89 protein-coding genes, 4 pseudogenes, 1 riboswitch and 1 other annotated feature (2 of these 95 only partly in view) are annotated in these 115,343 nt (G+C 59.4%); of the genes and pseudogenes, 41 read left to right on the top strand and 52 right to left on the bottom strand.

All coding sequences use genetic code 11. From position 1 onward, the window contains the following. From ACFPFG_RS22260 to ACFPFG_RS22240, 5 genes are all read right to left on the bottom strand, one after another. Window positions 1-776, bottom strand: the 5' portion of a protein-coding gene (locus tag ACFPFG_RS22260; protein WP_046238793.1) for an efflux RND transporter periplasmic adaptor subunit. 409 nt of this gene lie to the left of the window's left edge; the window shows 776 of its 1,185 coding nt (coding positions 1-776); its start codon is at window positions 774-776; its stop codon lies beyond the left edge, outside the window. Continuing rightward, a complete protein-coding gene (locus tag ACFPFG_RS22255) occupies window positions 773-1,966 on the bottom strand; it encodes a TolC family protein (protein ID WP_088165682.1) in 1,194 nt (397 codons plus the stop codon). Before ACFPFG_RS22255 ends, ACFPFG_RS22260 begins: the two co-directional genes overlap by 4 nt. A gap of 212 nt (window positions 1,967-2,178) precedes the next feature. After that, the gene (locus ACFPFG_RS22250; RefSeq protein WP_046238812.1) at window positions 2,179-2,727 is read right to left on the bottom strand and encodes an RNA polymerase sigma factor; all 549 of its coding nucleotides are present in this window, start codon (window positions 2,725-2,727) and stop codon (window positions 2,179-2,181) included. A 20-nt stretch (window positions 2,728-2,747) separates the two neighbouring features. Then, entirely contained in the window at window positions 2,748-3,194 is a 447-nt protein-coding gene (locus ACFPFG_RS22245; RefSeq protein ID WP_046238792.1) for a periplasmic heavy metal sensor, read from the bottom strand. Further along, window positions 3,191-3,487, bottom strand: a complete 297-nt coding sequence (locus tag ACFPFG_RS22240) for a CnrY/NccY family anti-sigma factor (RefSeq protein WP_046238791.1) — start codon at window positions 3,485-3,487, stop codon at window positions 3,191-3,193. The genes ACFPFG_RS22245 and ACFPFG_RS22240 overlap by 4 nt, the downstream gene beginning before the upstream one ends. A 445-nt stretch (window positions 3,488-3,932) precedes the next feature. Between ACFPFG_RS22240 and ACFPFG_RS22235 the strand changes: the two are divergent. Together ACFPFG_RS22235 and ACFPFG_RS22230 are read left to right on the top strand one after the other, a co-directional pair. Then, window positions 3,933-4,091 (top strand): annotated as a pseudogene (locus ACFPFG_RS22235) (IS5/IS1182 family transposase); the annotation flags it as partial. Between the two features lie 439 nt (window positions 4,092-4,530). Next, complete coding sequence (locus tag ACFPFG_RS22230) at window positions 4,531-5,016, top strand: DUF6328 family protein (protein ID WP_046238789.1); 486 nt, start codon at window positions 4,531-4,533, stop codon at window positions 5,014-5,016. Window positions 5,017-5,492: 476 nt separating this feature from the next. Here ACFPFG_RS22230 and ACFPFG_RS22225 read toward each other — a convergent pair whose 3' ends face one another. The 3 genes from ACFPFG_RS22225 to ACFPFG_RS22215 form a co-directional block, all read right to left on the bottom strand. Further along, entirely contained in the window at window positions 5,493-5,666 is a 174-nt protein-coding gene (locus ACFPFG_RS22225) for a DDE-type integrase/transposase/recombinase (protein ID WP_128422649.1), read from the bottom strand. 413 nt (window positions 5,667-6,079) lie between these two features. Beyond that, window positions 6,080-6,793 (bottom strand): winged helix-turn-helix domain-containing protein, encoded by a 714-nt coding sequence (locus tag ACFPFG_RS22220; RefSeq protein WP_338499625.1) that lies wholly within the window; start codon window positions 6,791-6,793, stop codon window positions 6,080-6,082. An 18-nt stretch (window positions 6,794-6,811) separates the two neighbouring features. After that, complete coding sequence (locus tag ACFPFG_RS22215; protein ID WP_154833413.1) at window positions 6,812-8,344, bottom strand: SEL1-like repeat protein; 1,533 nt, start codon at window positions 8,342-8,344, stop codon at window positions 6,812-6,814. A 330-nt stretch (window positions 8,345-8,674) separates the two neighbouring features. On the opposite strand from ACFPFG_RS22215, the gene ACFPFG_RS22210 reads away from it, so the two are divergent. Both ACFPFG_RS22210 and ACFPFG_RS22205 read left to right on the top strand, forming a co-directional pair. After that, window positions 8,675-9,721 (top strand): porin, encoded by a 1,047-nt coding sequence (locus ACFPFG_RS22210; RefSeq protein WP_046238786.1) that lies wholly within the window; start codon window positions 8,675-8,677, stop codon window positions 9,719-9,721. Window positions 9,722-9,854: 133 nt separating this feature from the next. Beyond that, window positions 9,855-10,181 (top strand): CzcE family metal-binding protein, encoded by a 327-nt coding sequence (locus ACFPFG_RS22205; RefSeq protein WP_080945292.1) that lies wholly within the window; start codon window positions 9,855-9,857, stop codon window positions 10,179-10,181. A 42-nt stretch (window positions 10,182-10,223) separates the two neighbouring features. Here ACFPFG_RS22205 and ACFPFG_RS22200 read toward each other — a convergent pair whose 3' ends face one another. The 10 genes from ACFPFG_RS22200 to ACFPFG_RS22155 all read right to left on the bottom strand — a co-directional run bounded on the left by ACFPFG_RS22200 (window position 10,224) and on the right by ACFPFG_RS22155 (window position 23,024). Beyond that, window positions 10,224-10,637: a diacylglycerol kinase gene (locus tag ACFPFG_RS22200; RefSeq protein ID WP_227740895.1), complete on the bottom strand. Its 414-nt coding sequence runs from the start codon at window positions 10,635-10,637 to the stop codon at window positions 10,224-10,226. Continuing rightward, window positions 10,627-11,343 (bottom strand): phosphatase PAP2 family protein, encoded by a 717-nt coding sequence (locus ACFPFG_RS22195; protein WP_080945290.1) that lies wholly within the window; start codon window positions 11,341-11,343, stop codon window positions 10,627-10,629. Before ACFPFG_RS22195 ends, ACFPFG_RS22200 begins: the two co-directional genes overlap by 11 nt. Before the next feature lie 80 nt (window positions 11,344-11,423). After that, window positions 11,424-13,898: a heavy metal translocating P-type ATPase gene (locus tag ACFPFG_RS22190; RefSeq protein WP_080945289.1), complete on the bottom strand. Its 2,475-nt coding sequence runs from the start codon at window positions 13,896-13,898 to the stop codon at window positions 11,424-11,426. Window positions 13,899-13,969: 71 nt separating this feature from the next. After that, on the bottom strand, window positions 13,970-14,224 hold the full coding sequence (locus tag ACFPFG_RS22185; RefSeq protein WP_080945288.1) for a double zinc ribbon domain-containing protein: 255 nt from the start codon (window positions 14,222-14,224) through the stop codon (window positions 13,970-13,972). 31 nt (window positions 14,225-14,255) lie between these two features. Continuing rightward, window positions 14,256-14,642 (bottom strand): flagellar basal body rod protein FlgB, encoded by a 387-nt coding sequence (gene flgB / locus ACFPFG_RS22180; protein WP_046238784.1) that lies wholly within the window; start codon window positions 14,640-14,642, stop codon window positions 14,256-14,258. Window positions 14,643-14,770: 128 nt separating this feature from the next. Then, window positions 14,771-16,441, bottom strand: a complete 1,671-nt coding sequence (locus ACFPFG_RS22175; RefSeq protein WP_154833409.1) for a phosphoethanolamine transferase — start codon at window positions 16,439-16,441, stop codon at window positions 14,771-14,773. Window positions 16,442-16,601: 160 nt separating this feature from the next. Further along, window positions 16,602-16,952, bottom strand: a complete 351-nt coding sequence (locus ACFPFG_RS22170) for a DUF4148 domain-containing protein (protein ID WP_080945263.1) — start codon at window positions 16,950-16,952, stop codon at window positions 16,602-16,604. Between the two features lie 185 nt (window positions 16,953-17,137). After that, window positions 17,138-20,326 (bottom strand): efflux RND transporter permease subunit, encoded by a 3,189-nt coding sequence (locus ACFPFG_RS22165; protein ID WP_046238505.1) that lies wholly within the window; start codon window positions 20,324-20,326, stop codon window positions 17,138-17,140. Between the two features lie 20 nt (window positions 20,327-20,346). Continuing rightward, window positions 20,347-21,708 (bottom strand): efflux RND transporter periplasmic adaptor subunit, encoded by a 1,362-nt coding sequence (locus ACFPFG_RS22160; protein ID WP_046238506.1) that lies wholly within the window; start codon window positions 21,706-21,708, stop codon window positions 20,347-20,349. 17 nt (window positions 21,709-21,725) lie between these two features. Further along, window positions 21,726-23,024: a TolC family protein gene (locus ACFPFG_RS22155; RefSeq protein ID WP_046238507.1), complete on the bottom strand. Its 1,299-nt coding sequence runs from the start codon at window positions 23,022-23,024 to the stop codon at window positions 21,726-21,728. A gap of 184 nt (window positions 23,025-23,208) precedes the next feature. Between ACFPFG_RS22155 and ACFPFG_RS22150 the strand changes: the two genes are divergently transcribed. From ACFPFG_RS22150 to ACFPFG_RS22135, 4 genes are all read left to right on the top strand, one after another. Then, window positions 23,209-23,892 (top strand): heavy metal response regulator transcription factor, encoded by a 684-nt coding sequence (locus ACFPFG_RS22150; RefSeq protein ID WP_080945274.1) that lies wholly within the window; start codon window positions 23,209-23,211, stop codon window positions 23,890-23,892. After that, window positions 23,889-25,268 (top strand): heavy metal sensor histidine kinase, encoded by a 1,380-nt coding sequence (locus ACFPFG_RS22145; RefSeq protein ID WP_080945264.1) that lies wholly within the window; start codon window positions 23,889-23,891, stop codon window positions 25,266-25,268. The genes ACFPFG_RS22150 and ACFPFG_RS22145 overlap by 4 nt, the downstream gene beginning before the upstream one ends. Window positions 25,269-25,297: 29 nt before the next feature. Continuing rightward, entirely contained in the window at window positions 25,298-26,950 is a 1,653-nt protein-coding gene (locus tag ACFPFG_RS22140; protein ID WP_227740894.1) for a sulfatase-like hydrolase/transferase, read from the top strand. 234 nt (window positions 26,951-27,184) lie between these two features. Beyond that, on the top strand, window positions 27,185-27,466 hold the full coding sequence (locus ACFPFG_RS22135; protein ID WP_080945266.1) for an H-NS histone family protein: 282 nt from the start codon (window positions 27,185-27,187) through the stop codon (window positions 27,464-27,466). A gap of 389 nt (window positions 27,467-27,855) precedes the next feature. Here the strand turns inward: ACFPFG_RS22135 and ACFPFG_RS22130 are convergent, their stop codons facing one another. Next, on the bottom strand, window positions 27,856-28,107 hold the full coding sequence (locus ACFPFG_RS22130) for a helix-turn-helix domain-containing protein (protein ID WP_227740893.1): 252 nt from the start codon (window positions 28,105-28,107) through the stop codon (window positions 27,856-27,858). A gap of 339 nt (window positions 28,108-28,446) precedes the next feature. Here ACFPFG_RS22130 and ACFPFG_RS22125 point away from each other — a divergent pair, with 339 nt between their 5' ends. The 7 genes from ACFPFG_RS22125 to ACFPFG_RS22095 all read left to right on the top strand — a co-directional run bounded on the left by ACFPFG_RS22125 (window position 28,447) and on the right by ACFPFG_RS22095 (window position 35,479). Further along, the gene (locus ACFPFG_RS22125; RefSeq protein WP_128422634.1) at window positions 28,447-28,860 is read left to right on the top strand and encodes a hypothetical protein; all 414 of its coding nucleotides are present in this window, start codon (window positions 28,447-28,449) and stop codon (window positions 28,858-28,860) included. A 129-nt stretch (window positions 28,861-28,989) separates the two neighbouring features. Further along, complete coding sequence (locus tag ACFPFG_RS22120; protein WP_128422635.1) at window positions 28,990-29,526, top strand: DUF2384 domain-containing protein; 537 nt, start codon at window positions 28,990-28,992, stop codon at window positions 29,524-29,526. Between the two features lie 28 nt (window positions 29,527-29,554). Next, window positions 29,555-29,875, top strand: coding sequence for a hypothetical protein (locus ACFPFG_RS22115; protein WP_046238509.1), 321 nt, complete (start codon window positions 29,555-29,557; stop codon window positions 29,873-29,875). Between the two features lie 579 nt (window positions 29,876-30,454). Then, entirely contained in the window at window positions 30,455-30,670 is a 216-nt protein-coding gene (locus ACFPFG_RS22110) for a helix-turn-helix domain-containing protein (RefSeq protein ID WP_315533295.1), read from the top strand. Between the two features lie 378 nt (window positions 30,671-31,048). Beyond that, the gene (locus tag ACFPFG_RS22105) at window positions 31,049-31,951 is read left to right on the top strand and encodes a TnsA endonuclease N-terminal domain-containing protein (RefSeq protein ID WP_154833407.1); all 903 of its coding nucleotides are present in this window, start codon (window positions 31,049-31,051) and stop codon (window positions 31,949-31,951) included. Further along, complete coding sequence (locus ACFPFG_RS22100) at window positions 31,942-34,200, top strand: DDE-type integrase/transposase/recombinase (protein WP_046238520.1); 2,259 nt, start codon at window positions 31,942-31,944, stop codon at window positions 34,198-34,200. The genes ACFPFG_RS22105 and ACFPFG_RS22100 overlap by 10 nt, the downstream gene beginning before the upstream one ends. 10 nt (window positions 34,201-34,210) lie before the next feature. Beyond that, window positions 34,211-35,479, top strand: coding sequence for an AAA family ATPase (locus tag ACFPFG_RS22095; protein ID WP_227740892.1), 1,269 nt, complete (start codon window positions 34,211-34,213; stop codon window positions 35,477-35,479). A gap of 8 nt (window positions 35,480-35,487) precedes the next feature. Here ACFPFG_RS22095 and ACFPFG_RS22090 read toward each other — a convergent pair whose 3' ends face one another. From ACFPFG_RS22090 to ACFPFG_RS22065, 6 genes and pseudogenes are all read right to left on the bottom strand, one after another. Then, window positions 35,488-36,834, bottom strand: a complete 1,347-nt coding sequence (locus tag ACFPFG_RS22090; protein ID WP_080945267.1) for a TniQ family protein — start codon at window positions 36,832-36,834, stop codon at window positions 35,488-35,490. Between the two features lie 19 nt (window positions 36,835-36,853). Then, window positions 36,854-37,183 carry a helix-turn-helix transcriptional regulator gene (locus ACFPFG_RS22085; protein WP_080945268.1) on the bottom strand — a complete coding sequence of 110 codons (330 nt, stop codon included), beginning with the start codon at window positions 37,181-37,183 and terminating at the stop codon, window positions 36,854-36,856. A gap of 65 nt (window positions 37,184-37,248) precedes the next feature. Further along, a complete protein-coding gene (locus ACFPFG_RS22080) occupies window positions 37,249-38,985 on the bottom strand; it encodes a TnsD family Tn7-like transposition protein (protein WP_088165625.1) in 1,737 nt (578 codons plus the stop codon). A gap of 135 nt (window positions 38,986-39,120) precedes the next feature. Then, a pseudogene (locus ACFPFG_RS22075) lies at window positions 39,121-40,359 on the bottom strand (IS3 family transposase). Next, window positions 39,950-40,081: a sequence feature (AL1L pseudoknot), on the bottom strand. Its footprint overlaps the pseudogene before it by 132 nt. A gap of 115 nt (window positions 40,360-40,474) precedes the next feature. Continuing rightward, a complete protein-coding gene (locus ACFPFG_RS22070; protein ID WP_052734026.1) occupies window positions 40,475-41,062 on the bottom strand; it encodes an ImmA/IrrE family metallo-endopeptidase in 588 nt (195 codons plus the stop codon). A 7-nt stretch (window positions 41,063-41,069) separates the two neighbouring features. Next, the gene (locus ACFPFG_RS22065; RefSeq protein ID WP_052734027.1) at window positions 41,070-41,414 is read right to left on the bottom strand and encodes a helix-turn-helix domain-containing protein; all 345 of its coding nucleotides are present in this window, start codon (window positions 41,412-41,414) and stop codon (window positions 41,070-41,072) included. Between the two features lie 388 nt (window positions 41,415-41,802). Between ACFPFG_RS22065 and ACFPFG_RS22060 the strand changes: the two genes are divergently transcribed. The 5 genes and pseudogenes from ACFPFG_RS22060 (at window position 41,803) to ACFPFG_RS22040 (ending at window position 46,304) form a co-directional block, all read left to right on the top strand. Continuing rightward, window positions 41,803-42,891, top strand: coding sequence for a multiubiquitin domain-containing protein (locus tag ACFPFG_RS22060; protein WP_046238515.1), 1,089 nt, complete (start codon window positions 41,803-41,805; stop codon window positions 42,889-42,891). Beyond that, on the top strand, window positions 42,888-44,267 hold the full coding sequence (locus tag ACFPFG_RS22055) for a ThiF family adenylyltransferase (protein WP_080945272.1): 1,380 nt from the start codon (window positions 42,888-42,890) through the stop codon (window positions 44,265-44,267). The genes ACFPFG_RS22060 and ACFPFG_RS22055 overlap by 4 nt, the downstream gene beginning before the upstream one ends. Beyond that, entirely contained in the window at window positions 44,264-44,680 is a 417-nt protein-coding gene (locus ACFPFG_RS22050; RefSeq protein ID WP_227740891.1) for a ubiquitination-like system serine protease family protein, read from the top strand. The genes ACFPFG_RS22055 and ACFPFG_RS22050 overlap by 4 nt, the downstream gene beginning before the upstream one ends. A gap of 464 nt (window positions 44,681-45,144) precedes the next feature. Next, window positions 45,145-45,354: pseudogene (locus tag ACFPFG_RS22045) on the top strand (IS3 family transposase); the annotation flags it as partial. A gap of 617 nt (window positions 45,355-45,971) precedes the next feature. Then, the gene (locus tag ACFPFG_RS22040) at window positions 45,972-46,304 is read left to right on the top strand and encodes an integrase core domain-containing protein (protein ID WP_052734029.1); all 333 of its coding nucleotides are present in this window, start codon (window positions 45,972-45,974) and stop codon (window positions 46,302-46,304) included. 124 nt (window positions 46,305-46,428) lie between these two features. On the opposite strand, the gene ACFPFG_RS22035 is transcribed toward ACFPFG_RS22040, so the two are convergent. From ACFPFG_RS22035 to glmS, 3 genes and pseudogenes are all read right to left on the bottom strand, one after another. Further along, complete coding sequence (locus tag ACFPFG_RS22035) at window positions 46,429-48,081, bottom strand: anti-phage dCTP deaminase (RefSeq protein WP_046238517.1); 1,653 nt, start codon at window positions 48,079-48,081, stop codon at window positions 46,429-46,431. 295 nt (window positions 48,082-48,376) lie between these two features. Next, window positions 48,377-49,070 (bottom strand): annotated as a pseudogene (locus ACFPFG_RS33605) (integrase core domain-containing protein). A 383-nt stretch (window positions 49,071-49,453) separates the two neighbouring features. After that, window positions 49,454-51,373, bottom strand: coding sequence for a glutamine--fructose-6-phosphate transaminase (isomerizing) (gene glmS / locus ACFPFG_RS22025; RefSeq protein ID WP_380108256.1), 1,920 nt, complete (start codon window positions 51,371-51,373; stop codon window positions 49,454-49,456). A gap of 137 nt (window positions 51,374-51,510) precedes the next feature. Here glmS and ACFPFG_RS22020 point away from each other — a divergent pair, with 137 nt between their 5' ends. Both ACFPFG_RS22020 and ACFPFG_RS22015 read left to right on the top strand, forming a co-directional pair. Continuing rightward, entirely contained in the window at window positions 51,511-52,026 is a 516-nt protein-coding gene (locus tag ACFPFG_RS22020) for an Lrp/AsnC family transcriptional regulator (RefSeq protein ID WP_183021132.1), read from the top strand. A 217-nt stretch (window positions 52,027-52,243) separates the two neighbouring features. Continuing rightward, the gene (locus ACFPFG_RS22015) at window positions 52,244-53,404 is read left to right on the top strand and encodes a GGDEF domain-containing protein (protein WP_380108254.1); all 1,161 of its coding nucleotides are present in this window, start codon (window positions 52,244-52,246) and stop codon (window positions 53,402-53,404) included. A 25-nt stretch (window positions 53,405-53,429) separates the two neighbouring features. Here ACFPFG_RS22015 and ACFPFG_RS22010 read toward each other — a convergent pair whose 3' ends face one another. Together ACFPFG_RS22010 and glmU are read right to left on the bottom strand one after the other, a co-directional pair. Further along, window positions 53,430-54,290: a sensor histidine kinase gene (locus tag ACFPFG_RS22010; RefSeq protein ID WP_197944389.1), complete on the bottom strand. Its 861-nt coding sequence runs from the start codon at window positions 54,288-54,290 to the stop codon at window positions 53,430-53,432. Between the two features lie 94 nt (window positions 54,291-54,384). Continuing rightward, entirely contained in the window at window positions 54,385-55,815 is a 1,431-nt protein-coding gene (gene glmU / locus ACFPFG_RS22005) for a bifunctional UDP-N-acetylglucosamine diphosphorylase/glucosamine-1-phosphate N-acetyltransferase GlmU (RefSeq protein WP_374622854.1), read from the bottom strand. A 104-nt stretch (window positions 55,816-55,919) separates the two neighbouring features. Between glmU and ACFPFG_RS22000 the strand changes: the two genes are divergently transcribed. Next, window positions 55,920-56,894, top strand: a complete 975-nt coding sequence (locus tag ACFPFG_RS22000; RefSeq protein ID WP_012207701.1) for a LysR substrate-binding domain-containing protein — start codon at window positions 55,920-55,922, stop codon at window positions 56,892-56,894. 33 nt (window positions 56,895-56,927) lie between these two features. Here ACFPFG_RS22000 and tyrS read toward each other — a convergent pair whose 3' ends face one another. Beyond that, entirely contained in the window at window positions 56,928-58,160 is a 1,233-nt protein-coding gene (tyrS, locus tag ACFPFG_RS21995; RefSeq protein WP_180318672.1) for a tyrosine--tRNA ligase, read from the bottom strand. A gap of 167 nt (window positions 58,161-58,327) precedes the next feature. Between tyrS and ACFPFG_RS21990 the strand changes: the two genes are divergently transcribed. After that, on the top strand, window positions 58,328-59,722 hold the full coding sequence (locus ACFPFG_RS21990; protein ID WP_380108250.1) for a peptidoglycan DD-metalloendopeptidase family protein: 1,395 nt from the start codon (window positions 58,328-58,330) through the stop codon (window positions 59,720-59,722). Window positions 59,723-59,827: 105 nt separating this feature from the next. Continuing rightward, window positions 59,828-60,976, top strand: a complete 1,149-nt coding sequence (locus ACFPFG_RS21985) for an anhydro-N-acetylmuramic acid kinase (RefSeq protein ID WP_380108248.1) — start codon at window positions 59,828-59,830, stop codon at window positions 60,974-60,976. A gap of 197 nt (window positions 60,977-61,173) precedes the next feature. Here ACFPFG_RS21985 and ACFPFG_RS21980 read toward each other — a convergent pair whose 3' ends face one another. From ACFPFG_RS21980 to rplM, 7 genes are all read right to left on the bottom strand, one after another. Continuing rightward, window positions 61,174-62,472, bottom strand: a complete 1,299-nt coding sequence (locus tag ACFPFG_RS21980; protein ID WP_012207705.1) for an NCS2 family permease — start codon at window positions 62,470-62,472, stop codon at window positions 61,174-61,176. Window positions 62,473-62,649: 177 nt separating this feature from the next. Beyond that, the gene (gene xdhB / locus ACFPFG_RS21975) at window positions 62,650-65,076 is read right to left on the bottom strand and encodes a xanthine dehydrogenase molybdopterin binding subunit (RefSeq protein ID WP_183021138.1); all 2,427 of its coding nucleotides are present in this window, start codon (window positions 65,074-65,076) and stop codon (window positions 62,650-62,652) included. 1 nt (window position 65,077) lies between these two features. Further along, window positions 65,078-66,691, bottom strand: coding sequence for a xanthine dehydrogenase small subunit (xdhA, locus tag ACFPFG_RS21970; RefSeq protein WP_183021139.1), 1,614 nt, complete (start codon window positions 66,689-66,691; stop codon window positions 65,078-65,080). A gap of 279 nt (window positions 66,692-66,970) precedes the next feature. After that, a complete protein-coding gene (gene mdtD, locus ACFPFG_RS21965; protein WP_183021140.1) occupies window positions 66,971-68,413 on the bottom strand; it encodes a multidrug transporter subunit MdtD in 1,443 nt (480 codons plus the stop codon). A gap of 116 nt (window positions 68,414-68,529) precedes the next feature. Beyond that, window positions 68,530-68,904: an iron-sulfur cluster insertion protein ErpA gene (gene erpA, locus ACFPFG_RS21960; RefSeq protein WP_013800449.1), complete on the bottom strand. Its 375-nt coding sequence runs from the start codon at window positions 68,902-68,904 to the stop codon at window positions 68,530-68,532. A 214-nt stretch (window positions 68,905-69,118) separates the two neighbouring features. Continuing rightward, window positions 69,119-69,511 (bottom strand): 30S ribosomal protein S9, encoded by a 393-nt coding sequence (gene rpsI, locus ACFPFG_RS21955; RefSeq protein ID WP_012207710.1) that lies wholly within the window; start codon window positions 69,509-69,511, stop codon window positions 69,119-69,121. 10 nt (window positions 69,512-69,521) lie between these two features. Then, window positions 69,522-69,950: a 50S ribosomal protein L13 gene (rplM, locus tag ACFPFG_RS21950; protein WP_012207711.1), complete on the bottom strand. Its 429-nt coding sequence runs from the start codon at window positions 69,948-69,950 to the stop codon at window positions 69,522-69,524. A gap of 246 nt (window positions 69,951-70,196) precedes the next feature. Here rplM and ACFPFG_RS21945 point away from each other — a divergent pair, with 246 nt between their 5' ends. Continuing rightward, window positions 70,197-71,069, top strand: coding sequence for a 23S rRNA (adenine(2030)-N(6))-methyltransferase RlmJ (locus ACFPFG_RS21945; protein ID WP_183021141.1), 873 nt, complete (start codon window positions 70,197-70,199; stop codon window positions 71,067-71,069). Between the two features lie 7 nt (window positions 71,070-71,076). Here the strand turns inward: ACFPFG_RS21945 and ACFPFG_RS21940 are convergent, their stop codons facing one another. The 11 genes from ACFPFG_RS21940 to ACFPFG_RS21890 all read right to left on the bottom strand — a co-directional run bounded on the left by ACFPFG_RS21940 (window position 71,077) and on the right by ACFPFG_RS21890 (window position 85,168). Then, complete coding sequence (locus ACFPFG_RS21940; RefSeq protein ID WP_380108243.1) at window positions 71,077-71,967, bottom strand: septal ring lytic transglycosylase RlpA family protein; 891 nt, start codon at window positions 71,965-71,967, stop codon at window positions 71,077-71,079. Window positions 71,968-72,045: 78 nt separating this feature from the next. After that, window positions 72,046-72,873: a methylenetetrahydrofolate reductase [NAD(P)H] gene (gene metF, locus ACFPFG_RS21935; RefSeq protein WP_034397320.1), complete on the bottom strand. Its 828-nt coding sequence runs from the start codon at window positions 72,871-72,873 to the stop codon at window positions 72,046-72,048. A 22-nt stretch (window positions 72,874-72,895) separates the two neighbouring features. After that, a complete protein-coding gene (locus ACFPFG_RS21930; protein WP_183021143.1) occupies window positions 72,896-74,098 on the bottom strand; it encodes a TlyA family RNA methyltransferase in 1,203 nt (400 codons plus the stop codon). Window positions 74,099-74,273: 175 nt separating this feature from the next. Next, entirely contained in the window at window positions 74,274-75,704 is a 1,431-nt protein-coding gene (ahcY, locus tag ACFPFG_RS21925) for an adenosylhomocysteinase (protein ID WP_183021144.1), read from the bottom strand. Between the two features lie 70 nt (window positions 75,705-75,774). Then, window positions 75,775-75,859: riboswitch (S-adenosyl-L-homocysteine riboswitch) on the bottom strand. Between the two features lie 7 nt (window positions 75,860-75,866). Continuing rightward, a complete protein-coding gene (locus ACFPFG_RS21920) occupies window positions 75,867-76,601 on the bottom strand; it encodes a response regulator (RefSeq protein ID WP_183021145.1) in 735 nt (244 codons plus the stop codon). Between the two features lie 26 nt (window positions 76,602-76,627). Continuing rightward, window positions 76,628-79,342: a DUF4118 domain-containing protein gene (locus tag ACFPFG_RS21915; RefSeq protein WP_380108240.1), complete on the bottom strand. Its 2,715-nt coding sequence runs from the start codon at window positions 79,340-79,342 to the stop codon at window positions 76,628-76,630. A 46-nt stretch (window positions 79,343-79,388) separates the two neighbouring features. Further along, entirely contained in the window at window positions 79,389-80,264 is an 876-nt protein-coding gene (locus ACFPFG_RS21910) for a TorF family putative porin (RefSeq protein WP_183021147.1), read from the bottom strand. Between the two features lie 83 nt (window positions 80,265-80,347). Next, window positions 80,348-82,432 (bottom strand): potassium-transporting ATPase subunit KdpB, encoded by a 2,085-nt coding sequence (gene kdpB, locus ACFPFG_RS21905; RefSeq protein ID WP_183021148.1) that lies wholly within the window; start codon window positions 82,430-82,432, stop codon window positions 80,348-80,350. A gap of 3 nt (window positions 82,433-82,435) precedes the next feature. Continuing rightward, window positions 82,436-83,170, bottom strand: coding sequence for a K(+)-transporting ATPase subunit C (kdpC, locus tag ACFPFG_RS21900; RefSeq protein WP_380108238.1), 735 nt, complete (start codon window positions 83,168-83,170; stop codon window positions 82,436-82,438). Window positions 83,171-83,248: 78 nt separating this feature from the next. Beyond that, a complete protein-coding gene (gene kdpA / locus ACFPFG_RS21895) occupies window positions 83,249-84,955 on the bottom strand; it encodes a potassium-transporting ATPase subunit KdpA (protein ID WP_183021150.1) in 1,707 nt (568 codons plus the stop codon). Window positions 84,956-85,069: 114 nt separating this feature from the next. Continuing rightward, a complete protein-coding gene (locus tag ACFPFG_RS21890) occupies window positions 85,070-85,168 on the bottom strand; it encodes a potassium-transporting ATPase subunit F (RefSeq protein ID WP_013800438.1) in 99 nt (32 codons plus the stop codon). Window positions 85,169-85,358: 190 nt separating this feature from the next. Between ACFPFG_RS21890 and ACFPFG_RS21885 the strand changes: the two genes are divergently transcribed. Together ACFPFG_RS21885 and ACFPFG_RS21880 are read left to right on the top strand one after the other, a co-directional pair. Further along, on the top strand, window positions 85,359-86,876 hold the full coding sequence (locus tag ACFPFG_RS21885; RefSeq protein ID WP_183021151.1) for a hypothetical protein: 1,518 nt from the start codon (window positions 85,359-85,361) through the stop codon (window positions 86,874-86,876). Window positions 86,877-86,946: 70 nt separating this feature from the next. After that, the gene (locus ACFPFG_RS21880) at window positions 86,947-88,572 is read left to right on the top strand and encodes a peptide chain release factor 3 (protein ID WP_183021152.1); all 1,626 of its coding nucleotides are present in this window, start codon (window positions 86,947-86,949) and stop codon (window positions 88,570-88,572) included. A gap of 56 nt (window positions 88,573-88,628) precedes the next feature. Here the strand turns inward: ACFPFG_RS21880 and ACFPFG_RS21875 are convergent, their stop codons facing one another. Both ACFPFG_RS21875 and ACFPFG_RS21870 read right to left on the bottom strand, forming a co-directional pair. Further along, window positions 88,629-91,229, bottom strand: a complete 2,601-nt coding sequence (locus ACFPFG_RS21875) for a DUF7657 domain-containing protein (RefSeq protein WP_380108235.1) — start codon at window positions 91,227-91,229, stop codon at window positions 88,629-88,631. A 13-nt stretch (window positions 91,230-91,242) separates the two neighbouring features. After that, entirely contained in the window at window positions 91,243-93,747 is a 2,505-nt protein-coding gene (locus ACFPFG_RS21870; RefSeq protein ID WP_380108233.1) for a DUF7657 domain-containing protein, read from the bottom strand. A gap of 358 nt (window positions 93,748-94,105) precedes the next feature. Here ACFPFG_RS21870 and ACFPFG_RS21865 point away from each other — a divergent pair, with 358 nt between their 5' ends. From ACFPFG_RS21865 to ACFPFG_RS21805, 13 genes are all read left to right on the top strand, one after another. Beyond that, the gene (locus tag ACFPFG_RS21865; protein WP_183021154.1) at window positions 94,106-94,456 is read left to right on the top strand and encodes a DMT family transporter; all 351 of its coding nucleotides are present in this window, start codon (window positions 94,106-94,108) and stop codon (window positions 94,454-94,456) included. A 105-nt stretch (window positions 94,457-94,561) separates the two neighbouring features. After that, entirely contained in the window at window positions 94,562-95,968 is a 1,407-nt protein-coding gene (locus tag ACFPFG_RS21860) for a hypothetical protein (protein WP_380108231.1), read from the top strand. Further along, window positions 95,965-96,960 carry a glycosyltransferase family 2 protein gene (locus ACFPFG_RS21855; protein WP_374622891.1) on the top strand — a complete coding sequence of 332 codons (996 nt, stop codon included), beginning with the start codon at window positions 95,965-95,967 and terminating at the stop codon, window positions 96,958-96,960. Before ACFPFG_RS21860 ends, ACFPFG_RS21855 begins: the two co-directional genes overlap by 4 nt. Before the next feature lie 45 nt (window positions 96,961-97,005). Then, entirely contained in the window at window positions 97,006-98,883 is a 1,878-nt protein-coding gene (locus ACFPFG_RS21850; RefSeq protein ID WP_197954822.1) for a hypothetical protein, read from the top strand. 86 nt (window positions 98,884-98,969) lie between these two features. Beyond that, a complete protein-coding gene (locus ACFPFG_RS21845; protein WP_183021158.1) occupies window positions 98,970-99,767 on the top strand; it encodes an HAD-IIB family hydrolase in 798 nt (265 codons plus the stop codon). Window positions 99,768-100,468: 701 nt separating this feature from the next. Next, window positions 100,469-101,059, top strand: a complete 591-nt coding sequence (locus ACFPFG_RS21840) for a fimbrial protein (RefSeq protein WP_183018908.1) — start codon at window positions 100,469-100,471, stop codon at window positions 101,057-101,059. Window positions 101,060-101,171: 112 nt separating this feature from the next. Further along, a complete protein-coding gene (locus ACFPFG_RS21835) occupies window positions 101,172-101,933 on the top strand; it encodes a fimbrial biogenesis chaperone (RefSeq protein ID WP_183018952.1) in 762 nt (253 codons plus the stop codon). Between the two features lie 274 nt (window positions 101,934-102,207). Continuing rightward, window positions 102,208-105,291: a fimbria/pilus outer membrane usher protein gene (locus tag ACFPFG_RS21830; RefSeq protein WP_183018909.1), complete on the top strand. Its 3,084-nt coding sequence runs from the start codon at window positions 102,208-102,210 to the stop codon at window positions 105,289-105,291. A gap of 579 nt (window positions 105,292-105,870) precedes the next feature. Further along, window positions 105,871-109,908: a trifunctional transcriptional regulator/proline dehydrogenase/L-glutamate gamma-semialdehyde dehydrogenase gene (gene putA, locus ACFPFG_RS21825; RefSeq protein WP_380108228.1), complete on the top strand. Its 4,038-nt coding sequence runs from the start codon at window positions 105,871-105,873 to the stop codon at window positions 109,906-109,908. Between the two features lie 79 nt (window positions 109,909-109,987). Then, entirely contained in the window at window positions 109,988-111,490 is a 1,503-nt protein-coding gene (gene putP / locus ACFPFG_RS21820) for a sodium/proline symporter PutP (protein ID WP_197954812.1), read from the top strand. A 297-nt stretch (window positions 111,491-111,787) separates the two neighbouring features. Beyond that, window positions 111,788-112,774, top strand: coding sequence for a TRAP transporter substrate-binding protein (locus tag ACFPFG_RS21815; RefSeq protein ID WP_013800420.1), 987 nt, complete (start codon window positions 111,788-111,790; stop codon window positions 112,772-112,774). 150 nt (window positions 112,775-112,924) lie between these two features. Beyond that, window positions 112,925-113,440: a TRAP transporter small permease gene (locus ACFPFG_RS21810; protein ID WP_013800419.1), complete on the top strand. Its 516-nt coding sequence runs from the start codon at window positions 112,925-112,927 to the stop codon at window positions 113,438-113,440. 134 nt (window positions 113,441-113,574) lie between these two features. After that, window positions 113,575-114,861: a TRAP transporter large permease gene (locus ACFPFG_RS21805; protein WP_034363235.1), complete on the top strand. Its 1,287-nt coding sequence runs from the start codon at window positions 113,575-113,577 to the stop codon at window positions 114,859-114,861. A gap of 136 nt (window positions 114,862-114,997) precedes the next feature. On the opposite strand, the gene ACFPFG_RS21800 is transcribed toward ACFPFG_RS21805, so the two are convergent. After that, window positions 114,998-115,343 carry the 3' portion of an IclR family transcriptional regulator gene (locus tag ACFPFG_RS21800; protein ID WP_380108225.1) on the bottom strand. The gene runs 455 nt beyond the window's last position, so only the last 346 of its 801 coding nucleotides appear in the window; the start codon falls outside the window, past its right edge; the stop codon is at window positions 114,998-115,000.

Below are 115,343 nucleotides of genomic sequence, written 5' to 3'. Positions count from 1 at the left end.
CCGACGGCAATGCGCCCGGCCTCGGCCGGCGTCACAGCGGCCTCGATCTGTAGCGCACCGGGAGCGGCCACGCGAAACAGCTCGGTGTTGGGCGCCACATAGGCCCCGACCACCGCATTCACCGCGGTGACACTGCCGGAAATCGGGCTCACCACGGCAACGGCACGCCCATCCTCCGAGACCTGGGCGGCGCGCGCCACGGAGCTCGCACGCTGCGACTCGGCCTCGGCCACATCCAGCCCCGCTTTGGCGGCGTCCATGTCCTGGCGGGGCGTCACGCCCTGCTGGAAGAGTTCGAGTTCGCGCGCATAGGATTTGCGGGCCAGATCGGCCTTGGCCTGGGCGACGCGACGGTCCGCCGCCATGGTTGTAGCGTCCAGACTATCGACGGTCGCGAGCACGTCGCCTGCCTTCACCGCATCGCCCAACCGCCGTGCCACGCGCTGAATCGTTCCGGTCGCGCGCGCCACCAGAACGGCCTCGCCGCCTGGCGCCGCCGTCACGGTGGCCGGAGCGAGAATCTCCAGGGCCACATCGCCAGGCGTGATCGCTTCCACTGTGATGCCCGCGGCCTGAAGATAGTCATCCGGTATTTGAACCACGCCAGCGGGTGCATCCGACGCGGGAGCAGGGGTCGGCGCCGAGGCAATCGCAGCGGCAGGCGCGACCGCGGGCGCAGACTTTCCGATCTGGGCTGCGCCAAAGCCGATTGCGGCGGCGGCACTGGCGACTCCAGCGACCAGCAGCCAGGGGGTAGTACGACGGTTCTCAGTCATTTGATTTCTTCTCCGAAGGCCAGGCGCCCTTCCGCCTGCGCCATTGCCGACAATGCGCGTACGCGCGCCAGACGCGCGCCAATGGTGGATCCGCGTGCCTCCGACAGGGCGCGGCGGATCACGAGCAGTTCCACCAGGGAGGTTTTGCCCGCTTCGTAGCCAACGCGGCCGAGCCGATATGCTTCATTCGCCGCGGCCTCGCCCGTCGATGCCGCCGTCAACCGCTGGTCGGCCGCCTGCACTTGCGCCAACGCCGTGCGCAGATTGGCCTGAGCCAGCAAGCGAGCTTCCTCCAGCCGGGACTCGGCGGCGATGACGCGCTGCTGGGCGGCAGAAATGCCGCCCGCATTGCGATCGAGCAGAGGAATCGTTGCGCTGACGCCCACGACATAACCGCTTTGGCTGGACCAGGCATAACGCCGCACGCCCGCACTGATACCGATTTCAGGCACCCACCTTTTTTGCTCGACGGTGACTTGTGCCTGAAGCGCATCGCGCTCCGCACGGGCGGTGACCACCGAGGGTGCCTCCTGTACCGACGAGGCAGGACTGTCGTTGGCCGCGTTCAGCAGCGTGCCGCTGACCCCTGAGTAGGCGATGTCCGATCCGACGAGCGCGGACAGGCGCTCCAACGCCTGGGTGAGGTCGGCCGCGCTCGCTTGCGTATTCGCCTGCGCGGCCGCCACGCTCGCCTGGGCCTGCGCCAACCTCAGTTGCGCTTCCTTGCCCGCTTTCACCTGGGCCTGTGCCACACCCAGATCGTCTTTGGCACGCGCCAGATCGTCCTGTGCCAGTTGCCGTAGTGCCTGGGCCGCTTCCACCGAGGCATAGGCCACGGCAAGGCCCGCGGCAAAATCGACCTGGGCCTGGTGACTGCGGGTCTGCGCCAATCCGAGATTGCGCTCGCCGGCCTCGATGCGAGCGGCCCGCTTGCCAAACACTTCCAGGGGCTGGGTAACGGTGTAGGTACTTTGGCGCTGGCTTTGGCCGCCGCTGGCCGGTGCGCCCAGATTTTCAAAGAGCGTGTCCACTCGCGGGTTGAGCAAGGCCCTGGACTGTTGCGCATCCGCTGCGGCAGCGCCGACATTGGCTTGTTGCTCCATCAGCGCAGGCGCTTGTGACAGTGCCTGTGCCAATAACTGTGCATAGACCGGCGCGTCAGCCGCGTTCGCATGGGTAACGCTCAACATGGCCACGCCAAGCGCCACGATGGCGCGTCGATAGGGGAGAACGGGAATGATGGCGAGCCTCCTTTCAGGCAGTCGGCACTCCAGCGTTTGTGGAGGAGTCAACTAGGAATACGGCGCTGCCCGCATCTCCCCCTCGTTCTCAGACAAAAAAAATTTACGACAAAGATGTGCCGTCCCTGTGCCGCCTTCCACGCGCCCAGAACGAGATCGGCTCAGGCGCTGCTACCGCGCGAAATCAGCAGGGTCAGCTTGCTGCGCGCCCGAGTGAGGCGGCCTTCAAGCGCCTTGAGGGTGATGCCCAGGGCGGCTGCGGCCTCGGGCTGGGTGAGTCCCACAATACCGGTCAGGACGATGGCCTCTCGCTGGTCACGCGGCAGCAGAGAGAGTGTCTGGGTCACTTTGGCCAGTTCCCTGCGGGCGGCCGTTGCGCGCTCCGGGCCAGGCGCGGGATCCGTTTGCTCGGGCGTGTCCGGGCTGAGCAGATCCAACGCGCCGAACAGGAAATTGCGCACCTTGCGGAAGCGGTACAGATCCCGCATCTTGTTCATGGCGATGCCGAAAAGCCAGGCGCGAAAAAGACGGGATTCATCGTAGTCGCCCAGGGCCTTCCACACAGCCACAAAAGTCTCCTGAGTCACGTCATCGATGTCGGTGTCAGGAATGCCAAAGCTGCGCGCGGCCTGTGTCACCGCTGCGCCATAACGGTCAACGAGTACCTTGAAGGCACGCTGATCGCCTTGCGCCGCGCGCTTGGCCAACACAGCGTCCGAATCCGAGGCAATCACTGCGAACCACGCCGAAGCGCTTCCACCAACACGTTGTCGTACGCCGGCCGATGCTCGGGCTTGAGTCCGGCCCGCATCTCGAAAACGTGCACGAGCGTGGCGCGCTGCAGATCTCCAGCGGCTTTCTCCACTTCACGAATGGCGGACTCGACCTCCGGCGACCAGGAGGGATTTTTGGAGATCGCTTCGGCCAACTGGCCATTCGCGGCGCGCAAGCGCTTTTCTATCTCCTGGCGCCGCTCCGCGAATGCCTGCTCTTTGGTCTCCAGGATTTGCTTTTCATTGGCGTCCAGGGGGACAGCGCGATGCAGCATCTCATGGAGGTCCGTCTCGGGTCGCGGCGCATTGTGCCGAACCATGACAATCGCCCCGGCCACCAGGACGCCGAACAGAGCCCCAGCAATCGTCGCCAACGCAAAACGTCGTAGTCGATGGGCCATCATTCCCCCACGAGCAAGCCGAACGGCGAGGCCGCCGGCGGTGCAGAAATCCAGGTGGCCACGGGCTGCTCCCATGCCTTGGCGGCAATCGAGTCCAACCCGGCGAGGGCCACTATCGCGGCAACGGCGGCGCACAACATGGCCAACCGGGCATCGTGTCTGGCCAGTGCCAAAGCTGAGGACGCGGGCGAGGTGCTCGCGCTGATCCGCTGCAAGACCTTGTCGCTATTGACAGGTGCATCGGCATTTTTGGTCAGGTTGGCTGCATCTGCGAGCCACTTGTCTATGTCCACCATGGCAGACCTCCTTTGGAGCTGTTCATCTCTCTATACGGCTGCGAAGCAATTTCCCCTCGGAAAATATGCAAATCTCTGCCAAAAGCTTAAGCGGCGTTGTCCTTGGCCGCCAGTCGCCTTGCCGGAGGACTGCAGCACGAAATACAAGACGTGTAAAGCTTGGGGGCACGTCCCCGCTTTCCCGAGCGCCTGGACTACACTGCGCCGCAATATGTTTCGCCGCCTGATCGTGCTTGTCCGAGTATGCTGCCTTTGCTGGCAGTCCTTGGACTTTGCGGGAGCCGGCGTCGCTTCGAGACATTGCAGCACGCCAGCTGTGTCATCGGAGATTGGATCGGCTTTTACAACAACCGCCGGCCTCAACAGAGGCTAGCCCTGAAGACCTCCACTGAAGCATTCGCATTAGCGGCCTGACCTGTGCAGGTTCTGCTTGGTCAATACACGGCTGGGCAAGCACCGGTGGGTGGTGGAGAGGACGCACAGCTGGTTTGCAGGCTTTGGCAAACTGAGAATCCGCTTTGAACGACGGCGGGATATCCACGAAGCACCGCTGAAATTGGCGGGAGCGATCATCTGCGCACGCTTCGTAGATCAGTGGTGTTAGCCAGTCTGAGTGGCGCGCGCACCTCGCCGCTCAATGAGTCTATGGGTTTCTCAAGGCAGAGCAAGCCAGCACCTATCTCGTCAGTCCCAGACCGATGACTGAATCAGAAGTAGGTGATCGCCGCGACTACTGTGTCCATCAAGTGCTATCGTAGAACACGAGAAGGCTGAGATGCCTTCGCGGACGCGACCCGGCGACGGAACACCTAAAAATTTAGGGGGAAACTTCTCGTGAAACTAAAAACTGAGTAGTCCACGATTTCAAAACTATGCTGCTCGAGCTACGCCAAGTGCTTGCTGTACCTCGCGTCGAAGTTCAAGACTCGAGGAGATTCGGCACCCACACTCAGCCGCAGGTGCCTTGATGTGGGCTTGAGCCATGTGCATAACACGCTCTAGAAAAACTATCAACGTAGGAATAAAGAAAAGGATAGCTCGGAATGAATACTTCACACATTCACACAAAAATAGATCAAGATGATCTTGAAGTCTATGATGATGGAGATTTGACGGACCTTCTTGGAGAACTCCGAGTCTTACTCCCTAGCTCACAGCTTCTTTCAGCATTTTTGATAACGGTACCCTTCATGCCGGGATTCAACGCCATCGCATATACTGAAAAATGGGTCTTCTTAGCGACATTTCTTTTGGCAGTGACGAGCCTAGTATTACTAAGCGCAACTGCCGTACAGCATCGATTGATACGACCGCTGATTGACAGACCTCGTTTTAAAACATTTGCATCACGCCAAATTCTGGCAGGTGCTGTAACGCTTGCGATCGCACTAATATCAGGCACACAGCTTGTTCTATCCACCATCTTTGGCCATTTCGTTGGTAGCTTAGCTGCGGCACTGATTGCGACCCTAATCTTCACGCTATGGTGGTGGCTGCCGCGTCGCTGGAAAGCGACTGAGAAATTATGATCAAACTCCAGATTTCATGTTACGGAAGATAGCTCACTATGCAGAAAAACTGATTTAGCAAGAATTATATGATTGTGTGTTCTTTGTCGAATTCCAGCTATTTCACAATTATAAACCACTAATTCAACTGCACCAATTGGAACACAAATCCCATTCTTCTGAAGTTTGTTCTTTTATCGTGACCTCTCCAACTGTGCTATCTTAGGCAATCTATGATTATTTTCACCTTCCGGTATCAAATCTAATGCATACAACACCACGGGGGAATAGATCTCCTCACAGAGCTATAGATGTGACCAGGTATGATGTGCTTGGGGATTCGAGCCTGGATATCAGAGCGACTTGACCGATGCCGGCGTGCAGTTTGTGCCAGTTGTAATGGTACGGCCAGCACGCCAGAACGTCGGTCCGCTCAGCTGAGGTCTGGTACGTCCACCCATAGAGCCCACTCGAGCAGCGCGAACTGGATGAATCGTTCAGCCTTGTGGCTGGTTCGATCTGGCGAACTTGAGTTGTACGCCCAAAGCCTTGTAAGCAGCAGCAATCGCCTTTGACGGGAAAGCTGCACCGTTGTCAACCAGCAAGCGTTTAACGCTCATTCCCAACCCAGCGCGGCACGCCATCGCATTGTGCAGGAGCGCTGGCTTCATGCTTCTTCTCGCCGGGATGCATGGTGGTGAAGGCTATGCCTGCATGGTCATCAATAGTCACAAAAAGCATCGCCCACATGCACTTTCAACCGAGTCACGCCGGTAGCAGTCCACTCAATGACTTACCTGACGATGCAGCCGAGCTTCTTGGTGTCGATTGCAGTATGTCCCCGCGTTCATCCTGCTCGCAGCACTTCACCGTTAAAGAAACAACAACTTGGCTTTAACTCAATGCGCCCACTTATTTTTCCCGCATAAAATTAAAAGCAGGAATGCAGATTATGCATTCATGTACAAAGATATCACGCCAATGCATCTGCAGTACACATTAAAATTGCTACTCAGATTCAAACTAAGGTTGACAAGATCCAATTGCAAAAAATTGCAAGTTAATGATGCATTATTCTTTTTATCTAATAATCTTCAGACATCTCGTCAAACTTACCTTTCACATGGCGAATCTCCAGGATATAGCCCGATCCTCGTTGAGTATGAAGTAGTTTGATATCATAAGGATCATCAAGCTTTCTACGCAACCTTCGCACTGCTACGTCCACCATGTTTTTAGTAAAATTGCCGTCTCTATTCAAAACCTGTGCCGCCAGAGACTCCCGAGACAAAAGCTGACCAGAGCGCCGCATAAATGCCAACAGCAATGAAAATTCACCTTTGGTTAAATCAAGCCTCTTGCCCTTTCGTTCTGCACGCTGCTTAGAAAGATCAAGAATAAGATCTCCTAAATAATAGCACTCCTTGTTATTGAACTCAAGAAGCAATCGGCTCTTCAGCTGTTCAATTCTTTTTATGAAACTCTCACTGTGGTCTGAGATTGATGGATCTATTTTCACCCCATTATCGAAGAACACTTCTCGATCCTTGCCATCTTTAATTTTTGTTAGGATCATCATTGGAAGATATTTATCCGTATTAATTTTTGCGAACAATTTAAATTTTTCCAGGAGAATTTTATTCTCATAAAAAAGTATTAAATTTATCTCATTTTTAATAGCATGACGGAGTCCAGAGTGATAGTCACTGAACTCGTCGAAAATATAGCCAAGCGCGCGCAAGGTATCTCGCAAATAATGCGAAACTCCTGCCGGAGGCCTAATTACAAGCATGCGCATTGTGAGATGGACAAATTATTAAAAGACCTCTTTAATAATCTCTTTTTGCACCTTCGCCCATTTTGTCCCCAATCGAATAGCTTCTCTTTGTTGAGATGAAACGGAAGAAAAGAAAAACCTCTCTTGGATATGTAATTTTTGGAGTAGGCGCCTTAGCTGAAGAGATCTTGCTCGAAGAGATCCCTCTAATATGATATTTTCCGGTGATTTAGAAGAAAACAGATTGGCCGCAATTTCCAAGCAGGTCATTGCATACTCAGTAGTTGCTGGAATCACTCTAGGCTCAGCCAACTTACCTTTTGCAACTTGAGTATTCTTCTCAAGCACGATACCCCACGGTCGAATCGTAGCGTTTATGTTCATTGAAAGTGCTTCAAGCTTTGTTAGGCCAAATGCACGCGCTAAGCGCAGTCTCATCGCCAAGAGAGGTGCAATTTCTTGTATTTCTGATATGGCACTTTGGGCTTCATCTTCTGGACCAAAGACAGGCAAGACGAAGGAGCATAGAAGCGATCGTGCCAGAGGATCACCTTTATTTGCTGCAGAGTGCAGCATTTTCATCCCAGACTCCATGGAGTCTATCTCCACAGACTCCCTAAGAATCATCACGCCTAGGCAACGCTCTGCCTCCGCAATTCCGTGTTTGGCGGCCTTCTCCAGACAAAATCTAGCCATAGTGGGATTAGCAACCGAACTACGGTAGTCTGAGCAAATTCGAAAGAGGTGCAGCCATGCCATAGATACACCAGAATCTCCAGATCTCAGTAGCAATGCAACTGACTTTCTCAAGTTTTGGCTTCTGACAAGACGCTTTGCGGGCAAATGTCCACATGGGTAGCCCGCCAGAGATCTCCCGAGAATATGGCAGGCCTTGAGATCGCCCACGGCAGAGCATCGTTCTAAGCTTTGCTCAATTAAATCAGCTGGCAAATGTCCTAAATCGTGTTTAAATGTCTCCGCATAGGCGACTATGTCGCATATGAGCTGATGCAAAGTCATGTTTAGTGGCACGAAGCAGCTATGGGATGAAAGGACCGACAGAATCTGAATGCACCTATCCGGCTGTCTTCCATTTAAAGCCGATCTTGCTTCACTGGCGATTATGGAAGAAACGTCAGTAGGATGTATAATCCTAAGCGCATGTAAGGAACTTAGTAGCTTGCCTACAGAAATTTTCTGATGGCTTGTGTCAGTGCTATCAAGCAATTGAGTTGTACAGCGCTGTAGCCAAACTTTCCCCATTTCTGCTTCACAGCGCAAGAAGTGCCACGCGGAAAGCTTGAGCCGCGCAATCTCATCATTTTCTGCTGCATTCTTTAGTGCAAAAATCAAGTCTTCTTTGACTATTTCTTTTAAAGAGAGATGAGTAGACAATGAGATAGATGCTCTTTGCTGGGCCTTAGGGAACGCGGATTTTAGATATGAAACACCTATAGAAATATTCTTAGAAATTCCAGGTGAGCCTGTTAAGTATGCTTCCCCCAGCTTCAAACATGCTTCTATATCTCCTGTTTTAGCAAGCTGTCTCAGCTGCAGATCCTCGCGCCGCATCACACTCCCCCGGGTTAGCTATTAATCAAGGAACCTAATTCCGATTCCTACTAGATCAAAGACGTTAGCAAACTAATCCCGGCAACTTCCAACCAAAAAAATGACATATTTGCAATATTCGTGCAAACAATATGTGGTGACTATAAGGACATAGGCCTCGAAAGCTCGGATTGTTGGTGGCATGGTTCGTGAAATCTAGAAATCAGCGAATTTGACTTGCGCAACCTTACTCATTCCTTTTCATCCAGCGATATTTTTGCGCGCGACGTTTACGATTTCTGCTGATGCCCGAAGCAGGCATCAATCAACAGTTTTCTTAAGGAAATGATCATGAACTTCAAACACATAGTCGCGCTGTCCCTGGCAGGCGTGGCTGCCGGTGCCAGCGCCCAATCTTCCGTCGAACTGTTCGGTATCGTTGACGTGAACACGCGTTACGTGAACAACAGCAACCTTCCCAGCAACCTGACCATGAACAACAGTGGTCTCGCGTCTGGTCGTTGGGGACTGCGCGGTGTTGAGGATCTGGGCGGTGGCTTGAAAGCGGGTTTCTGGCTTGAATCTGACATTGCTGCTGATACCGGTACGTTCAGTTCGACTGGTAAGTTCTTCCAGCGTCGATCGACAATTAGCTTGATGGGCAATTTTGGTGAAGTTCGTCTCGGACGCGATTTCTCGCCTGCTTCCCAAAATGCGACCAAGTACGACCCGTTTAACGTGATTGGTTTGGCCGGTTCAAACGTTACTAGCCGCATGCCTGGTGCGTTTGCGTCCTACTATCGTCATGACAACGCTATCCAGTACTTCTCACCCAAGTGGAACGGTTTGCAGGCTGAGGCGATGTATGCCATGGATGAAGACCCGTTGACCAGCGTTGGCCGCCATATCGCGGGTCGTTTGGCCTATGACAATGGTCCTCTGAGCATGTCCGTTTCGTATGGCGCGACCGATGTCAACGCCTCGGGCGCAAAGCTCAAGCAATACGGTGCGGCCGCTTCCTACAACTTTGGAGTGGCAACCCTGATGGGCTACTTCCAGCGTGATGATTTGCCCTATGGTATGTATGGCTCGCGTGCTGTAGGGTCTGAGGACCGCTGGCAAATTGGCGTCACTGTTCCCGTTGGCAAGGACTACATTCGTGCCAACTATGTGCGTACAGACTCGCGCGGAGGCCCGGCCGCCTATAACGGTAGCGACGCCAACAAGTTCGCTATTGGCTACGTGCACAACATGTCACGCCGCACTGCGCTGTACGGCACGATTGCACGTGTCACCAACAAGGGCGGCGCAAACTTTAGCCTGGTGGGTGGAGCTGCTGGACTGGCCGCTGGCGGTAGCTCCACGGGTGCAGAAGTGGGCATCCGCCACTCCTTCTGATAGGAAATTGAGATTGGCTTTCTGAACTATGACGAAAACGTAACCATTCAGCCGGTCAATTAAAATATTGCCTAGCCTATAGTAATTGCCATGAGGTGTTCGCCTCATGGCAATTTTTTTGAAAGGAACCGTAATGAAATTTGCACTGCCGTTCACTACCGCTGTCCTGCTGCTTGTTGCGGGCCAAGCTAACGCGGACTACTTTCCTACAGGGAAGTCGTACTACGGCTATGAAGTCCAGTCTACGAGCTACAGAACAATTGATCTTTCCCAGAAAGGTCCAATAAATATAACCTGTGGTGAAATCATCCAATTCATAAGCAACGGAAAGACTCTGATCTGGAAGGCGGACTCCATCTATCATACTGAAGTCCCTATAGCCAAGTTTGCACCTGTTGGATTTGATCCGCAAGGACGATCAATTTTCGTCTCTCAGAATGAATATGAGTTCGGTGGATAATTAATTCTCAATTTAAAAGCCCCACTATTATGTGGGCTTTTTTTATTTATCGATCCATATATTTTTAAAAATTAATGTGCACCAAATAATAGTGCAGAAAATTATAGCCACAAATACTGCAGCGCTTCCAAGGTCCTTTGCTTTTCTGGATAGCTCATTTTCTTCTTGGCCAAATCTATCTATGGCTGACTCAATGGCCGAATTCAATATTTCAACTATCAATACTAGAAAAACACCGGAAAGAAGAAATAATATCTCAAGCAATCCATTGCCAACTACTATTGATAAAGGGATCAAAACCAGGGCCAGCATCGCCTCAAGTCTGAATGCGGGTTCTTCCCAAGCATCTTTTAAGCCGCTCCATGAATAGCTTGTTGCGTAAAATATGCGAGAAAGTCCTCTTCGTGATTTTTGGTGATTAACAAAGATTTGGGGACTAGTTGATTTATCCAACACGATATTGAGTCTTTAGTGAAAATACTATGTATGTCAGCGCTGAGATGTACCAGCAAATGGCTAGCGCCCATAAATCATGGGATATGAAGTGGGCGCCTCGAAGTTGCTGAGTCAAACCAAAGATCAACCCCAGAGTAATGCCTATCGCAAGTCCTCGCCATCTAAACAAAGGCTTGGACATTAAGAAAAAAAAGTATAGACCAATCCAAGCGTATCCGGCACTAGCATGTCCAGCAGGGAAACAATTTCCTCTCCCAATGCTTGATGGCCGATGTTCAAACAAACCCACAAATGGTCGATCTCCTCCAAATTCAGCAAGGCTCCAAGGGCAGTCCATGTTGGTAACTGTCTTTAAGATCCCAATAGAAAAGACACATAGCAATACAGAACTACTCAGATAGATCAGAGGAAGTCTCCAAGTCCGAAAAGAAGAACCAACTTTGAAAAATGAAGAGCAAACTATTGCTATAAGTATTAGGAGAGCTGTCAAACTAACATTCTTCCCTCCTTTATGGAGTATCTTAGCTGCAATCCAATGATCTGTCAGGCGCCATTCGTAACCTTGATATTTGTAGATTTTTGTTGTCAGCCAAAAATCTCCGCCAGCAATCATCAATATGTAAGATATTGCTATTATTGGAAGGATTGGAAAAACCATGTGAGTGAGAAAAAATGGCTTACTGAAACCAAATCCTTTCTCATTCATTTTTTTTATTGAACCCATGAAAGATGGGCCCCATCTACACGAGGCCAATACAAAAAATAAGAGATTTTAGTCTTATCTGATCAAAATGCAGGCTGCTTTTTTTTGTATGCCAGAAGCCTCAACGCATTGAATACAACTAGTAAAGTCGAGCCTTCATGCACTGCTACAGCGGCTCCGATACTGAGGCCCATAATAGTCGCCGGCACTAAAACTGCCACTATGCCAAGGCTGACAAAGACATTCTGACGGATCACTGATCTTGTATGCCGACTCAGACCCACTGCAAAAGGCAAATGCCTGAGATCATCTGCCATAAGGGCAACATCAGCAGTTTCCAGCGCAACATCAGAACCAGCTGCTCCCATCGCAATTCCAACAGTAGAGTTGGCCATAGCGGGGGCATCATTCACCCCGTCGCCAACCATTGCCACCTTGGTTTTCTTCTTAAGATCTCGTATGGCTTTGACTTTGTCTTCAGGCATCAGATCGCCCCAGGCCTCATCCAGACCAACTTCCTGAGCAACTGCATCGGCGACTTTTTGATGATCACCGGATATCATTATCATCCGCGTTATACCCAGGCTCCGCAGTGCCTTCAACGCCTCTTTAGCACCAGCTCTCGGGGTGTCGAGTAATCCAATGGCCCCCAGATCTCTGTCTCCAAATCGGACAAACATCGTTGTACGACCAGATTCTCTCAGATTGTCAATGATTTGCTGTGATTCAGCGCTTAGTTTGGGGATGTCTTCAATACCGAACATCTCGGATTTACCAATCCAGACAGGTTCAGCATTAATGCTTGCTTTTACGCCGCGGCCAATAAGATTTTCAAGATCGCTAGCTACTAGATTCCGCTGATTCACTAACTTCTCGCCAGCGTCTTTCACAATTGCAGCAGCCAGCGGATGGTCGCTAAGGGACTCTACCGCTACAGCTACTTGCAAAAGCTCTTCCTGTGTAATACCTTTCGCTGGCACGATATCAGTTATGCGTGGACGTCCTTCGGTCAATGTTCCGGTTTTATCGAATGCAATCGCATTGAGAGATCCCAACTCTTCTAAGGGGGCTCCACCCTTTATCAAAACACCACCTCGTGCTGCACGAGCTATACCTGATAGCACTGCACTGGGTGTAGCAATGGCGAGTGCACAGGGGCTTGCTGCAACCAATACTGCCATAGCGCGGTAAAAGCTATCACGAAATGGCTCATCAATGACAACCCATGCAAACAGGAGCGCAAAGGCAAGTATCAGAACGGCTGGAACAAATATTCTTTCGAATTTTTCGGTGAAGCGTTGAGTTGGAGATTTGAGTGTCTCGGCCTCACTGACCATTTTCACGACTCGAGCAAGAGCCGAGTCCGCAGATTTTCTGGTCACCTCAATTTCGATACCTCCAGCACCATTGATTGTGCCAGCGAACACCTTTGACTCCGAATTAATGGCATCAGGATTTAATCTAGCCTTCTCCGCATCTTCCACGGCCTTCTTATCTACGGGAATACTTTCCCCAGTGACAGGCGCCTGGTTAACTGCGGAATTTCCTCGGACGATAAAGCCGTCAGCGGCAATCCGCTCATTTGGCTTCATGAGAACCAAGTCTCCTACAACCAGCTCTTCAACTGCAACTTCTAGTACTTGACCATCTCTCCGGACTGTTGCACTGTTGGGCGCTAGCTCGGCAAGTGCTTCAATGGCTCGCTTTGCACGTCCCATCGCGTAGTGCTCAAGAGCGTGACCTAAACTGAATAAAAATAGGAGTAGGGAACCCTCTGCCCATGAGCCCAGCGCCGCGGCTCCTCCGGCGGCCACTAGCATGAGTGTATCAATTTCAAACCGCTTGAGCCGAAGATTCTCCAGTGCCTCTCTGAGAGTAAAGTATCCACCGAAGAAATATGCTAGAACGTAAATTCCGATTGGAAACCAAGCCGGCAAGGAGGGGAGAAATTTCTCAATCGCTACGCCAAGTGCAAGAAGCACCCCGCAGGTGATAGCGAATACCATCTCTGCATTTTTCCCCAGAATTCCTCCCCCGTGATCATGGCCATGATCATTTTCATTTTTGGATTGCGGACGTTCTTTCCTGAACCCCGAATTACCTAACTCAGGTTGAGTGGGATTAATATTTAAATCTCGGAGAGCATCCAGAATATCAACTTCTTTTATTTTATTCTTGTCAAAATCCACATGAACTTGGCCAGTCGGGCTCACCTGCGCCTCTATAACTCCACTTAGACCAAGAAGCTTAGTCTCTACAGTGCGGGCTTTTCTGGCATGGTTTATACCTTCAAATTCTATAAGAAAGTGTCCCCAGCGGTCGGATATCCTGGATCCTGCTGCCTCAACTAGCTCTCTAATACGAATCAGTGGTAATTTTTCTGAATCATAGTGAATGCACAATTTAGGCCATTCGCCATCTTTGCCAGCATCCAGATGGACCTTCTCGACACCATCCCTACTTTGAATATCACTTAGTAAGCGTCTCACCAAAAGGTCATCGCTTGTTGAAATAGATGATAGAACTACCGGTATGTCTAGACGAAGTTTTTTTTTCATGATATTTAATCGACAACAGGAGATAGCTATACCTTTATCGCAGCGTGCCAGTTGACTTGGCAAGCGTCAACTTAAAGATTTTCTCTTCCACATTGCGCGCAAAATTTTGCGCCTGCAACTAAATTTGCGTCGCATCCACGACATACTAAGGAAACTCCACACTGGCCACAAAATCTGCTTGTTGCGGAGTTTGGTGTTCGGCATGTTGGGCATGCATATCCCACTTCGCCGTAACTACCTCTTTTAAGGTATCCACTGGAATTTTTGTGATGTCCATCATTTTTACGGTGATGTCCTTTTCCGAATAACCAGCTGCTGAATCCCATGATAAGCTTCCTAATTTGTTAAGATCCGTGTCTAGACAAGTTTGGATAACATTTCTCCGATTTCCATATACTCATCCACAGCTTGTTTCATTGCCAACTCCGTGCGTATTGCGTTGTCAATGAAACTAGCACGCTCCTGATCTAAATCCACCGTGTTTTTATCGAGAGAGTTCTGTGAGGCCGGGCGGTAGGCGACTTCAGTGTCGTATATGGACTTCAACTCTGAGCTTGGGATATGCCCCTTTTTCGTCTCCTTAACCGACAACATGTTGGCAGAACTTCTTTCAAGCGCTGCCTTGAAGTCCAAGTCTTTTGCTTGATACCCAGGTGTGTCCGCATTGGCAATATTGCTTGCAATTAGTGCGAGCCTTTGCGTTCTGATTCGCAATGCTATGTCTTCAAAACGAACTTCGCTCATTTCATACCCCTTTTCTAATCTTCCTTCGAAGATTTGTTGAAATGTTGTGCTTTGAGGTTGACAAACTATGAATAAATATGATATCCGCCATTAGCGCCTAAGTTGATTACAAATTTGTCATGCTGTCGTCAGTTCTCACTTGTGCAAGAAGCAGCTATGTCTAGAGTCTTATCGTAGACATTCGTCTGCACATCCAGCAGACCTAAGACTGTGTGAAAGTAGTTATCGTGGCTTATTTTGATGTTGAGATTTTTGCTTTTCAAGCACGCTAAACTTGTACCGCTTGAGATTTCCATTGGCTTTGATACCCACATTACCCATGGTATGTTTTTCTGCCCTTTCGGTGCAAAAGAATATGGAAGCCCGTGCAGATAAATATTATTTTCACCTAATGATTCTCCGTGATCGGATACGTACATGAGTGCAGTTGGCGCAGCGGGAAATGAGTTCTTCAGCCAATCTATGGCGTTGTTAATAAAGTAGTCCGTCTCGATGATGCTGTTGTCGTAAGCGTTCACGACTTCTTGTTGCGTACAACTTTGGAGCGCTGCCGACTCGCATTCGGGTTTAAATGTCTTTCTTGAGAGACTAGACCTTTTGTAATATGCAGGCCCATGACTTCCCATTTGATGAAGTACGATTACTTTTCCTTTCCCGTTTTTCATCGATGAAGATGACTGAATGCGATCCTTGAGGCCAACCAGCATGGCAGAGTCCTGGCAGACGCCATCTTTTTCGCAAAGCGGATTGCTTGGCTCATATCTGTAGTATTCGGTCGCAACCCTAGCGCAAACTCCTTTGCAACCAGACTGGTTGTCCAACCAGTAAACCGAAAGCCCAGCCTTAGCCAGGACATCCAGCATGTTTTCGTGGTTTACTTTCCTTGATGCATAGTCTTCTCGATCTAAGTGAGAAAACATACAGGGCAACGACTCAGCGGTACTGGTGCCGCAAGACCATGCGTTCTTTGAGGAGAAGATGTCAGCTCGCTTCGATAGCAGTGGCGTTGTATTCCTCTCATAGCCATTGATTCCGAAGTTTTCGGCTCTTGCTGTTTCTCCAACTATGAGTAGCAATATTGGTTCTTCGCCATTGACTAGCTCGTTAGTTTGTATTTTTGCATCTTGACCGATTTTTTCTATTTTTAAGCTTCTTCTATCCAGAGGGTTTGTAGCCACCTTTATTGTTGAGTAAAATGTATTCAAAGGACTAATTTGGTACCTCATTTTCGTATGATTTCTCATTGTCGACGAGAAAGGTTGATAAATGAGGAAAATGCACACTAAAGCCAAGGCAAGTCCTAGGAATGCCAATAGTACAGATGTAAATATTGCCTTGATTGCAGTCGTCTTTTTTACGCCGGCCAGAATAATCAAGAATATGGGGATTATTGAAAATCCAAGTACCGTTACCAGTAATTCGTAGCTTAGAAGATCAATTGCTTCTCCGATATCAGTTTGCAATGTATTTCGTATCATTCCAGGATCTATTACGATCCCGTAGCTCAGCATGAAGTAGCTAGTGATGGAATTTACAAGTATTGCCCCAACCAATACTGGCTTAAGTAGTGGCCCCAAAGCAAATATTGAAAGAAGAGAGATGTTTAGCGCAGCAACTGCAACTAAAAATCCTATAAAAAATGTTACCCCAATTTCCTCTTGCAACTGGAGCAGAGTCTTCCACAGGGGGATGTTCCCCACAGTTGCAAGCCAAACACCAGTCGCAATAATCAAGACTGCTGGGCTAACTGTTAGATTGGATGAAATCTTTCGAAGCAAGCTTCGATTTTTATTTAACATGACTAGCTCTTCTTATTGAGCCAAATACAAAAAATCCCATATCCAAAGAACTACGTTCTAAAGATATGGGATTATCATTTTCACTATTACAACGAATCTATCCATTGGCTAGAGCATGCCCGCTGATCACGCAGCTCCGATTCGTCATCCACAACTTATTTCAACCACCCATTGCGCGTTGACGTGCATCACGCTGTTCTGGAGTCTCCTTAAGCAATTCGTTAATGACTTCTTGACGGGTCTTTCCGGCATTTGCTTGCTTGGAGGACGCTGGATAAGCGCCAGTATTGAATCGATTGCTTCCGCCCTCGCGAGCGGCCGTACCTGCCTCAGCTTTAACTTGTTCCCGGGTCTTTTGTGAGTTGAAGTGCTCGGGGTAGGTTTTCACGCCTGCTTCATTGTTCGCGGGATGCTGATAGCTTTCGGCTGCGGCTATGCCAGGAAGAATGAATGCGGTCGAAGCGACCAATGCAGCGATAGAGGATGCAATGTTAAGACGACGGTGCTTCATTTCGAGATCCTTTCAAGAGATTTTGAATTTCTATTCGTGGCTTTGTTGGACCCGAGTAGATGGCTCTACTATAGAAAAGCTGCCCCCACAGGACGCACACATTGCCATGACAATGCTGTAATCTAATTGACATAAAAAGGGCCATGGCTTTTGGCCATGGCCTGAAAAGCGATCACGGTCCCAAGTTACGCGATCGCCACCTCACCCGAGGACGATGCCCCATCCTCGGGATTCTGTTGAACGTCGCCTTCCGAAGGGTCGTTCCTGTGGATGAGCCTGTACAGCAGGGGCAGGACGAGCAGTGTCAGCATCGTGGAGGAGAGGATGCCGCCTATGACTACTGTTGCAAGGGGACGCTGCACTTCCGCTCCTGTGCCTGTGGCGATAGCCATAGGTACGAAGCCTAGCGAAGCTACCAAAGCCGTCATAAGGACTGGGCGTAGTCGTGTGAGCGCCCCTTCCGTTACGGCGTCTGGCACGCTCTTGCCTTCCTCACGCAACGTCCGGAAGTAAGAGATCATCACCAAGCCATTGAGCACAGCGACCCCTGACAGAGCAATGAATCCTACAGCGGCAGTAATGGACAGTGGTATGTCTCGCAGCCACAACGCCAAGATGCCGCCCGTGAGCGCGAACGGGATACCTGTAAACACGATGAGCCCGTCTCGAGCATTGCCGAACATTGCGAAGAGCAAGACGAAGACCATCAGCAGAGCGACAGGTACCACAATCATGAGACGTTGACGCGCCGACTCTAAGTTTTCGAATGTTCCGCCCCAGCGGGTCCAGTATCCCGCTGGTAGCTGAAGGCTTTCGAGGCGTTGCTCAGCTTCGTTCACGAAGGAGCCGATGTCACGTCCACGTACGTTTGCACTGACGACGATACGGCGTTTACCATCTTCTCGGCTGACTTGATTTGGGCCAGGAGCCGTCTCAAAAGTCGCGACTGAGGACAGCGGCACGAACCCCACCCGGCCATCTGCTCCCTTTGGCAACGCAATCGGAAGTCGGCTCAGAGCCTCCACATCATTGCGAATGTCCTCGGGCAAGCGAACCTGGATGTCGAAGCGCTTGTCCCCTTCGAAAACAATCCCCGCTTCTCCGCCCCCCAGCGCAACACTGATGGTGTCTTGCACATCCCCCATGTTGAGGCCGTAGCGTGAAGCTTTTTCGCGATCGATTTGCACTGTGAGCATCGGCAGGCCTGTCGTCTGCTCAATTTTCACTTCTGACGCGCCCTGGATTTGCTGAAGCATGCCAGCCACAGTTTGTGCGTTCTTCTCCAGTACGGACATGTCATCACCGAAAATCTTTACGGCTACGTCGCTACGCACGCCAGAAATCAGTTCGTTAAAACGGAGTTGGATCGGCTGGGAAAACTCGTAGTTGTTGCCTGGCACGCTGTCTGCGGTCTTTTGAATCGCAGCCAATAAATCGTCGCGAGAACGCGAAGGATCGGGCCATTGATCCTTGGGCTTTAGCATGATGTAGCCGTCCGAGATGTTGGGCGGCATAGGATCTGACGCAATCTCGGCGGTACCGGTACGTGCGAACACACGGTCAATTTCAGGAAACTCCTTCTTCAAGGTGTTCTCGATCTGGATCTGCATCTCCAGCGACTGTGTGAGGCTGGTGCCAGGAATGCGAAGTGCTTGGATCGCAAAGTCGCCTTCATTGAGGTTGGGAGCGAATTCACTACCTAGGCGTGTCGCCAGCAGCAGGCTAAGGACCACCGCTACACAAGCGGTTGTCAGAACTACTGCAGGGGCTGCCATGACTCTTGCCAGGATGGGCGAGTAAGAACGGCGTGCCCAACTCATGATGCGGTTTTCTTTTTCCGCTACTTTGTCGCCCATGAACAGGGCAACCGCAGCCGGAATGAAGGTGATCGACAGCAGCATGGCTCCGGCCAAGGCGATGACCACGGTCAGTGCCATGGGGTGGAACATCTTTCCTTCCACACCGGTGAGCGCAAAGATGGGTAGATAGACCACCATGATGATCAGCTGACCGAACAGCAGGGGCCGTCGAGCTTCCTTTGCCGCAGCAAATACCTCATGGAAACGCTCACTGCGAGTGAGCGGGCGGCCGCGTGCCTCCTGCGCATGGGCCAAGCGCCTCACACAGTTCTCCACAATCACGACTGCACCGTCAATGATGATGCCGAAGTCCAATGCCCCCAAGCTCATGAGGTTGGCGCTGACCTTGTAGTACACCATGCCTGTGAACGTGAAAAGCATGGACAGCGGGATGATCATTGCTGTGATCAACGCGGCGCGAAGGTTGCCCAGGAACAGGAAGAGGATCACCACCACCAAGGTGGCGCCCTCGATCAGGTTTTTCTTGACCGTGGCGATAGCTTTGTCGACCAGGTTGGTGCGGTCGTAAACAGTGACAGCTTTGACACCTTCGGGCAGGTTGCGGTTGATCTCCCGCATGCGTATATCGACCGCCTGGGATACCTTTCGGCTGTTCTCGCCAATCAGCATGAACACTGTACCAAGCACGACCTCGCGGCCATTGTCAGTCGCAGCACCGGTACGCAGTTCACGTCCTAGGCCTACTTCAGCCAAGTCTCGGATGCGTATCGGTTGCCCCTGAGCAGACCCAACGATGACTTCGCGAATGTCCGCTATTCCCTTGACCTGACCAGGCGCTCGTATCAGATATTGCTCACCTTGGCGCTCGATGTAGCCCGCACCGACGTTTGCGTTGTTACGCTGAAGCGCGGCCACGATATCGGCGAGTGTGAACCCGTAAGCTGAAAGCTTGGCAGGCGACGGTGCGACCAGGTATTCCTTCGCGTAGCCGCCGATAGAGTTGATCTCGGTCACGCCAGGCACATTACGCAACTGGGGCTTGATCACCCAGTCTTGAATCTCGCGCAGATCCATGGGCGTGTATGGCGAACCGTCAGGCTTCTTAGCGCCTTCCTCCGCTTCCACGGTCCACAGGTAGATTTCTCCCAAACCTGTTGAGATCGGCCCTAACGTTGGCGTTACGCCATCAGGCAGGTTTTCGCGGGCCTGCTGCATGCGTTCGTTGACCAACTGGCGTGCGAAGTAGATGTCGGTGCCGTCCTTAAACACCACGGTGACCTGGGACAGGCCGTAGCGCGATAGCGAGCGCGTCTGCTCCAGATTTGGGAGCCCTGCCATCACAGTTTCTATGGGGTAGGTGACACGCTGTTCAGTTTCGAGCGGAGAATATCCAGGCGCCTGGGTGTTGATCTGCACCTGGACATTGGTGATGTCGGGCACAGCGTCGATTGCTAGGCGCTGATAGCTAAACACGCCTAGCGCGGCCATGCCAAACACGGCAAGCAGTACGAGCCAACGCTGCTCGATGGCGAAGCGGATGATGCGTTCAAACATGAAGGTCTCCGATCCCCGCCTCAGTGAGCATGCTCTGCGGTGGCTTTGCCAAGCTCTGCCTTCAGCAGAAAACTGCCTTCAGCCACATACGCTTGATCCGGCTTGAGGCCTTCAAGAATCTCGGTGTTTTTCGTGTCCGAGCGACCGACACGGACGGGCTGAGCCCGGAATCCACCTTCGACCGGAACGAACACGACAGTTTGCTGGTTCTCAATACGCTGAATCGCTGTCGACACTACTGTGAGCGCTGCATCTTGGGATGATGCGGTGACCTCCACGTTCACAAACAGGCCTGGACGCCATGCACCATCCGGGTTAGGCAAAGTGATGCGGGCGGGGGCCGTTCGCGTGTCTTGACCAATGAGTGCGCCAACGTAGGAAACCTCGCCGGTCGCTGTCGATTCGAAAGCCGTTGCACGAACCGTCGCCTTTTCCCCTACACGAACTGATGGCATGTCTGGGGCGGAGACTCGCATCTCGGCCCAGACGGAGCGGAGGTCGGAAATCGTGAAAACCTGCGTTGTGTCCAGGACAGCCTCACCGATAGAAAGATGCTTTTCCACGATGACGCCATCGAACGGCGCTCGTAGCTCGAACCGGTTGAGCCCAGCAGCAGAGCCAGCTCCCGCCCCGGTTGCTGCCAACTTCTGCTCGGCGTTGGAGACAGCGATCTCAGCCTCGCGTAGTACCTGCTGCGCTTGCAGATAGTCTTGCTCTGCGGAAACTTTTTCTTCCCAGAGTTGCTTCTCGCGTTGATAGGTGGTGCGCGCCAGTGCTAGGCGCTTCTGAGCGCCAAGCAACTCGCTTCGTTGTTCTGACACGGCGACACTGCTCAGTACAGCCAAGAGTTGGCCCTTTTTTACGCTTTGCCCAAGATTGGCCGGCACACTTTCGGCAACGCCCGCGACGCGAGGGACAACGTGTGCCGTCCGGTCTTCATTGAAGCGGATTTCACCTGGCAGTTGAAGCAAGCTGCGCACGGTCGCTGGCCCAGCTTGAGCCACTTTTACCCCGGCGACCTTGATACGCTGCGCGTCCATGGGAATCACGCCTTCATCGTCATCGTGACCAGCCTCTGCAGCAGGCTTGGCAGAGGCTTTGTTTTCGCCACTTTCCTCATGATGCTCACCGTCGGCATGGCCGTCCTCATCCTTGTGAGCCTTTGTTGCCTTCTCACCATGGTGCTCTTGGTCGGCATGACTTGCCGCTTCACCATGGCCGTGACCTTTTTCCTGGGATTGAGCTGCTTTTTCGCCCGCAGGCGGGGGGCTCGAAGAGCCGTTTCGAAGAATTAAAGTCGCTGCCAGGACCCCTACGGATAGGATGCTCACAATTGCGATAACTGTGCTGCGCTTAGAACTTGGAGAAGAGTTCGTGTTCATGTTTGAGGCTCAGAGGTTTACTGGTCAGCTTGTGTACCGAGCAGGCGCTCGAGATCTGCGACGGCACTGTGGGTGGACAGCAGCTGGCTTAGGTACTGGCTACGTGCGTCGAACCACGTGCGCTGTGCATCTAGTACGTCGAGGTAGCTAAACTTCCCGAGTGAAAAGCCCTTCACTGCGGCTTCATAAGCCGTCTGGGCCGTGGGCAGGACTTGGGTTGAAAGTTGCTGTGCAAGACGACGGCTAGTCTCCAGCTGTTCACGCGCCTGGAAGAGATTCGTCTGCATCTGAACGCGCAACGCTTGAAGCTTCTCTTCAGCCTGATCCGCGAGGCGCAGCGCCTGTATCTGGTTGCCCCGGTTGGTGTCCAGCACCGGCAGTGGGATCGAAACCCCCAGTACCAATTGATTCCGTCCAACCTCTTGGGCCCGCTTAACGCCTAAGCTCACGGTGGGGTCCGGCATGCGCTTGGCACGTTCCAGATCTGCGGACGCACGGCTTTGCTCCAGGAACGAGCGCGCTTGCCTGATGGCAGGCGATTCCTCCAGCCGCATCAACAAGTCTGGGGCCGCAGGAGCTTCGGGGGCGATATCGAACGTGCCAAGCGCTGGACCGAATGCAAAGCCTTGTCCGCCCAGAAGTGCCTGCATTTGTTGGCGAGCGACTCTCAGGTCTGACTCGGCCTTACCCAGTTCAAGCTCGGCTCCAGACTCTGCCACCTTTGCGCGGCTTTCTTCCAATGGGGCGACCTTGCCTGCAGCAACGCGTTTGGTCGCGGCCTCGCGCGCATTTCTCACAATTTCCAATGTCTGTTTTGCAACAGTCACGCGCTCCTGGGCCGCCAAGAGGCTGTAGAAAGTCGCCCTCACGTCAGCACGGATGTTGGCGCGGGTAGCTGCCAGCTCGGCTTGTGCAACGTCGCGTCCCCGTTCAGCAATGCGCATCCGAGCATCGCGCTTGCCTCCAACCTCTATCAGCTGGTTCCACTGCACAGTTGATGTCTTGGTACGACTGCGGGTATCTTCTTGCAAGTAAGACAGCTCAGGGTTAGGGCGAGCTTTGCTCTGGAGCACGGCGCCGTCGCTGGCCGACAGGCCGAACTCAGCCGCGCGAAGGCTTGGATGAGTCGCGAGGGCCTTCTCGACCGCGACAGCGAGAGTCAGGGACGGGGGCGCCTCACTTGACGCTGTGGTGGGGCCGCTTGAGCTCGTGGGGACGGCGTGGGCCAAACCCGCTCCAGCCAACATGCTGACTAGCAAGGTTTGGCAAAGGCTTGTGCGAAGCCTACTCTTGCCACGTAAGGTTACCAAGTTCATGTATGAAACTCCTGCCCGGCAAAGCCCATGTGCCTGTCGGTCGCTGTAGTGCCCTGAAATATTTATGCGCAAGCGCATGTGGTGGGCGAAGGGCACTATAGGGGACGCTATCCGGCTGCATCCTGATAATAAGATGACAAATTTATCATCCAAGCGCCAGGATCTTAGGATCAAAATCCGCCCCATGAGAATCCTAATAATTGAGGATGATGGGAAGTTGGTGGACCAGCTTGCTCGCGGCTTGGTTGACGAAGGCTTCTCCGTTGACTCAGCCTCCGATGGGATTACCGGACTCAATAAAGCAGCTACCATAGAATATGATTTGATCATTCTAGATGGAATGCTTCCTGGAATAGACGGATTGGCGGTCCTAACTGCTCTTCGCCAATCCAAACAGACATCCGTTTTAATGCTTACTGCAAGATCGTCTGTTGAAGATCGGGTTACTGGCTTGAAATGTGGTGCAGATGACTATATGGTCAAGCCTTTTGCTTTTTCCGAACTGGTTGCACGCGTGAGGGCGCTACTCAGAAGATCCCCTGTCTTCAACAAGCCGTCAGCTGAACCAACAATTTTGAGAATTCATGATTTGGAGATAGATCTTGCAAGGCAGCGGGCTTTTAGAGCAGGTAAAAGGCTTGATTTAACTGCCAAGGAATTTAGTCTATTGATACTTTTAACCAGAAGGCAGGGTGAGATTATCTCGCGCTCCGAACTCGCGTCACAAGTTTGGTCAATGAATTTTGACTCTGAGACGAATGTGGTTGAAGTGGCAATTCGAAGACTTAGGCTAAAAATAGATGAACCATTTGACAAAATATTGCTGCATACGGTTCGAGGAATGGGCTATATTATGGAATCAAGATGAAAAATAACAAAAAAAAGAATAAAGCAACTCGTCCTTTATCCACTCGCCTGTCGATTTCCCTTGCTTTTCAAACTATTCTTGGACTAGGCATTGTTTGCATTACCGTCTATCTGGTAATCGCTCAAACACTATCTGCCAAACAGGCTGACGCGCTTGATCACAAGCAGATCGCTTTAGAGCGCATGTTAAATGAAAGTAAATCACAAGTAGACTCAGAGTCTTTGCAAGGAACCCTGCTGGATTTTCTGAGCGGACATGACGATCTGTCCCTGCTAGTCAGAAAAGATGAAAAAAATGGGGAAGCTTTATTTGATCTTGTTAGACATCATAAAAACACCATCAAAAGAGAGTTCTTCGCCAAGCTTCAAAAATTCGATGGGATGTCTCAAAGTGTTGTGGTTACACTGATATTAGACAGAAGTCCCGACGATTTGATATTGCGGCATTTGGCATGGACCTTGGGTATTGCCGCTATCGCAAGTACACTAATTGTTTCGATATCGAGTGTCTGGCTGGTCAAGAAGGGTTTATCACCGATAAAATTTCTGATAACTCAGGTGCGGCAAGTCTCGGCACAGAACCTAATACATAGGCTGGATGATAGCCAGCAACCACAAGAACTTCGACCGCTTATAGGTCAAATCAATGATCTTCTAGATAGGCTATCGGTTGCTTACAAACAAATGGAATCATTCAATGCCGATGTTGCGCATGAGTTGAATACTCCACTTTCTACTTTGATAAGTAGCTCAGAGCTAGCGCTCAGGAAACGCAGAACCTCCGAAGAGCTTATTGATGTCCTATCTTCTAACCTGGAAGATTTACACAGAATGGCCAATATCGTTGCTGATATGCTATTTCTTTCGAATGCCGACCGCGGCAATGGGGCGCGGCTTATAAAAATCTGCAGCCTCGCAGATCTAGCGAGAGAGGTTATAGACTTTCACGAAGCTGCAATTATGGAGGCTGGCTTAGAAGTGGAAGTGCATGGTGATGCCAGTGGCGTATTTGATGCAAGTTTAGTACGTCGTGCTCTCTCGAATTTATTAGGGAATGCCACACGATATGCCAATATGGGAGGGAAAATATTGGTGGATATTCGAAGACATGAGAATTTATCAGAATCCACCGAAATAAAAACCTCTATTATTGAGTTGACTGTGACAAATGAAGGCAAAACTATACACCCAGAGCACCTACCTAGACTATTTGATAGATTCTACAGAGCAGACTCTTCGCGGTCATATGCAAATAAAAATCACGGATTGGGTTTGGCAATTGTTTCAGCCATCGCTAGGCTTCACATGGGAAGTGTTTTTGCAAGGTCCGAAAATGGCGTTACGAGTATCGGCTTGATATTTCCTCAGAATTCATAGATAGTTGTATAGTTGCCTTTGCCACTTTATTGAGTGAGCGCCATTTTTTCGGTTTGTCAGTGAAAAAATTTTGGAAAATAATCCATAGTAAGATGGAAAAATCAGGGGTGGTGGCTGCGCTGCTCCTGATATCAACTTTTTTCGTCTCCCTGTTAGGACAAGACAGCCTCAGAGCCGCAAAATCTTTTTTCCTATACCTTCCTTTCGGTATTTTTATCTTCTGGGGCTTGAAGAAGAAAGATATCGGTTGTTTTTCCAGAGTATTTGTTTGGATTGCAACATCAATCTTCTACATTGATGGCATCGTTCGATATTTTCTGAAGGAGGCATATGGAGCCTCTCCGGAGAGCTCCCTTGTACTGGAGGCAGCGGCAAACACAAATATCCGCGAAAGTGCTGAATATCTTTTTGCAAATTCAGTACGTTTCTTGATACTAGGCTCTGGTCTATTGGCTCTAATGCTTTTCTCAGGAAAACTTCTGATGATCGCGCGCGCTGATGCAACGAACTCATCTCGGCTATTATCGGGATTCATTCTTCTTCTTATGCTAGTTAGTGTGGTTGCACATCTTAGTAAGCCGTGGAGACGATTGCACCCAGTGTTTTTTTGGCAGGATTGGTATAAATCTGTATCTGTGGTGAAGAGCAATTGGAAAACCCAAGCATCTTCTCGTGAAGATCAACTCTTTCGAGCAAATGCAATATCTCCAAAAATAGATCGCAAAGGTGGATCGGTTGTCGTCCTAGTAATTGCCGATAGCATTAACCGCGACAACATGGGAGTCTACGGGTATAAGAGAAATACAACTCCAATATTGTCTTTGAGGCGAAAGGAACTAGGACGTGATATGGTGATATTCCGTGATGCTTGGTCTTTGGATGCAAGCACAGTTCCTGCGTTTGAAAGTATGTTCTCGCTGCAAGGCGCTAATGGTGAACAGTCTGTTCATCTGATGGCGATGGCTCGATCCGCTGGATATAAAATTTGGTGGGTGAGCAATCATGATGATGTGGCTATTGAGTCGCGTCATGCAGCTTATGCAGACACAGTTGAAATGGTCAATCGGACCCCTGGGCGTTCATCCTCCTCATTAGACGGAGAAGTTCTTGAGGGCCTGGAAATGGCCCTAAATGATTCTGCTGAAAAAAAATTCATAGTCGTTCATTTGCTAGGCGCGCATCCTCACTACGCCCTCAGATATCCAAAGAATGAAAACCCATTCTCCCAAACAATGGATGACATTGACTATGAGATGCAAGAAAAGAAAAGGTCGTTTTGGGTTAAGGGATTCAGGGAACAGTACGATTCAGCAATTCTTTATCATGACTCTGTAGTATCCAAAACTCTGGATCTCACTAGATTTGCAGGCAAATCGCCCTATCGCGCATGGATTTATCTTTCGGACCATGGTCAAGAAGTTGGGCATCTGCTTGACAAGGCCGGCCACAGTCCAACTACAGAATCCGGATATCGCATTCCAGCCATGATCTGGCGCAATGATATTGGCAGTGAAGGAGAGATGGGTGCTGGTGAGAGAAAGTTCAGATCTGACTGGATGGCGTGGGCGGTGGCCGATCTTTTGTCTCTACAGTGGAAAAATAAGAATACTAACTTAAGCATTTTATCCGATAATTATCAATGGACCCCCCCTCAATACAACTTCAAACTAACATACAAATAGTAAAACAACCTACCTACAGGGTCATGCAAAATAGGACTTGAATAGGCAAATGTTTGGTATCAATTCTTGAAATTGGTTTATTTTTAAGGATGGTCTTGGGGCTGGCCAAGCTGGCTGGCTTCTACTCCCAAGCTAAACCGCATGCCAGCGCAACAGTACCGCAAGTACGCAACCTAGCATCATCAAAATATCATAAAATTTCTGCGTTGCTATCACATAGATTAGGTGAAATCCATGACAGTTGATTACAAGGCGCTTCTCCAGCAGAAAGCTGAGCTTGAAGCTAAGATCGCCCAGGCTTTGGCCGCAGAGAAGGCTGGTGTTCTAGCCCGAGTTCGAAGCCTAGTTGCAGACTACAAGCTGTCGGCCGAGGATGTGTTCGGTGGCTCCAAGCGCAAAATGGGGACGGGTACGCCGAAGTACCGGGATCCGGCCACTGGCTCTACTTGGACAGGCCGAGGTAAGCCGCCAACATGGATTAAGGGCATAGCAGACAGATCTTCTTTCGAGATCTGAGCTACTTGAATTCCGACGTAACCTCGGGGTGCTCATGACATTCCCCCCTATGCTCAAAGGATAGGCGGGGCTTGTCTACCGGACCAGGGGCAGTCTACGCACCTTAACAAGGTGTCTTTGAAACCAGCAGCAGCCCACAACGTGGATTTTGGGCAAGAATCGCGACGACTATCTCATCTTCGAGCGCCCTACATCAGAGGGCCCCTTCCTGGCGGAAATGGCAACCGCAGCAGATCCTTAGCCGCAACTGAGGAACTCCCAACTGGGTTGGAACAACGGCAACCGCGAAGCTTGCCGCAGCCAACCCAGATGTGCCTCCAACGGCCCGTGGCAGCTTGCCAGTACACCCTTCTTGCGTACGGCATCTGCTTGGCCCCCGAACAACGAAACTACTGACGGGTTGGCACTTGAGCTGTTAAGTGCCCCTTCAGGTACCGTGCCTGTACCCGTGCCATGAAGTTGCCCAGCGGAAGCTCCAGGGCCTCTGAGAGCCTGTACAGCACGCTCAACGTGGGCTGTTTGCGCGCGACTTCAATCAAGCTGATGTAGGGCCGATCGAGGTTGCATCGTCCAGCCAAATCCTCCTGAGTCAATCCCAGCTCCCGACGACGAGCCTTCAACTCCAGGGCAAGCGCCTCCATGAGTGGTTGGTTCGTGCTCGGGCGCATCGAGTGACTGTGTCAGGTATGTATACTTTAGACACGTGTCTATAGACAGCAAAATCAACATCCATGCGGCCATGCGCACCGCAACCACTCCGGGCTGAGCGAACCTAGGGAGAGGAGCTCCTAGTTGCGTCGAGGCGAATCCATCCGATATCAAACAATTTTTTGAATATGACAATGAAGGCGGAAACATGGCGAGAAATAACTCTAACCGATCAATTATTGGAATGTGGACCGTCAAATGCGAATTCTGAATTCAGGATCTTTTCGTATCTAGATTTTCGAAATGCAGGTCGACTTCACAATGTAGCAATCATGGCAGATCTAGAGGGGAAATTAAAGAAACTACTGGGCGTTGACAGCTGTACGATGCATCTCATTCTAGGAAAAAATGCAATCAATGGAGATGCCTATAATCTATTAATTGCACTCGGTATCTCAGGCAAATTTATCTACGCAGTCGATCCACAACGAATAGGCATAATTTCAGAAATTGAAGCGTCTCGCAGAGACTTTAGATCAGCCACGTTGCGAAAATACTTAGGAATTCTGATTGGGCTGGTGGGAATTCCATTGATCCTGGTGATTTTCGGCAGTGTGATGGTTGTGGCAGGATTTTTCACGTGGCGCTCGGCTGAGCAACAACGAAAGGCACTAGCCTCAAAAATTGAACTACTGAAATTGCATAAAAAAGTGATTGATAGCCTTTCCGAGGCTCGCTTGCTCTAAGCGAAACCACCTTGCGATTCCTCATTATTGAGTAGAAGCTCAATAGACCCATGGTATCGGTCACTAGCTTGTATGGAGGATTGATATTAAATAGAATCAGTGGATGCTTCTTTGATGCAGATCGATAAAATGAGCAACAAACGCATTGTTTTGTCTTCCAAATTTCTACGCGCTTGGATTCATGAATCAGCACTTGAAGATGATTTCAATTATTTGCGCGGATTGTGCACAGAGAATTCAATAGACGATCTATGGTGCCGTCAGCTTTTACAAGCGCCGACGATGATGCACATCTGCCTAGCTTATTCTGGGTTACATACTAGGGTGCTATCCAATATATCAGAAAGAATGAACATAACGGAAGAACAGATTAAATCATCGCTAAGGTTAGACAAAAATAAGATCTCCAATATAGAATCACCAAGCCCCATATCGGATAATGAAAGAATAATAAAACTCTGTTGCTTAATAGGTAGAGCAAGGCTGATAGTTGAAGAATCCGGTATAGTAGAAGAATTTAATGCTGCGGCATGGGTTGGGAGCTGGCTATACTCCTCATGCCCGGCTCTTGCGGGCGAGCAACCCGCACACCTCCTGAGCACCTTAGAAGGTATCGGATACCTCACCCTGAATGTCGAGATAATGCAAAGCGGAGCTTATTTCTGAAAAGTCTTCGTTTAGTCTGCGTTAATACATGACCAGCGACAATCACCTCAAGCAGGACCGTCAGAGTCTGATGCTCCACATCGAAGCCGTAAAGCTGCTTGATGCCGAACCTGCTTTAGCTAACATAGCCCTAGCTACGCTTATACGCTGGGACGAGCATGTGTCTCCTCGCTCAAAGCCTTTGCGCGAACAATGGTTCCGAATAATCAAGAACAAGGACTGGGCTCTTGCGCTCGAAGAGTCAGAGCGCGGCAATCAACTTCGCCAAGCCTCACCTCTTACAACTCTTTTACCTCAGGCCGTACGCCTAGAAATTATTCGATCTCTTAGAACAAAAAGCAGTCATTGATGCATTTCCATGCATTGCAAGAAGTAGAGACTCTGGCGTTTTCACTATCAAGTTGACAGACAACAGGAAATGCTTGCCAAGCATTTTGATACAGCAGCACCGTTGTGAATTTATCGCCCCCCCATAGGATGCTTTGTTGCAGCTCCTTGTTACCGATCGTTGAGCTTGCTCTGGCGATGATCTAAGTCTTTGGTGCGGAAAAATTTCCTACCGCATTAGTCACTACCACATAAAAATATCTCAAACCTATAGATTTCGATTTAGGCACTTGATAGCTCAAAAGCTATGTAACGGATCGTCGCCATGGAATTTTTTACCAAGCAACTATCACTATATTCTTTTTAGCCAACCTCATACACTCGCCCGCTCTGTATTTTTCAACCTCTCCCTAAGCATCCGAAAAACAAGATCAAAAACGATATTTTTCCGTTGATCAGATAACAGCAAAAAAATATCACATCAGACTAAACCAAGTAAGTTCTCAGCAAAGAACCAGCCATAGTTTTTTTTGGAATCTCAATAGACACACTTGCCGTAGGCTAGTACTATTCATCTAGATTCCTAATCTGTGCGCTATTAATGTCATCTCTGCATCACAATCTTCCGAGGCGCATGCTCGACGGAAAACCTGTTGCGATTACGCGCGAAGACTTTCATCGCGCTGGAGTGACAGTGTCAGACTGGGCAAAACAACATGGGTTCAGTCCGCGCCTCACATATGAGGTACTAAGAGGTGGGCGAAAATGTTTGCGAGGTCAAAGTGCACTCATCGCGGAGGCCTTGGGTATGAAATAGACCAATCTTTAAGATCGATAGAATTATTGATTCCATGCAATAAAAAAGTCGGCCTCGGGTTGCACCCCGAAGCCGACTTACCCCGAGAAGCTTGTCCTCAGAGGCATCCAACACCTCAAATTTATCCGCCCTTGAGCGGAGGGTCAAGTCTTCGTTTGTGCAGTTTCATGGACAGCCCAGCGGGCGTCCAACTGTAAAAAGCCTTGGAGACGTGAGATGACCTACGCACCTTCTGCTGCCTAGCCAGCACCTACACCCCATCAATCAAACATCCCAACGCTACTGCAAGCGTGGGAGCTTAGACCGCGCAATTCGATTTATGTCACCACGAACACTAGGGCGGCCGGGGAGAACCTCGACCGCCTAGGGAGAACACTCGTGCGAACAGAAAAGCGTTTTACTCCCACAGTCCTCGAACGATTCTCCAAAGAGGGGCGAGGAACCGGCACCTATGCTGACTACACGCCGTGGCATAGGGTTTCGCGAGGAGATCCATCAAGCATAGGGCGCTCACATCTGATCGTCTGGCGAGATCGTCAGCGCGAACTATTAAGTGACCAAGAATGGAGCGGGTTGAATTTTGCGGGCTTGGTGCCAAACCTCGTCGATCTTACTGAACAGTTTCCGCTAAGCCAGGATAGCTCATCGCATGAGCTTTCGCGTTGGCATGTGGGTTTCGAGACAAATCAATTTCCTGGAACACGCGAAATCGCAGAGATGCTAGGAATCAGACATCCACAACTGTCCAGTGGCGACCAGAGTCGCCACTGGACAAGCACAACCGACCTCCTGTTAGTTCTACAAAGTGAACGTGGTTTGCTGGAGTTACTCGCCATTTCCTGTAAACCATCTGAAATTATTAGCACCCGCTCTAAAGAACTACTTATGCTGGAGAAGACATATTGGGCCCAGCGAGGCGTTTCTTGGCTACTTATTACGCCGAACCAATATGATGCGAACGTGAGCTTAACACTTCGCAGGACCTCTCCATGGGGCTATGCCGACCCCGCCAGCCAAGCGGAAATAGATATTGCATGCCAAGTCGTACGATCCGAGCCCTGGCTTCCATTTTCGGATGTTATACAAAGCATAACGTCTCATTTAGGGGGGGGAAACCATATCTATAGCGCGCAAAGGGCACTATGGCAGGCAGTTTGGCGGGGTTTTTTACCAATTGACCTCCGCAGAAGCTGGAGGCCCCACCATCCTCTCGCTTCTGTTTCCCGAGAGATATTTTCTTCTTTCAATCCCATCTTGGCACGGAGGTCTGCATGCATTTAATACATAACCAAGTTTACAAACTGACAACAGATGCCAATGGACTGGCGGCAGGAATTTATCGAATAATCGCAGATGACATCAGAACTGATACAACCTATTGCGTACAGATTAAATCTGAATCAACGCATGCAAGGCCGAAAGGTGGGCGACCTCGTATTGGAGCACTGAAGCAGACAAAGCGCTATACGTCCACTCATTTAGTAGGATCCTTATACAAAGTGCTCCGCAAAGATCTTCTCGAGCTTATAGCTAGTCACGAGCTGATTCTTCTTAGTCTAGATTTACCAGGAATTTATTATAAAAAAATTGAGAAGCCTAGAGCACTCAAAGATTTTGAGAGGCGCTGTCAAATTATGGAGCAATTCATTGACTATGAAAATCTCAAAGAAAGCATTTTGATCTATGGCAATCTTGCGAACTTGGTGAAACAAGCGATGCAGAAGCACAAGGTAAGTGCCTCATACGTTTATAAGCTGTGGTCGATTCTATGCATTTTTGGCCTCACCAAAACCAGCCTTCGTACCCGTTTTGACAAATGCGGCGCACCAGGCATAAGGCGTGAACTTTCTCCAAATAATATTAGAAAGAAAGCAGGTAGAAAAACCGACTCTCAACGATTATCCTATAAATTGTTCGGTTGTTGGGGTGAATCAATACAACCAGGAATGAGTACCATCTGGAGATTTAAAATAATTTCCGCAGATAAGCTCATTCCGACACCTAAACCACCGATGACAGAGCGCTACACACGCATCATAGCAGATCAATTCAGCAATGCAATGCGAATTGATGACAATGGCAATATAGTAGCAGTTGAACTAAAAAAAGGTCAGTATCCGAACTATGCACAAGTAAAGCGAGTGCTCACCAGTGGAATTGGGGATATCGAGCTGATACGCGAAAAAACCACTAAAGGACATTTTCAAAGAAATCTTCGAGGATTAACTGGAGTTTCATGGGAGGGATCCGAGGGACCAGGACAAATCTATGCAATAGACTCGACGATAGGCGACGTATATCTTAGATCTTCGATAAATCCCTCCTGGATTATTGGCCGACCAATCGTATATGTGATCGTAGACGTTTTTTCTACGGCTGTTGTTGGATTTTATGTTTGTCTCACCGGCCCAAGTTGGGACACGGCCCAAGTGAGCCTCTTCAACTCAGTCGCACCTTCCGCTCTTTTAAGTGATTTGTGGGGATATGAAATGAGGCAGTCGCTTTATCCCACACCAACGCTTCCTGCAAGATTACTCTGTGATCGAGGAGAGTACCTTTCTCTTCGTGCGAAGGCAACAGGCATGGCTCTTAAAACCACGCTCAGCTATACACCACCGTTTCGCCCAGACTTAAAAGGAGTCGTAGAAGTGATGCATCGCATCATGAAAAACGTTCAATATCACTTCCTACCAGGCGCAATGGATGCTCGGCGTCGGGAATATGATCTTCGCCGATCGAACCCCGCGGCTGCAATAATGTCAGTGCGCCAGTACATGCATTTTTTACACGAATGCTTTTATGTCTACAATCTATCCGCAGACCGTAGCAAGCGCTTGGACGCACATATGATTGCAGATGGTGTTTTCCCCAGCCCTGCCGGACTGTGGCACTGGGGCCATGCGATGGGAGTCGGCTTCTCACGCGCGCAATCACAGGCCGAAGTAATTACCCAACTTTTACCTGATGACACAGCGCGAGTAACGCGAAATGGCATCATATTTCGCACCAATGTCTATAGCGCACCAATCATAGAAGAAAAACAGTGGAGCACTCGCGCACGCTCAGTAAAAGGCAGCTGGGATATCCCGATTAATTATTATCCAGGATCTGTCTCTCGAATCTGGACATCTCATGAATCCGAAAAAGGCATGATTGATCTATCTATCTCAGATCACACTCGGGCTGACCCGTCCCTTACTCATGATGAAGTCATAGATACATTTACCTATCAAAAGCTCAAGGCGGCGGATATAGCGCATAGACGCGTAGAGGAAGCACTCCTTGGCTATCGCCGTAAAGAGCTCATTCGCCATCATGCCTTTGAAGAGACACGCGCCGCCCGTCAACGAACCAAAGGACTCACCCCCTCGATACGTGAAGCACGTGCTCTTGAAATTGATTTCGCGAGTCAATCGATGACTGGTGAGGTCAAAGGCTCCTCTCAAGCGCGTGCTCAGTCCAAGTCAAATTACGACACGATGATGAATGACTTGCTTGCAATCATGAATAAGGATTCGCAAAATGCCTAAGCAGACCCCCATGCCCGCCATCATTCACGATCCTTATGCCGGAAACAAACTGATTGAGCAGCTAGGAATCATACGATCTCGGCAAGAAATCGCCAAACTCTTGCTAAACCTCCCACCTCGGCCTCCCAAGGATATTGGATCTATTCCACGTCACATCCGGCTGCATATGCTGATGACAGTACGAGATATGCACATACCCAGCATGGAGGAGTTGCAGTTGTATGAAACGATGGACATAATGATCCGGCAAAACTATGACCACATTCATCCATCATCATCAAGCACGTGGAGCAGGATTAGTGGAGAGGATCCTCACTACAAGCCTCCGGTTAATGTACCAACCTATGGCGCGGCAGTTGTTGGTGTTTCCGGTTCTGGAAAAACTCAGGCCATAAGTAGATGCCTAAATACATACCCCCAGATCATCCAGCATTCCTCATTCTTTCGGATGGTCAATGGGCTGCAGCAGGTAGTTTGGCTGTCTCTTAACGTCCCCGCCAGTGGAAAAGCCAATGAACTTGCTGCCACCCTCATGACCGCATGGAAAAGAGCAACGGGCAGCACACGCTTCGACAAGACTCTCTCTGGCAACTGGAGCGATGGCCCGAGGATGTTGGACGAGTGGCGCCAGGTCGCGTCGAGTCACTTCCTCGGTTTCCTGCACTTGGATGAGGTTCAAAATTTCTTCAAACTATCGAGCCTCGATCAACGTAGAAAACGCAAAGCGGGAGATCCACATCCGGAGCTTAGAATCATCGAAGACCAATCGCTCAAGTGGATTCTCTCCGCTCTGAACGAGTGGCAAATTCCGTTGCTCGTTTCAGGCACGCCAGACGGCATTGGAGCACTCACCAAACGTCTTAGCAACGCAGAGCGCATTGTCACATCTGGTCATCACGCATTTAAGCACTTTTGGGGTGAAAACGATTCAACGTTCCGAAAACACTTTTTACCAACACTCGCGCTTTACCAATTCGTAGCTCAACCACTGCCCGTCACAAAGGAGTTGGAGGATACTATCCTCAATATAACTGCGGGTGTGCAACGTTTGATTATCGCCTTATGGATCGCTGCGCATCGGGTGGCCTTCGAACGAAGCGACGACGATATTCGCATTACGGACTTCCAGATCGCTGCAGAAAGCTATCTCGCCCCTATTAGTCCCGCCATAGCCGCACTGCGCAGCAATGATCCAGAGCGCCTAGCATTATACGAAGATCTTTCATCTCGAGATCACAGCTTCTGGGCTCAGTTCTGGAGTAAGGTTTCTCAGGTATAAAATATTTTTCAATTGATTGCCGCCTCGTTCTGTATTGAAGGCAGCTGACCTTTCGCTTGGCGCGCCCGTGGTCTGATGCTAATCTTCGGACTCATTCGCTCAAGGGCGATTGCCATCTTAGGGCCGCACCGACGCATTAGCGCATCAAAGCGCGTCTCGGTCATACCGGAGGTTTCAAGACAAGAGGTATAGGAAAGCTTGTCTAAATAGTACGCTTTCAATGCAATGACTGCTCCAACGTCCGATGTCTCATCCCACTCCGGTAAGTTTGGTAAACCGAGATCACACAGGGCTTTTCGTACGGTATGAAGAGGCAACCCCAGCAGCTGTGCGACCACTGAATGCCCGCCCTTCGCGGCTACATACTGGTCAAATAGCTCATGCGCGTCTGGAATATTTGGTTTCTCGAACCGTGACCGCCACAATGGCAGCACTTTCCCATTGCTGGCTTCAGCCAATGCACATACTGCTTGGTCTGCGCTCTCAAACAGCATCGACAGCACCAGCAAGTAGGCAATTACGGACGAGGCAGATTTTCGTAGATAAAGGGTTCCATCCACTTGGTGGAGGTAAGTTCCTGGAGATTTTTTGACCACTTCGTGAAACACGGTGCTCAGCCACTGTTCTGGAAATAGCTCCTTGATCCGGTCACTGATCAACGCACCTTTTTTCGAGCAAGCGTTGGCCTTGAAACCCTGCGCGCTCCCCATATCGCGGAGAAGTGGAGTAATGAGGGCAACATCGAGAGGAGAAGTCCGATCATAGAGCGCGGTAGCCAGATCTAAGAACCGCTCCACCTGAACATTGCGAATGGCAGGCGTCACCCAGTCCAGGGGTATTTTCCCTAACTTCCCACCATATTCGGCAGGGGAAGTAAGGAAGGGATCCGCTCCGGCAGCAAAGCTCAGCGGTTCCTCGTGTTTGGGACACCACAGCTGGCCTGGAGTCTGCAAGTCTCGGCGCCAATAGCTCGTCCCGTGAAAATACATATCTGCCCTCACACATTCCTCGCAGAAGAAGGCCGCCGGATACTTTCGCAAGGTGCCACTGACGTATAGCAGACTTGTGCGCTCAGCAGCGCCATGCACAAGCGTTGGAAGATAGGAGGTAATCCCCCGGCGAAGCGGCATGGTCGTGTGACGCTGCGCAAAGTGCTCGGTAGTCATTCCCGCCATCCGGCTTAGAAGCTCGTGCGTTGTGACTTCACGGCGTGTCTTCCCTTCCTTACCAAAGTGCCCGGCCATCGCTTCGACCATGTCCTTTGGGGAACGGTAACCATTGATCCGCATGATCCGTCCCAGATAGCCGCGATCCATTTCTTCCGGCAAAGGTGCTGGTTGAACAAGCATGTTCATGGGCTGTCTCCGTTCATGGTCAAGTAGGTCTGAAAATCGCCAACGACCGAATCACCGCCGCGAGAGCCTTGGCATGTGAAGCGGAGCCATCCCATGTGGCTTGAAGTGCCTCAATCAGTTCCCGATTGCCGCGCACAGCATCTGCACTGATGCCGCCCTCGAACCGTTCAACGAAAAGACAAACCTCTTCAAACAGTCGGGAAGCCCTGATGCCCTCCCCTTTGAGGATGCGACTGACCTGCGATTGACTGGCCCCAACATGAGCAGCGATGTCGGCTTGGGCGATTCCATGCGCCGTGCAGATGCGTCGCGCGTTGGCTGCGCGTACTCTCACTTCCGTTTCCATCATGCATTAAGCATACATTAATACATATATGCATATCAAGTTCAAAACGCGAGTGCAATTGGGTTGACTCAGCGCAAAAGGTCCTGAGATGGCACGTGTGCAGTCATTGCCGCCTGGATGGCCTCAAGGGTGCGGGGCAGCCGGTGCAAAGCAGCCTGCTTTGCTCGGAGATCAGGTATTTGCTGGCACAACTGCCAAAATTGGATACGCCGCACGCCCCGCTCCTCCATGAGACGCAGCGCTGCTTCACGGACCAAGCCGCTTAGTCGTTCGTCTCTAGCTGCCCAGTCAACCGGGAGGGACCTTGAACGCTGGGGAAGAGGCGCCGGCTTGTGAGCATCCAACCAGGCGCGGTCGTTTCGATAGAGCCAGGTGTAGGTGCGCGTGTCCATTTGGCGCATCCATTTAATCCCGAGACTTCCCGATAACTGCAACAGCTGGAGCCATCGTGCTCGCGACTGGGATCTCGCTTGTTCTCTTCGCGCCTCAGACCAGTCTGCATGCAGAGTTACGTCGCTGAGCAGCAATCGAGTGATGGTCCCGACTGAGACACCCGCTCGAAATGCCACTTGCTCTTTGTCATTCCCGCGGCGCAAGTCACGGCTTGCGCCGGCACGGACATCTGTAGACAGCTTCTGTGGGCGGCGTGAAATCGCTATTCCAGCCTTTGCAGCCCACACGAGCGCTGTATGCGTATCGACACCAACCAAGCCTGCAGCTCTGCGCACAGATTGCCCCTCCTGCTGAATGAGACTGCAGAGGTGGGTAACTCGGGGGTCAACAACGGGCACTGTGGCCGGAACACCCTCATGAGTGGGCGGGTGGTTGTTGAGACTCTCAGATTTCAGTGCGACGTCAAAGCGTTGGACATCGCCAAACAGCCAATGGATAAGCAGTAGGTGCCTCAGTGGGTGGGTGCCACATCGGGGAGGTCTCAGCAATCGGCCTAACTGTGTCGCCATAGCTACTCCATCTTCCGCCAGCGCGGCAAACTCCGGAATGCACCTCAGCGGCTTGCAGTAGTCGAGGAAGGCCGCCGCGATCTGAGCCGTACGCAAGCTGGCAACACCAGCAGTCCATCCACGCAGCCGTAGTTCTTGACGGTAGACCTCGTGCAGTTCTCTCCACAACAAAGGCTGGTGTACCGCTGCTTGGACAAGGGCCTCAATGAGTTCTGCAAGGCTCAGTAACACGCAAGACGAGGCGGTCTCGCCGGTCACCAAACTGGCAGGATTCAATTCACTCCAGTGAGGCAAAAGCCATTGAAAACGCTTTACCCCATTGGCTTTGAGGGTTGATAGCAACAGTTGTTGTTTATGTGTCGTGCACATCCATACACCTGGGAACTGGTGCTTCAGATGCCAATAGGCCCACCCGGTCTCGCGGATGTCCTGCTCCATGCATTGGGAACAGGCTTTTAGCGGATGGTTAGCGCGAAATCGGCTTGTGAGGATGCCAAGGCGCAGCTTCAAATAGGCTACGCTGTTACTGGACATGCACGCTACTGCGTTTTCAGTCTCACTTTGTGGAACGAAGGCTGCGTAGAATTTAAGTAGAGTCCGCTCTCTCGCAACGGAATTTACGTCGCCAAGCAAACCGTTTGTGCGCTGCGCGAAGGCACCAAGACTATTGGATAAATCATGATGGGTACCGGCACGTGCACGGCCGAAGATCAGTTGGCATGTTTGAGCAGATGTGACGTGTCCCCACAACTGGTGATGACGGCTAACAAGACTGAACAGTGTCTCGTCAGGCAGCCAGCACAGGAGCTGATACTCGGAAAATAGGCTGTCCACTTCTGGCATTTCAATAGAGTATTCCGAAAGAAGTCGCTACACAAGGAATCGCTCATCTGGACGTTACAAAGAGCTGCCGCTAGCTTCACCGGACGCCTACCCTACTGAATCGCCCCGGGTTCCGCGGAGGCCAGTTGGTTTAAGTCAGACGGTCGCGGCCTGACCAGCGCGTTGTCGATGGTAGTTGGCTTCGAACTCGGCAGGCGGGACGTAGCCCAGCGGCCCCATCAGCCGATGATGGTTGAACCAGGCCACCCATTGCAGCGTCGCCAGTTCCACCGCCTGTTTGGTCTTCCACGGCCCACGCCGGTGAATGACCTCGGCCTTGTAGAGCCCGTTGATGGTCTCGGCCAGCGCGTTGTCATAGCTGTCGTCCTTGGAGCCCACTGAGGGCTCGATGCCGGCTTCGGCCAAGCGTTCGCTGTAGCGGATGGACAGGTATTGCGACCCCCTGTCAGAGTGGTGCGTCAGCTGCCGTCGTCAGACGGCTTGCGGTCGTACAGCGCCTGCTCCAGCGCGTCGAGCACGAACTCGGTGTGCATCGAGCGGCTCTGCCGCCAGCCCACGATGCGCCGGCTGAACACGTCCACCACGAATGCCACGTAGACCCAGCCCTGCCAGGTCGAGACGTAGGTGAAGTCAGAGACCCAGAGCTGTTTGGGCCGCTCGGCACGGAACTGCCGATTGACCCGGTCCAGCGGGCATGGCACCTTGGAATCAGCAATGGCGGTCCGCACCGCCTTGCCGCGGCGCACGCCCTGCAGCCCGAGTTGGCGCATCAGCCGCTCGACGGTGCACGTGCCACCGCAACACCTTCGCGGTTGAGTTGACGCCAGACCTTCTCGGCGCCATAGACTTGGTGGTTGGCCTGCCAGACGCGCTGCACCTGCGGCAGCAGCTGTGTATCGCGCTGGGCTCGCAACGAGCGCAAGGCCGGGCTGCGCTGGCACGCGGCGTGGCGCCAGTACGCCGATGGGGCGATCTGCAAGACGCGGCAGATCGACTCGACCCCAAGCTGCTGGCGGTACTGGTCGACGAATGCCTTCAGGATTTGATGCGGCGCAGGAAGGCCTGCCCGTCGAGTTCCGCCTGGGCAAAAAACGCGCTGGCCAGCTTCAGAATCTCGTTGGCCTTGCGTAGTTCGCGCACCTCTCGTTCCAGCTCCTTGATGCGCTGCGCCTCCGCCGTGCTAACGCCATCACTCTGGCCGGCATCGACCTCGTGCTGCTTCACCCAAGTGTGCAAGGTCTGCGGCACGCAGCCGATCTTGTCAGCGATGGACTCGATGGCCGCCCATTGCGACGGATGCTCCGCCCGGTGCTCCTGCACCATGCGCACGGCGCGCTCACGCACCTCAGGCGAAAACTTCGGGGACTTCTTCATAGCTCCATTCTCCAGAGTTGGAGCCTCCTCGAAACCCGGGGCGATTCACCATTTCCTCTGAACGGCGCTAGATCTAAGACGCTTGAGCTGCCCCGACGGCAGGGCTCGTCAAAGCTCAGTCAAACAATGTTGTTTGCTTAAGTGGCGCTCCCAAGGTGCTCTCGATGACCTTGAGTTGCTGAAGTCGAATCAAGAGTGCCTGCAAGCTAACTTTGAGCTCTTGGGCCAAGCTCTGCATCTGATCTTCATCAGAAATATCCCGAACCAAAGCTTCTGCAGCGATCACAGGCGCAGGCATCAGCAACGCAGCGGCAAACATGTTTGCCTCACGCTCCTCCTGGGGCGTGGTCGTTGCTCCAACAGCGGTGTAAGCGAACGATGAAGCTTCACCAACGCGTTGGTATATGCGCAGGTCCTTATCTACGATCATCCTGTCACCTGTATCGTGGAGGATCAGGTGGCCGAACTCGTGGCCAATCGTGAAACGCTGCCGGACCTCGGGGTGCTCTTGATTAACAAAGATGTGCCGCTCGTGACCGCGCACGACAAGCGCACCTGACACATCCGCTTCCATCTTCTCCCAATGAATTTCTGCATTGCAGAAATGCGCGATCTTCGATAGATCGACCGGCGTACTAGTCACACGCGCACCTCGCAGAAGCTCCTGCGCGCGCTGTTCAATAGTCTTTACTGTGTGAGACATGTGCCCCTCAAGTCGGTGCCAAGACGCGTGCGATGGCGCTTCCCAACAATGGACTGCCAGCAGAACTCAGCTCAGCCATGAGCGACGGTCCGTCAATCTCGGACTTTTGGTGTTCGGAAACCGCCTCTCGCTGTAGCGCCTCCAGCAGGCTAGCGACGTTGACATCAAGAGCCTCACAGATGCGCAGCAAAACATGAAGTGGAACCTTCTGCGTACCCTTCTCAATGTTGGTGATCGAAGTACGCTCCAAACCGACCTGCTGAGCCAACTTGGCCTGCGTCAGCTCAGCAAGCAACCGGCGAGAACGAATGTTCTCACCCAAGGCAACGTACAGACCGCTCTCTTCAATCACGTCAACGGCTCCTCTGGAACAAAATCTAGTCAATACAAGCGGCCATGTCAACCGCGCTGACATGTCAACAAGGGGCACATGACAAGGAATGTGCTCCCCGTTGACACATGCGGGCGCAACCCTATAATGTCAACCGAGAGCACATGCGATGGCATGCGTGACTAGTACTGACATGGAGGGTGAGATGAACGCAGCAAAATGAAACAAGGGGTCAAACCAGTGAAGGTTGACCCCCTGAGTGAACTCACGCGATCGCGCTCGTTCGGTGTGGAAGCCAAGAGTGTCGTGCTGAGCGCATGAGGTTGTCAACTTTTCATTGGAAAACTGCAGGGCGATGTGGGAATTTCCCACATCACTAGAAGAAGTTTTTTAAAGAAAAGGAACCAAAATGGTTTCGCATGAAGATACCCGCCCCGGCCAGGGGCAACAAATCCATGTCTGCGGCCTTGACCTGGAACTGCGTACCGTCCACCTTGACGATGGAACTCCTACAGGGACGCAGATCGCGCTTGCAGCCGGATTCAATCCTGAACCTCAGGTTTGCGTCCTTCAGTGGTTGGATCATGGTGTTGAGGACATTAGCCCGACCGAGGTAGCTCGCCTCAAAAATGGTGAGAACCGGTTCATCGTCTGCGAAAGCGATGCCCTGCTGCGGCTGACGGTCGATGGCCTGCGATACGACTGGCCAGCCTCCAGCGTTCCGGTAAAGATCTTGCGCAAGCTAGCAAACTTGCCTCCATCTAAGAGCTTCTACCTTTCGCTCGAGCGCGAGGAAGATCGCTTGCTGGACGATGATGAAATTGTGCAGTTGGGAGCGGCTGGGGTAGAACAGCTCTTCACCCGCTGGGTGTTGAAAATCCAGGATGACTTCTTCGGTTTCCGGACTTCGACTGTGAAAGTCCGTGATGCGCTGGCTGTCGCAGGCATCAACCTCGACAAAGGGTGGCAGATCTTTTTGAAGGTGAAAGACCAGCCCAAACGGGCCTTGACCCTGGACGACGACATCGACTTGACCACACCCGGAATCGAGAAGCTGCGGGTTTCACCCAATGAGATCAACAATGGGGAAGGCGTGCATCTGCTGCGCCAGTTTCGGCTCCCGGAGGGTGATGAACTCCATCTCAACACCCACTACCCAGGTTGGCAAGCGGTGGTTCAAGGGGAAACCCGTTGGGTCATCCTGCCTCAATATCAGCTGCCTGAAGGGTACTCGCCTTCCGTGGTGCAGTTGGCGCTGAACATTCCTCAAACATACCCCATGTCTGAGGTCGACATGTTTTATCTGTTTCCGCAAGCGACGCTCTCTAGCGGAGCTGGGATACCGGCAACCGAAGCGCGTGTCGTGGTCTCGGGGATGCAATTTCAACGCTGGTCCCGTCACCGTGGCGGCGCTTCTCAGTGGCGCCCTGGCGTCGACAACTTGATCACGCATCTTGCACTCGTTGAAACATCTTTGCTGAAGGAGGTCCAGCAATGATGCCGGCCTCGTGTCTAACGTTGACGCATGAGGTGTATGAGCGCGCGCGCAAGCACCTTTTTCCAGGCGACGGACTCGAGGCCGCAGCGATTCTGGTTTGCTCCAGAGTCGCCGGAAATCGAACACGCCTTCTTGCACACGACATCGTCCTTGTACCCCACTCACAATGTCAGCGCCATGCTGACTTCCTTAAGTGGCCTGGCGTCGCCGTCGAAGCTGCGATCGATAAAGCTGAGCCAACTGGTGACAGTTTGATTCTCTTGCACTCACATCCAGGAGGGTTTTTTGGCTTTTCTCAATTGGACGATAGTAGTGATCAAGAAGTCATTCCCTGCCTGCATCACGCAATAGAAACTTTGCACGGCTCAGCAATTATGGTTCCCACAGGTGCAATCCTTGGGCGAATTTACTCCAAAGCCATGGAGTGCCACATAATCGATGTAGTGACGATGGCCCATCACGACTTAAATTTCTGGTGGGCTGATGGTCAGTTTGCAAAGCGTCCCATGGCCTTTACCGCCGAATCTCGTGACGAGTTGGGAAGACTGTCAGCATGCGTGGTTGGGGTTTCGGGCACAGGATCGATCGTTGCAGAGCAGCTTGCCCGGCTAGGTTTTGGTCAGATTATCTTGGTAGACTTTGATCGTGTAGAGCAGAAAAATCTGAACCGCATACTGAATTCAACGGAATCTGATGCCGGCTTGAATGTACTCAAAGTGGATTCCATGCGACGTGCTATCGACTCATACAGGGGGGCAGACGTTGCCCTGCCTGTTCCTGAAAATATCATCTCGCGTACGGCAGTCATCAAGGCTTGTCAGGCCGACGTTTTATTCAGCTGCGTCGACTCTCAGGAAGGCCGGCAAATCGTAGACTTGATTGCAGCATTTTTCCTGTTGCCGGCCTTCGATGTGGGCGTAACCATACCGACGCGATCAGGGAAAAAGGGGCTGAGCATCTTTGATGTATGTGCTCGCGTGGACTATGTTTGGCCAGGAGCCCCCATGCTCTATGAGCGCGGAGTATATACGCAGCAAGGAATTCGAGGGGAGTACTTAAAAAGAACGGATGCCGCTCAATACAAATCGCAACTTGATGAGGGATATATTCCTGGCGCAAATGAAGAAGCTCCTTCAGTAATTTCGCTAAATATGAGGGCAGCAGCGGATGCTGTGCTTGAGTTCATTGCCCGCGCATACCCATTCCGTCATGATGGAAATAGTGGCCATGCCCGCCGAAAATTATCTCTTGCGGCGACTGAAGAAGATTTCTTTGGCGAGGAATATTTTCCTTCGCATCCCTTCCATTTTCTAGGCAAAGGAGCACAAGAACCCTTGCTTGGCATACCGGCGCTTTCTACGGAAACCACGGAATGAAAAAATATTTAGGGTTGAAATCCTTCATACGTAATTCTGCGCAAAGATTAACAAAGGCATTTTCCAAGTGGTGGGGCCGATTTTGGGCAAGTCCACCAGCCGGAAGACGCCTGATAGTGGTGTCAGGCGATAGTTTGCCGAAGGAATTGCCGGAAAGAGACCTCGTGCTAGCACGAGATGAAGGTGAAGATTGGTGTATTGGAATGAAGTGCCCGTGCGGCTGTAGTAGATCTCTTGAGCTCCTCCTAATCCCTGAGGCACGCCCACGCTGGGAACTGACGGTTGATGCTCAAGGCCGTCCAAGCTTGCATCCATCTATTTGGCTTAAGGATGGATGTAAATCTCATTTCTGGATTAAAGAAGGAAAAGTAGAGTGGTGTGAAAGTTCGTCAAGTGTCTCTTCATTAAATTGAAGTATTGCTTGTTCGAAGAATATATGTGCGATTAAATAGTCGAAGCATTCCAATTTAATATTTAAAGGAGCGTCTCCATGGGGAAAAATAGTAAGCAAACCTCGCCTAAAGTGGCATCCCTTGCTGCGAAAACTCTTCAAAGCCCGTCCTCAAGTGGAATTCAGAAGACCATGGCAGCATCTGCGCTACGTCAATCGGGAGGCTCTGCGCAGACTGGAGGGAAAACTGAAGGCAAAGCATCCGCAGCGCTGGACAACTCTCGCTCTTCGTCAACGACAAAAATACTTGCTGCCTCGGTTCTATCTCAGTCCAATCGCAAACGCTGAGCTGGACTGCCCTCTGGTCCAGCAGACAAGCTCCGCCAATCCTTGGAGTGGACTGCCCCTGGTCTGGTAGACAAACCCCAGCCTCAAGCCGAGGCGCGTTCAAACGCCTCGGGACTGATGCCGCCAAGATGGCTGTGGCGGCGCGTGTGGCATGGCGTGCTGGCATTAGGGGAGCACTGCGGACTGCACCGCATTAAGCGGCTGATGCGTGAACGGGCACTTCCTGCACGGCCTCGTCGCCGAGGCCTGCCCAAAGACCTTGGCGAGCGCAGCGCCTTCGCCGACAACGTGCTTGACAGCCAGTTCCAGGCAGATGCGCCAAGCCGCAATTGGGTGGGTCGTTTTAGCGATGCGGCCTGGCGTGCCAAGTTCGGTAGCATGCAACCCAGCGAAGCCACGCGGCTGCACGAGATAGAGGGCGAGAACGCCAAGCTCAAGAAAATACGAGCCGCGGCCCGCTTGCACATTGAAGCGTTGAAGGTGGGCTTCGAGGTAAAGCGCTGACCATGCAGACCAGACGCGAGGCCGCTGCCAAGAGGGTTCAGGAACTGAACATCAGCGAGCGCAGCGCCTTTCGCTATGCGGATAGTCCAGAACGAACAGCCAGAATCCGCGCCGCACGAACAATTGCGCGGCCAAGCTGAGCACGCGCATCGTCGAATTGGCGCTGGGCACTGACACTTTGGCTAACAGTGCATCCAATAACTGTTGACCTTGGAGGGACAGCAGGTGAACTACAAGCGGGTGTGGCGCCTGTACAAGCTGGCGAACCTATCGGTGCCGCAAGCGACGCAAGGCCAAGCGTCCCCGGGCGAGCTTTAGCCCTCGATAAGCAACCGTCATGGCATTGACAACTGATGGGCGACGAGTACGTCGTGCACTTGCTGGACCGAGCCGCGCACTTCCGACGCTAACACCTGACCATCCGCACCGATCAGGGGCCGGGGTTCACCAGCCGGGCTTTCATGGCGTTGGCGGTGGGACTGGACGCGCGGCACATGATCAACGATGCAGTCCAGAACGCCTGCATCGAGAGCTTCAACCGTATGTTCCACGACAAGTGTCTGAACGAGCTATGGTTCGAGACGCCGGTGCAGGCTCGCGACGAGACGGCCAGACGGCAGCGCAGCTACAGCAAGGTACGACTTCACCGCTTACCGCGCCGGCACCAGTCGGCACATATGAACGTGCGATCTGCAAGCAACAGCTTGCTCCACCCTAATCCTGGATCAGGCCTTCTGTCGGCTACGGAAATAATTACCAGATATTTGTCGGTAAACCGACATATCGTGTTCTGAAGCAGCCTGAGGCGTCGGCATCGCCCCGCCCTTCGATGTAGCCTCTTTCTTCTTCACCGAACAGGAAAGAGCCTGCGTCTGCACACTGACATCTACGAACAGCCGCAGGGGCAACTGCTCAGGTCTATCGTGTAACTTTGGCATTGTTTTCCTCACTAGCAAGAAGACTTGGAAGCTCAAGGTTCTTGGTCTCAATTTCTGCAACCACAACCTCCTCCAGCCGAGGAATCGCCTTGAGGCTCACTTGGGTTAGGGGCATGGCCTCCGTTCGGCTTGGCAATTTTAGCATGCCGGCCTCCTTCCGACCTCTCCCTTCAAACATTTCGATGAAGCGCCGCGGCGCGATGCCATCGTACTGCCGTAGCTGAACCTTACCATGCGCCTCGGAAGATTCCGTCAACGCATCTTCATGAAGCCTAGTCGCCAAACTCTTTCGATATGGCTCAATATAGTGAATTTCAGAAATACCTGCTGCAACTAAGTGGCGAGCACATGAGTGGCATGGGTAGGTAGTTACGAAAATCTTGCCTTGTACCACTCGATCACCTGAAATACGACTTGCAGCAAGAATTGCGTGCATCTCGGCGTGAACAGCTCGTGAAAATTCTATTAAATCTTTCACGCGAGTATCACCCAATATTGTCTGTACAGCCTTGTCCGTTACGTCTTTAGACAGAACACCTCCTTCTACCAGGCTTTCAACGACTTTACGCGCAATAGAATCCTTCTCCCTATCGTTATGACATGGTGAGCCAACTTGAGAAAAGCAACGATGATCTTCTTGGGCGCTCTCAACAAGCAAACGCATAGAAAGGGGCTTCATTCCATAAAGCCCTCCACCGCTTTGAGGCACATCATTCCAACCAACGGCCAGAAGCTCACCCGTAGCGCTAGTCACAGCAGCCCCAACCTGCCTAGAAAGGCAAGCCGAGTTACGCGCTGCCGATGTAGCTGCATACATCGCCGTTTCTTCTGCAGTGGGGGTGATAACAACAGTCCTAAAAATTAAATCAAAGAATCGTCGTACACGCTCATTAATCTGCGCAATAGCCTTTGCCTCAGATGGCCCAACAACTGCGTGATCAACACGAAGAAAGAAATCACACTGGGGAAACGTGTTTCTAACAGATTGACCGTGATCGAATTCCTCTCCCGAATCTATGTCAATTAGCCTCGTTATTTCATCATGCTTCAGTTTTCCAGGCTTTGCCAAATTCGCCACACGTAATTCCAAAGGAGAAAATACTCCTACAGCAAAAAGGGCGTCACCATATATCAACCTCAGCAAATCAAGTTCAGCAGAATTCTTTACAGAGTCAATTACATGACAAATTCTCTGCTGCTTAATTTTTTCATTATCAACCTTCTCAGATTCCGCGGCTACATCTTCAAAAGCACCAAAATGCTGTGCACGATCCGCTCCTATTTTTGCAATGGCAAGCTTTGCAAGAACATCGTGACCAAAATTTTGCCGCAACCCATCACCAATTTTTATCAACGACTGTATTTCATCAAACTTAGTATCAGCATCTAGCGCGATATTAACTTTCTTCGCATTCAATCGAATCAAGTCGCTTAAACGAACAATTTCCGTTTGATATTCAAACTCAGCAAGTGTGTTCTTTATTTGCATTGCCGATTGATGCAAAGGAGATCCTATCGGTCCACATAATGCAATAACCAACTCTGGCGTTAGGCTACTAATGGCCTCCCCAGTTGAATCAATCGAAGAGGCGTACGACCTCTGCAACTTAGTTTCTGACAACAATGCGGACATAAGTGTTACCAATCAATTGAGCTGCATATGGCAAAAATCATTTGCACATGTCAACATTTCAAAGATTTTTCAAAAGTTCAATTTTTTACGAAATCTGACAACCAGAGCTTATAAAGCGACTTTAACCTTTACATACAATTCAAGGACACCTACATCCACGACTAGACAACACAGCATGCTTGCGCTATTAGTCATACCATGCTGTACCTTCAGTTGGCGGGCATTCGGGCTGAACTACTCAGCTTCGCGTTGATCTACGGACTAATGTAGTACCGTTTGAAGTATTGGCTAAGCGCTAGATGTCCAGTCCAATAGTTGGATGGTGCAGATGAAATCTAAAGCGGCTTGGATCTTTTGCCCACGCCTCGCAAATTGCCCGGAATGGTGTCTTCCACCTGAGCGCCCTCAAGTGCTTTCCGAAGTTGTAGCTTTGAACGAAGGCCTGGACATGCTCCCGTAACTGCTCCACTCCCTGGTACTCGTAGGCCTTGATCGTGAATTTCTTGATGGTCCGGTTCATGCGCTCGACCATGCCGTTCGTCCAGGGGCGGTACGGCTTGGTCTGCCTTTTCTCGACACCATTGAAATCGCAAAATGCGCTCGAAGATGTGACCGATCCCAGCGTCGTTTCTTCAAGCTTTCCGTGCCTTCGTGGCAGTTGCGTTGCGGGTTGTCGGCTGATTCCGTGACGCTACAGGCATCGATGCAAGGCGCTACGGGGTTGCCCCATGAGATCGTCCACCGACAGATGCCCTTGCTTGCGCAACGCACTCACCAAGTATTCTTGCTCTTGGGAAAGATGCTGGCTTGCTCTGTCCCGAGGACCCACGAGCTCATCGAGCACCGAAGTGAGCGCATGCCACTTGACCGCGGTCTTGGGGGTTGATGCCCTAGAGCTTCGCCGAGGACCGATGGGAGCCGGTCGCTAGCTGGAGTTCTGCGCGGATACGAGGCGCCGCGCGATCGCCGCCATGCAGGCGGACTGCCATAGTGCTTTCTCCTGTTCCAGGCTGAAGAGTGCACCATGACTTCCTGGGACCGTACATCTTTTCGGAGGACGGGTGACCAGCTCCTCTCAGCCTCTTGCAGCATTGCTGCATGTAAGCCTGCTCAGACCGAAAGAACCTCTCATCACATTAAAAAAAGAGCGCCAAAAATGTGCGCTCTTTTCTATAGCAACAAGCTCAAAACTGCTGAATTTACCTCCGCATATCCAAGTCATCTTCATCCGTCGAATTCGAGTTTACGACTTTACCGTTACAAACGATTACGGCGCGAAGATGCATGGATGCTGCAGGCTTGTTTACAACTTTAATTGCGTGTTTACGACTTTAATTACCCAGAATAGCCCTGCTGCCCCCTACCCTCTGCCTCACTCCACCGTCACGCTCTTGGCCAGGTTGCGCGGCTTGTCCACGTCGGTGCCGCGTGCGCAGGCCGTGTGGTAGGCCAGCAGCTGCAGCGGGACCACGTGCAGGATGGGGCTGAGCGCGCCGTAGTTCTCGGGCATGCGGATGACGTGCATGCCTTCGCTGCTTTCGATGTTGGTCTTGGCATCGGCCAGCACGTAGAGCACGCCGCCGCGCGCGCGCACTTCCTGCATGTTGCTCTTGAGCTTTTCCAGCAGCTCGTCATTGGGCGCCACCGTGACCACGGGCATGGCGCTGTCCACCAGGGCCAGCGGGCCGTGCTTGAGCTCGCCCGCCGGATAGGCCTCGGCGTGGATGTAGCTGATTTCCTTGAGCTTGAGCGCGCCTTCCAGCGCAATCGGGTAGTGGATGCCACGGCCCAGGAAGAGCGCATTCTCGCGCTTGGCGAAGTCCTCGGACCAGCTGATGACCTGGGGCTCCAGCGCCAGCACGGACTGCAGGGCCACGGGCAGGTGGCGCATGGCGGCCAGGTACTGCTGCTCCCTTTCCTCGCTCAGCCGCCCTTGGGACTGGGCCAGGGCCAGGGTCAGCAGGAACAGGCCCGCCAGCTGGGTGGTGAAGGCCTTGGTGGAGGCCACGCCGATCTCCACTCCGGCGCGTGTGATGTAGGCCAGCTCGCACTCGCGCACCATGGCGCTGGTGGCCACGTTGCAGACGGTCAGCGTGTGCTTCATGCCCAGGCCCTGGGCGTGGCGCAGCGCGGCCAGGGTGTCGGCGGTCTCGCCCGACTGGCTGATGGTGACGACCAGGGTCTTGGGATGGGGAACGCTGGTGCGGTAGCGGTACTCGCTGGCCACTTCCACGCTGCAGGGCAGGCCGGCCAGCGATTCGATCCAGTACTTGGCCGTGCAGCCGCTGTAGTAGCTGGTGCCGCAGGCCAGGATGAGCACGCGGTCGATTTCCTTGAACACGCGCCAGGCCGAGGTGCCGGCCTTGCCGTCCGAGCCCGCGCCGTCGAACAGCTCGGGCACGATGGCCTGCACGCCTTCCAGCGTGTCGGCAATGGCGCGCGGCTGCTCGAAGATTTCCTTTTGCATGTAGTGGCGGTAGGGGCCCAGCTCGGCCGCGCCGCTGTGGGCGTGCACGGTGCGCACGGGGCGCTGCTCGGGCGCCAGGCGCTCGCCGCCCTTGCCCACCAGCCAGTAGCGGCCGGGCTGCAGATCCACGATGTCGCCCTCTTCCAGGTAGACGATCTGGTCGGTCACGCCGGCCAGGGCCATGGCATCGCTGGCCAGGAAATGCTCGGCGCCCTCCTGGCCCACGCCCAGGATCAGCGGCGAGCCGGCGCGCGAGCCGACCACGCGCTGCGGTTCGTCCTTGTGCATGACGGCGATGGCGAAGGCGCCATGCAGCCGCTGCGTGGCGGCCTGGACGGCATCGAACAGATCACCGCCGTAGAGGCTGTCCACCAGGTGGGCGATGACCTCGGTATCGGTCTGGCTGGCGAAGACATAGCCCTTGGACTGCAGCTCGGCGCGCAGGGCTTCGTAGTTTTCGATGATGCCGTTGTGCACCAGGGCCACGCGGGCCGGCTGGTCGGCGTCGGCCACGGGCGAGACACCAGGGCCGTGGCTGAAATGCGGATGGGCGTTGCGCACGGCCGGCTCGCCATGCGTGGCCCAGCGGGTATGGGCAATGCCGGTGTGGCCGATGACCTTGTCCTGCTGCACCTGGGCCATGAGTTCGGCCACGCGCGCCGTGGAACGGGCGCGCTGCAGGCCCTGGCTGTGCACGCCCTGGGCGTCCAGCGCCTGCACGGCCACGCCGCAGGAGTCATAGCCGCGATATTCCAGGCGCTGCAGGCCCTGGACGAGAACGGGGACGATATCGCGGAAGGAAACCGCTGCGACGACGCCACACATGGACAAGCTCCTTGTTTCGAGATGACGACGGATGCTACGCAGGTTGAAAAGAAATTTCTCGCCAGATTTCCTTATCTATTGAACTAATATTTCACCATCAAGCAGTCAAGAAATATTATTTCAATCAGAACAATTAAATGAACCAAAATTCCATGCAACTGGACGCTACAGACCTGCAGCTTCTGCAGCTGCTGCAAGAAGACTGCAGCCGCAGCAACCAGGCCCTGGCCGCGCTGCTGCAGCTGTCGCCGCCCACCTGCCTGCGCCGCGTGCGGCGGTTGCAGGAGACCGGGCTGATCGAGCGGCAGGTGGCCATCCTGCAGCCGCAACGCCTGGCCGCCGCCCTGGGCCACGGGCTGCAGGCCATTGTGGAAGTCTCGCTGGACCGCCAGGACAGTGATTCGCTGGACAGCTTCGAGCGCCGCGCCGTGGCGCTGGACGCCGTGCAGCAGTGCTGGCGCGTGTCGGCCGGGCCTGATTTCATCCTCGTGGTGGCCGCGCCCGACATGCCCGCCTACCTGGAATTGAGCCGCGCGCTATTCACGGGCGACGCCAACGTGCGCAATGTCAAGAGTTTTTTCAGCGTCAAGCGCGCCAAGTTTTCCACCGCCATGCCGCTGCCATCCGCAAATCCCGGAACAGCCGCCGAATGAGGCCAGGAGCCTTGATTTTGTGAGTATTTGTGCTCATCAGAAAGCTACGCTGCATCGGGGCCGCGTAGGACAAGAGGCCTGCAATGTGTCCCGAACGCCAACTTTGGGCAACGTTAAACTTTAAGGCGTTGCGCACGCACGGGGACAATGATACAAATTGATGCAACAACACTTTCTGACGCGCTAGGCAATCGGCGCGCACTCGGCTCGCACCGCCATGTCCTTGCGCCAGCGCATCCATCGCCGAACCTACCCCTTGCGCGTCTCCAGCATGGCATTGGGCGGCCTCGTCGTGGGCACGGCCATGACCGAGATGGGCGCCAGCACGGCGGTCTGGGGCTTTGTGCTGGTGAGCGCCCTGGTCTGGCCGCACATCGCCTTTTTGCACGCCCGCCACAGCCGTGACAGCCACCGCGCCGAACACGCCAATCTGCAGATAGACGCGCTGATCATAGGCAGCTGGATTCCCGTGATGCATTTCTGCGCATTGCCCAGCATTGCGCTGCTGGCCATCAGCATTGCCGACCGCAACCACACGGCCACGCGCGACGGCTGGCTGCAATCGCTGGTGGCCACCTTGCTGGCCGCCGCGCTGGTGGCCCTGCTGCTGCGGCCCGTGCCCGACTGGGAGGCCAGCCTGGCCGTGCAGCTGAGCATGCTGCCCCTGCTCCTGCTGCACAGCGTGTTCTCCAGCTGGTCCACGCGCCAGCTGGTGCGCAAGCTGGCGCGCCAGAACGTGAAGCTGCAGGTGCTCAGCCGCATCGACCCGCTGACCACGCTGTACAGCCGGGACTACTGGTGGCAAAAGGCCCGCGCCGCGCTGCGCGACTACCGGCAGACGCAGGCCTCGGCCTGCCTGCTGATCGTGGACATAGACCACTTCAAGCGCATCAACGACAGCTTCGGCCACACCGTGGGCGACGAAGTGCTGCAGGCCATAGGCCTGACCATCCGGCACTGCCTGCGCTCGCACGACGCGGCGGGCCGCTATGGCGGTGACGAGTTCGCCGTGCTGTGCATGCACACCCAGCTGGACGACGCCTATGCGGTGGCGCTGCGCATACGCAACCAGTTGAGCCAGTTGCGCGTGCGCGAGCATCCCCAGCTGCGCGTGAGCGCGAGCATTGGCGTGGCGGCGGCGGACCCGAGCTTTCTGTCGGTCAAGGACTGGATCAATGCGGCCGACAGCGCGCTCTACAGCGCCAAGGATGCCGGGCGCGACCAGGTGATCCCCGCCGCGCCGCTGATGGCCGGCAGCGCGCCTGCCCGAGCGGGAACAGGCTCGGACGCAGACCCCGATACAGGCTCCGACACGGGCCCGGACACCAGGGACTCCCGCCCCACGCACCAGCCCGAGCCGGACGACACGCTGATCTGAGGGCAGGCTCCAGCGGCAGGCGGTCTCAGAGCCCGCGATCGGCGCGCCGCACTTCGCCGCCGGGCCAGTTCAGGCAGACGCAGCAGCCGCCCGCAGGCGTGGCGCGGATGGTGGCCTCGCCGCCGTGGCGGCGCATCACGCCGCGCACCAGGGCCAGGCCCGTGCCCAGGCCGGGGAACTCGGATTCGCGGTGCATGCGCTGGAAGATGCCGAACAGCGCTCCCGCACGCGAGGGGTCGAACCCCACGCCGTTGTCCGTCACGCTGAGCGTGATGCCGCCGTCGGCATGGCGCTCCACATCGATGGCAATGCGCGGCTGGTCCACGGGCCGGGTGAACTTGACGGCGTTGTCCAGCAGCGCCTCCAGCACCTGGCGCAGCAGGGCCGCGTCGGCACGCACGGCGGGACTTTGCTGCGGCAGGCTCCATTGCAGCCGCGACGCCGCGCCGCAGGCAGCCCAGCGCGGCTGCGCGAGCACCGCCGTGCGCGCCTGCTCCAGCAGCTCCTGCAAGGCGACGGGCTGCCACTGCATGGGCGTGCGCGCGGCGCGCGACAGGGCCAGCAGGCCGTCGAGCATGCCGCCCATGCGGCGCGCCGACTGGTCCATGGTCTGCAGGAAGCCGCGCGCCTCCTGCAGCTCCTGCGGCGAAGGCGCGGCCTGCGACAGCAGCTCATCGACCAGGGGGCCGAAGGACAGCACATGGCGCAGCGGCGCGCGCAGGTCGTGCGACACCGCATGCAGCCATTCCTGCTGGGCGGCGCGCAGGGCCTGCAGCTCCTGCTCGCGCTGGGCCAGGCGCTCCAGCGCATCCTGCAAGGTGCGAGGAGGCCCCTGCAGATCCGCAGCGGGGTCGGGGGGCGGATGGGGTGCGAAAGGTTCCGTCATGGCATGGACAGGGTCAGGAGATTCGGCAAATCGGCGTACCCCGTACGGGACCCGCCGGCGATGCGGGCCCTCGAGCCCACGTGTCTCGGAAGTCTCAGGACTTGGGCAGCTTGACCGGGCGCTTCCAGCTGGTGATGCTCACCTGCCTGCCCCGCGATACCGTGAGCACGCCGGGCTCGGTGCTCTTGGTGACCGTGGAGCCGCCGCCCACCGTGCCGCCCGCGCCAATGGTGACGGGAGCCACCAGCACGCAGTTGCTGCCGATGTGCACGTCGGCCTCGATCACCGTGCGGTGCTTGTTCACGCCGTCGTAGTTGGCCGTGATGGAGCCGGCGCCGTAGTTGACGCGCTCGCCCACCGTGGCATCGCCCAGGTAGGCCAGGTGGTTGGCCTTGGCGCCATCGGCCAGCACGGAGTTCTTGACCTCGACGAAGTTGCCGATGTGCACTTCGCGGCCCAGCTGCGCGCCGGGGCGCAGGCGTGCAAAGGGGCCCACCAGGGCGCCCTCGCCCACGCTGACGCCGGCCTTCTCGCCATCGACATGGGTGTACGGATGGATGACGGCGCCCGCCGCAATCGTGGCGTTGGCAATGCTGCAATAGGCGCCGATGCGCGCGCCTTCTCCAATCTCCACATGGCCGCCGAAGATGCAGCCCACGTCGATCTCCACATCCTGCCCGCAGGCCAGGCGTGCCGCGCGGCCCGTGCGCGGGTCGTCGCGCAGGTCAAAGCGCGCGGGGTCGGCCAGGCGCACGCCCTGCTCCATCAGCGCGCGGGCCTGGGCGCCCTGGTGGGCGCGCTCCAGCTCGGCCAGTTGCAGCGGGCTGTTGACGCCCGCCACCTGCACCGGGTCGGCAATGCAGTGCGCGACCACGGGCACGCCGTCGGCCACGGCCATGGCGACCACGTCGGTCAGGTAGTACTCGCCCTGGGCATTGTCATTGGTCAGGCGGGCCAGCCAGCCGGCCAGGTGGCGGGCCGGCACGGCCATGATGCCGCTGTAGATTTCCTGGATGGCGCGTTCTGCGTCATTGGCATCCTTTTGCTCGACGATGCGCTGCACCGTGCCGTCTTCGCCGCGCACGATGCGGCCGTAGCCCGTGGGATCGGGCAGGCGCACGGTCAGCAGCGCCAGCCGCCGGCCATCGGCCGCATCGACCAGGGCGCGCAGGGTGTCGGCCTGCGTCAGCGGCACATCGCCCGAGAGCACGATGACCATGCCATCGCCCGCCAGCGCGGGCACGGCCTGCTGCACCGCGTGGCCCGTGCCCAGCTGCGGCTCCTGGCGCACGAACTTCAGCGCCATGGAGCCGCCCTGGCAGGCCGCCGCCATGGCGGGCTCCACCTGGTCCGCGCCGTGGCCCGTGACCACCACGGCCGAGCGCGCATCCAGCTGCGCCGCCGTGGACAGCACATGGCCCAGCAACGGGCGCCCCGCCAGGCGCTGCAGGACTTTGGGAAGGCGGCTTTTCATGCGCGTGCCCTTGCCCGCGGCCATGATGACGAGATCCAGAGGTGCTGTCATAGGTGATTCATCCAAAACGCCAGAACCTGTGCCGGCAACGCCGCCGATTATCTGCCCGCCAAGGGCTGCGGCCGGTCACACGATTGACGTATGCTGGCGGCGCCATGCCCCATGCCACCACTGCACCCGTTCCCCTGCTGCGCACACGCGCCATCGGAGCCGGCCATCTGCGTGCCTTCCTGGCCGTGGCCCGGCACCTGAATTTCCGCGCGGCCGCCGACGAGCTGTCGCTGACGCAGTCGGCCGTGAGCCGCCAGATCCAGTCGCTGGAGGATGAAGTCGGCGTGCCGCTGTTCCTGCGCCACACGCGCGCCGTGGAGCTGACGGGGGCCGGCGCCCAGCTGCTGCGCTCGGTGGCGCCCGCGCTGGAGCAGATCGACGCCTCGGTGCGCCAGATCCGCCAGACCGTGGGCCGCAAGAGCGTGGCCATCACCACCTGGGCCAGCTTTGCCGCCATGTGGCTGATCCCGCGCCTGGAGTCCTTCCAGCGCGCCTGGCCCGATATCGACATCCGCATCGACACCAGCGACACCGTGATGGACCTGGACACCACCGACGTGGACCTGGCCCTGCGCTACGGCCGCGCGGGCGATGGCTGGCCCCAGGCGCAGCGCCTGTTCGGCGAGCAACTGGCCGTGGTGGCCAGCCCGCGCCTGCTGGCCGGCGGCCCGCCGCTCAGGACGCCGGCCGATGCCGCGCGCTACACGCTGATCGAGACCGGCGACGCCCACCGCATGCCCCAGCTGGAATGGCTGGGCTGGCAGCGCTGGTTCGGCGTGCAGGGCTGCGACCAGCTGCAGCCGCCGCGCTGGCTGTACTTCAACTACGCCCACCAGATCGTGCAGGCCGCCCTGGCCGGACAGGGCCTGGCGATTGCGCGGCTGCCGCTGGTGGCCGATGCGCTGGCGGCTGGCGACCTGGTCGAGGTGCTGCCCGCGCACCGGCTGGAATCGCCGCTGGCCTACTGGCTGATCGTGGGCCCGCGCAGCGCCGCGCGTCCCGAGGTGGCCGCCTTCTGCCGGTGGCTGCAGGAGCAGGCCGAGGTCACGCGCGAAACCGTCGAGTCGCCCCCGGCATGACTGTGCAGCCGGGCGCATGGCCCGGTGCGGGCCTCAGCCCAGCGTCACGCGTGCAAACTTGCGCTTGCCCACCTGCACCACATAGGTGCCGGCTTCGAGCTTGAGGCCCCGGTCGCTGATGGCCGTGCCGTCCACGCGCACGCCGCCGCCGTCGATCAGGCGGTTGGCCTCGCTGGTCGAGGGCGCCAGGTTGGCCTGCTTGAGCAGGGCACCGATGCCCAGCGGCGCGCCCGACAGGCTGACCTCGTCGATCTGGTCGGGAATGCCGCCCTTGCTGCGGTTGTTGAAATCCTGCTCGGCCGCATCGGCCAGCGCCGCGCTGTGAAAGCGCGCCGTGATCTCCTTGGCCAGCAGCACCTTGGCGTCCTTGGGATTGCGCCCGCCTTCCACCTCGGCCTTGAGCGCGGCGATCTCGGCCAGGCTCTTGAACGACAGCAGGGTGTACCAGTTCCACATCAGCGTGTCCGAGATGCTCAGCACCTTGGCGAACATGGTGTTGGCGTCCTCGGTGATGCCGATGTAGTTGTTCTTGGACTTGGACATCTTGTGCTCGCCGTCCAGGCCCACCAGCAGCGGCATGGTGAGCACGCACTGCGTGTCCTGCCCGTATTCCTGCTGCAGATGGCGGCCCATGAGCAGGTTGAACTTCTGGTCCGTACCGCCCATCTCCAGGTCGGCGCGCAGCGCCACCGAGTCATAGCCCTGCAGCAGCGGGTAGAGGAACTCGTGCAGGCTGATGGAGCTGCCCTCGGTGAAGCGCTGGTGGAAGTCGTTGCGCTCCATCATGCGGGCCACGGTGTACTTGGCCGACAGCTCGATCATGCCGCGCGCGCCCAGCTTGTCGCACCACTCGCTGTTGTAGCGCACCTCGGTGCGGGCAGGGTCCAGCACCTTGGCGGCCTGGGTGTAGTAGGTCTCGGCGTTGACCTTGATCTGCTCAGCCGTCAGCGGCGGGCGCGTGCTGTTGCGGCCCGAAGGATCGCCGATCAGGGTGGTGAAGTCGCCGATCAGGAAGATCACCTGGTGGCCCAGGTCCTGCAGCTGGCGCATCTTGTTGAGCACCACGGTGTGGCCCAGATGGATGTCGGGCGCCGTCGGGTCCAGGCCCAGCTTGATGCGCAGCGGCACGCCGGTGGCCTCGGAACGGGCCAGCTTTTGCACCCAGTCCGCCTGAGGCAGCAGCTCATCCACGCCGCGCAGGGTGGTTTCAAGCGCTTGGCTTACACCGTCGGTGACCGGGTATGTTGTAACAGCAGATTGATTCATAAGGGTTTTTCGCCAGGCCGCGTAGGACTGCGTCGGTATACTCCGGGGATTTTCCCGCTGCGGCGAATTCTAGACGCCCGCCTATCCGCACCGCAGAGCGCGGACTTGTTGCCCGTCTGGAGAGCGTATCCCGCCGCTGCGATGCTGTCCGGCCCCCGCAGGGCCGGATGCGCGCAACCCAAGGATCTGATGTTGTGAAATATGGCTTGAACCATGCCAGCGGTGCTCTTGTTGCGCGGCTGACCTCCGTGATCCAGCAACACCCCAAGCGTGTCACCGCGGCACTGGCAGCCATCTTGCTCACGGGCGGCGGCGGTGCCTTCGCCGTGGCCAACCTGGGACCCGATCCGGCCGACCTGCCGGTGCGCATGCTCTCCACGCCCGTGGAATCGCTGGCAGAGGGCCAGACCCTGGCCGAGCTGACCGACAGCGTGCAGGGCATCTCCCTGTACCGTTCCGAATACACGCACGGCAGCGACACGGCCGAAACCCTGCTCCAGCGCCTGGGCGTGGCCGATCCGGCCGCCGCCGCCTTCATGCGCGGCAACGACCAGGTTCGCCAGCATGTGCTGGGCCGCGCCGGCCGCCTGGTGACGGCCGAGACCACGCCCGACCACCAGCTGTCGCAGCTGACCGTGCGCTGGGCACCCGACGAGGACGGCAGCTTCCGCCGCCTCGTGGTCGAGCGCAGGAACAATGAACTGAGCACCCGCATCGAGACGGGCAAGCTGACGGCCTCGCCGCGCCTGGCCGGCGGCATCATCCGCAGCTCGCTGTTCGCCGCCACCGACGCGGCCTCCATCCCCGATGCCGTGGCCATGCAGATGGCCGACATCTTCCAGGGCGACGTGGACTTCCGCCGCAGCCTGCGCAAGGGCGACCGCTTCTCCGTGGTCTACGAATCGCTGGAAGCCGATGGCGAGCCGCTGCGCGCAGGCCGCGTGCTCAGCGCCGAATTCCACAACAACGGCAAGGTCGTGCAGGCGCTGTGGTTCCAGGACGAAGGCAAGGCCAAGGGCGACTACTACACCATGGACGGCAAGAGCCGCCGCCAGGCCTACCTGACCTCGCCCGTGGAGTTCTCGCGCATCAGCAGCGGCTTTGCCATGCGCATGCACCCCATCCACAAGACCTGGCGCGCCCACCTGGGCACGGACTTCGCCGCTGCCACGGGCACCAAGGTGCGTACCGTGGGAGACGGCACCGTCTCCTTCGCGGGCGTGCAGAACGGCTATGGCAACGTGATCTTCGTGGACCACGCCAACAACCACACCACGGTCTACGCCCACCTGAGCCACATCGGCGTCACGCGCGGCCAGCGCGTGGAGCAGGGCGACATCATCGGCAATGTGGGCTCCACGGGCTGGGCCACCGGCCCGCACCTGCACTTCGAGTTCCGCGTCAACGGCGAGCACCGCGATCCCATGACCATCGTCCAGGCCACCGATGCCGCCCGCCCCGTCTCCAAGGCCGGCCGCGCCGCCTTCGACAAGATGGCCTCGCAGATGCGCATCGAGCTGCAGGCATCGAACGAAGCACTGGCCCTGGCCAGCGAACGCTGAGCCACCGCGCTCCCATCCCGCAAAGGCTGCCCTGGCAGCCTTTGTTGTTTCAGGCGCATCCTTTTGTGATCGCGGGCCCCAGGCCGCAGGGCTACCATTGCCGGCATGAACCAGCCCATCCCCTCCCCCATCGCCCACCGCTACTGCATAGGCCTGATGTCCGGCACCTCGCTTGACGGGGTGGACGGCGTGCTTGTGGACTTTGCCGAAGGCACGCAGGTGCTGTGGCATGCCAGCCGGGGGTTCGACGCCGCGCTGCGCGCCGAGCTGCTGGCCCTCAACACCCCCGATGGCCGCGACGAGCTGCACCGCGCGGCGCTGGCGGCCAATGCGCTGGCGCGCAGCTATGCCGAGGTGGCGCGGGAACTGCTGCAGGCCACGGGCCTGGCGCCCGCGCAGATCGCCGCCATTGGCGCCCACGGCCAGACCGTGCGCCACCGGCCGCAGATGTTCGACGGCACGGGCTACACCTTGCAGCTCAACGGCCCGGCCCTGCTGGCCGAGCTCAGCGGCGTTGCCGTGGTGGCCGACCTGCGCAGCCGCGACGTGGCCGCAGGCGGCCAGGGCGCGCCGCTGGTGCCCGCCTTCCACCAGGGCGTGTTCGGCCGGCCCGGCGAGACGGTGCTGGTGCTCAACATCGGCGGCATTGCCAATCTCAGCGTGCTGGCGGGCGATGGCACGGTGCTGGGCTTCGACTGCGGCCCCGGCAATGCGCTGATGGACGGATGGTGCCAGGCGCACACGGGCCAGCCCTATGACGACGGCGGCCAATGGGCGGCCACGGGCCAGGTGCTGCCCGCCCTGCTCGACCGCCTGCTGGCCGAGCCTTTCCTGCAGCAGCCGCCGCCCAAGAGCACGGGGCGCGACCTGTTCCACGCCGACTGGCTGGCCGGCCATCTTTCCGCCAGTGCAGCCAGCGCCGCCGATGCCCGCCCTGCCGACGTGCAGGCCACGCTCACCGAATTCACGGCCCGCGCCTGCGCCGGTGCCGTGCAGCGCTTCGGGCATGGCGGCGGCGAGCTGCTGGTCTGCGGCGGCGGCGCCTTCAACACGCAACTGATGCAGCGCATCGCCGCCCTGCTGCCCGGCGTGGCCGTGGACACCACGGCCGCGCGCGGCCTGCCGCCTCAGCAGGTGGAGGCCGCCGCCTTCGCCTGGCTGGCGCGCCAGGCCCTGCTGGGTTTGCCGGGCAACCTGCCCGCCGTGACGGGCGCACGCGGCCCGCGCATCCTGGGCGCCATCCACCCCGCATAAAAAAACCATGCAAGGCATCCGCCAAGCATGGGCCCACCAAACATCTTGCCTGAGCCCAAAGCCTATGAAACTGGCGCGGCCCAAAAGCAGGGACGCCGAGCAAGAGCCGCCTCGCGGCGAAGGCGTCGTCCCCCTCCCGCGAAGCGAGAGAGGGCGCCGTGCATACGGGGGAAGGCGCGTAAGCGCCTCAGGGGGTGCTATCCGCCTATATAGACGAACTTGAAGAGGAAGACGCCGCCGATCAGCCACACCATCCAGTGCACTTCCTTGGCGCGGCCCGTGAACAGCTTGAGCACGGCATAGGTGATGAAGCCGAAGGCCAGGCCATTGGCCACCGAGTAGGTGAAAGGCATGAGCAGGGCCGTGACGGCAGCAGGGATGGCCTCGGTGGTCTCGCCCCATTCGATCTCGGTCAGCTCCTTGAGCATCAGGCAGGCCACGAAGAACAGCGCGGGCGCCGTGGCGTAGCCGGGCACCACGCCGGCCAGCGGCGACAGGAACAGGCAGCACAGGAAGAGCACGGCCACGGTCAGCGCCGTCAGGCCCGTGCGGCCACCGGCCTGCACGCCGGCCGCGCTTTCCACGTACGCCGTGGTGCTGGAGGTGCCCAGCAGCGAGCCTGCGAAGATGGCGCCGCTGTCGGCCAGCAGCGAACGGTTGAAGCGGCCCATGCGGCTGGGCACCAGCAGGCCCGCGCGCTTGGCCACGCCCATCAGCGTGCCCGTGGCATCGAACAGCTCGACCAGGAAGAACACCAGCACCACGTTGAGGATGCCGCCCGTCAGCGCGGACTTGATGTCCAGCTGCAGGAAGGTGGGCGCAATGGAGGGCGGCGCCGAGAACACGCCGTGGAACTCGTTGCCTGCGAAGAAGAACGAGGCCACGGTGACCGCGACGATGCCGATCAGGATGGCGCCCGGCACCTTCAGGCGGTCCAGCACCACGATGATCAGAAAGCCCAGCGAGGCCAGGATGACTTCGGGCTTGTGCAGGTCGCCCAGCGTCACGAAGGTGGCCGGCGATGCGGCGACGATGCCCGCGCTCTTGAGCGCGATCAGCGCCAGGAACAGGCCGATGCCCACGGTGATCGCTATGCGTATGGACTGCGGTATGCCCTTGATGATCAGCTCCCGCAGGCCGAACAGCGTCACCAGCAGGAACAGGCAGCCGGAGACGAAGACCGCGCCCAGCGCGGCCTGCCAGGTGAAGCCCATGTGCAGCACCACCACGTAGGCGAAATAGGCGTTCAGGCCCATGCCCGGCGCCAGCGCGATGGGATAGTTGGCGTACAGCGCCATGATGGTCGTGCCCAGCGCCGCGATCAGGCAGGTGGCCACGAAGACGGCCCCCTTGGGCATCCCCGCATCCCCCAGGATCGAGGGATTGACGAAGATGATGTAGGCCATCGTCAGAAAGGTCGTCAGGCCCGCGACCAGCTCGGTTCTTACATTGGTGCCGTGCTCACTGAGCTTGAACACCCGTTCCATCCAGTTCATCGCATTGTCTCCGTGTTGTTTTCGCATGCGGGGCGCAACGGTTGTGAAAGCGCCCAGGGTTGAGCACCGGCTGTCCAGGCCGGCACAAGGCATGGCACCCTGCCGGGCGGCCATGGACCTGGTGGCGCGCATCGCTGCGCGCGGATTCAAGGAATGGGGGGGGCGGCGCCGGTCCGCTCAGCTCCCGGCGGCCTGCACGGCCTCGATGGCGCGCAGGATGGATTCCGGCGTGGCCGGCGATTGCAGCGGCGGGTTGCTGCGGTGCCCGCCCGCGGCCGAGACGGCATCGCGGATGGCGAAGAACACCGAGAAGGGCAGCAGCAGCGGCGGCTCGCCCACGGCCTTGCTGCGGTGGATGGAGTCCTCGAAGTTGTCGCCCTCGAACAACCGCACGTTGAACACGGGCGGGCAGTCATTGGCCGTCGGGATCTTGTAGGTGCTCGGGGCGTGCGTGGTGAGCTTGCCGCTTTGCGGGTGCCAGACCAGCTCTTCCGTGGTCAGCCAGCCCATGCCCTGGATGAAGGCGCCCTCGACCTGGCCCACGTCCACGGCCGGGTTCAGCGAGCGGCCCACGTCGTGCAGCACGTCGGCGCGCAGCAGCTTGAACTCGCCGGTCAGCGTGTCCACCACCACCTCGCTCACGGCCGCGCCGTAGGCGTAGTAGAAGAAGGGACGGCCCTGCATGGTGTCCTTGTTCCACGACAGGCCGGGCGTGGCATAGAAGCCGTCGGACCACAGCTGCACGCGCTCGATGTAGGCCTCGCCCACCACGGCCTTGAAATCCAGTACCTTGCCGTTGACGTGGACCTGGTCGTTGGCGAAGCGCACGTCCTCCGCGCGGCCGCCATGGCGCTCGGCGGCGCAGGCGGCCAGGCGTTCGCGGATCTGGCGCGCCGCGTCCTGAGCGGCCTTGCCGTTGAGGTCGGCCCCCGTCGATGCCGCCGTGGCCGAGGTGTTGGCCACCTTGGTGGTGTCGGTGGCCGTGACGCGCACGCGCCCGAAGCCCACGCCCAGCTCGTGCGCCACGACCTGGGCCACCTTGGTGTTCAGGCCCTGGCCCATCTCGGTGCCGCCATGGTTCACGAGGATGGAGCCGTCGTTGTAGACATGGACCAGGGCGCCGGCCTGGTTGAAGTGCTTGACGTTGAAGGAGATGCCGAACTTCAGCGGCGTCAGCGACAGGCCGCGCTTGAGCACGGGGCTGGCCGCGTTGAATTCGGCGATGGCATCGCGGCGCGCGCGGTAGTCGCTGCAGGTCTCCAGCTCGGCCACCAGCTCGTGGATCACGTTGTCGGTCACGACCTGGCTGTAGGGCGTGACGTTGCGCTCGGTCTTGCCGTAGAAGTTGGCGCGGCGCACATCGAGCGCATCGCGCCCCAGCTCGCGCGCCACCGTCTCCATGATGTTCTCGATGGCGATCGCGCCCTGCGGGCCGCCGAAGCCGCGGAACGCCGTATTGCTCTGCGTATTGGTCTTGCCGGAGTAGCCGTGCATGGACACATCGGGCAGCCAGTACGTGTTGTCGAAGTGGCACAGCGCACGCGTCATCACGGGGCCGGACAGGTCGGCCGAGTGGCCGGCGCGCGAGACCATGGAGATCTCGGCGCCGAGGATGCGACCCTCGTCGTCGTAGCCCACCTCGTACTCGTACCAGAAGCAGTGGCGGCGGCCCGTGATCATGAAGTCGTCATCGCGGTCCAGGCGCAGCTTGACGGGGCGGCGCAACCGCGTCGCGGCCACCGAGGCCACGCAGGCGAACAGGGCCGACTGCGACTCCTTGCCGCCGAAGCCGCCGCCCATGCGGCGGCACTCCACATGCACGGCGTGCGAGGCCACGCCCAGCGCATGGGCCACCAGGTGCTGCATCTCGCTGGGGTGCTGGGTGGAGCAGTACAGGTGGACGGCGCCGTCCTCCTTGGGAATGGCGTAGCTGATCTGGCCTTCCAGGTAGAACTGCTCCTGGCCGCCCACGTAGAACGATGACTTCAGGCGGTGCGGCGCCTCGTCCATGGCGCGGCGCGCGCCGCCTTCGTTCGTGCTGCGCGCCAGGTGCATGGGCGGCAGCACGTACTGGCCCAGCTCATGCGCCTGCTGGGGCGTGAGCACGGGCGGCTCGGCCGCGATGTCGGCCGCCGCCTTGGCCTGGGCCGCAGCCAGGCGCGCAGCCTCGCGGCTTTCGGCGATCACCGCGAACAGCGGCTGGCCCAGGTAGCGGATTTCGCCGCTGCACAGGATGGGGTCGTCGTGGATGATGGAGCCGCAGTCGTTGACGCCGGGAATGTCCTCGCCCGTGAGCACGGCCACCACGCCGGGCATGGCGCGGATGGCATCGAGCCTGAGCGCATTGAGCCGGCCATTGGCCACGGGCGACAGGCCCAGCGCACAGTGCAGCGTGCCGTCCAGCTCGGGCAGGTCGTCGATGTAGGCGGCCTCGCCGGCCACATGCAGATGGGCAGACTCATGCGGGCGGCTGATGCCCACGCGCTGGCCCTGGGTGTGGGCACCGGCCTCGGCGCGCTCGTCCACGCGGAAGGCGGTGTTCTTCAGGTAATGCGCAAAGGCCTCGGACGAGTGCAGCAGGGAGGGATCGATGGGGCGGTTCATTTCAGGCTCCTTGGTGCACTGCGTGGGGCATCACGCTCCAGACGCTGGTGGCCTGCAGCGGCAGCGGCTGTTGCGGACGTGTCTCCAGCCACAGGCGCTGCAGCAGGTTCTGCGCCACCTTGAGCCGGTAGTCGGCGCTGGCGCGCATGTCGGACATGGGCTTGAAGTCCTGGGCCAGCGCGGCCTGGGCGGCCTTCACTGCGGCCTGGTCCCAGGGCTGGCCCACGATGGCCGCCTCCGCCAGGGCCGCACGCCTGACCACGGCAGCCATGCCGCCAAAGGCCAGGCGGGCGGACTTCACCACCTCGCCGTCCAGCTCGATGGCCAGCCCCGCGCACAGCGCCGAGATGTCGCAGTCGAAGCGCTTGCTGATCTTGTAGGCCCGGGTCTGGCGCCGTGCAGCGTCCAGCGGCACGGCCAGGGCCTGCACGAACTCGCCCGGTTCCAGCTGGTTCTTCATGTAGTCCAGATAGAAGTCATGCAGCGGCATGCGGCGCACGCGCGCGCCCTTGCGCAGCTCGATCTGCGCGTCCAGCGCCATCAGCACGGGCGGGGAGTCGCCAATGGGCGAGCCATTGGCCACGTTGCCGCCCATGGTGCCTGCATGGCGGATGGGCACGGAGGCAAAGCGCAGCCACACATCGGTCAGCCCCTCGAAGCGCTGCGACAGCGCCGACCAGGCCGACTCCAGCGAGGCACCGGCGCCTATGTACAGCTCGCCGCCGTCCAGGCTGCCCGCGCCGTGGCGCTCCTCGACGCGCTTCATCTCGGCCACGTCGCCCACATAGACGATGTCGCCCAGGTCGCGGAACTGCTTGGTCACCCACAGCCCCACATCGGTGGAGCCTGCCAGCAGCCGCGCGCGGGGCTTGGCCTCGCACACGGCGGCCAGCTCGTCCAGCGTGCGCGGAGCGTGGAAGCTGTCCACACGGCCGCCCTGGGCGGCGTTGGGCGCGGCGTAGTCCAAGCCGGCATCCTGCGCACGCAGGCCCTGCAGTGCCTGCACCACGGGTTCGGTGGCCATGCGCGTGGCGGGCAGGTCGAACATGCGCTGGCCTGCGTCCAGGATGGGACGGTAGCCCGTGCAGCGGCACAGATTGCCCGACAGCTCGTCGGCCAGCTGCTGGCGCGAGGGACGCGTGCCGGCCTGCTGGTGGTGCTCGTAGGCCGACCACAGCGACATCACGAAGCCCGGCGTGCAAAAGCCGCACTGCGAGCCGTGACAGTCCACCAGCGCCTGCTGCACGGGGTGCAGTTCGGCACCGCCTGCGGGCTTGCCGGTGGCACAGCCCTGCTTGCCGGCGCACTGGCCCTTGACGTCCTCCACCGTGAACAGCGCCTTGCCGTGCAGCGTGGGCAGGAACTGGATGCAGGCATTGACCGTCTGCAGCTGCAGGCCGCCCACGGCGTCGGGCGCGCCGTCTTCGGCCAGCTCGGCGATGACCACGGTGCAGGCGCCGCAGTCACCTTCGTTGCAGCCCTCCTTGGTGCCGGTGCAGCGCGCGTCGCCGCGCAGCCAGTCCAGCACCGAGCGCGTGGGATGCGGCCCCTGTACCTCGACGATCTGGCCGCGGTGATAGAAGCGGATGGGTTGGGAACTGGGGCTCTGGCTCATGCTCGTGGGGGCAACTGCTGGTGCGTGGACTGTTCGGATCACGACTTACGCAAATTCCGAGGAAGAAAGCCGCTGGCCCTGTGGCGATGGCGTGTTTGCGTTCCTGCTTGCGTAAGTCCTGCGGATGTACCCGAGATTAAGTCCAGCCCCGCCCGAACGCATAAGACGGCCTCGATATTTCCTATGCGGGCTGCCATATATCCTTGCCAAAAACAAGGGTAAACCCGCAACAAAAGTGCGGATTGCAGCGGCTCAGGGTTCAAAAGCTATGCACAGCCCTCACTCGTGCTCGGCCGGCACCAAAGGCTTGGGCCGCACATCCTCATCGTCGCCCAGCTGCGAGAAGATCATGGTCGAGGCCAGCGTCACCGCGCCCATGCAGACGAAGGTGGCGCGGAAGGCATTGAGGGTGTGCTGCGGCGTGTCGCCGCCGAACCATTCGCTGAAACCGGCCAGCACCGCACCTGCGGCGGCCACGCCCATGCCCATGGCCAGCATCTGCACCATGGACAGCAGGCTGTTGCCGCTGCTGGCGTTGCCGGCATCGAGGTCCTTGAGCGTGACGGTGTTCATGGCCGTGAACTGCATGGAGTTGGTGGCGCCGAAGATCAGCAGCTGGACGATGACCACCCACAGCGGCAGCGCCGTGGAGACCGTGCCGAAGCTGGCGATCATCAGCGACAGCACCAGGGTGTTGCCCATGAGCACGCGTCGGTAGCCGATGCGCTGGATGAGCGTGGTGGTCTGGCGCTTCATGGCCATGCTGGCCAGCACCGTGGGCAGCATCATCATGCCGGCCTGCAGCGGAGAGAAACCCAGGCAGACCTGCAGCACCAGCGGGATCAGGAAGGGCATGCAGGAGCTGCCCAGGCGCGAGAACAGGTTGCCCAGCAGGCCCACGCGCAGGCTGCGCACGGCGAACAGCTCGGGGGCGAACAGCGGGTCGGGCCGGCGCAGCGCGTGCAGCCAGTAGGCGGCCAGGCTGGCCAGGCCGAAGATCAGCAGCACGAAGACCATGGCGCCGTGGATGCCCTTGCCCGACATGCTGTCCAGCGCCAGCGACACGGCCACCATGCCAAAGGCCAGCAGCGCATAGCCCACGCCGTCGAAGCGCTTGACGGCAAAGCGGTCTCCCACCGGCATGAAGCGCAGCGTGGCGGCCAGGCCGATCAGGCCCACGGGCACGTTGACCAGGAAGATCCAGTGCCAGCTCACGTACTCCACCATCCAGCCGCCCAGCGTGGGGCCGATCAGCGGCCCGACCAGGCCGGGGATGGCCACGAAGCTCATGGCCTTGAGGAACTGCTCGCGCGGAAAGGCGCGCAGCACGGCCAGCCGCCCCACGGGCATGAGCAGCGCCCCGCCCATGCCCTGCAGCACGCGCGCGGCCACCATCAGCTGCAGGTTGGGCGCAATCGCGCACATCACCGAGCCCAGCACGAACAGCGCAATCGCCCACAGGTAGACACGCCGCGTGCCGAAGCGGTCGGCCATCCAGCCCGAGGCCGGGATCAGCATGGCCATGGTCAGCGAGTAGGCGACGATGACCGACTGCATGCGCAGCGGGCTCTCGCCCAGGGCCTCGGCCATGGTGGGCAGCGCGGTGTTGACGATGGTGCCGTCCAGCGTCTGCATGAAAAAGCCGATGGCCACAAGCCACAGCAGCACCGAACGCGAGGAGGATGTGGTGGAGGCGGAAGCGCCTTTGTCTTCAGGAATCATGGCAAGGCAGGAAGGGCGCAGGCGTTAAAAAACCGCCTGCGCATTGCTGCGCGGCGGTTGGTGGCGTGTTGTGCGGCGGGCTGCTGCGGGCCCCACTGCAGCGCGGCCGACAAGGCTTATACCGAGAAGCTCGATCCGCAGCCGCAGGTGGTGGAGGCGTTGGGGTTCTTGATCACGAACTGCGCGCCCTGCAGGTCTTCCTTGTAGTCGATCTCGGCACCCACCAGGTACTGGTAGCTCATGGCGTCGATCAGCAGCGACACGCCATTCTTGGTCATGGTCGTGTCGTCGTCGTTGGTGATCTCGTCGAAGGTGAAGCCGTACTGGAAGCCCGAGCATCCGCCACCCTGCACGAACACGCGCAGCTTCAGGTCGGGGTTGCCTTCCTCGGCGATCAGATCGGCCACCTTGGCAGCTGCGCTGTCGGTGAAGACGATCGGGGTGGGCATTTCGGCGGTGGTGGTTTCGGTGATTTCTGCGACGGCGCTCATGGGGATACTCCGAAGTTCTCAATTGGCCCGAATGGTACAGCAAAGGGCTCGGGAATTCCCGGGGCCGCCGGCTTGACGACAGTGCAAGTGGGGGCATTGGCCACCGACGGCGAAGATGAATGCGAAGGGTTTGCATCGCCCAGAAAAAAACCGCCGGCAAAGGCGGTTTTTTTCTGGGGAAAGCCCCGGGGGACTTTCCTGCAGTGCCAGCGGATTAACGCTTGGAGAACTGCTTGGCGCGGCGTGCGGAGCGCAGGCCGACCTTCTTACGTTCGACTTCACGAGCGTCACGCGTCACGAAGCCGGCTTGGCTCAGGACGGGCTTGAGCGCTGCGTCATAGTCGATCAGGGCGCGGGTGATGCCGTGGCGGGTAGCGCCGGCCTGGCCGGATTCACCACCACCGTGGACGTTCACTTGAATGTCGAAAGCTTCCAGGTTGCTCGTCAGAGCCAGGGGCTGCTTTGCGATCATGATCGAGGTTTCGCGGCCGAAGTATTCCTGAATGTCCTTGCCATTCACGGTAATCTTGCCGGAGCCCTTCTTCAGGAACACGCGTGCGACGCTGGATTTGCGACGGCCGGTGCCATTGTTCCAATCACCAATCATCTAGGTCTCCTTAGATTTCCAGAGCCTTGGGCTGCTGGGCGGTGTGGGGATGCTCAGCACCGCCGTACACCTTGAGCTTCTTGATCATTGCGTAGCCCAGGGGACCCTTGGGCAGCATGCCCTTGACGGCCTTTTCCAGAGCGCGGCCGGGGAACTTGGCCTGCATGTCGCGGAAGTTGGTGGCAGTGATGCCGCCGGGGAAACCAGAGTGGCGGTAGTACACCTTGTCCAGGTTCTTGGTGCCGGTGACCTTGAGCTTGGAGGCGTTGATGATGACGATGAAGTCGCCGGTGTCAACGTGAGGTGTGTAAATGGCTTTGTGCTTGCCGCGCAGACGGAGTGCCACTTCGCTGGCGACACGTCCGAGCACCTTATCGGTGGCGTCAATCACAAACCACTCGTGTTGCACCTCAGCGGGCTTTGCGCTGAATGTAGACATGAGTTTTCTCTTTCAAGAAAGGTTTGGCGGGTCCTTTTCCGCGGTCGGCGCTTCTTCAAAAAGGAAGCCTCTTAGGCGGGGATGTAAACTTCGCCGCGGGACCCTAAAATCGCTGCGAAGCCCTCCATTATACAAAAACGGCAGGCCTTCGCCATCCCCCTTGCGCCGCCCTGGCTTCAGCGCCGGCCCCCATCCTTCAGCCGCCACGGACAACCACCCGGCAGCGCGGCTGGTTACCATACGCCTATGTTCAGTTACCGCCACGCCTTCCATGCAGGCAACCATGCCGATGTGCTCAAGCACACCGTGCTGATCGCCACCCTGCAATACCTCCTCCAGAAGGATGCCGCCCTCACGGTGCTGGACACGCACGCCGGCGCCGGCCTGTACCGACTGGACGGCGACTACGCCAACAAGAGCGGCGAGTCCGCCGACGGCATCCTGCGCCTGGCCCAGGCCAAGGAGGCCGAGCTGGCCCCGGTGCTGCAGGCCTACCTGGCCACGGTGCGCTCCTTCAACCAGGGCGCGCAGCTGCGCAACTACCCGGGCTCGCCCTTCATCATCCAGTCCCTGCTGCGCGTGCAGGAGCGCGACAAGCTCAAGGTCTTCGAGCTGCACCCCACCGACATGCGCTCGCTGGCGGGCAACATTGCCCAGCTCGAAGCGGGCCGCCAGGTGGCCGTGCTGCATGAGGACGGCTTCGAGGGCATCAAGAAATTCCTGCCGCCACCGTCGCGCCGCGCCCTGGTGCTGTGCGACCCCAGCTACGAGCTCAAGAGCGACTACGCCAAGGTGCTGGACATGGCGGCCGACAGTCTCAAACGCTTTGCCACAGGCACCTATGCGGTCTGGTATCCGATCATCCCGCGCCCCGAGGCGCACGATCTGCCGCGCCGCCTGAAGACCATGACCACCAAGGCCGGCAAGAGCTGGCTGCACGTGGAGCTCACGGTCAAGAGCAACAAGACCTCGGAGCGCGGCGGCCTGCCGGCCAGCGGCATGTTCCTGATCAATCCGCCGTTCAATCTCAAGGAACAGCTCAAGCCGGCCATGCCGCAGCTGGTCAAGCTGCTCGGTCAGGACGAGAACGCGGCCTTCACGCTCGAATCCGGCGGCTGAACGCGGCTCAGCGCGAGCTCGATGCGGCAGAGGCCACTGCCGTGGCCGAGGCTGCGGCAGGCGCAGCGGCCTTCGCCACCGGCCTGGCGGCAGGGGCGGCACGGCTGGCCACGGCCGTGCGTGCATTGGGCCTGGGCGCGGGTGCCTTGGCCTGCACACGCGGCCGGACCGGGGCCTTTGCCTGAACCTGGGTCCGCGCCTGTGTTTGTGCCTGTGCCTTGGCCTGCTGCGTCTTCTTGAGGGACTCGGCCTTCCTGGCCGTGACCAGGGTTTCGGGGCACTCTTCCTCGCCTTCGTCGAGCTGCCACAGCTCCACGGGCTTGATGCCCAGGCCGACCATGCCCAGCTCCTGCGCAGCAGCCTGGCTCAGGTCGATCACGCGGCCGGGAGCGAACGGGCCTCGGTCATTGATGCGCACCACCACCGTCCTGCCTGTCGCGGCGCTGCGCACGCAGACACGGCTGCCGAAGGCGAAGCTGCGGTGCGCAGCCGTCAGTTCTTCCTTGTCGAAACGCTCGCCGCTGGCCGTCAGCCTGCCATGCAGGCCCGGGCCGTACCAGGATGCCAGGCCTTGCTGGTCGCTGTCGCGCGACGGCACAAGGGCGAAGTCGGGATTGGAACTGTCTTCGGGCGAGGCCGGCTCGGAGGGCTTGGCATCCGAGGATTTGCTGGCCGGCTGCGCGGCCCGCGAAGTGCGGCCACCGCGCTTGCCGGCCGAGGGCACGGCCGCTGGCGTCTGGCCCTCGGCCACGGTTGCGGCCCCTGCCGCACCCGCCATCAAGGCACCGGACTCGGCATCGGTTTCGGCCACGGGAGCCGGTGCGCAGCCAGCCAGGGTGGCGGTGATGGCACACATGGCCAGCCAGCGCCAATGCAGGCGTCGAAAATTACGATCCATGGGCAAAAACCTCCAGGGAACGCCTGACCGTTCCCAAGTTCTAGAGGGCCGCCCGGGGCCGGCGCAGTGGCTGCGCGCTCAAAGGCCCAATCGATCGCAGATTTCCAGCGTGGCGACGCTCTGGTTCATCGTATAGAAGTGCAGCCCGGGAGCGCCCTGGCTGCGCAACTGCTCGCATAGACGGGACACGACATCGAGGCCGAAGGCGCGAATGGACGCCGTGTCATCTCCGTAAGCCTGCAGACGCAGGCGGATCCAGCGCGGGATCTCGGCGCCGCAGGCGTCCGAGAAGCGCATCAGCTGCGTAGAGCTGGTGATGGGCATGATGCCGGGAACAACCGGTGCATCAAGCCCCATGCCGCGCGCCGCATCAACGAAACGGCAGTAGGCGTCGGCATTGTAGAAATATTGGGTGATCGCGGAATCCGCGCCAGCGCGCACTTTAGCCGCAAACGCTTCCAGATCGGAATGTGGGGATTTCGCCTGCGGATGGACCTCGGGATAGGCTGCCACCTCGATGTGGAACCAGTCGCCGAACTCGCGGCGGATGAATTCCACGAGGTCGCTGGCGTACTGGAATTCACCGCCCAGGCCGTAGCCGCTGGGCAGGTCGCCGCGCAGCGCGACGATGCGGCGCACGCCCATGGCCTTGAGCTCCTGCAGCTCGGCACGCACCTTGTCGTGCGTGGCGCCCACGCAGGAGAAATGCGATGCTGCGCTGACGCCTTCGCTCTGGATGTCACGCACCATGTTGAAGGTGCCGGCCTGTGTGGAGCCGCCCGCGCCATAGGTGACGGAGCAGAACTGGGGCTTGCGCGCATAGAGGTTCTTGCGCACCTGCACATGCTTGGCCGCGCCTTCGGGCGTCTTGGTCGGGAAGAATTCGAAGCTGATCGGAAAGCTCATGTAAGACTCACTGCTCAGTGTTTCATTCGTTGCGTTTGCGCAGCTTGGCGCGCCCCGGTCCGGGCACGCCGAACTCGGTGCTGGTGTCGATCACACGCTCGTTGCGCTGCTCGCGCAGCACGGTGCGGGACACGCGCTTGGGCGCGGCCGGCTTAGGCGCGGCTTTCACGGCCGAACGGGGCTCGTCGTCGTCCTGCGTTTCAGGCTGTGCAGGCTCCTTCACCACGGCCGCCTGCTGGGCATGCACGAAGAATTCGCGGTTGCCGTCACCGCCTTCGATGGCCGACTCCATCCAGCCCTTGACCTCCAGGCCCAGCTCGCCCAGGCAGGTGCGGATGCGCTGCTCCACCTCGGTGAACAGGGCCGCATCGCGCACGATGCCGCCCTTGCCGACCTGGCCCGGCTGCAGTTCGAACTGCGGCTTGACCAGCATCAGCAGCTGGCCATGCGGCTTGAGCAGGCGCGTGACGGCCGGCAGCACCAGGGTCAGCGAGATGAAGGACAGATCGCCCGTGACGAAGTCGAACTGCGGCGTGATGTCCACGTCGGCAAACTCCGCGCGGCGGCGGCGCTGCGTGGCCACCGTGCCTTCTTCCCGGGCCTTGCCCTTGGCCGCGCGCTCGGCCTTGAAGGCCTCGATCTCTTTTTCCTTGGCGTCGTCGCTGTCGTCGTAGTCTTCATCGACCAGACCGCCGTTGCGCATCCAGGCATAGGGCGCCACGGGCTGGGTGTCGTTGTCGTCGGGATCTTCTTCCCAGCGTTCGGACAGCACTTCCTCGCAGGACTCCTGCAGGCCCTCGGCCGTCACCGCGCGGGCGTTGACGCCCTCGACGCAGATCACGCGCACATCCGAGCGCAGCCGGTCATGCAACTGGCCATGGCCCACGTCCACGCCGATGACCTGGGCGGCGCCCGCCTGCAGCAGGCAGTCGGTGAAACCGCCCGTGCTCTGGCCCACGTCAAGGCAGCGCAGGCCCTGCACCGACAGCTTGGTGGCCGCCAGCGCGCCTTCCAGCTTCAGCCCGCCGCGCGAGATGAACCGGGCCTCGGCCCCGTCCAGCAACTGCAGCTCGGCCCCCGCAGGAATCTCGTCGCCGTTCTTGGCAACCTTCTTCCAAGGCGTCAGCGGCGTCATGCGCCATTGCACGCCACCCGCAATCAGCCGCTGCGCCTGCGAGCGCGTGGCCGCATGGCCGGCTTCCACCAAAAATACATCTGCGCGCATAGCGTCGTTCCCAGGAAATCTCTAAACCAATGACGCCAAGCGGCGTCGCACCCCACAACTGGCAGGGCCCAACTCAGGGACACCGAGCAAGGGCCGCCCCGCCGCGAGGGTGTCGTCCCCCTCCCTTGCGAAGCAAGTAGAGAGGGGGAAGCGGCGCAAGCCGCTCAGGGGGTGCTTAGTAGCGATAAGTTTCGGGCTTGTAGGGACCCTGCTTGCTCACGCCGATATAGGCAGCCTGGCCGTCCGTCAGTTCGGTCAGCATGGCGCCGACCTTCTTCAGGTGCAGGCGGGCGACCTTCTCGTCCAGGATCTTGGGCAGCACGTAGACCTTGCCGACCTCGTAGGCATCGGGCTTGGTGAACAGCTCGATCTGGGCGATGGTCTGGTTGGCGAACGAGGCGCTCATCACGAAGCTGGGGTGGCCGGTGGCGCAGCCCAGGTTCACCAGGCGGCCCTTGGCCAGCAGGATGATCTTCTTGCCGTCAGGGAAGGTGATGTGGTCCACCTGGGGCTTGATTTCTTCCCACTGGTACTGCTCGATGGAGGCGACGTCGATCTCGTTGTCGAAGTGGCCGATGTTGCAGACGATGGCTTCGTTCTTCATGGCCACCATGTGCTCGTGGCGGATGATGTCGCGGTTGCCGGTGGTGGTCACGAAGATGTCGGCCTTGTCGGCTGCCCACTCCATGGTCACGACCTTGTAGCCTTCCATGGCCGCCTGCAGGGCGTTGATGGGATCGATCTCGGTGACCCAGACCTGGGCCGACAGCGCGCGCAGCGCCTGGGCGCAGCCCTTGCCCACGTCGCCGTAGCCGGCCACCACGGCAACCTTGCCGGCGATCATCACGTCGGTGGCGCGCTTGATGCCGTCCACCAGAGATTCGCGGCAGCCGTAGAGGTTGTCGAACTTGCTCTTGGTGACGGAGTCGTTGACGTTGATGGCACGGAACTTCAGCGTGCCCTTGGCCGACATCTCGTTGAGGCGGTGCACGCCGGTCGTGGTCTCTTCGGTCACGCCGATGATGTGGGCGCTCTTGCGCGTGTACCAGGTGGGGTCCTGGGCCAGCTTGGCGCGGATGGCGGCGAAGGCGATCTTCTCTTCTTCGGAGGCGGGGTTGTCCAGCACGGACAGGTCCTTTTCGGCGCGCATGCCCAGGTGCAGCAGCATGGTGGCGTCGCCGCCGTCGTCCAGGATCATGTTCGGGCCTTCGCCTTCGGTGCCGGCGGCGCCGAATTCAAAGATGCGGTGGGTGTAGTCCCAGTAGTCGGCCAGCGATTCACCCTTGATGGCGAACACGGGCGTGCCCGTGGCGGCGATGGCGGCGGCGGCATGGTCCTGCGTCGAGAAGATGTTGCACGACGCCCAGCGCACTTCGGCGCCCAGGGCCTTGAGCGTCTCGATCAGCACGGCCGTCTGGATGGTCATGTGCAGCGAGCCGGTGATGCGCGCGCCCTTGAGGGGCTGGGCAGCGGCGAATTCCTCGCGCGTGGCCATCAGGCCGGGCATTTCGGTTTCGGCGATCAGGATTTCCTTGCGGCCCCAGGCGGCAAGGGAAATGTCAGCGATGGCCGTGTCGGCGGAAACGGGACGAACAGCAGCGTTCATGGTTTTCTCCAAAAGATGAATGAAAAACCACGTTCTGCGGGAGACGAAAAAAAGCTCACCGCACAGAAAGCGTGGGCGAGCGTCGTTGCAGGTATGACTCCGAGCCTCGCGACCACGCCTGATGTGTGGGGGCCGCTGCAACGCTCCTCGGAGAGGCGCTGATTATACCGATCCCGGGGATGCCTCACCGCCCAGCCCCACAAGCCGGTAGCCCACCTGCAGCTCGGTCACCAGGTGGCGCGGCTGGGCCGGCTCGTCCTCGATCTTCTGGCGCAGATTGGCCATGTGCACGCGCAGGTAATGGGCACGGCCCAGGTACTCGGGGCCCCAGACCTGCAGCAGCAGCTGGCGGTGGGTGAGCACCCGGCCCTGGGCGGCGATCAGGGCCGCCAGCAGGCGGAATTCGATGGGCGTGAGGTGCACCGGCTGGCCTGCACGCCGCACCTCGTGCGTGGCCAGGTCCACCTGCACCGGGCCGAAGTGCACCTGGCTGGAGGCGCCTGCGCCGCCCGCGGGCCCCAGCTGCTGACGCCGCCGCAGCATCACGCGCAGCCGGGCCAGCAGCTCGGGCACGCCGAAGGGCTTGACCAGGTAGTCGTCGGCGCCGGCGTCCAGCGCGGCCACCTTCTCGTCCTCGCGCTCGCGCGCAGAAAGCACGAGCACGGGCACGGAGGACCATCCGCGCAGCTCGGTGAGGACCTGCTTGCCGTCGGCATCCGGCAGGCCCAGGTCGAGGATGACCAGGTCGGGCTGGCGGCTCGCCGCCTCGATCAGGCCCCGGCGCGCGCTGTCTGCCTCGAAGACCTGCCAGCCTTCGTCTTCCAGCACCAGGCGCACGAAGCGGCGGATGCCGGGGTCGTCCTCGATCATCAGGATGCGGTTGACAGGCGTGCTCATGGGAGGCTTTCGTGCATGGCGGGACTCTAATCCAGCGCAGGCTGCTCGGGCACGGGAAAGCGCAGCGTGAAGACGGTGCCTGGGCCGGGCCGCGCGGCGGCAGCCTCGATGCGCCCGCCATGCGCCTCGACAATGCTGCGCACCAGTGCGAGGCCCAGGCCTATGCCCGAGACGGTGGACTCGGCCGTGCCGCGCGTGAAGGGCTCGAACAGCGTCTCCACCGGCAGGTGGGACGGCAGGCCCGGCCCGCCGTCGCGCACGGACAGCAGCAGTTCGCCATCCTGCACGCGCGCACTGATGGCCAGCGGCGTGCCGGCCGGCGTGTACTTGGCGGCGTTGTCCAGCAGATTGACCAGCACGCGCTCCATGAGCAGGGCATCGAGCTGCAGCAGCGGCAGGCTGGCGGGCACGTCGGTGCTCACGGGATGCTGGCCCAGGCGCGCGCGCATCTGGCGCAGCGCGCTGCCGACCACTTCGTCCAGCGGCAGCCATTCGCGCTGCAGGTGCACGCCGCCTTGCTGCAGGCGCGCCATGTCCAGCAGGTTCTCCACCAGGCGCTGCATGGCCTGCGCCTGGATGCGGACCTGCTCCAGCATGTCGGCCGCGCCGCCCGGCGGCACATGGCGCTGCGCGGCCTCGGCCGCGCCCAGGATGGTGGTCAGCGGGGTGCGCAGGTCGTGCGAGACGGCCGACAGCAGGGTGTTGCGCATGCGTTCGCCCTCCATGGCGATCTGGGTCTGCTGGGCCACGGCCACGAAGTGCTGGCGCTCCAGCGCCAGCGCCACCTGGCTGGCGCAGGCCTCCAGCAGGCGCTGCTCCTCGGGCACCTCCAGGCGCTGCGGCGCACGCAGCTGCAGCACCAGCACGCCGCGCATGCGCACGGGTGCGGCCAGCGGCACATAGCGGGCCGGTGCGGCCGGCAGCGTGTCCGTGCCCTGGCCGGCCTGCTGGCCGTGGTCCATGGCCCAACGCGCAATGCTGTCGTCCATGGGGCAGGGGCCGCCGCCCGCGGGCCGCAGGCGCTCGTCGGCATCGGGCAGCAGCAGTCCGGCCTGGGCGTCGAACACGCCCGAGACCGTGCGCAGCGCGATCTCCACCACCTGCTCCTGCGTGAGCGCGCCCGACAGGTCGCGCGCCAGCCGTGCCAGGGCGCCCGCGCGGCGCTCGCGCTCGGCCGCCACGCGCGCCTCATGCCGCAGCCGCGCCATGAGCTGGCCGCAGACCAGGGCCACGCCCAGCATCAGCACGAAGGTGAACAGGTACTGCGTGTCGTTGACATGGAAGGAGCCGCGCGGCGGCACGAAGAAGTAGTCGAAGCACAGTACCGACAGCAACGCGGCCCAGGCACCGGGGCCCCGCCCCCAGCGCAGCGAAGACAGCACGACGATGAGCAGGAACAGCATGACCACGTTGGCCGGGTCGAAGACGCGCAGCAGCTGCTCGGCCAGCACCGTGGCGGCCAGGCAGGCCAGGGTGACGCCGGCATAGCCCTTCCACGGCAGCGGTGCGCGCCGCAGCAGCGCGGAAGTTGCGGCAGGAGGGGCCTCGGTCCGGGCCGCACTGGAGCCGCCGGAGAGCACCAGCACATCGATATCGGGATGCAGGTGCGTGATGCGGTCGGGCAGGCTGCGCGTCCACCAGCGCCAGGGCGACCAGGCCGGGCGTGGCGGCTGGGCCAGCACCAGGCGGCTGGCGTTGCGCTCGCGCGCGAAGGCGACCAGGGCCTCGGCCACATCGGCGCCCGGCAGCGTGGCCGTCTCGGCGCCTAGGCGAGCGGCCAGGGCCAGGGTCTTGAGCACGGCGGCCTGCACGCTGCGCGGGCGGTGCTGGCGCTGGGGGGCGTCCACGTAGACCACCATCCAGTCCGCATCGAGCCGGCGCACCATGCGCGCGACCTGGCGCACCAGCGCATCGTCCCCTGCGCGGCCGGCCACCGCCACCAGCAGGCGCTCGCGTGCAGGCCAGACCGCGCCTATGGAGCGCTCGCGCCGGTAGTCGCGCATATCCTCGTCCACGCGGTCGGCCGTGCGGCGCAGCGCCAGTTCGCGCAGCGCCAGCAGGTTGCCACGGCGAAAGAAATTGCGCGAGGCCCGCTCGGCCTGCTCCAGCATGTAGACCTTGCCGTCCTTCAACCGGCGCAGCAGCTCGTCGGGCGAGATATCGACGACGATGACCTCGTCGGCATCGTCGAAGACCTGGTCGGGCACGGTCTCGCGCACCGTGATGCCCACGATGCCGCCCACCACGTCGTTCAGGCTTTCCAGGTGCTGCACGTTGATCGTGGTCCAGACATCGATGCCCGCGTCCAGCAGTTCCTGCACGTCCTGCCAGCGCTTGGGATGGCGCGAGCCTGGCGCATTGCTGTGCGCCAGCTCATCGAGCAGCAGCACGCGCGGACGGCGCGCGAGCGCCGCATCCAGGTCGAACTCGCGCAGCGTCCGCCCCTGGTGCGGCAGCTCGCGCAGCGGCAGTTGCTCCAGGCCATGCAGTTGCTGCGCCGTTTCCTTGCGGCCATGGGTTTCCACGAGTCCCACCAGAACCTCGCGGCCCCCCTGGCGTTCGCGCTGGGCGGCGGCCAGCATGGCGTAGGTCTTGCCCACGCCTGCATTCGATCCGAAGTAGATGCGCAGCTTGCCCCTGCCCGCCTGCGCCTGCTCATGGCGCAGGCGCGCGACCAGGGCGTCGGGATCGGGGCGCGGCAGGCCGGGCGAAGCCGGGTCGGCAGAGGGCGAAATGGGCATGGTTCTCAGCCTAGCACCAGGGCGTGCTCAAACACCAGAAGGACGCCTAGAACGCAGCCGACAGCGACAGCACCCAGCCGCTGCGCCCCAGGCTTTGCATCTGGCCCGCCGCGTTGGCTGCGCGGTAGTAGCGCGTGTCGGCCGAGGTGCCGGCCCAGGCCAGCGTGGCCGTCCATGGGCCCCAGCTGCGGGCCAGCGAGACGCGCCAGTCGGCATACGACAGTGCGCTGTAGTTGCGCACCTGCGTGTGGCCGGCATGCAGGCCCAGCACGGCCCAGTCGCCCAGCGGGTGCTGGTAGTTCAGGTCCAGATAACTGCTGCCGCGTGAGCTGCCGCTGCCGGGAAGTGCCTCGGCAAAGGCCGTGGCCGCCGTGCTGTCGCGCAGCCCGAAGTAAGGCGTGAGCGCCAGCGACCATTTGGCGCTGAAGCCGCCGTTGGTGACGCCCAGATAGGCCTCGGTGGTGTCGTAGCGCACGCCGCCGCTGCCATCCCCGCGGGGCACGCGCGCGCCGGGGTAGTTGTAGTGCAGCAGGCCGATGTCACCCGTCCAGCCCGCCGGCAATTCGGTGCGCCAGCCGCCGTACAGGTCCAGCTCCAGTGCGCGGCCGTCCAGATAGCTGTGCCGCGACACGCTGGAGCCGGACACGCCCAGGTAGGCGCCGCGCGGCAGCGACAGCTCCAGCCCGCCCTGCAGCGCCGGCCCCATCCAGCTTTGCGAGATGCCACGGAAACGGTAGTCGCTGAGCAGCGCCACGCTGCCGGTGAGCGCGTAGGCGGGTGCGGGCGATTCCTGGGCAGCGGCGCTGGCAGCGCTGACGGGGGAGGTCTCGGCCTGCGCATGGCAGGATGCGGCCGCCAGCGACAACAGTGCAGCCAGTGAAACACGGGGGAAGAAACGGGGGACGGCACAAGCGGTCGTCATGGAAGAAACGGATTTCATCTTGGTTTTTTGTACAGAGAAAGCAAGGCGGTGCCTGCCCGGCCGGGCAGGCTTGCCGCCAAAGATCAGGCCAGGCCCAGAGCCACCAGCAGCATGTCGATCAGCTTGATGCCGATGAAGGGAACGACCAGGCCCCCCAGTCCGTAGACCAGCAGGTTGCGCCGCAGCAGGGCCGAGGCGCCGATGGCGTGGTAGGGAACGCCACGCAAGGCCAGCGGAATCAGCACGATGATGATCAGCGCGTTGAAGATCACGGCGCTCAGGATGGCCGAGCCCGGGCTGGCCAGTCCCATGACATTGAGCGCCGACAGCTGCGGATACGTGCCCACGAAGGCGGCCGGGATGATGGCGAAGTACTTGGCCACGTCGTTGGCCACGCTGAAGGTGGTCAGCGCGCCGCGCGTCATCAGCATCTGCTTGCCGGTCTCCACGACCTCGATGAGCTTGGTCGGGTTGCTGTCCAGGTCCACCATGTTGCCGGCTTCCTTGGCCGCCTGGGTGCCGCTGTTCATGGCCACGGCCACATCGGCCTGGGCCAGTGCGGGCGCGTCATTGGTGCCGTCGCCGGTCATGGCCACCAGGCGGCCTGCGGCCTGGTGTTCGCGGATCAGGCGCAGCTTGTCCTCGGGCGTGGCTTCGGCCAGGTAGTCGTCCACGCCGGCCTCGGCCGCAATGGCCGCCGCCGTGAGCGGGTTGTCGCCCGTGATCATCACGGTCTTGATGCCCATGCGGCGCAGCTCGGCAAAGCGTTCGCGTATGCCGTGCTTGACCACGTCCTTGAGCTCGATCACGCCCAGTACGCGGGCACCGTCGGCCACGACCAGCGGCGTGCTGCCGCGCCGCGACACATCCTCCACCACCTTGAGCATGGCGGGCGGGAACTGGCCGCCCAGGGATTCGACGTGACGGCGCACGGCATCGGCCGCGCCCTTGCGCAGGCTGCGCGTGGCGCCGTCCGGCTGGGGCATGTCCACGCCGCTCATGCGCGTCTGGGCCGTGAAGGGCACGAAGACCGCATGCAGCGTGGCCAGGTCGCGCTCGCGCAGGCCATGCATCTCCTTGGCCAGCACGACCACGCTGCGGCCTTCAGGCGTCTCGTCGGCCAGCGAGGCCAGCTGCGCCGCATCCACCAGCTGCGCGGCCGTCACGCCGGGCGCGGGCAGGAACTCGCTGGCCTGGCGGTTGCCCAGCGTGATGGTGCCGGTCTTGTCCAGCAGCAGCACGTCCACGTCGCCGGCCGCCTCCACGGCGCGGCCCGAGGTGGCGATCACGTTGGCCTGCATCATGCGGCTCATGCCCGCCACGCCGATGGCCGACAGCAGGCCGCCGATGGTGGTCGGGATCAGGCACACCAGCAGGGCCACCAGCACCGTCAGGCCCACGACCTGGCCGCTGCCCGTCAGCTCCACCGCAAAGGACGAATAGGGCCGCAGCGTGACGATGACCAGCAGGAACAGCAGCGTCAGCCCGACCAGCAAAATGGTCAGCGCCAGCTCGTTGGGCGTCTTGTGGCGGCGGGCCGACTCCACCATGGAGATCATGCGGTCGAGGAAGGACTCGCCGGGATTGACGGTGATCTGCACCACCAGCCAGTCCGACAGCACGCGCGTGCCGCCCGTGACCGACGAGAAGTCGCCTCCGGCCTCGCGGATCACGGGGGCCGATTCGCCGGTGATGGCGCTCTCGTCCACCGAGGCCACGCCCTCGATCACGGTGCCGTCCAGCGGCACGGTGTCGCCAGCCTCCACCAGCACCCACATGCCCGAACGCAGTTCTTCGGCACCCACGGGATGCCAGCGGCTCTGGTAGTTGGCCTGCTCCAGCTTCTTGGCGACGGTGCTGCGCTTCATGCTGCGCAGGCTGGCGGCCTGGGCGCGGCTGCGCCCCTCGGCCAGCGCCTCCGCAAAGTTGGCGAACAGCACGGTGAACCACAGCCAAAGCGCAATCGCCAGGATGAAGCCCGCAGGCGCCTCGCCTTCGCCCGCCAGGGCCTGGGCCCAGAGCAGGCTGGTGAAGATGGCGCCCAGGTAGACCACGAACATCACCGGGTTGCGCCATTGCGCGCTGGGTGCCAGCTTGCGGATGGAGTCACCCAGCGCCTGGCGCACCAGCGAAGGATCGAACAGGGACAAGGCAGTTTTGCGCGACATGGCTTACTCCTTGGCGGCATGGACTGCCGCAGGCTGCAGCGTCGCGGCCGAGAGATCGTCCAGCGCCAGGTTCATCTGCAGCACGTTCACGCGCGGCTCGCCCAGCAGGCCCAGCACGCGCGGCTGCACCTGCTGGCGCAGCAGTTCCTGGACCTTGGCCACGGGCAGCTGGCGCTCGCGGGCCACGCGCGGCAGTTGCAGCTGGGCATTGGCCACCGAGATGTGCGGATCCAGGCCGGAGGCCGAGGCCGTCACGGCATCCACAGGCACCGCGGCATCTGCAGCCAGGCCATTGAGTTCGCGGTAGGCGGCCACGCGCGCCGCCACGGACTCCTTGAGCGCCGCATGGGTCGGCCCCTGGTTGGTGGCAGCCGACAGCGCAGCGTTGTAGGGCGCGGCCACCGTGGCGTCGGCCTTGTCGGGATCGGGCGCCGTGGTGGCGCTGGGCCGGCCCTGGAAATAGCGCGGCGAGGCGAACTCCTGCCCGATCAGGGCCGAGCCCACGACCGAGCCCTGGCGCGTGACCAGGCTGCCATTGGCGGTCTTGGGAAACGCAGCCTGGGCCACGAGCGTGGTGACCAGCGGATAGGCCAGGCCCGTGACCACGGCGACGAACAGCGCCGACCGCAGGCTGGGGCCGAACAGCGAGCGCAGCCCGCCAGGAGCGGCCTGCGCTTGGGCCTGCGCATCAGCGCGCAGCACCGGCAAGGGGCCGGAAGTATGTGTTTGAACTTGCATCTCGAAACCTCCGCCGCACGGCCCTGCCAAGGCAGAACCGGCGGCCAAGAAAAAAACGGGCTCAGGTGACTCAGGGGTTCAGGGGTAGACCTGTCCTGACAGCATCTGCAGCTGCTCGACCACGGGCCCCAGGGCCAGCGAAGGCAGGAAGGTCAGCCCGCCGACCACGACCACCACGAAGACCAGCAGCCCCATGAACAGCGGCGTGGCCGTCGGGAAGGTGCCCGGGCCCGCAGGCACGGTGGGCTTGGCAGCCAGGCTGCCGGCCAGGGCCAGCATGGGCAGCAGCGTCAGATACCGGCCGGCCAGCATGGCCAGGCCGATGGTGGTGTTGAAGAACGGCGTGTTCGCGTTCAGGCCCGCAAAGGCGGAGCCGTTGTTGGCCGTGCCCGAGGCATAGGCGTAGAGCACTTCCGAGAAGCCGTGCGGCCCCCGGTTGGACAGGCTGGCCAGCGTGTCGGGCCAGACCGCCGCCAGCGCCGTGAAGCCCAGGACGGAGAGGGGGTGCGCCATCACGGCCAGCATCACCAGCTTGATCTCGCGCGCCTCGATCTTCTTGCCCAGGAACTCGGGCGTGCGGCCAATCATCATGCCGGCCAGGAAGACCGTGAGGATGGCGTACTGCAGCAGGTTGATCAGGCCCACGCCATCACCGCCGAACACGCAGTTGAGCATCATCTGCGCCAGCGGCACCAGCCCGCCCATCGGCGTCAGCGAGTCATGCATGGCATTGACCGATCCCGTGGTCGCGGCCGTGGTCGTGGCCACGAACAGCGCCGTGTCGGCGATGCCGAAGCGCAGCTCCTTGCCCTCCATGTTGCCGCCCGGCTGGGTGGCGCTGACCTGCTGGTCGGCACCTGCTGCCGTGAGCAGCGGATTGCCGGCCTGCTCGGCCGTGAACACCAGCGAGATAAAACCCACGAACATCACCAGGCAGGCGCCGAACAGCACCCAGCCCTGGCGGCGGCGCAGCAGCATGGAGCCGAAGGCATAGGTCATGGCCGAGGGAATCAGCAGCATGCCAAGGATGTGGATGGCATTGGTCAGCGGCGTGGGGTTCTCGAACGGATGGGCTGCGTTCATGCCGAAGAAGCCGCCGCCGTTCGTGCCGATGTGCTTGATGCTCTCCAGGCTGGCCACAGGGCCCAGCAGGATCTGCTGGCGCGCGCCCTCCAGCGTCGTCGCCCAGACCTGGCCATCCAGTGCCTGCGGCACGCCCTGCCACACATAGACCAGGGCCACCACGAAACTCAGCGGCAGCATCACGCGCCACAGCACGCGCACATAGTCCACCCAGTAATTGCCCAGGTCCGATGCACTGGAGCGCGCCAGGCCGCGAATGAAGCCCGCCGCGGCGACCACGCCCGTGGTCGCGCCCGCGAACATCATGAAGGTGATGGCCACCATCTGCGTGGCGTTGGACAGGCTGCTCTCGCCCGAATACGCCTGCCAGTTGGTATTGGTCACAAAGGACGCGGCCGTGTTGAAGGCCAGGTCCGGCGTCTGCGCCGCATTGCCCAGCGCATTCAGCGGCAGCCAGCCCTGCACGCGCAGCAGCGCATAGCCCAGCAGCAGCATGGCGCCGTTGGACAGCAGCAGCGCCAGCCCGTAGCGCTGCCAGCCCATGCGCTCGGCCGGGCTCACGCCCAGGGCGCGAAAGCTCAGCCGCTCGATCCAGGCATGGTGCTCACTCGTGAAGCAGCGTGCCAGCCACTGCCCCATGGGCACGGCCAGCGCCGTCATCACCAGCAGCACCAGTGCAAATTCCATCCAGGTCAACCACATGGCGGTCTCCTTTCAGGCAGTCAAATCCGGCCCAGCGCCGCCACGAAGGCCAGCAGGCCTCCGAAGCAGCCCAGGCTCAGGGCGATAAAGATCAGGTCTTGCATCTGCGCCACCTCAGAACTGCTCGGGCCGCAGCAAGGCGTATCCCAGGTAGACAAACACAGCCAGAGCGCCCAGGGCGCCCAGCCATCCGGTGATTTCGGTCAGGGTCATAGGAATTTCTCCCGCATCGGCACCGCTTGGCGGCACCTGTTGTTGCGATGGGGAAAACTCTAGGGCCGGGGCTGTCAAGGATGGGTTGAGATTGGCAGGGGCCGTATCAAGACGGCATCAAGAAGGTCAGCGGCTCCGCCGCTGACCGCACTGCCACAACCCAAGGACCTGGGCGCATCGTCGACGGCCCATGAACAGCAGATCCATCTCCGCCACCGGCCCGCCGCCTTCCGCCGCCGCGCCTGCTCAGGCCTGCCTTGAAGGCAATGGGGAGCGCCGTGCCTTCCTGGCCAGCGCCGGCCTGCTCGTGCTGGTCTATCTGGGATGGCTGCTGGTCTTCTGGCCCGGCGTGCTGGGCGAAGACAGTTCGGCCATCCTCCAGGAAGTGGACAGGCCCGAGCACTTTCGTTCTGGCAAGAGCGCCTTCTGGTACTACTTCGTGCGCTGGACTTATGGTGTCACCCACAGGGTAGAGGTGCCCGTTGCCATCCTGCTGCTGCTGTGCGCCCTCTTCTTTGCGCGCATGTTGGCCTGGTACTGGGCGCGCGGGCACCGCCTGCTTTGCGTCGTGCTGCTGGTCTTCGTCTGCGCGGCGCCCCACATGGTCTATTTCATGGCCACGCTGTATCCAGACGCCATCTTCGCCGTGGCCTCCTGCGCCTTGCTGTTCGAGCTTTGGTGGATTTGCAGCCAGAAACGACACAGCCGGGCCAGCCTGGCCCTCATAGCGCTGGCACTGCCGTTTGCGGTTTTCGTGCGCGCCAACGGCGCCCTTTTTCTGGCACCGGCCGTGGTTGCGATCTTTCTGGTCCACCGCAAAAGCCGCTTGCCGCTGTGCGCCATCATCGGCCTGTGGTGTGCGCTGGCCTACACGGGCACGAAGATGCACAAGCCCGCACCGCAAAGCGCCATGGATTCACTCGTGCTCTTCGAAACGGTCAAGCTGCTGCAGCCCAGGGCCATGAACGATCTCTGGCAAAAGCAGCCTCTCATGAACGACCCCTGGGTGCTGCAGGCGCCCAAGCTGTCGGCACGCACTTTGGAGATCCTGGAAGGCCATGCCCCGCGCCAGCTTATGCTCGCCTACTCGGACCCGGCCTACTGGGACATGCTGGTGTTCCATCCGCAGGGGCCTCAGCTCTTCGGCCTGACCGAAGACCGGCGCAAGGAACTAGCGCATGAATTCCTGCGCTACAACCTCTGGCACAACCTGCCCGATGTGGCGGCCAGCCGCGTCAACGTGCTGCTGTCTGCCGCCCTGGCCCAAGGCGGATTCCCGGCGCTCGACTATGCCCGCCATGTGATCAGGCGTACCCAGGCGCAATCGCAAATGCGGATCTTCAGGCTGGATTCATCGGAAACGGCCCTGCGCGGCCTGCTTCGCCAAAGCCATGCCTGGCGCTGGCTGCTATGGACGCCCTGGCTGGGCTTCACGCTGCTGGCCATGGTCCTGTGGCATGGCGTGCGCCAAAAGAACGTGCCAGCCTTGCTGATCAGCGTGCCGCCAGCCATTCACCTGACCGCCATTGCGGTCTTCGCCACGGCCGGCGAATATCGATACCTGTTGCCATTCTTCGTTCTCACACCCGCTCTGTTGGCTGTGCTCATATCGCGCCCAGGCATCTCCAAAGCAAATGCTGCAACGACCGTATCGCCGAAGTCATTGGAGGATTCCTCCCGGAACACACTTCAGGCACACGCTCTGTAAAATGCGCCGGTTCGCCGCGGCCGTCCGCCGGTACGCGCGCCCTGTCTATTGCCATCTCCTGGATTCCCCCTTGACTTACGCCCTGGAAACCCGGCGCCGCCGGACTTTTGCCATCATTTCCCACCCCGACGCGGGCAAGACCACGCTGACCGAAAAGCTGCTGCTGTTCTCGGGCGCGATCCAGATCGCGGGCGCCGTCAAGGGCCGCAAGGCCAGCCGCCATGCCACCTCCGACTGGATGGAAATCGAAAAGCAGCGCGGCATCTCGGTGGCCAGCTCGGTCATGCAGATGAGTTACCGCGACCACGTGGTCAACCTGCTCGACACGCCCGGCCACAAGGACTTCTCGGAAGACACCTACCGCGTGCTCACGGCCGTGGACTCGGCCCTGATGGTCATCGACGCCGCCAACGGCGTGGAATCGCAGACCCGCCGCCTGATCGAGGTCTGCCGCCAGCGCGACACGCCCATCATCACCTTCGTCAACAAGATGGACCGCGAAGTGCGCGATCCCCTGGACATCCTCGACGAAGTGGAGCGCGAACTGGGCATGCCCTGCTGCCCCGTCACCTGGCCCGTGGGCCAGGGCCGGCAGTTCGGCGGCATCATCAACCTGCTCACCCAGACCATGACGGTGTTCCAGCCCGGCAGCGAGCGCCGCCCGCAGGACTTCGAGGCCATCCCCCTGGCCGAGGTCGACAAGCTGCGCGCGCGCTTCGGCCAGTCCTTCGACGATGCGCTGGAAAGCATGGAACTGGCCCAGGGCGCCTCGGCCCCCTGGGACCACGAGGCCTTCCTGGCAGGCAAGCTCACACCGGTCTTCTTCGGCTCCGGCGTGAACAACTTCGGTGTCATGGAAGTGCTGGATGCCGTGGTCGACATGTCGCCCCCGCCCGGCCCCCGCAAAAGCTCGCTGCTGGTCAACAAGCAGCCTGTGGAAAAGATCATCCAGCCCGAGGACGAAGGCTTCTCCGGCGTGGTCTTCAAGGTCCAGGCCAACATGGACGCCAACCACCGCGACCGCATCGCCTTCGTGCGCGTGGCCTCGGGCAAGTACACGCCCGGCATGAAGATGAAGGTCCAGCGCACTGCCAAGGAGCTGCGCCCCACCTCGGTCGTGACCTTCATGAGCCAGCGCCGCGAAGCCGTGGAAGAAGCCTATGCGGGCGACATCATCGGCTTCACCACGCATGGCGGCGTGCAGCTGGGCGACACCATCACCGACGGCACCAATCTCCAGTTCACGGGCCTGCCCTTCTTCGCCCCGGAAATGTTCATGACCGTGGTGCTCAAGAACCCGCTGCGCACCAAGCAGCTGCAGCAGGGCCTGATGCAACTGGGCGAGGAAGGCGCCATCCAGGTCTTCAAGCCCGAGGCTGGCGGCAACATGCTGCTGGGCGCCGTGGGCCAGCTGCAATTCGAAGTTGTCCAGCACCGCCTGAACGCCGAATACGACTGCGACATCCGCCTGGAAGGTTGCCAGTACACGGGCGCACGCTGGATCACGGCAGACACCCCGGCCGAGCTGCGCGAATTCGAGAACGCCTACCCGCTGCGCATGGCGCGCGATGCGGCCGATACGCTGGCCTATCTGTGCACGTCACCCTATGACGTGCGATTGGCGCAGGAGCGGTTTCCCAAGATTCACTTCCATCCGCTGCGCGAGCATGCGGGGTTGGCTTTGCAAAAGGGATAAGGCGCCAAACGCCTTCTGCAGTGCATGCGGATCAGTACCCTGATCCGCATGCATCTTCACGGCTTGCGGGAATTATTCACGGCAAACCAGTTCAGGCCTCGGAACTCTCCCAACCAGTTCAGCGAGGGGTTTTTACGCAATCCCTGGGCATGCTGAGCCAGGACAGCCACCCTGTCGGCTCCTGATTTTGCGAAATTGAAATTCAATGGGTGTATATGAACGTGCACCTGGTCTATTGTCGGCGAAAAGACATAGTATCCATCGCTTTCCTGCACGTCAGAATCAACATAAAACCCCAAATGTTGATATCTGTTGACGACAGACCATTTATCCGATGGCAGGCCCATCTCCTCCCAGAACCTCTCATGGGGATAATAAAAAACGCCGTTAGCAATAGGTACCCCGGCAGCAGCCAATGTCAGCGCGCCAATTCCATCACCATTGAGCAGCAAAGTGCGCAGCCTTTTTTCTGGCTGCTGGCCATTCGTGACATAGGACAAATTACCCTGAGCAAGCTCAATATCTCTAGGTGCCTTAGAAAATGGATTGAAGGCAAAGGTTGTGAGCAAATGCACAATAGTCAGTAGCCATACCCCTTCAGCCACTCTTCCTCTCAACATCCACCAGCAGATGACAGCGCCAGAACCAGCCATCGCGACAGTATAAACAATGCTGCCCCCTGGCATTATATTTCTCGGCGTATATGACATCGCCATTGCTATAAGAATGGCGCTCGCCAAGGCCACTGCTCCAGGGATGGCCCAATTCCCGATCACCTTCAGTCTTTTTGTTTTTTGCTCACCATCCAACACATACCCACCAGCCATCATAGCCATTGCCATAATTCCAGCCAGCCCAATACCTACGTCCATGCGCACCGTCGGCATATTCCCCCACAAGGAATATTTAGCCAACCACACAGGAAAACCGATGAAACAATAGATCCAGTAAATAAAGACGAAGGCAGCCGCAGCGACAATCATCCAAGACCTCTGTGCAGAACTCCGGAAATTTCTTAAGAAAAAGGCTATTAACAATAAAGGCAACAGGAAAAATGAGCTAGCTGATGACGGATCTGTTTTGGGACCGGGCATGCTAAGTACCGTTTCCACGTTGGTGTAGCCTCTCAGATGCCACCACCACTGCAAGTCCCCGCCCGGCATTGCACCTCTCTTGCCGGGGTATTCCGTAGCCTGCATCAACGCGACTGCCTCATGCGTATCAAGCCACCAGCTACCGACAATAACAACCACCACGCACAAGGAAGCGGCACAGCCCGCCCACTGCGCCATTGACCAACGCAGCTGGGCACGCTGATCCACGCACCAGCCAATGCCAGCCAGCAACAGAATACTTCCAATGACAATAACCCAGGTGGGATAAAGCACAAGGAACCAACCACTTACAGCCCACCCCAGAGCGAGGCCGAGCAGCACTGCCTTCCAAACGCTAGCGACTGTCAGTAACCTGCAGGCAACCACGAAGGCGATAGCAGGGAACATCGTTGCATACAGCGGCCAATTGGACCATGCAGCCGCATACGGTGCCACACAAAAAGACAATGCCAACCCAAAGTTCAGCCCTCGCTGATTTTTTCGAATCAAATTCAACATCAGCCATACGGAAAGCAATCCTCCCCAAAAAGGAAGTTGCCACTGCCAGCTCATGGCTTGCCGCAAGGGCAAAAAGAAATAGCCCCAGGTCGCAGGACGAGCCAGGGCCGCCAACTGGTAGATTGGCACACCTGTCATGCCAATTACCCCCATATTTTGACCGTTCAGGCCTATATTGGTATTTACGACAGGGAATTTTGGCTCGTGATGGATTTGTGCCAATACATTTGGCATCAATACTCCCCACTCATCCCCACGGATGGGGCGCAAACTGAACAATCTCTCATTGCTACCTTTTGAATCCAAGATGCTTGCTCCATGCGGACTCTGCAACAACAAGCCCACTGAGCTGCCCGTAATTCCAGCACCGACCAAAAGGGTGAAAGAACCGATAATCAGAATATATACGCCCCGCCCTCTGAAGCTTGAAATACCCCTCCTCAAGCCCCGCAAACTCTGCAGTTTCTTAGATCCAAGCAATGCTACCGCGCAAAGCAAAATACCCAACGTCCACCAATGTCGTGGTCGTATGCTTTCAATAACGATAACTGGTGGCCCTGAAAAAGCACTCTGCAAGGTGGCCTTGTCCCCATCCGCTTGGTAGATAGCCTCCAGGACTACTGGATGCACGCCAGCGGGCAGGACTTTCGACAAAGAAACTTCCCAGGAAAATCCAACGCCTGTCTGGCCTCCCATCGCAGGGTTGGTGGCAGACACATCCTCTCTTTCAATCCATTTGGCATTATTATTTTCAAATTTCTCGCCGGATACGGATAGCCTGAGCAAAGGAGGATTTAATCCTTTCTCCCCTGCAAGCACCCACCCAGAGACAGTCAGTTGGCGGCTATCTGGCTCATAACTCCAATGTTCCAATGCTCCATATATCTTAGGATGCGAATTATCTGCAGCCTTCCCGATCCACGGGAAAGAGACGCAAAGCAGCAGAAAAATCAATCGAAAAACCATCATTGACATACCACACCCGGCAACTCGATCATTCGCAGAAAATTTTGCATTTTTTTGATTGAGAAACAACAGATTCATAAAACCTGAGATCCTACTCGGCAGGACTGCCCTTTACGGCAAACCAGTGAAACCTCCTGGATGCCCCGAGCCAAATCAAAGAGGAATTCAAATTTAGCCCACCGGCCTCATCTGCGAGGACAACAACCCGGTCGGCGCCTGTCTTATTGAAATCGAAGTCTTTTGGATTCACCAATACCCTAATGTAGTCCACTGCAGGCGCCGAAACTGTATATCCCTCCCCCACATTTACCGTCTCATCCACATAGAACCCGAGATGTTGATAGCGATTGACAATCGGCCACTTTGATTCCGGGAGCCCCATTTTCTCCCAGAACTCCTTATGCGGGTAATAAAGAACCCCATTTTCCACCGGATAGCCCATACCTGCCAGCATCAAGGGCCCCACGCCATCCCCATTCAGAGCCAATGTCCGCAAGCGTTTATTTTCATCATGAGGATCTTTCAAAAACTGAAGATTTCCATCCGCAAGAATCACATCTTTAGGCGCCTTCGTCACCGGATTAAAAGCCAACGTTGCCAACAAATTGACGATAACCAACATGGCCACGCCTGCAGCCATTCGTCTCCTCATAATCCACCAGCAGATCGCTGCTCCGGAAAGCGTCATGGCCAGCGTATATACCCAGCTTCCACTTGGCGTAAAATCCTTGGGGATTCTCATCAAGGTCCATGCAATCAATCCCGCACTTGAAATTGCCACCACCCCAGGAATCAGCCACTTTTGGAAAATGGAAACACTTTTACCATTACCGTCTTTATCTACCGTCGCCACGGCCCCACCGGCAACCAGAGCCATCAACACAGAAAAAGCCAACCCCATTCCCAAATCGATACGGGCAGTCGGCATATTGCCCCAAAGCGAATACTTGGCCAGCCATATTGGGAAACCTGAAAAACTGAAAATCCAGTAGCAAACCATGAATGCTGCGCATGCCGCCACAGACCAGCGATATTTTGTGGATCGCATCAGATGCACAGCACACAACGCGACCATAAGTATTGGCAATATGAAGTATGAACTGATTTCTGATTGATTTGTCTCAGGGCCTGGAGAGCGGACAACAGTGTCTGCATTGGAATACCCTCGGAGATGCCACCACCATGCAAGATCCCCGCCTGGCATTGAGCCACGCTTGCCAGGATATTCCGTTGCCTGCATGAGTGCCACGGCATCGCGAGTATCCAACCACCAGCTACCAAGAAGTGCCGACGCAACTGCCAGCGCAGCAAAAATACCTAACAGCTGCGCCCAGCCCCAGCGCAGCTCACTGCGCTGATCAAAACCCCAGCCCACAGCAAGAAGCAGTAGGAAACTACCGCCAATGATGATCCAGGGCGGATACAAAACCAATGCCCAGCAAGCAAGCAGCCAACCAAGTATCGCACCCATAAGAGCCGTCTTCCATGGGCTCTCAATTTTCATTATCTTGAATGACAGTACAAAGGCCAATGCAGGAAACATTGCTGCATACAATGGCCAGTTTGACCAAGCCGCGGCATACGGCGCCACGCAGAATGCAAATGCCAACCCGAAGTTCAATCCTTTTCTGTCAGGACGCAGGAGATTTAGCAGAAACCATATGGACAGCAACCCTCCCCAGAATGGCATTTGCCATTGCCAACTCAATGCCTGGCGCATGGGGAGAAAGAAATAGCCCCAGGTTGCGGGCCGAGCCAACGCAGCCCATTGCTTGACAGGTGCACCCGTCATGCCGATGACACCCATATTCTGTCCGTTGGGACCAATATTCGAGTTCACCACAGGAAATGGTGGTTCGTGGTGGATTTGAGCCAGCACATTAGGCATCAGCACACTCCACTCATCCGCACGTATGGAGCGCAGGCTGAACAGCTTGGCATCGCTGCCTTTGGCATCCAGCATGCTCTGGCCGTAAGGGCTATGAATCAAGAGGCCGATTGAACTGCCCGTAACCCCTATGGCCACCAATGCGGCCCATAATCCAGCGATGACCAGATAGGCCCGCCGCTCTTGCAGCCACTTCCCAAGCCGCTGCCCGCGCGATGGTTTGCTGAACTGAATGCAGGCAAGAGCCACAAGCACTATGCCGAGAACCCACCAGTGGCGACCTCGCACCTTCTCCACAACGATCATCGGTGTAGAGGCTGACAATAGCGCTGCTGGTTTTTCATCACCATATATGGCATCCAGTTTGATGGGATATACACCGCCAGGAAGGTCTTTCGACAGACTGACCGTCCAGCGGAATCCCAGGCCAATCTGCCCACCCGTGAGGGGGTTGTCGGAAGAAACGTCAGGCCGTTTTTCCCATGGAATTTCCTGGGCCTGGAATTGCGACTCCGCAACAGCCAGCTTGATGGTAGGGGGTGATTTACCATCCTTGCCACCCAGCACCCACCCACGAAGCGTCAACTCTCCCGTTCCCTTGTTGTAGGACCAGTGTTCCAGCACACCAGGCAGCGTGGCCTTTGCTTCTTGTGCATGGACAAACCAGGGGGCTACTAGTAGCAGCCATATCAAAAGCAATCGTTTCATGGAGGTTAGGTAATTTTCGGCCATCGATCTTCGCAGACTTTGCACATTGATCTGCACAAAAATTCGGCGCCATTGTAAGAACAGGCCTACACCTCAGGAGGAGGCCCCAAAACACAAACTGACAATGATGAACGACCGCCCGGTAGATCGCACGGAATAGCGATGCATACCCGGAGCATCTTCGAGGTCGGGTGAACAGCTGCCACGCCGCTTGCGGCTTGCGGCTTGCGGCTTGCCAGGCCGCAGATCCAACGGCGATCCCCGGGTCTGCATTACAGTCTCCTTTTTGCTCGAGACCTGCGGCATCAAGCAGGCGAAGTCCACGAGTCATCCCGGAACAGATCTTCCCCCTCTGAACATGACCCCCCTCCTCACCAGCATCACCATCCTGTGCGTTCTGGGCATCTCGCTAGGCCAGATGCTCTTCAAGAAGGCTGCCCTGTCCATGCCTGAGGCTGCAAACTGGCAGCACTGGGTCTTCAACGGCTGGCTCATCACAGCCCTCGCCCTCTATGGAATCACCACGTTGGTATGGATATGGGTGCTGCGCCACGCCCCCCTCCACCTGGCCTATCCGTTCATGGGCTTGGCCTTCCTGATCGTTCCCTGTCTGGGCTGGCTTTTCTTAGGCGAGCCTATCCGCATGACCACCCTCATCGGCGGTGCGCTGATACTGGCGGGAATCACAATTACCGCTCATGCACCCTGAGATCCCGTAAATAGATGGCACCGACTCCGTGGGGACCATTCAATCCCCAGTCGTTCCATCAGATACCTCGAATTCACAAATATCCGCTCCGCATTGAGCAAAAAAATGAGAGCAAACAAAACGTTTTCTGCATTCTTTTTTACACTGGCACTGGTCTATGGTGGCTGGCTCCTGATATTTTGGCCCGGAATTCTGGGAGAAGACAGCATTGCCATTTTAAAGCATGTGATGGCTCCGGAGATACATCACTCAGGAAAGCCCGCTTTCTGGTTTTATTTCATCCAACTTCTCTACGAGAAGATGCAACTGGTTGAAATACCCATACTGTTCATGCTCTTCATAAGCACGCTGATTCAGGCGCGAATTCTTTCCTGGTGCTGGAATCAGGGACTGCATAAAACGGCCGGTTTTCTTCTTGTTTTCGTCAGTCTTGCTCCGCATCTGGTATTTTTTTCCAGTTCCTTGTACCCTGACGGAATTTATTCCATTGCAGTCATCGGATTGCTTTTCGAGATTTGGCTTGGCGCGAAAAACAGAAGACTCTCGGGCTTTGCCTTGCTCATGATCTTCACTACCCTGCCTTTTGCTTCATTTGCACGGCCCAATGGAATTATATTTCTAGCTCCAGCAGTCTTCTTGCTCTTTCTGCTTGATCGCAGAAGTCGCAACCTCCTGGTCGCCATCCTAGTGACATGGTGCGGCCTGATGATTGCGGGAACAAATGCACGCTTCTTTTATAGCCACGGGAGCATTTTCCCACTGGCAATCCATGAAACGATCAACTTCCTTCAGCCCAGGGCCATGGACTTGGCGCGAGACAAGCCAAGAATATCTCCAGAAACGATGGAGGCACTTGCGAAGCACCGACCGTTGGAAGTATATATCAAGAATTATGATCCAGATTACTGGGACACCTTGACGTTCAAGGCTGATGGTCCGCAGGTGATGAAAATGGAAAAGGCAGAGCGCAGGATCATCATCAAGGAATTCTTCCGCTACAACCTATGGCAGAATTTCCCCAAGTTCCTTGGCAGCCGCCTCAATATATTCATGACAAGTGCATTAGCAGATGGAGGCTTTCCCAGCCTTACCTACGCGAAACACGTACTACAAATCACTGGCTCTCAGTCGACTTACCGGAAGTTCCAGCTACACACATCGGAAAATTTTGCCACAGAGATATTCAATTTCAGTTACCAGCATCGCTGGATTCTTTGGACACCTTTTCTTGGAATTGCACTTCTTTTCTGGGCGGTAAGGGTGGGTCTGCAGGAAAATGACAAAGCGCTTCTTCTTGTCGCAATACCAATGCTGGCACAACTGGGCGGTATATTCACATTCTCGATTGCCAGTGAATATCGCTATCTCTTGCCATTTTTCCTACTTCCGCTGATTCTGCTACCTATCTTTTTGAGCCGAAGAGCCATGCCCGGGCAGAATAACCCGCAGAGACAATCGACACCCGAGCAACTAGGCTATCCTCGCGCGTCGGCCGAGGCCGGAGTTCCATGACTGAAGACGCACTCACGAGACACCCCATGCGCATTGCCGTCGCCATCCCCTGCTACAAGGTCATCCAGCATGTGCTCGGTGTCATCAACGCCATCGGCCCCGAGGTCGAGGCCATTTATGCCGTGGACGACGCCTGCCCTGCTGGCAGCGGACGCTTCATCGAAGAGCACAACACTGACCCACGCGTGCGCGTGCTCTACAACCCCGAGAACCGAGGCGTGGGCGGTGCCATCGTCACGGCCTACAAGGCGGCGATTGCCGACGGCATGGACATCGTGGTGAAGATCGACGGCGACGGACAGATGGACCCCTCGCTGCTGCCGCTGTTCGTGCGCCCCCTTCTGCGCCACCAGGCCGACTACACCAAGGGCAACCGCTTCTACCGGCCCGAGTCGGTACAGGACATGCCGCCGGTACGCCTGTTCGGCAATGCCGTGCTGTCCTTCATGACCAAGCTCAGCTGCGGCTACTGGAACGTGATGGACCCCACCAACGGCTACACCGCCGTGCGCACCTGCGTGCTGGCCGAGCTGCCGCTGGACAAGCTGGAAAGCCGGTATTTCTTCGAGACCGACATGCTGTTCCGCCTGAACACCGTGCGCGCCGTCGTCAAGGATGTGCCCATGGATTCGGTCTATGCCGATGAGGAGTCCAACCTCAGGATCGGCAAGGTGCTGCCTGAGTTTCTGCGCAAGCATGCCTCGCGCCTGTGGCGGCGCTATGTCTACAACTACCTGGTGCGCGACTTCAACGTGGGAACGCTCTATAGCCTGAGCGGTACGTTGCTTGTGCTGCTGGGCACCCTCTTCGGACTCTGGCGCTGGATCGTCAGCAGCAGCAGCAGTCATCCCGCCACCAGCGGGACTGTCATGCTGGCGGCGCTGCCCGTCATCATCGGCATTCAGTGCCTGATCGCCTTTCTGCACTACGACGTGAGCAGCGTGCCCACCGAGCCGGTCAGCCTGTCTCTCGAAGACGAGGCGGTCGCCTGATCACTCCAAACCTTGTTGCTGCAATCAGCCCCCGCAAGCCCACCCATGCCCCAAGTGTCTCGCCACCCCCTCCGTTCACAAGCAGCCGCGCTGATCGCGACAGGCTTCGCGCTGGCTTCGCTGGCTGCCAGCGCGCAGGCGCCCGCTGCCGTGCCGCGCAGCCAGCCCCTGGTCATCGCACCCACCGTGGAGGGCATGCTCCTGTGCGATGAAGCCGTTGCCGACACCAGGATCAAGTCCATGGACGAGGCCTATGCCTTCTGCCAGCAGCGCAAGCTGGACGGCTCCGCTGCCGTCAACCGCCTGCTGGACACGCTGGAGCCAGGAGGCCCCAAGGGCAATGTGCAGATCGGCTACACCGCCACCCTGCAACTGCTGGGGCTGTACCAGCGCACGGCCAAGGGCTGGGAAATCGACGAAGCCAAGGTGGACAGCTTCCTGAACGTCATCCGCAAGGTGCAGCGTCCGGTCGTGCTCTATTTCTCGGCAGACCATTTCGACTCGGTCGGCCCCATTGCCGCCGAACTGGCCAAGGACCCCGTCAACCTGATGCAACTGAAAGACGGCAAGCCCCTGGAACTGGGCTATTTCGGCTACCGCATCCTGCCCTACACGCTCTCGACGGATGCTTCGGTTCCCGTCAACCACTACCGCTTCAAGGCCCTCGAGCACATGGCCAGGAAGATCCGGGAACTGCCCAAGCCTGTGCAGGACCGCATCATTGCCTACACGTTGCCGGGCGAGCTGCACCACATGTTTCCGGACTTCGAGAACGGCATGGGTGCCTATCAGGACATCCGTGTCACCGACTACAGCCCGGGCTCGGTCGCAGGCTTTCGCCAATGGCTTCGCACCAAGTACAAGGACATTGCCCAGTTCAAGGCCCAGACCGGACTGGACTACACATCGTTCGATGCCATTCCTGCACCGTCCAAGGACATCCGCAAGGAGAAGCTCAACGGTTTCGGCGAACACTACGATGCCTTCGCCGACGGCACGCTTCCCGTCGCCGGCTGGCTCTGGGATCCTGAGAAAGCCATCGAGCGGCTGGAACTGTACGTGGACGGCAAGCTGGTCGGCCCCATGGCCAGCGGCCTCAACCGCCTGGATGTCTACCGCGCGGTAGACAACATCACCAGTCCCAATACGGGCTTCCGGCACAACCTCGACTTCAGCCAGATGTCCGCGGGCAAGCATGTGGTGCAGGTCGTGGCCGAATCGGGGGGCAGGAAGTACCAGCTGGCCAACATCGACTTCAACATCGTGCCGCGCGACCAGGGCAAGGTCGTCAACAACATGGGGCCCAAACGCCTGGGCTGGCTGCCGCCCATTGCCATGCTGCGGCTCAAGGGGGTGCGTTCCTGGCTGGACATGCCTGGCTCCGGTAAGGACGTCTACTACAACCCCTTGGCCCGCGACTGGAACCACTACCGCGAATCGCAGGTGTATGCACAGCTTGCGGTGTTCCACGAGCGCGCCATTGCAGCCGGCCTGCCCGCCGCCAAGCTCTACTCCCACCAGATCATTCCCGATGTGAACCCCTCGTGGAATCCGCAGCTGTTCGCCTCCACCCAGACCCTGGACGGCAAGGCCCCCTGGCAACAGGGACTGAACATGTACGGCGGTGCCACCAACAGCGACTGGCTGCGCGGCTTCATGAAGCAGCACCAGATCGGCAGCGGCTACGGCGCGCCCGAGTTCAATCCGCAGCAATGGAAACTCGACGGGACACATCTTGCGGCACTCAAGGCCCACTACGATGCGGGCGCCAGCTTCATCAGCCCCTACTACTTCTCGGTGATCAACCAGCGCTTCAAGGGCGCAGCCGAACACGGCGTCAACCGCATGGAACTGGCCCCCGACAACCCCAAGGACGGCTCCGACAAGTTCTACAAGGCCATCGTCGAATTCGCCAGGCAGTAGGATGGAGCCCTTGCGTGCACGGCCCGTGCGCGCAAACGCTGCCCTTTTACAAGCCGCCCCGGGCGGCTTTTTGCATTTTGACGACCGTGCCTACCACTCTCCAGCCGCTGTCCCTCTGGACACCTCCCGCATCGCCGCTCGGCATCCTCACCGACATCGACGACACCCTGACCACCGAGGGCGTGGTGCCGGGCCATGTGGTTGATGCCATCGCCCGGCTCAAGCAGTCCGGCCTGCGCGTGGTACCGATCACGGGCAGGCCCGTGGGCTGGAGCGAGCCCTTTGCCCAGGCCTGGCCCGTGGATGCCATCGTCGCCGAGAACGGCGCCGTGGCACTGCGGCGCAATGCGCAGGGCGGGCTGGACAAGCTCTACCAGCAGGACGAGGCCACACGCGCCGCCAACTACGCGCGCATGCAGCAGGTGCTGGCCGAGATAGAGGCCACCGTGCCCGGGGCGCTGCGCGCCACCGACTCGGCGGGCCGCGAATGCGACATTGCCGTGGACCACAGCGAATTCACCCAGATGCCCCAGCAGGACATTGACCGCTGCGTGGCCATCATGAAGGCGGCGGGCATGAACGCCACCGTCAGCTCCATCCACATCAACGGCTGGTTTGGCGCGCACAACAAGCTCGAAGGCGCGCGCTGGATCCTGCGCACACTGTTCGACATCGACCTTGACGCCACGCTGGACCGCTGGATCTACATCGGCGACTCCACCAACGACCAGCTGATGTTCGAGCACATGCCCCACAGCCTGGGCGTGGCCAACATCGCGCGCTTCGTGCCCCAGCTCAAGCACTTGCCTCGCCATGTCACCCAGGCCGAGCGTGGAGACGGCTTTGCCGAAATGGCGCAGTACCTGCTGACCCAGCGCCCCTGATTCTCGGGGCCGAGGACCGGCGCAGTCCTTGCAGGCCCTCGCCCTCGCCCCTCCCATCAGCCCATCCTGATCTGCGAGACCCGCGCCCCCCGCAGACAGCACCGCCCTCAGCACAGCCAACCGCCCGGCGCAGGCGGGCTGTGCACCCTCCGCTCCCTCCATTTGCTCCCTCCATTCGGCAGAGCAGCTCTAGGACTATTCCTAGATCAAGGTTCAATTATCAGAATGCGCCCTATTTCATATAGCGGCGCTGCACACCTAGAATCCACCACATACCCAAAGAACAGGCGTTTGTTTCGCCTTTTTCTTTGAAAAATCCTCTCCTGCATTCCATCCGCGCCATTGGGCACTGGTGTCTTTGAACAATTCAACTTCAAACATGCCAGAGAAAAAAACTCGCCCCCTCTCCAACACCCCTCTCCAACACCCCTCTCCACCCCCCTCTCCACCCCCCTCTCCACCCCCCTCCCCAACACCCCTCATCCGAACAATTCCCCCATATCGGCGACGCCACCTATTCCAGCATTATCGCGACCCCTGCCATTCCTTGACATGCCGACAGTTACCAACCATTGGATTGATGAGGTGAACATGGAACACTGATGATTTATTAACAACTCAACCATCCACACAGTCTCATATTCCATCAGCGCATTCATCGCCGCTGGAATTCATTTATCTCTTCAACTGAGGGAATACCCATGAAAAAGATCGCATTGCTGACATCGGTTGCCGGCCTGGTCATGATGGCCATGAACACCGCTCAAGCAGCAGACGGCACCATCAACTTCACGGGCGAGGTGGTCAACACCACCTGCAAGGTGGACACCACGATCGACGGCGCAGCCAAGGACGGCGTGAAGCTGCCCAACGTGGCGAACAACCAGTTGGCCACCGTGGGCGCCACGGTCGGCCGCCAGGCGTTCGCGCTGGAGCTCAGTGGCTGTGAGCTGGCCGCCGACGCCAACGCCTCGACGCCTGTCTCCAAGGTCGCCGTGTTCTTCGAAGCCGGCCCCAACGTGGACCTGGTCACAGGCATGCTCAATCCCGCAGCTGCCAGCGGTGCTGGTGGGCCCACCGTGGCCTCCGGTGTCCAGATCGCCATCGTGGATCCAAGCAACAACGAGCGCCTGAGGATCGGTTCCGCCCAATCGCGCTTTGTGGACATCGACAACAAGGTCGGAGGCACGGGCCGGGCCGTCATCCGCTTCGCCTCTGAATACGTGGCCACCGGCCCCGTGACCGCAGGCCGTACCGACACCTCGGTGACCTACTCGCTGGTCTATCAGTAATCACCGACTTCAGGCATATCGGCCGCCTTGCGGTGGTCGATATGCCGTGTCCTCTGCTTTCCTGACATGGGCCCGGCCCCATTCTTTCGCTCAAAACCCAGAGAGTTCTCCGATGCTGACGATCAAACGTTCATATGGACTTGCTGCCATCCTGTTGTCCCTTCTTCTTGGAACGGCGGCACAGGCCAGCGTGACATTGACGGGCACGCGCATCATCTTCCACGGTGGCGAGAAGGAAGCCACCATCCAGCTCACCAACGAAGGCAGCAAGCCGGCCCTGGTGCAGACCTGGCTGGACAAGGGCAACAACCAGGAATCGCCTGAGAATATTGACGTTCCCTTCGTCATCATGCCCACCATCATGCGCATCGAGGCGGGCAAGAGCCAGACGTTGCGCATCATCTATTCAGGCGAAGCACTGCCTGCGGACAAGGAATCCCTGTTTTGGCTCAACGTACTGGACGTCCCGCCCAAGGCGGAAATGGAAGGCGACTCCAACAATCTCCAGTTCGCCTTTCGCACCCGCGTCAAGCTCATGTACCGGCCCGGCAATCTGCCCGGCAATGCCCAGGAAGCCCCTGCCCAGCTTCAATGGTCGGCAGGCGTTGACGCCAAAAACCAGCCTGTGTTGAAAGCACGCAATCCCAGCGCCTTCGTGGTCAATGTGGCTGGCGTTGAAGTGCAGCTCGACGGCAAATCCTTCGAGGCAGGCGTTGGGCCCGTTCTTCCCGGCCAGGTGGCCACCTTCCCAATCAAGGAACCTGCGGGCGCCAATATGGCTGGCGTGGCAGGTGCCACGGTGATGTTCAGCAGCATCAATGATTGGGGCGCCAGTCTCAACCACGAAGCAAGGATTGGCAATTCCGCCCAATAAAAAGGGCAATTCGAACACAACCAAGCGAATCCCCCGTCCTCTCCGGTCTGATTATCTAGTGCCACTGCATTTTCAGCCCGGCCAGCACACCGATACCCAGCGTTAATACCCAGCGAAACTGCATCAGTCTCTTTACCGGGACTGGTACATCGGCCTTGGCCGTTCACTTTGCATCGGGCGCACAGCATTAGGAGATAAGCAAATGATCAGGCCAGTCTTTCCAGATTCAGAAAAGGGGATCAAAAGCCGGCATGCAATGCAAGGACAAGGAAAAATACCGGGGCCAGGGCAAGGCCCTGCCGGGCACTTCAAGCTGAAGCCCGGCCATGCGCTGCTGCTCTCCGTGCTGGTCTGCTGGCAGTCCGAGGCCCAGCAGGGCCAGCAGGTAAAGGAAGTCACGACCACCACGTCCACCGGCCAGTGGCAGCCCACGCCGGCTGCCGTCGAATTCGACCCCAGCTTTCTGTACGCCGGCCAGCAGACCATTGACGTCTCGCGCTACTCGCGCGCCAACGTGGTCACGGCAGGCAACTACAACCCGGACATCTACATCAACGGCAACTGGGTTGGCCGCAGCGAAGTGCAGTTCAAGGCCCCTGCCGGCTCGCAGGATGCGCTGCCCTGCCTGGACAAAGCACTGCTGGAGAAGGTGGGCATCGACCTCTCGCGCCTGCCGCCCGAGGCCACCTTGAAGCTGGCTGCCGACGGTGGCTGCAACCGTCTGGACCAGATCGTTGCGGGCGCCTTCACCAGTTTCGACTTCGGCAAGCAGCGACTGGACCTGAGCGTGCCCCAGGCCTCGCTGCGCCGCTCGGTGCGCGGCTATGTCAGCCCGGACCAATGGAGCGCCGGCGTGCCTGTCGGCCTGCTCGGCTACCAGTTCAACACCTACCACGGGCGCTCCAGCAACGCAGAAAACACCACGCAGAGCTACCTGGGCCTGAATGGCGGCGTCAACATCGACCGCTGGCATTTGCGGCACAACGGCTCCTTCAGCTGGGCGGACACCGGAGGGCGCAACTACCAGAACATTTCCACCTACGCGCAGCGCGACATTGCCGACTGGTCTTCCCAGCTCATACTGGGCGACACCTACACGGGTGGCGACCTGATGGACTCCACCTCGTTTCGCGGCATACGCTTGAACAGTGACGACCGCATGCTGCCCGACTCCCAGCGCGGTTACGCGCCCGTGGTGCGCGGCGTGGCCAACACCAATGCCCGTGTCACCATCACGCAGAACGGCATCAAGCTCTACGAAACCACGGTGGCGCCCGGCGCCTTCGTCATCAACGACCTCTATCCCACGGGCTACGGCGGCGACCTGCAGGTCAGCATCACCGAGGCCGATGGCGCAGTGCGCAGCTTTGCCGTGCCCTACGCAGCCGTACCGCTGTCGCTGCGCGAGGGGCAGGACCGATACAGCCTCACGGCGGGCGTGGTACGCCACCTGCCCAATACCTCGCCGCTGTTCTCGCAGGCGACCTGGCAGCACGGCTTCACCAACATGCTGACCGGCTACGGCGGCGTGTCCGTGGCCAAGGGCCATATCTCGCCCATGATTGGCGCGGCGCTCACCACGCCCTGGGGTGCCTTTGGCGCCGACATGACGCACGCCTCCACCCGTATTCCCAATGACGGCTCCTTTTCCGGACAGAGCCTGCGCGCCAGCTACGCCAAGTCCTTTGTGCAGACCGGCACCCATGTGGCCATTGCCGCCTATCGCTACTCCACCAACGGATTCTTCGGCCTCAACGATGCCATGCGCGCGCGGGATCAGGCCGATCTGATACGGCCCTCAACGGACCTGTACCGGCCGCGCAACCGTGCCTCCCTGGTCATGGGCCAGCAGTTCGGACCCGGGGGAGGCAGCCTCAGCCTCACGGCGTCCACTGCCAAGTACTGGAACCGCCAGGGCTCCAACGTCGACTACGCCATTGGCTACAGCAACTCCTTCCGCAACATCTCCTACAACCTCTCTGCAGCGCGCCAGCGCGATGCCTGGGGGCAGTCCAACACGTTCCTGCACGTGGGCCTGTCGATTCCGCTCAGCATGGAGCGCGGCATGATGCTCTCCACCAATACCAACCGCGACTCGCACGGCCGCGTGCAGGCCCAGGCCAACCTGTCCGGGCTGCTGGGCGACGACAACGCCATCTCCTACGGCCTCAGCGCCAACCACAACACCGGTGGCATGAATGTCAGCAGCGGCAGCAGTACCAGTGCCAGCGCCAACGCCACCTACCGCGCATCGCAGACCGAACTCAGCGGCAGCGTCAGCGCCAGCAGCGGCTACCAGCAGTTCTCGGTGGGCGCGCGTGGCGCCATCGTGGCCCACCCGGGCGGCGTGACGCTGTCGCAATCGGTGTCCGACACCTTTGCCATCGTGGAGGCCAAGAACGCGGAAGGCGCGCGCATCAACAACGCGCCCGGCGTGAAGGTGGACAGCCGGGGCTATGCCGTCGTCCCGTATCTGACGCCGTTCTCGATGAACGAGGTCTCCATCGACCCCAAGGGACTGTCGACGGACGTGGAGCTCCAGGAAACCAGCCAGCACGTCGCGCCACTGGCCGGCGCCGTGCCTCTGCTGGTATTCAAGACGGCCTACGGCCGCTCGGCCGTGATCCGTGCGCGGCAGGCCGGCAACCTGCCCGTGCCCTTTGGCGCCAGCGTACTGGACATGGACGGCAAGGAATTGGGCGTGATCGGCCAGGCTGGCAAGCTGCTGGCGCGCGGGCTGTCCGACCAGGGCGAGCTGCAGGTGCAGTGGAAGACCGACACCGGCATGGTGGGCTGCAACCTCTCCTATACCCTGCCTGAAAGAAAGCGCAGCACCACCTACCAGCCGCCGCAAAGCCTGGAGCTGCCCTGCGTGGCAAGCAACAAGCTGCTGCCTGCGGCCACCGACGTGGCATCGGCCCCGCCGGGCAAGACCGCCGCAACCGCCAATGCCAGGACAGCCGTGGCCGGCGCCCCTGCCTCCAACGCTGCGTCGGCCGTGGCGCTGGCCGGCATGACCCAGGAACGCACGGCAGCACCGGCCACGGCAGTCGCCAGCGCCCCGGCAGTCACCACGGCGGCAGTGCAGCCCGCTCGTGCCATACAGGCGAGCGACAGCCAGCAGGCACTGAAGCTGGAGCGCGACCTGAACGGACTGCGCATGAGCGTCAAGATCAGCGCCTTGCCCACCACGGCGCCAGTCACCAGCAACGCGGGCAGAACTCCCGTGGCGGCAGGGCACGACACAGGCACCGGCGAGCACAAGCCACCGCAGCGCACCCTGCGGGCTGACCGTCCGCTGGCCATCCTGCAGCCCAGCCTGAAGATCAGTGCCTTGAAGGCGGCCGACAAGACCTGAGTCTGAAGCGAACCCTCTTGCCAAGAAAGGGTTCGCTCGCGCCGGCCCAGGAAACGCGGCAGGGCGCGGCAACGGACAAGCAATCCGATAGCACCCTTATGCGCGCCAGCGACCCGCAGCACTACATGGCCGTACCGCACACAACGCATCCTTGCAGTCATTGACTCGTGCTGCCACGCCTGCTTGCTGTTTTACAGCAGCAACCGGCGGCTTGGCTGCGCGGCAGATTGAAAAAAGCAAGGTCGGCGCACGTCCATGTGCACTTTAAATCGGCAGACGGCGTTCTCGATTCCGCTGCAGGGACGCACCGTGCAGACTGAAGACGGGGCCGTACCCGGAAACGCCAACGCTTCCGCAGAGTTCACCATCCATTGCCAGTAAGCGCAGGCGCTGGAGTCATCCAGGGGAAGATCCTGGAGGCTGGAGGGCTGCCGGCTCGGACGGGCTCATTTGGACGCAGCTTGCCTGGGAAAACACAAAGGGTTTACCCCCTATCAAAAAAGGTGCAACCCATGTGAAATCACGCCAAATCCGGTTGCACCCAGCCATCGGAAGAGCACTTCCTCTTTCCAATCCATTATGTCCACCACCGTAGGCATCAAAGTCGACGACGCCTTGCGCGAGCGCATCCGCGTCGCAGCCCAGCAGATCGGGCGCACACCGCACTGGTTGATCAAACAGGCCGTCGTCCAGTACGTCGATGCGCTGGAGCGCGGCGCAACCACCATCCGGCTTGCAGGCGCAGGCGACAGCCCGGGCGATGTCGCGATCGAAGAGGCGCAACCCAACTCCGGCCAAGAGGTGCAACCTTTTCTGGAATTCGCCCAATCCATCCTGCCGCAGACGCCGTTGCGCGCTGCCATCACGGCAGCCTGGCACCGGCCCGAGCCCGAGTGCCTGCCGGTGCTGCTGCCGCTGGCACGCGCCCAGGATGCCCAGCAGGCCGACAAGGTGCGCGAGCTGGCGACCCGGCTGGTGCAGGGCCTGCGCGATGCGCCGGCCGGCAGCGGCGTGGCGGCGCTGGTCCAGGAGTTCTCGCTGTCCAGCCAGGAAGGCGTGGCGCTGATGTGCCTGGCCGAGGCGCTGCTGCGCATTCCCGACCGTGCCACGCGCGATGCGCTGATCCGCGACAAGATCAGCAAGGGCGACTGGCGTGCCCATGTGGGCCGCTCGCCCTCGCTGTTCGTCAACGCCGCGGCCTGGGGCCTGGTGCTGACGGGCAAGCTCACGTCCACGAGCAGCGAGAAGAACCTGTCGTCGGCGCTGACGCGCGTGATCGGCAAGGGCGGCGAGCCGCTGATCCGCCAGGGCGTGCACCGCGCCATGAAGCTGATGGGCGAGCAGTTCGTGACGGGCCAGGACATTGCCGAGGCACTGGCCAACAGCCGTGCCTATGAAAAGCAGGGCTTTCGCTACAGCTACGACATGCTGGGCGAGGCGGCCGCCACCGATTCCGACGCACAGCGCTACCTGCAGGCCTACGAGCAGGCCATCCACGCGATTGGCGCGGCCTCCAACGGGCGCGGCATCTTCGAGGGGCCGGGCATTTCCATCAAGCTGTCGGCCCTGCACCCGCGCTACAGCCGCGCGCAGTACGAGCGCGTGATGGCCGAGCTGCTGCCGCGCGTGCTGCAGCTGGCCGAGCTGGCCAAGCAGTACGACATCGGCATGAACATCGACGCCGAAGAGGCCGACCGGCTGGAGCTGTCGCTGGACCTGCTGGAGGCCTTGTGTGCCGCGCCTTCGCTCAAGGGCTGGAACGGCATAGGCTTTGTGGTCCAGGCCTACCAGAAGCGCTGCCCGCAGGTGCTGGACTACCTGGTGGACCTGGCCCGCCGCAGCCGCCGCCGCCTGATGGTGCGCCTGGTCAAGGGCGCCTACTGGGACAGCGAGATCAAGCGCGCCCAGGAAGGCGGCCAGGCCGGCTACCCCGTCTATACGCGCAAGGTCTATACCGATGTGAGCTACCTGGCCTGCGCGCGCAAGCTGCTGGATGCGCCCGATGCCATCTACCCCCAGTTCGCCACGCACAACGCGCAGACCCTGGCCAGCATCTACCACCTGGCCCAGGCCGTGGGCGGCAGCTACTACAGCGGCCAGTACGAGTTCCAGTGCCTGCACGGCATGGGCGAGCCGCTGTACGCACAGGTGACGGGCCCGGCCTCCGAAGGCAAGCTGGCCCGCCCCTGCCGCATCTATGCGCCCGTGGGCAGCCATGAGACGCTGCTGGCCTACCTGGTGCGCCGCCTGCTGGAGAACGGTGCCAACACCTCGTTCGTGAACCGCATCGGCGATGCCTCCGTGCCGGTCTCCGACCTGGTGGCCGACCCGGTGGATGAGGTGATGAAGATCGCGCGCCATGAAGGCCGGCTGGGCGCTCCCCACCCGCGCATTGCGCTGCCGGCCGATCTGTTCGCGCAGCAGGGTGACAAGGCAGGGCAGGCACGCGCCAACTCCCAGGGCCTGAACCTGGCGCACGAGCAGCAACTGGCCTCGCTGGCCGCCGCGCTGCTGCACAGCACGCGCCAGACCTATCTGGCCGCCCCCGCAGATGCCGACCTGCCTGCCGACCCGGCGCGTACCGAAGGCTGGCAGCCCATGCGCAACCCGGCCGAGCTGTCCGACATCGTGGGCTGGGTGCGCGAGGCCACGGCGGCCGAAGCCGAAGCCGCCGCCGCGCGCGCCGCGCAGGCCGCGCCCATCTGGGCCGGAACACCGCCCGCCGCCCGTGCCGACGCGCTGGCCCGCGCCGCCGACCTGCTGGAGCAACGCAGCCAGCCGCTGATGGGCCTGATCATGCGAGAGGCAGGCAAGACCCTTGCCAACGCCGTGGCCGAGGTCCGCGAGGCCGTGGACTTCCTGCGCTACTACGGCGCCCAGGCGGCCGCGCATTTCGACAACGCCGCGCAGCGCCCTCTGGGCGTGGTGCTGGCCATCAGTCCCTGGAATTTCCCCCTGGCCATCTTCTGCGGACAGGTGGCTGCGGCCCTGGCCGCCGGCAACACGGTGCTGGCCAAGCCTGCCGAGCAGACACCGCTGACGGCCGCCGCCATGGTGGCCCTGCTGCACGAGGCTGGCGTGCCACGCGACGCGCTGCAACTGGTGCCGGGCACGGGCGAGACCGTGGGCGCGGCCCTGGTGGCCCATGCCCAGGTGGCGGGCGTGATGTTCACGGGTTCCACCGAGGTGGCGCGCCTGATTGCACGCCAGCTGTCCAGCCGCCTGTCGCCTGCGGGCCGCACCATTCCGCTGATTGCCGAGACCGGCGGCCAGAACGCCATGGTGGTGGACTCCTCGGCCCTGGCCGAGCAGGTGGTGGCCGATGTGCTGGCCTCGGCCTTCGATTCGGCCGGCCAGCGCTGCTCTGCCCTGCGCCTGCTGTGCCTGCAGGACGATGTGGCCGACCGCACGCTGACCATGCTGCGCGATGCGCTGCAGGAGTGGAACCTGGGCAACCCCGACCGCCTGAGCACCGATGTGGGCCCCGTGATCGACGATGCGGCGCGCCGCCAGATCGAGCAGCACATAGAGCAGATGGCCGCAGCGGGCCAGAAGGTCACGCGCGTGGAACGCAAGGACGGCGTGCTCAATGGCCACTACGTGGCCCCGGCCCTCATCGAGATCGACAGCACCACGCGCCTGCAGCGCGAGGTCTTCGGCCCCGTGCTGCATGTGATCCGCTTCAGGCGCGAGCAGCTGGACGCGCTGGTCGATGGCATCAATGCCACCGGCTACGGCCTGACCTTCGGCGTGCACAGCCGCATCGACGAGACCATTGCCCACCTCACCCAGCGCGTGCATGCGGGCAACATCTATGTGAACCGCAATGTGATCGGCGCCATGGTGGGCGTGCAGCCCTTTGGCGGCATGGGCCTGTCCGGCACGGGGCCCAAGGCCGGCGGCCCGCTGTACCTGCACCGGCTGGTGCAGGGGCCTGCCAGCGCGGCGCTGTCGGTCTTTGCAAGGGTGGAGTCGCCCGCCCAGGCGCCGCTGCAATTGCTGGGCCTGCTGCGCGAGACGCTGTCCAAGGCTCCGCCCCAGGACATGTCCGCCGATGAGCAGGTGCAGGCCCTGGCCGCCTGCGACGCGGCAGCCTCCGCATCGCGCCTGGACGCGGCCATGCTGCTGCCCGGCCCCACGGGCGAATCCAACCGCTACCGCCTGCTGCCGCGCGGCCCCGTCTGGGCATTGCCGCGCACGCCGCTGGGCCTGGTGGCCCAGGTGGCGGCGGCCCTGGCCAGCGGCAACGCCTGCCATGCCGTGCTGCCCGGCGCCCAGGCCGGCACCGACCACGGATGCGCCGCCACCTGGCAGACGCTGCGCGCGGCCGCTGGCGACGCCGGCGTGCCGTGGCTGCACAGCGCCAGCGCCGACTCCCTGGCCGATGCGGCAGCGCCCATGGCCGCCCTGCTGTTCGAGGGCGACGGCGACGCCCTGCTGCAGGTCTGCGCCCAGGTCGCCGCGCGCGATGGCGCCCTGGTGCGCGTGGAAAGCCGCAACAGCGACGAGCTGCATGCGGGCCGCCGCTATGACCTGGCCGCGCTGTTCCACGAGCAATCCATCAGCACCAATACCGCCGCCGCAGGCGGCAATGCACAGCTCATGACCATGGCTTGAACGGCCGGGGCCGGCACAACCGGCCCCTGGCAAGCGCCCCGCACCACCCGAAAAAACACGACCAACGCAGGACACTTCAATGCAATTCAACTGGAACGACCCGACGGCGATCATGTTCGCCATCTACCTGGTCGCCATGCTCGGCATCGGCGCCATCGGCTACTTCAGCACCAAGAATCTTTCCGACTACATCCTGGGCGGCCGCAGCCTGGGCAGCTTCGTGACGGCGCTGTCGGCCGGCGCCTCGGACATGAGCGGCTGGCTGCTGATGGGCCTGCCAGGCGCCATCTACCTGTCCGGCCTGTCGGAAGCCTGGATCGCCATCGGCCTGATCCTGGGCGCCTACCTGAACTGGCGCCTGGTGGCGGCGCGGCTGCGCCTGTACACCGAGCGCGCCGGCAATGCGCTGACCCTGCCCGACTACCTGGCCAATCGCTTCGAGGACCACTCCAACGTGCTGCGCATCGTGACGGCCGTGGTGATCCTGGTGTTCTTCACGCTGTACTGCGCCTCGGGCGTGGTGGCGGGCGCGCGCCTGTTCGAGAACATGTTCGGCATGCCCTACAGCACGGCCCTGTGGGTGGGCGCGCTGTGCACCATCGCCTATGTGTTCATCGGCGGCTTCCTGGCCGTGAGCTGGACGGACACCATCCAGGCCTCGATGATGATCACGGCGCTGATCCTGGCGCCCGTGATCGCCTGGCTGGCCGTGCAGGGCCATCTGCAGCCGGGCCAGGACCTGCACGCCATCGTGGCGGCAGAGAAGTTCGACCTATTCCGTGGCGCCAGCTTCGTGGGCGTGGTCTCGCTGCTGGCCTGGGGCCTGGGCTACTTCGGCCAGCCGCACATCCTGGTGCGCTTCATGGCGGCATCGTCGGTGCAGACCATTCCCTCGGCCCGCCGCATCAGCATGACCTGGATGATCCTGTGCCTGGCCGGCGCCGTGGCCGTGGGCTTCATCGGCATCCCCTACTTCGCGGCCAACCCCGGTGGCGCCGCTGCCGTGAACGCCAATGCCGAGACGGTGTTCATGGAGATCACCAAGCAGCTGTTCAACCCCTGGATCTCGGGTGCGCTGCTGGCGGCCATCCTGGCGGCCGTGATGAGCACGCTGTCGTGCCAGCTGCTGGTGTGCTCCAGCGCGCTGACCGAGGACATCTACCGCACCTTCCTGCGCAAGAACGCCAGCCAGATCGAACTGGTCTGGATAGGCCGCGCCATGGTGCTGCTGGTGGCGCTGATCGCCATCGCCATCGCCAGCAACCCCGACTCCAAGGTGCTGGGCATGGTCAGCTATGCCTGGGCCGGCTTCGGCGCCGCCTTCGGCCCGGTGATCATCCTGTCGCTGTTCTGGCGCCGCATGACGCGCGGCGGCGCGCTGGCAGGCATCATCACCGGCGCCGTGACCGTGCTGGTGTGGAAGCAGTTCGGCTGGCTGGGCCTGTACGAGATCATCCCCGGCTTCATCCTGGCCTGGCTGGCCACGGTGGTCGTCAGCCGCATGGGCCCTGCGCCTTCGCAAAGCATCCTGAAGGCGCATGCGGCGGTGGAGAGCGAGTTCGAGCGGATCGGGGCACGCTGAGTGGCAATGAGCTGACCCGCTCCGCCTGAAACCGACGCCCGATGAAGCTTGCGCGCATCGGGCGTTTGTCATTTCAGCACCTATGGCATCGCCAAATCAGATGCACCTCAACGCACATGACGAGCGCTTTGTACGTGGTCGCCACAAGGGGAGTGGTCACTACAATCCATGGGCTCTTTTTTTTCATCGCCGGGCCGCCCCAGGATGAAAAGCGGCCCCCTGCGGGGGCCGCAGACCTTGCCCTGCAAGGGGAGCGCGGGGGCCATTTTTCAACACACAACAAGTGAGACTGCCGCTATGCAAATGATCCGCCGCACCCTTCTTTCGACCTGCGTGGCCGCCATGGCGGCTGCTTCGGCTGGCGCCGTACTGGCCCAGACCAAGGAGGTCAAGGTGGGCTACGCCCTGGCCGTGAATTCGCACTACGGTGCGGCGGCCCAGGCCTGGGCCGATGCGGTGGAAAAGGGCACGAACGGCGCCTACAAGTTCAAGCAGTTCCCCGCGTCCGCGCTGGGCGGCGAGCGCGAGCTGATCGAGGGCCTGCAGCTGGGCACGGTGGAGGCGGCCATCGTCTCCACGGGGGCCATCAGCAACTTCGTGCCCGATGTGGGCGTGGTGGACATTCCCTTCCTGTTCCGCGACACGCAGCATGCGCGCGCCGTGCTGGACGGCGCCTTCGGCCAGGAGCTGCTGGCCAAGTTCAGCAAGCGCGGCCTGGTCGCGCTGGCCTGGGGCGAGCAGGGCTTTCGCCACCTGTCCAACAACAAGCACGCCGTCAACGGCGTGGCCGATCTCAAGGGCCTGAAGATCCGCGTGACCGAGAACCCCGTGCACATCACGGCCTTCCGCACGCTGGGCGCATCGCCCACGCCCATGTCCTGGCCCGAGGTGATCGGTGCGCTGCAGCAGGGCACGATCGATGGCCAGGAGAACCCGATCTCGGTGCTGGCCTCGGCCAAGCTGTGGCAGGTGCAAAAGCACCTGACGCTGACGGCCCATGTGTACGCGCCCATGGCCCTGCTGGTGTCTCCCTCGTTCTGGGGCAGCTTGAACGACAGCCAGAAGGCGGCCTTCACGCAGGGCGCCAAGTCGGGCGCCATCGCTTCGCGCGTGTTCGTGGACACGGTGGAGAAGAAGGGCGTGGAAGAGGCCAAGAGCCATGGCATGCAGGTGGTGGAGAAGGTGGACCAGGCCGCCTTCCGCACCGCGCTGGAGCCGGCCTACAAGGAATACGCGAAGAAGTTCGGCCAGAAGACGCTGGACACCATCGCCAACGCCAAGTAATCCCCTGACGCATTGCGGGCTGCGGCCCGCAATGCAGGGCGCCCCGCTGCGGGCAACACCTGTGGCCCCGCACGGCGCCTGCGCCGATGATCTGACATCCGGCGGCAGCCCGGCCCTTGCGCCACTCCCCTCCTGCTCTCGCCCACTCCTATGCTCAACCGAATCGAACGCGCCCTTGTGGCCTGCAACCGCTGGCTGCTGATCGTGCTGCTGCTGGCCATGGCCTGCATCGTGTTTGCCAATGTGGTGCTGCGCTACACCACGGGCGACTCCATTGTCTGGGCCGAGGAAGTGGCCCGGCACATGATGATCTGGGTCACCTTCCTGGGCGCGGGCCTGGTGCTGCGCTTCGGCGGCCATGTGGCCATCGACAACCTGCACCGCTCGGTGGGCACGCGCAAGGCGCAATGGCTTCGCCGCCTCGTGGTGCTGGGCGTGGGCCTGTTCTGCGCGGTGATGGCGGTGGCCTCGTCGCAGTATGTCTGGGCCACGCGCTTCCAGACCACGGCGGCCACGGACATTCCGATCTCCTTCGTCTACGCGGCCATGCCCGTGGGCTTCGTGCTGATGCTGGTGCATCTGCTGTTCATTGCGCGCGGCTATATCGCAGACGGCTCCTTCGCCGAATCGGACGAGATGGATGCCGACGCAGCCGCATCCATATGACCCCCCTGAGTCGCTGCGCGCCTTCCCCCAGGGGACGACACCCTCGCTGCGGGGCGGCCCTTGCTTGGTGTCTCCTGCCTTGGAGCATGTCAGTTCCATCGCTCTGCCATGAATAACTGATTCGAACGCACATCATGGGTATCACGCTTTTCATCGCCATCATCGTCCTGCTCACGCTGGGCTTTCCGGTGGCCTTCGCGCTGGCGATCTCCGCCGCGCTGGCCGTCTTCGTGGGGGGCCGCTATCCGCAGCTCATCGTGTTCAAGGAGATGTTCACGGGCATAGACAGCTTTCCGCTGATGGCCGTGCCCTTCTTCATCCTGGCGGCCGAGCTGATGTCGGGCGGTGCGCTCACGCATGTGCTGCTGCGCTTTGCAGCGCAGTTCGTGGGCCATCTGCGTGGCGGCCTGGGCTATGCCAATGTGCTGTCGCTGACGCTGTTCTCGGGCATTTCGGGCTCGGCCCTGGCCGATGCGGCCGGCCCCGGCTCGATGATGGTCAAGATGATGGACAAGGCCGGCTACGCGCGCTCCTACGCGGCGGCGCTGACGGCCAGCACGGCCATCGTGGGGCCCATCATTCCGCCGTCGGTGAGCATGATCATCTACGCGCTGCAGGATGAGAACGTCTCCGTGGGCGGCCTGTTCATGGCCGGCTTCATCCCCGGCATCCTGATCGCGCTGGCCATGGCCGCCGTGAACTGGTGGGTGTGCAGGAAGCGCGACTACCGCTCCACCGAGCCACGTCCTGACGGCCGCACGATGTGGATCAACAGCTTCAAGGCGATTCCCGCGCTGATGCTGATCGTGCTCATCGTGGTGGGCATCCGCTTCGGCATCTTCACGCCCACCGAGGCATCGGTGGTGGCCGTGTTCTATGCCCTGGTCTGCGGCAAGTGGGTGTACCGCACGCTGCAGTGGTCGGCGCTGCCGGGCATTGCGGCGCGCTCGGCCATGCTCACGGCCTCGGTGCTGCTGGTGATGGCGACTTCGGCCGCCTTTGCCTGGGTGCTGACGGTGGAGGGCATTCCGCAGTACCTGTCCGAGCTGATCGTGAGCTGGCAGCTGTCGCCCACCCTGTTCCTGATCGCGGTGAACATCCTGCTGCTGGTGTTCGGCATCTTCATGGAGCCGCTGCCCGGCGTGATGATCCTGGTGCCCATCCTGGCGCCCATTGCGTTCAGCCTGGGCATCGATCCCACGCACTTCGCCATGGTGGTGATCGTGAACCTGACGCTGGGCATGATCACGCCGCCCGTGGGCGGGCTGCTGTTCGTGACCTCGGTGGCCACGCGCGTGTCCATCACCGATCTCACGCGCGAGATGCCGCTGTTCCTGCTGGCCCACTTCGTGGTGCTGTGCCTGCTGACCTTCATCCCCGCGCTATCCACCTGGCTGCCGCATACGCTGGGCTTCCAGTGACGACAAGGGCCTCCGAGTGAGGCCCTTTTTTTTGCCGCCGGGCCGCCCCAAGGCAAAAAGCGGCCCCCTTGGGGGGGCAGCGGACCTTGCGCAGCAAGGGTAGCGTGGGGGCCTTATTTCTGGGGTGCCCAGCGCCTCAGAAGAGCAGGCCGGCCATGCGCTGGGCCGTTTCCTTCAGGTGCGGCAGGCCCTCCAGCGCCTGCGCCAGCGGCATACGCGCCTCGGGCGCATGCACGGCCAGCGTGGCGCGGCACTGGCCCTTGGCGTCGCGCACGGGCACGGCCACGGCGATCATGCCGCGCATGAATTCCTCGCGATCGCAGGAGTGGCCTTCGCACACGATGCGCGCGCACTCCTGCGCCAGCGCCTCGGGTGTGGTCAGCGTGTTGGCCGTGCAGGCGGTGAGTTCCACGCTGTCCAGAATGGCGGCGCGCCGGGCCGCCGGCATATGGGCCAGGAACAGCTTGCCGCTAGCCGTGGCG

The sequence above is a fragment of the Delftia deserti genome (assembly GCF_042653485.1).
Classification (GTDB): Bacteria; Pseudomonadota; Gammaproteobacteria; order Burkholderiales; family Burkholderiaceae_C; genus Comamonas; species Comamonas acidovorans.
Note: the sequence above shows the minus strand (reverse complement) of the source record. Positions and strands in the feature narration are given on the sequence as shown.

Coding starts and splice junctions, on each gene's coding strand:
- ACFPFG_RS22255 (WP_088165682.1), bottom strand. CDS start 1,966: ATGTTGAGCGTTACCCATGCGAACGCGGCTGACGCGCCGGTCTATGCA.
- ACFPFG_RS22245 (WP_046238792.1), bottom strand. CDS start 3,194: ATGATGGCCCATCGACTACGACGTTTTGCGTTGGCGACGATTGCTGGG.
- ACFPFG_RS22240 (WP_046238791.1), bottom strand. CDS start 3,487: ATGGTGGACATAGACAAGTGGCTCGCAGATGCAGCCAACCTGACCAAA.
- ACFPFG_RS22230 (WP_046238789.1), top strand. CDS start 4,531: ATGAATACTTCACACATTCACACAAAAATAGATCAAGATGATCTTGAA.
- ACFPFG_RS22225 (WP_128422649.1), bottom strand. CDS start 5,666: ATGAAGCCAGCGCTCCTGCACAATGCGATGGCGTGCCGCGCTGGGTTG.
- ACFPFG_RS22220 (WP_338499625.1), bottom strand. CDS start 6,793: ATGCGCATGCTTGTAATTAGGCCTCCGGCAGGAGTTTCGCATTATTTG.
- ACFPFG_RS22215 (WP_154833413.1), bottom strand. CDS start 8,344: ATGCGGCGCGAGGATCTGCAGCTGAGACAGCTTGCTAAAACAGGAGAT.
- ACFPFG_RS22210 (WP_046238786.1), top strand. CDS start 8,675: ATGAACTTCAAACACATAGTCGCGCTGTCCCTGGCAGGCGTGGCTGCC.
- ACFPFG_RS22205 (WP_080945292.1), top strand. CDS start 9,855: ATGAAATTTGCACTGCCGTTCACTACCGCTGTCCTGCTGCTTGTTGCG.
- ACFPFG_RS22195 (WP_080945290.1), bottom strand. CDS start 11,343: ATGAATGAGAAAGGATTTGGTTTCAGTAAGCCATTTTTTCTCACTCAC.
- ACFPFG_RS22190 (WP_080945289.1), bottom strand. CDS start 13,898: ATGAAAAAAAAACTTCGTCTAGACATACCGGTAGTTCTATCATCTATT.
- ACFPFG_RS22185 (WP_080945288.1), bottom strand. CDS start 14,224: ATGGGATTCAGCAGCTGGTTATTCGGAAAAGGACATCACCGTAAAAAT.
- flgB (WP_046238784.1), bottom strand. CDS start 14,642: ATGAGCGAAGTTCGTTTTGAAGACATAGCATTGCGAATCAGAACGCAA.
- ACFPFG_RS22175 (WP_154833409.1), bottom strand. CDS start 16,441: ATGTTAAATAAAAATCGAAGCTTGCTTCGAAAGATTTCATCCAATCTA.
- ACFPFG_RS22170 (WP_080945263.1), bottom strand. CDS start 16,952: ATGAAGCACCGTCGTCTTAACATTGCATCCTCTATCGCTGCATTGGTC.
- ACFPFG_RS22165 (WP_046238505.1), bottom strand. CDS start 20,326: ATGTTTGAACGCATCATCCGCTTCGCCATCGAGCAGCGTTGGCTCGTA.
- ACFPFG_RS22160 (WP_046238506.1), bottom strand. CDS start 21,708: ATGAACACGAACTCTTCTCCAAGTTCTAAGCGCAGCACAGTTATCGCA.
- ACFPFG_RS22155 (WP_046238507.1), bottom strand. CDS start 23,024: ATGAACTTGGTAACCTTACGTGGCAAGAGTAGGCTTCGCACAAGCCTT.
- ACFPFG_RS22150 (WP_080945274.1), top strand. CDS start 23,209: ATGAGAATCCTAATAATTGAGGATGATGGGAAGTTGGTGGACCAGCTT.
- ACFPFG_RS22145 (WP_080945264.1), top strand. CDS start 23,889: ATGAAAAATAACAAAAAAAAGAATAAAGCAACTCGTCCTTTATCCACT.
- ACFPFG_RS22135 (WP_080945266.1), top strand. CDS start 27,185: ATGACAGTTGATTACAAGGCGCTTCTCCAGCAGAAAGCTGAGCTTGAA.
- ACFPFG_RS22130 (WP_227740893.1), bottom strand. CDS start 28,107: ATGGAGGCGCTTGCCCTGGAGTTGAAGGCTCGTCGTCGGGAGCTGGGA.
- ACFPFG_RS22125 (WP_128422634.1), top strand. CDS start 28,447: ATGGCAGATCTAGAGGGGAAATTAAAGAAACTACTGGGCGTTGACAGC.
- ACFPFG_RS22120 (WP_128422635.1), top strand. CDS start 28,990: ATGAGCAACAAACGCATTGTTTTGTCTTCCAAATTTCTACGCGCTTGG.
- ACFPFG_RS22115 (WP_046238509.1), top strand. CDS start 29,555: ATGACCAGCGACAATCACCTCAAGCAGGACCGTCAGAGTCTGATGCTC.
- ACFPFG_RS22110 (WP_315533295.1), top strand. CDS start 30,455: ATGTCATCTCTGCATCACAATCTTCCGAGGCGCATGCTCGACGGAAAA.
- ACFPFG_RS22100 (WP_046238520.1), top strand. CDS start 31,942: ATGCATTTAATACATAACCAAGTTTACAAACTGACAACAGATGCCAAT.
- ACFPFG_RS22095 (WP_227740892.1), top strand. CDS start 34,211: ATGCCCGCCATCATTCACGATCCTTATGCCGGAAACAAACTGATTGAG.
- ACFPFG_RS22090 (WP_080945267.1), bottom strand. CDS start 36,834: ATGAACATGCTTGTTCAACCAGCACCTTTGCCGGAAGAAATGGATCGC.
- ACFPFG_RS22085 (WP_080945268.1), bottom strand. CDS start 37,183: ATGATGGAAACGGAAGTGAGAGTACGCGCAGCCAACGCGCGACGCATC.
- ACFPFG_RS22080 (WP_088165625.1), bottom strand. CDS start 38,985: ATGCCAGAAGTGGACAGCCTATTTTCCGAGTATCAGCTCCTGTGCTGG.
- ACFPFG_RS22070 (WP_052734026.1), bottom strand. CDS start 41,062: ATGTCTCACACAGTAAAGACTATTGAACAGCGCGCGCAGGAGCTTCTG.
- ACFPFG_RS22060 (WP_046238515.1), top strand. CDS start 41,803: ATGGTTTCGCATGAAGATACCCGCCCCGGCCAGGGGCAACAAATCCAT.
- ACFPFG_RS22055 (WP_080945272.1), top strand. CDS start 42,888: ATGATGCCGGCCTCGTGTCTAACGTTGACGCATGAGGTGTATGAGCGC.
- ACFPFG_RS22050 (WP_227740891.1), top strand. CDS start 44,264: ATGAAAAAATATTTAGGGTTGAAATCCTTCATACGTAATTCTGCGCAA.
- ACFPFG_RS22040 (WP_052734029.1), top strand. CDS start 45,972: ATGGCGTTGGCGGTGGGACTGGACGCGCGGCACATGATCAACGATGCA.
- ACFPFG_RS22035 (WP_046238517.1), bottom strand. CDS start 48,081: ATGTCCGCATTGTTGTCAGAAACTAAGTTGCAGAGGTCGTACGCCTCT.
- glmS (WP_380108256.1), bottom strand. CDS start 51,373: ATGTGTGGCGTCGTCGCAGCGGTTTCCTTCCGCGATATCGTCCCCGTT.
- ACFPFG_RS22020 (WP_183021132.1), top strand. CDS start 51,511: ATGAACCAAAATTCCATGCAACTGGACGCTACAGACCTGCAGCTTCTG.
- ACFPFG_RS22015 (WP_380108254.1), top strand. CDS start 52,244: ATGTCCTTGCGCCAGCGCATCCATCGCCGAACCTACCCCTTGCGCGTC.
- ACFPFG_RS22010 (WP_197944389.1), bottom strand. CDS start 54,290: ATGACGGAACCTTTCGCACCCCATCCGCCCCCCGACCCCGCTGCGGAT.
- glmU (WP_374622854.1), bottom strand. CDS start 55,815: ATGACAGCACCTCTGGATCTCGTCATCATGGCCGCGGGCAAGGGCACG.
- ACFPFG_RS22000 (WP_012207701.1), top strand. CDS start 55,920: ATGCCCCATGCCACCACTGCACCCGTTCCCCTGCTGCGCACACGCGCC.
- tyrS (WP_180318672.1), bottom strand. CDS start 58,160: ATGAATCAATCTGCTGTTACAACATACCCGGTCACCGACGGTGTAAGC.
- ACFPFG_RS21990 (WP_380108250.1), top strand. CDS start 58,328: ATGCGCGCAACCCAAGGATCTGATGTTGTGAAATATGGCTTGAACCAT.
- ACFPFG_RS21985 (WP_380108248.1), top strand. CDS start 59,828: ATGAACCAGCCCATCCCCTCCCCCATCGCCCACCGCTACTGCATAGGC.
- ACFPFG_RS21980 (WP_012207705.1), bottom strand. CDS start 62,472: ATGAACTGGATGGAACGGGTGTTCAAGCTCAGTGAGCACGGCACCAAT.
- xdhB (WP_183021138.1), bottom strand. CDS start 65,076: ATGAACCGCCCCATCGATCCCTCCCTGCTGCACTCGTCCGAGGCCTTT.
- xdhA (WP_183021139.1), bottom strand. CDS start 66,691: ATGAGCCAGAGCCCCAGTTCCCAACCCATCCGCTTCTATCACCGCGGC.
- mdtD (WP_183021140.1), bottom strand. CDS start 68,413: ATGATTCCTGAAGACAAAGGCGCTTCCGCCTCCACCACATCCTCCTCG.
- erpA (WP_013800449.1), bottom strand. CDS start 68,904: ATGAGCGCCGTCGCAGAAATCACCGAAACCACCACCGCCGAAATGCCC.
- rpsI (WP_012207710.1), bottom strand. CDS start 69,511: ATGATTGGTGATTGGAACAATGGCACCGGCCGTCGCAAATCCAGCGTC.
- rplM (WP_012207711.1), bottom strand. CDS start 69,950: ATGTCTACATTCAGCGCAAAGCCCGCTGAGGTGCAACACGAGTGGTTT.
- ACFPFG_RS21945 (WP_183021141.1), top strand. CDS start 70,197: ATGTTCAGTTACCGCCACGCCTTCCATGCAGGCAACCATGCCGATGTG.
- ACFPFG_RS21940 (WP_380108243.1), bottom strand. CDS start 71,967: ATGGATCGTAATTTTCGACGCCTGCATTGGCGCTGGCTGGCCATGTGT.
- metF (WP_034397320.1), bottom strand. CDS start 72,873: ATGAGCTTTCCGATCAGCTTCGAATTCTTCCCGACCAAGACGCCCGAA.
- ACFPFG_RS21930 (WP_183021143.1), bottom strand. CDS start 74,098: ATGCGCGCAGATGTATTTTTGGTGGAAGCCGGCCATGCGGCCACGCGC.
- ahcY (WP_183021144.1), bottom strand. CDS start 75,704: ATGAACGCTGCTGTTCGTCCCGTTTCCGCCGACACGGCCATCGCTGAC.
- ACFPFG_RS21920 (WP_183021145.1), bottom strand. CDS start 76,601: ATGAGCACGCCTGTCAACCGCATCCTGATGATCGAGGACGACCCCGGC.
- ACFPFG_RS21915 (WP_380108240.1), bottom strand. CDS start 79,342: ATGCCCATTTCGCCCTCTGCCGACCCGGCTTCGCCCGGCCTGCCGCGC.
- ACFPFG_RS21910 (WP_183021147.1), bottom strand. CDS start 80,264: ATGACGACCGCTTGTGCCGTCCCCCGTTTCTTCCCCCGTGTTTCACTG.
- kdpB (WP_183021148.1), bottom strand. CDS start 82,432: ATGTCGCGCAAAACTGCCTTGTCCCTGTTCGATCCTTCGCTGGTGCGC.
- kdpC (WP_380108238.1), bottom strand. CDS start 83,170: ATGCAAGTTCAAACACATACTTCCGGCCCCTTGCCGGTGCTGCGCGCT.
- kdpA (WP_183021150.1), bottom strand. CDS start 84,955: ATGTGGTTGACCTGGATGGAATTTGCACTGGTGCTGCTGGTGATGACG.
- ACFPFG_RS21890 (WP_013800438.1), bottom strand. CDS start 85,168: ATGACCCTGACCGAAATCACCGGATGGCTGGGCGCCCTGGGCGCTCTG.
- ACFPFG_RS21885 (WP_183021151.1), top strand. CDS start 85,359: ATGAACAGCAGATCCATCTCCGCCACCGGCCCGCCGCCTTCCGCCGCC.
- ACFPFG_RS21875 (WP_380108235.1), bottom strand. CDS start 91,229: ATGAATCTGTTGTTTCTCAATCAAAAAAATGCAAAATTTTCTGCGAAT.
- ACFPFG_RS21870 (WP_380108233.1), bottom strand. CDS start 93,747: ATGAAACGATTGCTTTTGATATGGCTGCTACTAGTAGCCCCCTGGTTT.
- ACFPFG_RS21865 (WP_183021154.1), top strand. CDS start 94,106: ATGACCCCCCTCCTCACCAGCATCACCATCCTGTGCGTTCTGGGCATC.
- ACFPFG_RS21860 (WP_380108231.1), top strand. CDS start 94,562: ATGAGAGCAAACAAAACGTTTTCTGCATTCTTTTTTACACTGGCACTG.
- ACFPFG_RS21855 (WP_374622891.1), top strand. CDS start 95,965: ATGACTGAAGACGCACTCACGAGACACCCCATGCGCATTGCCGTCGCC.
- ACFPFG_RS21850 (WP_197954822.1), top strand. CDS start 97,006: ATGCCCCAAGTGTCTCGCCACCCCCTCCGTTCACAAGCAGCCGCGCTG.
- ACFPFG_RS21840 (WP_183018908.1), top strand. CDS start 100,469: ATGAAAAAGATCGCATTGCTGACATCGGTTGCCGGCCTGGTCATGATG.
- ACFPFG_RS21835 (WP_183018952.1), top strand. CDS start 101,172: ATGCTGACGATCAAACGTTCATATGGACTTGCTGCCATCCTGTTGTCC.
- putA (WP_380108228.1), top strand. CDS start 105,871: ATGTCCACCACCGTAGGCATCAAAGTCGACGACGCCTTGCGCGAGCGC.
- putP (WP_197954812.1), top strand. CDS start 109,988: ATGCAATTCAACTGGAACGACCCGACGGCGATCATGTTCGCCATCTAC.
- ACFPFG_RS21815 (WP_013800420.1), top strand. CDS start 111,788: ATGCAAATGATCCGCCGCACCCTTCTTTCGACCTGCGTGGCCGCCATG.
- ACFPFG_RS21810 (WP_013800419.1), top strand. CDS start 112,925: ATGCTCAACCGAATCGAACGCGCCCTTGTGGCCTGCAACCGCTGGCTG.
- ACFPFG_RS21805 (WP_034363235.1), top strand. CDS start 113,575: ATGGGTATCACGCTTTTCATCGCCATCATCGTCCTGCTCACGCTGGGC.